At 65.4% G+C, this 89,295-nt stretch carries 88 protein-coding genes and 3 pseudogenes (1 of these 91 running past the window's edge); 40 read left to right on the top strand and 51 right to left on the bottom strand.

Annotated elements, in window-relative coordinates:
• Positions 1–109 precede the first annotated feature (109 nt).
• From FDW81_RS03005 to FDW81_RS02995, 3 genes are all read left to right on the top strand, one after another.
• Entirely contained in the window at positions 110–1,318 is a 1,209-nt protein-coding gene (locus FDW81_RS03005; protein WP_138132623.1) for a YihY/virulence factor BrkB family protein, read from the top strand.
• Positions 1,319–1,630: 312 nt separating this feature from the next.
• The gene (locus FDW81_RS03000; protein WP_138132622.1) at positions 1,631–1,888 is read left to right on the top strand and encodes a hypothetical protein; all 258 of its coding nucleotides are present in this window, start codon (positions 1,631–1,633) and stop codon (positions 1,886–1,888) included.
• A gap of 165 nt (positions 1,889–2,053) precedes the next feature.
• Positions 2,054–2,230: a CsbD family protein gene (locus FDW81_RS02995; RefSeq protein WP_138132621.1), complete on the top strand. Its 177-nt coding sequence runs from the start codon at positions 2,054–2,056 to the stop codon at positions 2,228–2,230.
• Positions 2,231–2,364: 134 nt separating this feature from the next.
• Here the strand turns inward: FDW81_RS02995 and FDW81_RS02990 are convergent, their stop codons facing one another.
• The 3 genes from FDW81_RS02990 to FDW81_RS02980 all read right to left on the bottom strand — a co-directional run bounded on the left by FDW81_RS02990 (position 2,365) and on the right by FDW81_RS02980 (position 4,036).
• On the bottom strand, positions 2,365–2,841 hold the full coding sequence (locus FDW81_RS02990) for a Dps family protein (protein WP_138132620.1): 477 nt from the start codon (positions 2,839–2,841) through the stop codon (positions 2,365–2,367).
• 120 nt (positions 2,842–2,961) lie between these two features.
• Complete coding sequence (locus FDW81_RS02985) at positions 2,962–3,639, bottom strand: O-methyltransferase (protein WP_138132619.1); 678 nt, start codon at positions 3,637–3,639, stop codon at positions 2,962–2,964.
• 73 nt (positions 3,640–3,712) lie between these two features.
• Complete coding sequence (locus FDW81_RS02980; RefSeq protein ID WP_138132618.1) at positions 3,713–4,036, bottom strand: thiamine-binding protein; 324 nt, start codon at positions 4,034–4,036, stop codon at positions 3,713–3,715.
• Positions 4,037–4,157: 121 nt separating this feature from the next.
• Here FDW81_RS02980 and FDW81_RS02975 point away from each other — a divergent pair, with 121 nt between their 5' ends.
• The gene (locus FDW81_RS02975) at positions 4,158–4,793 is read left to right on the top strand and encodes a TetR/AcrR family transcriptional regulator (protein WP_138132617.1); all 636 of its coding nucleotides are present in this window, start codon (positions 4,158–4,160) and stop codon (positions 4,791–4,793) included.
• 227 nt (positions 4,794–5,020) lie between these two features.
• The gene (locus FDW81_RS02970) at positions 5,021–5,248 is read left to right on the top strand and encodes a hypothetical protein (protein WP_138132616.1); all 228 of its coding nucleotides are present in this window, start codon (positions 5,021–5,023) and stop codon (positions 5,246–5,248) included.
• A 359-nt stretch (positions 5,249–5,607) separates the two neighbouring features.
• Here the strand turns inward: FDW81_RS02970 and FDW81_RS02965 are convergent, their stop codons facing one another.
• From FDW81_RS02965 to FDW81_RS02945, 5 genes are all read right to left on the bottom strand, one after another.
• Complete coding sequence (locus FDW81_RS02965; protein ID WP_138132615.1) at positions 5,608–5,874, bottom strand: hypothetical protein; 267 nt, start codon at positions 5,872–5,874, stop codon at positions 5,608–5,610.
• Between the two features lie 114 nt (positions 5,875–5,988).
• Positions 5,989–6,300, bottom strand: a complete 312-nt coding sequence (locus FDW81_RS02960; RefSeq protein ID WP_138132614.1) for an AzlD domain-containing protein — start codon at positions 6,298–6,300, stop codon at positions 5,989–5,991.
• On the bottom strand, positions 6,297–7,151 hold the full coding sequence (locus FDW81_RS02955; RefSeq protein WP_370278685.1) for an AzlC family ABC transporter permease: 855 nt from the start codon (positions 7,149–7,151) through the stop codon (positions 6,297–6,299). Before FDW81_RS02955 ends, FDW81_RS02960 begins: the two co-directional genes overlap by 4 nt.
• Positions 7,148–7,624 (bottom strand): hypothetical protein, encoded by a 477-nt coding sequence (locus FDW81_RS02950; RefSeq protein ID WP_138132613.1) that lies wholly within the window; start codon positions 7,622–7,624, stop codon positions 7,148–7,150. Before FDW81_RS02950 ends, FDW81_RS02955 begins: the two co-directional genes overlap by 4 nt.
• Before the next feature lie 101 nt (positions 7,625–7,725).
• On the bottom strand, positions 7,726–8,625 hold the full coding sequence (locus FDW81_RS02945) for a glycerophosphodiester phosphodiesterase family protein (protein WP_138132612.1): 900 nt from the start codon (positions 8,623–8,625) through the stop codon (positions 7,726–7,728).
• Positions 8,626–8,674: 49 nt separating this feature from the next.
• Between FDW81_RS02945 and FDW81_RS02940 the strand changes: the two genes are divergently transcribed.
• A complete protein-coding gene (locus FDW81_RS02940; RefSeq protein WP_138132611.1) occupies positions 8,675–10,018 on the top strand; it encodes a DUF445 domain-containing protein in 1,344 nt (447 codons plus the stop codon).
• An 11-nt stretch (positions 10,019–10,029) separates the two neighbouring features.
• Here the strand turns inward: FDW81_RS02940 and FDW81_RS02935 are convergent, their stop codons facing one another.
• The gene (locus tag FDW81_RS02935) at positions 10,030–10,779 is read right to left on the bottom strand and encodes a LamB/YcsF family protein (protein WP_138132610.1); all 750 of its coding nucleotides are present in this window, start codon (positions 10,777–10,779) and stop codon (positions 10,030–10,032) included.
• Positions 10,763–11,563 (bottom strand): hypothetical protein, encoded by an 801-nt coding sequence (locus FDW81_RS02930; RefSeq protein WP_138132609.1) that lies wholly within the window; start codon positions 11,561–11,563, stop codon positions 10,763–10,765. The genes FDW81_RS02935 and FDW81_RS02930 overlap by 17 nt, the downstream gene beginning before the upstream one ends.
• Positions 11,564–11,721: 158 nt before the next feature.
• On the opposite strand from FDW81_RS02930, the gene FDW81_RS02925 reads away from it, so the two are divergent.
• Positions 11,722–13,044 carry an MFS transporter gene (locus tag FDW81_RS02925; RefSeq protein ID WP_138132608.1) on the top strand — a complete coding sequence of 441 codons (1,323 nt, stop codon included), beginning with the start codon at positions 11,722–11,724 and terminating at the stop codon, positions 13,042–13,044.
• 30 nt (positions 13,045–13,074) lie between these two features.
• On the opposite strand, the gene FDW81_RS02920 is transcribed toward FDW81_RS02925, so the two are convergent.
• From FDW81_RS02920 to FDW81_RS02910, 3 genes are all read right to left on the bottom strand, one after another.
• A complete protein-coding gene (locus FDW81_RS02920; RefSeq protein ID WP_138132607.1) occupies positions 13,075–15,417 on the bottom strand; it encodes a glycoside hydrolase family 65 protein in 2,343 nt (780 codons plus the stop codon).
• A gap of 125 nt (positions 15,418–15,542) precedes the next feature.
• A complete protein-coding gene (locus FDW81_RS02915; protein WP_138132606.1) occupies positions 15,543–16,295 on the bottom strand; it encodes an HAD family phosphatase in 753 nt (250 codons plus the stop codon).
• A 394-nt stretch (positions 16,296–16,689) separates the two neighbouring features.
• Positions 16,690–17,328 carry an alpha/beta hydrolase gene (locus tag FDW81_RS02910; RefSeq protein ID WP_138132605.1) on the bottom strand — a complete coding sequence of 213 codons (639 nt, stop codon included), beginning with the start codon at positions 17,326–17,328 and terminating at the stop codon, positions 16,690–16,692.
• Positions 17,329–17,565: 237 nt separating this feature from the next.
• On the opposite strand from FDW81_RS02910, the gene FDW81_RS02905 reads away from it, so the two are divergent.
• The 5 genes from FDW81_RS02905 to FDW81_RS02885 all read left to right on the top strand — a co-directional run bounded on the left by FDW81_RS02905 (position 17,566) and on the right by FDW81_RS02885 (position 22,335).
• On the top strand, positions 17,566–17,823 hold the full coding sequence (locus FDW81_RS02905; protein WP_138132604.1) for a DUF6458 family protein: 258 nt from the start codon (positions 17,566–17,568) through the stop codon (positions 17,821–17,823).
• A 292-nt stretch (positions 17,824–18,115) separates the two neighbouring features.
• Positions 18,116–18,919: a DeoR/GlpR family DNA-binding transcription regulator gene (locus tag FDW81_RS02900; RefSeq protein ID WP_138132647.1), complete on the top strand. Its 804-nt coding sequence runs from the start codon at positions 18,116–18,118 to the stop codon at positions 18,917–18,919.
• Entirely contained in the window at positions 18,916–19,899 is a 984-nt protein-coding gene (locus tag FDW81_RS02895; RefSeq protein WP_138132603.1) for a 1-phosphofructokinase family hexose kinase, read from the top strand. The genes FDW81_RS02900 and FDW81_RS02895 overlap by 4 nt, the downstream gene beginning before the upstream one ends.
• Before the next feature lie 2 nt (positions 19,900–19,901).
• Positions 19,902–21,989, top strand: a complete 2,088-nt coding sequence (locus FDW81_RS02890; protein ID WP_138132602.1) for a fructose-specific PTS transporter subunit EIIC — start codon at positions 19,902–19,904, stop codon at positions 21,987–21,989.
• Between the two features lie 67 nt (positions 21,990–22,056).
• Positions 22,057–22,335: an HPr family phosphocarrier protein gene (locus FDW81_RS02885; protein WP_138132601.1), complete on the top strand. Its 279-nt coding sequence runs from the start codon at positions 22,057–22,059 to the stop codon at positions 22,333–22,335.
• Between the two features lie 162 nt (positions 22,336–22,497).
• Here FDW81_RS02885 and FDW81_RS02880 read toward each other — a convergent pair whose 3' ends face one another.
• Entirely contained in the window at positions 22,498–23,343 is an 846-nt protein-coding gene (locus tag FDW81_RS02880) for a class I SAM-dependent methyltransferase (protein ID WP_138132600.1), read from the bottom strand.
• Between the two features lie 187 nt (positions 23,344–23,530).
• A complete protein-coding gene (locus FDW81_RS02875; protein WP_138132599.1) occupies positions 23,531–24,676 on the bottom strand; it encodes a Ku protein in 1,146 nt (381 codons plus the stop codon).
• A gap of 40 nt (positions 24,677–24,716) precedes the next feature.
• Here FDW81_RS02875 and FDW81_RS02870 point away from each other — a divergent pair, with 40 nt between their 5' ends.
• Positions 24,717–27,248, top strand: coding sequence for an ATP-dependent DNA ligase (locus FDW81_RS02870; protein ID WP_138132598.1), 2,532 nt, complete (start codon positions 24,717–24,719; stop codon positions 27,246–27,248).
• Positions 27,249–27,385: 137 nt separating this feature from the next.
• Here the strand turns inward: FDW81_RS02870 and FDW81_RS02865 are convergent, their stop codons facing one another.
• A complete protein-coding gene (locus FDW81_RS02865) occupies positions 27,386–27,643 on the bottom strand; it encodes a hypothetical protein (RefSeq protein ID WP_138132597.1) in 258 nt (85 codons plus the stop codon).
• A 220-nt stretch (positions 27,644–27,863) separates the two neighbouring features.
• Here FDW81_RS02865 and FDW81_RS02860 point away from each other — a divergent pair, with 220 nt between their 5' ends.
• From FDW81_RS02860 to FDW81_RS02850, 3 genes are all read left to right on the top strand, one after another.
• Positions 27,864–28,172 carry a hypothetical protein gene (locus FDW81_RS02860; protein ID WP_138132596.1) on the top strand — a complete coding sequence of 103 codons (309 nt, stop codon included), beginning with the start codon at positions 27,864–27,866 and terminating at the stop codon, positions 28,170–28,172.
• Between the two features lie 111 nt (positions 28,173–28,283).
• The gene (locus tag FDW81_RS02855) at positions 28,284–29,900 is read left to right on the top strand and encodes an MFS transporter (RefSeq protein ID WP_138132595.1); all 1,617 of its coding nucleotides are present in this window, start codon (positions 28,284–28,286) and stop codon (positions 29,898–29,900) included.
• Between the two features lie 225 nt (positions 29,901–30,125).
• The gene (locus FDW81_RS02850) at positions 30,126–31,235 is read left to right on the top strand and encodes an FUSC family protein (RefSeq protein WP_138132594.1); all 1,110 of its coding nucleotides are present in this window, start codon (positions 30,126–30,128) and stop codon (positions 31,233–31,235) included.
• Here the strand turns inward: FDW81_RS02850 and FDW81_RS02845 are convergent.
• Positions 31,203–31,976, bottom strand: a complete 774-nt coding sequence (locus FDW81_RS02845) for an SDR family oxidoreductase (protein WP_138132593.1) — start codon at positions 31,974–31,976, stop codon at positions 31,203–31,205. The genes FDW81_RS02850 and FDW81_RS02845 overlap by 33 nt on opposite strands.
• 167 nt (positions 31,977–32,143) lie before the next feature.
• Here FDW81_RS02845 and FDW81_RS02840 point away from each other — a divergent pair, with 167 nt between their 5' ends.
• Entirely contained in the window at positions 32,144–32,485 is a 342-nt protein-coding gene (locus FDW81_RS02840; RefSeq protein ID WP_138132592.1) for a hypothetical protein, read from the top strand.
• A 193-nt stretch (positions 32,486–32,678) separates the two neighbouring features.
• The gene (locus FDW81_RS02835; protein WP_138132591.1) at positions 32,679–32,993 is read left to right on the top strand and encodes a hypothetical protein; all 315 of its coding nucleotides are present in this window, start codon (positions 32,679–32,681) and stop codon (positions 32,991–32,993) included.
• A gap of 66 nt (positions 32,994–33,059) precedes the next feature.
• On the opposite strand, the gene FDW81_RS02830 is transcribed toward FDW81_RS02835, so the two are convergent.
• The 7 genes from FDW81_RS02830 to FDW81_RS02800 form a co-directional block, all read right to left on the bottom strand.
• Positions 33,060–34,034, bottom strand: coding sequence for an NAD(P)/FAD-dependent oxidoreductase (locus tag FDW81_RS02830; RefSeq protein ID WP_138132590.1), 975 nt, complete (start codon positions 34,032–34,034; stop codon positions 33,060–33,062).
• 193 nt (positions 34,035–34,227) lie between these two features.
• Complete coding sequence (locus FDW81_RS02825; RefSeq protein WP_138132589.1) at positions 34,228–34,557, bottom strand: GNAT family N-acetyltransferase; 330 nt, start codon at positions 34,555–34,557, stop codon at positions 34,228–34,230.
• A gap of 20 nt (positions 34,558–34,577) precedes the next feature.
• Entirely contained in the window at positions 34,578–35,900 is a 1,323-nt protein-coding gene (locus FDW81_RS02820; protein ID WP_138132588.1) for an acyltransferase, read from the bottom strand.
• A 159-nt stretch (positions 35,901–36,059) separates the two neighbouring features.
• Positions 36,060–36,926: a class II fructose-bisphosphate aldolase gene (locus tag FDW81_RS02815; protein ID WP_138132587.1), complete on the bottom strand. Its 867-nt coding sequence runs from the start codon at positions 36,924–36,926 to the stop codon at positions 36,060–36,062.
• Positions 36,926–38,344 (bottom strand): GntP family transporter, encoded by a 1,419-nt coding sequence (locus FDW81_RS02810; protein WP_138132586.1) that lies wholly within the window; start codon positions 38,342–38,344, stop codon positions 36,926–36,928. Before FDW81_RS02810 ends, FDW81_RS02815 begins: the two co-directional genes overlap by 1 nt.
• Positions 38,345–38,547: 203 nt before the next feature.
• Positions 38,548–39,447 carry an NAD(P)-dependent oxidoreductase gene (locus tag FDW81_RS02805; protein WP_138132585.1) on the bottom strand — a complete coding sequence of 300 codons (900 nt, stop codon included), beginning with the start codon at positions 39,445–39,447 and terminating at the stop codon, positions 38,548–38,550.
• A gap of 29 nt (positions 39,448–39,476) precedes the next feature.
• Positions 39,477–40,973 (bottom strand): four-carbon acid sugar kinase family protein, encoded by a 1,497-nt coding sequence (locus FDW81_RS02800; RefSeq protein ID WP_138132584.1) that lies wholly within the window; start codon positions 40,971–40,973, stop codon positions 39,477–39,479.
• Between the two features lie 157 nt (positions 40,974–41,130).
• Here FDW81_RS02800 and FDW81_RS02795 point away from each other — a divergent pair, with 157 nt between their 5' ends.
• Together FDW81_RS02795 and FDW81_RS02790 are read left to right on the top strand one after the other, a co-directional pair.
• Positions 41,131–41,835, top strand: coding sequence for a FadR/GntR family transcriptional regulator (locus FDW81_RS02795; protein ID WP_138132646.1), 705 nt, complete (start codon positions 41,131–41,133; stop codon positions 41,833–41,835).
• Positions 41,836–41,956: 121 nt separating this feature from the next.
• Entirely contained in the window at positions 41,957–42,169 is a 213-nt protein-coding gene (locus FDW81_RS02790; RefSeq protein ID WP_138132583.1) for a dodecin, read from the top strand.
• Between the two features lie 104 nt (positions 42,170–42,273).
• On the opposite strand, the gene FDW81_RS02785 is transcribed toward FDW81_RS02790, so the two are convergent.
• Positions 42,274–42,489: a hypothetical protein gene (locus FDW81_RS02785; protein ID WP_138132582.1), complete on the bottom strand. Its 216-nt coding sequence runs from the start codon at positions 42,487–42,489 to the stop codon at positions 42,274–42,276.
• A 129-nt stretch (positions 42,490–42,618) separates the two neighbouring features.
• Positions 42,619–43,512 (bottom strand): helix-turn-helix domain-containing protein, encoded by an 894-nt coding sequence (locus tag FDW81_RS02780; protein ID WP_138132581.1) that lies wholly within the window; start codon positions 43,510–43,512, stop codon positions 42,619–42,621.
• Between the two features lie 192 nt (positions 43,513–43,704).
• Between FDW81_RS02780 and FDW81_RS02775 the strand changes: the two genes are divergently transcribed.
• The 7 genes and pseudogenes from FDW81_RS02775 (at position 43,705) to FDW81_RS02745 (ending at position 51,040) form a co-directional block, all read left to right on the top strand.
• Entirely contained in the window at positions 43,705–44,526 is an 822-nt protein-coding gene (locus tag FDW81_RS02775) for an aldo/keto reductase (RefSeq protein WP_138132580.1), read from the top strand.
• Positions 44,527–44,560: 34 nt separating this feature from the next.
• On the top strand, positions 44,561–45,532 hold the full coding sequence (locus FDW81_RS02770; RefSeq protein ID WP_138132579.1) for an aldo/keto reductase: 972 nt from the start codon (positions 44,561–44,563) through the stop codon (positions 45,530–45,532).
• The gene (locus FDW81_RS02765; RefSeq protein ID WP_138132578.1) at positions 45,526–46,560 is read left to right on the top strand and encodes an NAD-dependent epimerase/dehydratase family protein; all 1,035 of its coding nucleotides are present in this window, start codon (positions 45,526–45,528) and stop codon (positions 46,558–46,560) included. Before FDW81_RS02770 ends, FDW81_RS02765 begins: the two co-directional genes overlap by 7 nt.
• A gap of 216 nt (positions 46,561–46,776) precedes the next feature.
• A pseudogene (locus FDW81_RS02760) lies at positions 46,777–49,109 on the top strand (rhamnogalacturonan lyase).
• A 29-nt stretch (positions 49,110–49,138) separates the two neighbouring features.
• The gene (locus FDW81_RS02755; RefSeq protein WP_138132577.1) at positions 49,139–49,972 is read left to right on the top strand and encodes an aldo/keto reductase; all 834 of its coding nucleotides are present in this window, start codon (positions 49,139–49,141) and stop codon (positions 49,970–49,972) included.
• 133 nt (positions 49,973–50,105) lie between these two features.
• Positions 50,106–50,372, top strand: a complete 267-nt coding sequence (locus FDW81_RS02750; protein ID WP_138132576.1) for a GlsB/YeaQ/YmgE family stress response membrane protein — start codon at positions 50,106–50,108, stop codon at positions 50,370–50,372.
• Positions 50,373–50,482: 110 nt separating this feature from the next.
• The gene (locus FDW81_RS02745; protein ID WP_138132575.1) at positions 50,483–51,040 is read left to right on the top strand and encodes a hypothetical protein; all 558 of its coding nucleotides are present in this window, start codon (positions 50,483–50,485) and stop codon (positions 51,038–51,040) included.
• A gap of 154 nt (positions 51,041–51,194) precedes the next feature.
• On the opposite strand, the gene FDW81_RS02740 is transcribed toward FDW81_RS02745, so the two are convergent.
• Entirely contained in the window at positions 51,195–52,082 is an 888-nt protein-coding gene (locus FDW81_RS02740) for a putative protein N(5)-glutamine methyltransferase (RefSeq protein WP_138132574.1), read from the bottom strand.
• 252 nt (positions 52,083–52,334) lie between these two features.
• On the opposite strand from FDW81_RS02740, the gene FDW81_RS02735 reads away from it, so the two are divergent.
• Both FDW81_RS02735 and FDW81_RS02730 read left to right on the top strand, forming a co-directional pair.
• Positions 52,335–53,381 (top strand): beta-propeller fold lactonase family protein, encoded by a 1,047-nt coding sequence (locus tag FDW81_RS02735; protein ID WP_138132573.1) that lies wholly within the window; start codon positions 52,335–52,337, stop codon positions 53,379–53,381.
• A gap of 370 nt (positions 53,382–53,751) precedes the next feature.
• A pseudogene (locus tag FDW81_RS02730) lies at positions 53,752–56,762 on the top strand (alpha-amylase family glycosyl hydrolase).
• A 123-nt stretch (positions 56,763–56,885) separates the two neighbouring features.
• Here FDW81_RS02730 and malQ read toward each other — a convergent pair.
• Complete coding sequence (gene malQ / locus FDW81_RS02725; RefSeq protein WP_138132572.1) at positions 56,886–59,117, bottom strand: 4-alpha-glucanotransferase; 2,232 nt, start codon at positions 59,115–59,117, stop codon at positions 56,886–56,888.
• Between the two features lie 533 nt (positions 59,118–59,650).
• On the opposite strand from malQ, the pseudogene FDW81_RS02715 reads away from it, so the two are divergent.
• The 3 genes and pseudogenes from FDW81_RS02715 to FDW81_RS02705 all read left to right on the top strand — a co-directional run bounded on the left by FDW81_RS02715 (position 59,651) and on the right by FDW81_RS02705 (position 61,543).
• Positions 59,651–60,554 (top strand): annotated as a pseudogene (locus FDW81_RS02715) (aldo/keto reductase).
• Between the two features lie 80 nt (positions 60,555–60,634).
• Complete coding sequence (locus tag FDW81_RS02710) at positions 60,635–61,159, top strand: DUF488 family protein (protein WP_138132571.1); 525 nt, start codon at positions 60,635–60,637, stop codon at positions 61,157–61,159.
• Positions 61,160–61,243: 84 nt separating this feature from the next.
• Positions 61,244–61,543: a DUF3040 domain-containing protein gene (locus FDW81_RS02705; protein WP_240719862.1), complete on the top strand. Its 300-nt coding sequence runs from the start codon at positions 61,244–61,246 to the stop codon at positions 61,541–61,543.
• Here the strand turns inward: FDW81_RS02705 and FDW81_RS02700 are convergent.
• Both FDW81_RS02700 and FDW81_RS02695 read right to left on the bottom strand, forming a co-directional pair.
• Positions 61,460–62,452, bottom strand: coding sequence for a DMT family transporter (locus FDW81_RS02700; protein ID WP_370278678.1), 993 nt, complete (start codon positions 62,450–62,452; stop codon positions 61,460–61,462). The two genes, FDW81_RS02705 and FDW81_RS02700, sit on opposite strands and share 84 nt — an antisense overlap.
• Positions 62,449–63,045, bottom strand: coding sequence for a TetR/AcrR family transcriptional regulator (locus tag FDW81_RS02695; RefSeq protein WP_240719860.1), 597 nt, complete (start codon positions 63,043–63,045; stop codon positions 62,449–62,451). The genes FDW81_RS02700 and FDW81_RS02695 overlap by 4 nt, the downstream gene beginning before the upstream one ends.
• A gap of 131 nt (positions 63,046–63,176) precedes the next feature.
• On the opposite strand from FDW81_RS02695, the gene FDW81_RS02690 reads away from it, so the two are divergent.
• On the top strand, positions 63,177–63,476 hold the full coding sequence (locus FDW81_RS02690) for a DUF4193 domain-containing protein (RefSeq protein ID WP_138132570.1): 300 nt from the start codon (positions 63,177–63,179) through the stop codon (positions 63,474–63,476).
• A gap of 430 nt (positions 63,477–63,906) precedes the next feature.
• Positions 63,907–64,197, top strand: a complete 291-nt coding sequence (locus FDW81_RS02685; RefSeq protein ID WP_138132569.1) for a hypothetical protein — start codon at positions 63,907–63,909, stop codon at positions 64,195–64,197.
• A gap of 41 nt (positions 64,198–64,238) precedes the next feature.
• Here FDW81_RS02685 and FDW81_RS02680 read toward each other — a convergent pair whose 3' ends face one another.
• From FDW81_RS02680 to FDW81_RS02655, 6 genes are all read right to left on the bottom strand, one after another.
• Entirely contained in the window at positions 64,239–64,988 is a 750-nt protein-coding gene (locus tag FDW81_RS02680) for a GAF and ANTAR domain-containing protein (protein ID WP_171027084.1), read from the bottom strand.
• A 272-nt stretch (positions 64,989–65,260) separates the two neighbouring features.
• Positions 65,261–65,542, bottom strand: a complete 282-nt coding sequence (locus FDW81_RS02675; RefSeq protein WP_240719858.1) for a hypothetical protein — start codon at positions 65,540–65,542, stop codon at positions 65,261–65,263.
• A gap of 25 nt (positions 65,543–65,567) precedes the next feature.
• Positions 65,568–66,083, bottom strand: a complete 516-nt coding sequence (locus FDW81_RS02670) for an RpiB/LacA/LacB family sugar-phosphate isomerase (RefSeq protein ID WP_305003849.1) — start codon at positions 66,081–66,083, stop codon at positions 65,568–65,570.
• Complete coding sequence (locus tag FDW81_RS02665) at positions 66,080–67,849, bottom strand: dihydroxyacetone kinase family protein (protein WP_138132567.1); 1,770 nt, start codon at positions 67,847–67,849, stop codon at positions 66,080–66,082. Before FDW81_RS02665 ends, FDW81_RS02670 begins: the two co-directional genes overlap by 4 nt.
• Before the next feature lie 48 nt (positions 67,850–67,897).
• Positions 67,898–68,671 carry an SDR family NAD(P)-dependent oxidoreductase gene (locus FDW81_RS02660; RefSeq protein ID WP_138132566.1) on the bottom strand — a complete coding sequence of 258 codons (774 nt, stop codon included), beginning with the start codon at positions 68,669–68,671 and terminating at the stop codon, positions 67,898–67,900.
• 44 nt (positions 68,672–68,715) lie between these two features.
• Positions 68,716–69,540, bottom strand: coding sequence for a sugar phosphate isomerase/epimerase (locus FDW81_RS02655; protein ID WP_138132565.1), 825 nt, complete (start codon positions 69,538–69,540; stop codon positions 68,716–68,718).
• A 186-nt stretch (positions 69,541–69,726) separates the two neighbouring features.
• Here FDW81_RS02655 and FDW81_RS02650 point away from each other — a divergent pair, with 186 nt between their 5' ends.
• The 5 genes from FDW81_RS02650 to FDW81_RS02630 all read left to right on the top strand — a co-directional run bounded on the left by FDW81_RS02650 (position 69,727) and on the right by FDW81_RS02630 (position 74,384).
• Positions 69,727–71,064: an MFS transporter gene (locus FDW81_RS02650; RefSeq protein ID WP_138132564.1), complete on the top strand. Its 1,338-nt coding sequence runs from the start codon at positions 69,727–69,729 to the stop codon at positions 71,062–71,064.
• A gap of 35 nt (positions 71,065–71,099) precedes the next feature.
• Complete coding sequence (locus FDW81_RS02645; RefSeq protein WP_138132563.1) at positions 71,100–71,996, top strand: transketolase; 897 nt, start codon at positions 71,100–71,102, stop codon at positions 71,994–71,996.
• Complete coding sequence (locus tag FDW81_RS02640) at positions 71,993–73,012, top strand: transketolase family protein (protein ID WP_138132562.1); 1,020 nt, start codon at positions 71,993–71,995, stop codon at positions 73,010–73,012. Before FDW81_RS02645 ends, FDW81_RS02640 begins: the two co-directional genes overlap by 4 nt.
• A gap of 118 nt (positions 73,013–73,130) precedes the next feature.
• Positions 73,131–73,790 (top strand): GntR family transcriptional regulator, encoded by a 660-nt coding sequence (locus tag FDW81_RS02635; RefSeq protein ID WP_138132561.1) that lies wholly within the window; start codon positions 73,131–73,133, stop codon positions 73,788–73,790.
• A gap of 138 nt (positions 73,791–73,928) precedes the next feature.
• Positions 73,929–74,384, top strand: coding sequence for a transferase (locus FDW81_RS02630; protein ID WP_138132560.1), 456 nt, complete (start codon positions 73,929–73,931; stop codon positions 74,382–74,384).
• On the opposite strand, the gene FDW81_RS02625 is transcribed toward FDW81_RS02630, so the two are convergent.
• The 12 genes from FDW81_RS02625 to FDW81_RS02570 all read right to left on the bottom strand — a co-directional run bounded on the left by FDW81_RS02625 (position 74,362) and on the right by FDW81_RS02570 (position 84,688).
• Positions 74,362–75,444: a HoxN/HupN/NixA family nickel/cobalt transporter gene (locus FDW81_RS02625; protein ID WP_138132559.1), complete on the bottom strand. Its 1,083-nt coding sequence runs from the start codon at positions 75,442–75,444 to the stop codon at positions 74,362–74,364. The genes FDW81_RS02630 and FDW81_RS02625 overlap by 23 nt on opposite strands.
• Positions 75,444–76,334, bottom strand: coding sequence for an urease accessory protein UreD (locus FDW81_RS02620; RefSeq protein ID WP_138132640.1), 891 nt, complete (start codon positions 76,332–76,334; stop codon positions 75,444–75,446). The genes FDW81_RS02625 and FDW81_RS02620 overlap by 1 nt, the downstream gene beginning before the upstream one ends.
• Positions 76,334–76,951 carry an urease accessory protein UreG gene (ureG, locus tag FDW81_RS02615; protein ID WP_138132558.1) on the bottom strand — a complete coding sequence of 206 codons (618 nt, stop codon included), beginning with the start codon at positions 76,949–76,951 and terminating at the stop codon, positions 76,334–76,336. Before ureG ends, FDW81_RS02620 begins: the two co-directional genes overlap by 1 nt.
• Before the next feature lie 30 nt (positions 76,952–76,981).
• Positions 76,982–77,662, bottom strand: a complete 681-nt coding sequence (locus FDW81_RS02610; RefSeq protein WP_138132557.1) for an urease accessory protein UreF — start codon at positions 77,660–77,662, stop codon at positions 76,982–76,984.
• Positions 77,643–78,122, bottom strand: coding sequence for an urease accessory protein UreE (gene ureE / locus FDW81_RS02605; RefSeq protein ID WP_138132556.1), 480 nt, complete (start codon positions 78,120–78,122; stop codon positions 77,643–77,645). Before ureE ends, FDW81_RS02610 begins: the two co-directional genes overlap by 20 nt.
• Positions 78,123–78,144: 22 nt before the next feature.
• The gene (gene ureC, locus FDW81_RS02600) at positions 78,145–79,890 is read right to left on the bottom strand and encodes an urease subunit alpha (protein WP_138132555.1); all 1,746 of its coding nucleotides are present in this window, start codon (positions 79,888–79,890) and stop codon (positions 78,145–78,147) included.
• Complete coding sequence (locus FDW81_RS02595) at positions 79,887–80,240, bottom strand: urease subunit beta (protein WP_138132554.1); 354 nt, start codon at positions 80,238–80,240, stop codon at positions 79,887–79,889. The genes ureC and FDW81_RS02595 overlap by 4 nt, the downstream gene beginning before the upstream one ends.
• A gap of 11 nt (positions 80,241–80,251) precedes the next feature.
• The gene (locus FDW81_RS02590) at positions 80,252–80,554 is read right to left on the bottom strand and encodes an urease subunit gamma (protein ID WP_138132553.1); all 303 of its coding nucleotides are present in this window, start codon (positions 80,552–80,554) and stop codon (positions 80,252–80,254) included.
• A gap of 207 nt (positions 80,555–80,761) precedes the next feature.
• A complete protein-coding gene (locus FDW81_RS02585; RefSeq protein ID WP_138132552.1) occupies positions 80,762–81,313 on the bottom strand; it encodes a cysteine hydrolase family protein in 552 nt (183 codons plus the stop codon).
• A gap of 60 nt (positions 81,314–81,373) precedes the next feature.
• A complete protein-coding gene (locus FDW81_RS02580; protein WP_138132551.1) occupies positions 81,374–82,378 on the bottom strand; it encodes a LacI family DNA-binding transcriptional regulator in 1,005 nt (334 codons plus the stop codon).
• Positions 82,379–82,496: 118 nt separating this feature from the next.
• Complete coding sequence (locus FDW81_RS02575; RefSeq protein WP_138132550.1) at positions 82,497–83,081, bottom strand: HhH-GPD-type base excision DNA repair protein; 585 nt, start codon at positions 83,079–83,081, stop codon at positions 82,497–82,499.
• A 116-nt stretch (positions 83,082–83,197) separates the two neighbouring features.
• Positions 83,198–84,688: an alpha-N-arabinofuranosidase gene (locus FDW81_RS02570; protein ID WP_138132639.1), complete on the bottom strand. Its 1,491-nt coding sequence runs from the start codon at positions 84,686–84,688 to the stop codon at positions 83,198–83,200.
• Between the two features lie 559 nt (positions 84,689–85,247).
• On the opposite strand from FDW81_RS02570, the gene FDW81_RS02565 reads away from it, so the two are divergent.
• A complete protein-coding gene (locus tag FDW81_RS02565) occupies positions 85,248–85,994 on the top strand; it encodes an ANTAR domain-containing protein (RefSeq protein WP_240719856.1) in 747 nt (248 codons plus the stop codon).
• A 65-nt stretch (positions 85,995–86,059) separates the two neighbouring features.
• Here the strand turns inward: FDW81_RS02565 and araA are convergent, their stop codons facing one another.
• The 3 genes in view from araA to araB are tightly spaced (at most 46 nt apart) and all read right to left on the bottom strand, a layout consistent with a single transcriptional unit that may run on beyond the window.
• The gene (gene araA, locus FDW81_RS02560; protein ID WP_138132549.1) at positions 86,060–87,580 is read right to left on the bottom strand and encodes an L-arabinose isomerase; all 1,521 of its coding nucleotides are present in this window, start codon (positions 87,578–87,580) and stop codon (positions 86,060–86,062) included.
• Between the two features lie 46 nt (positions 87,581–87,626).
• Positions 87,627–88,322: an L-ribulose-5-phosphate 4-epimerase gene (locus FDW81_RS02555; RefSeq protein WP_138132548.1), complete on the bottom strand. Its 696-nt coding sequence runs from the start codon at positions 88,320–88,322 to the stop codon at positions 87,627–87,629.
• Positions 88,319–89,295, bottom strand: partial view of a ribulokinase gene (araB, locus tag FDW81_RS02550; protein ID WP_138132547.1) — the 3' portion only. Its footprint extends 772 nt past the window's final position; the window shows 977 of its 1,749 coding nt (coding positions 773–1,749); its start codon lies off the right edge, out of view; it ends in the stop codon at positions 88,319–88,321. Before araB ends, FDW81_RS02555 begins: the two co-directional genes overlap by 4 nt.

Below are 89,295 nucleotides of genomic sequence, written 5' to 3'. Positions count from 1 at the left end.
CCCAGGCACAACGCGGCACCCGTAAGGCACCATGCTCCACTGACAGGCCGGCCCCGCCAACCCGCGGAGCCGGCCTGTCAGGTTCAGGCCCTAATTGAGAGGACACCCCATGGCCACTCACGACTCTTCCGAAACCAGCACTGCCAAGGCAGGCCGGGCGCCGGATCCAAATGACTCCCGGAAGCCGGACAGCCCCACAGACGTGGCCAAGCCAAACTGGAAATACATCCTTAAGCGGACCCTCCGGGAGTTCAACAAGGACCAGTGCCCGGATCTCGCGGCATCACTAACGTATTACGGCGTGCTGTCCCTCTTCCCGGCAATGCTGGCGCTCGTTTCGGTGATCGGCCTCTTCGGGGACCCGGAACGAACAACAACCGCCCTGCTGGAAATTGTGCGCGGCTTTGCCCCTGCCGAAACGGTAAATACCGTCAGCGGTCCGGTGGAGGAACTGGCGAATGCGCCGGCGGCAGGATTGACGTTCGTCCTCGGCCTCGCCACCGCACTCTGGTCCGCTTCCGGATATGTGGGAGCGTTCGGCCGGGCCATGAACCGCATCTATGAGGTTGATGAAGGGCGTCCCTTCGTCAAGCTGCGCGGCACCATGCTGGTGGTTACCCTGCTGGCCATTGTTATCGTGGCTGTCCTGGCCGGCATGCTGGTGCTCAGCGGCCCGGTTGCCGAGGCTATTGGGGGGCTTATCGGACTCAGCGGTATCTTCCTGACCGTCTGGAACATCGCCAAATGGCCGGTCATGGTTGGGCTGATCATCGTCATCATCGCCGTCCTGTACTACGCGACCCCCAACGTCAAGCAGCCGAAATTCAAGTGGATGAGCATGGGCTCCGGCATTGCCCTGTTCGTCTTCCTGCTGGCCTCGCTGGGTTTCGGGTTCTACGTGGGCAACTTCGGAAACTACAACAAGACCTACGGCGCCCTCGGTGGCGTAATCGTCATGCTGCTCTGGCTGTGGATCCTGAACATGTCCCTGCTGTTCGGCGCTGAATTCGACGCCGAGATGGAGCGCGGACGCCAACTGCAGGCAGGCATCGAGGCGGAGGAAACCATTCAGTTGCCGCCGCGGGATACCAAGAAGAGCGAAAAGCAGCAGAAGCAGCAGGAAGACGACATCCAGCGCGGCCGCGAACTGCGCGAACAGTACAGCGGGGAGAACGGCAACGGGGGCGAAGACTCCGGCCCCAACCAGGACGCCAGCGAGGGTGTTGAGCCGCACCGCGAGCGGGTCCGCGACAAACTGCGGGACCGGGCCGCGGGCGAAGAATCACCGGATGAGAACCGGCGCGGCGACGGCCGTTAGGCCGCATACCGGGGGCTAGGCAGGACCTTCCGAATGGGGGAAAATTGTAGTGGAGGTCCTGTTGAGGCTTCCCGGGCTAACAAGGTGGCCCGGGACAAGGCGGGGCCGGCGGCGAGATGGCCTCTTCTGAGACCGAGGCCAGTCCCCCCAGTCGCCGTCGGCCCCCTCGACCCGGGTAAAAGGCGGCGGCCGTGACTGGACAAGCGGGCCGTACTGCAATACTTTCGAGATTACTCTGCTGGCTCCTTCGGGCGCCGGCAGGACCGCTGAAGCAGATACGGCGGCATCACGGTCGACCCCGAATGAGCGGACATGCCTGCTACACATTTTGAAGAATTTCTTGCCGAAGCAGTTGTCCCGGACAGGGAGCCGGGGCTTGGCCTCGGACGCGACGAACTGTACGGCCTCTACACCAGCTGGTGCCTCCTCCACAAGGCCCAGTTGCAGGCGCCGGAGGCGCTGTGGGATGCGCTTTTAGAGCATGGCATCAACCCGGACAGCAACAACCTGTCGATGACCGGTCCCGCCGCTGCAGACTACATCGTGGCAAGCGCTCCGGACCTGGTCTGACTTCCTGAACCGGCCTGTTCCTACCGCGACTGTTGCGGCCTTCAAGCCTTCGGGTTTGCCGGCTCCGGCTGCAATGAAAGCACTGTTGAAGTGTGTTGCCGCTGGCTAGCATGAAGGCAAGCCGGGGGCGTCGGCGTCTCCGGACCAGCCGAAGGGATATGGGCGATGGGTTTGGATGACAAGATCGGCAACGCCGCGGAAAAGCTTGCAGGCAAAGCCAAGGAGGCCTCGGGCCGTGCATCAGACGATCCGGGGCTTGAGGCGGAAGGCAGGATGGACCAGAGCAAGGCCGATTTGAAGCAGGCCGCGGAGAAGGTCAAGGACGCGTTCAAGAAGGAATAGCTCCACCATGCAAAGGGGTGCTGCATTATCGCAGCACCCCCTTTGCTTTGCTCCGACAGTCCCCTGCCCAGCCTTTAAGCGCCCGCCACTGCATGCCCGGCAGCGGACAGCGGGCAGCGGCAAAGCGTGATGGCTTACGACGCCGGTTCGGTCACCGCTGCGGTGGGAGCCATGGTCTCAGCGTTGACCATCCACGCCAGCTGCTCCAGCCGCTCAATGGCGGCGTGCAGCAGGTCCGCGCTGGTGGGGTCCTCCTCGTCAACCTCATCGTGGACTTCACGCATGGTCTGGACCGCCCGCTCCAGCCGGGCAGTAATCAGCTGGACCGTGTCCTTGGTTGATACCAGCCCTTCCGGAAACTCCTGGAGCCGGTTGCCCGCTGAGACCGTGCTGCTGCGGCCGTCGGGCAGGGCATGCAGGGCGCGCATACGTTCCGCGGCCTGGTCAGCAAAGAGGCGGGCGGCAGCGATGATCTCATCCAGCTGCAGGTGCAGGTCGCGGAAGTTCGTGCCCACGAGGTTCCAATGGGCCTGCTTTCCCTGCAGGTGCAGCTCGATAAGGTCGGTGAGTACCATCTGCAGGTTACTGGCAAGGGTGGGTGAAGCTTTCATCAATTTCCTCCACTGCTGCTGTCTGTCCGGACCTGGTTCCGGCCGGAATTAATTCTAAGCATACTTACCAGTTTCCTGGCCCCGTGGAGTTCCGCAGTGGGTGGAGAGCGCCGGCGGGAGCTACAGGACCCGCGCCAAGGCGAATCCGTCCCACCCCTTTGACCCGACAGTCTGAATGACAGTGGCGTCCAGTCCCGGGTGCTCGCCCAGTAACTTGAGCGCATCAATAATCCCGGGCGCGTTGACCGGGTCCTTGTCTGGATCCAGGACCGCGCCCTCCCAGATCGTGTTGTCCAGGACCACAGTGGTGCCGGACCGGCCCAGCCGGACCGCCCATTCCAGGTAGCGGCTGTTGTTTTCCTTGTCCGCGTCAATGAAGATGAAGTCGAACGGTTCCCGGGCCTCTTCCTCCAGGGCCGCCAGGGTATCCAGTGCGGGTCCCAGCCGGATCTCCACTTTCTCTCCCAGGCCGGCGGCGTCGATGTTGGCCCACGCTACCTCTGCGTGCTTGGGCAGGTATTCGCAGGTCACGAGGGTGCCGCCGTCGGGAAGGCCCCTGCCCATCCAGATGGTACTGAACCCGGCCAGCGTGCCTATCTCCAGTATCCGGCGTGCGCCGGAAAGCTGAACCAGGAGCTTGAGGAGTTTACCGGCATTGGGCGCCACTTCAATCGGGGGCATGCCTGCCTCGGCAGCCGAGCGGATGGCCTGCTCCAGCGCCGGATCGGGATGGACTACGACGTCGGACAGGAACTCCTCCGTGGCGACCCACTCCGGGCGGGGCTTGTGCTCGAACATTTCCACAGTTTGGCACGGGGTGGTGTGCGGGTCCAGAGAGGGCTTGGGGACGTGCGGGCGGGCGGGTGACGGTTCAGGAACCGTCGGAGAGGGCTTCCTCAAGGCGTTCAACCTTGCCACTCAACTCTCCCGTGTAGCCGGGCCGAATGTCCGCCTTGATGACAAGGGATACCCGGCTACCGTAGCGGCCCACTGCTTCAGTGGCCCGCTTCACCACATCGAAGACTTCGTCCCACTCGCCCTCAATGGTGGTGAACATCGAGTCCGTTCTATTGGGAAGCCCTGATTCCCGGACGATTTTGACGGCGGCGGCAACGGCGTCGTGCACTGACGCATCGGCAGGACGGGCACCTTCGCTGGGAGCACCGGAGGGGGCAACAGAAAATGCAAGCAACATGAAGCCAGTGTGCCATGCGCCGACGCAGGGGTGCGGGGCACACTCGAGCGGCGACGCGTCACAAAAGCTCCTACCCTCCAGTAACGGTGAACGCCGAAAGCTCGGTTGCTAACCTTTTCGCATGAGCCTCGCAGTCGCCCGCAAACCACTCCGCGCCGACGCCGCGCGGAATGTGGACAAGATCATCACAGCGGCGCGCCAGTGCTTCCGCGAATTTGGCCCGGAAGTTCCGCTGCAGACCATCGCAGCCACGGCCGGCGTGGGCCCCGCAACCCTTTTCCGTAACTTTGCAGACAAGGAAGAGCTGGTTCTTGCCGCGCTCAACCGGCAGCTCCGCCTGACGGTGGATCCTGTGATGGACGGCGCGCTTGCGGATATCGATGCCGCTGCTGGCCTGATTCGGGTCCTGGAGGCACTGATGGCTGCTGCCAGCGCTGACGCCAATCTGCTCGGTGCAGTAGCAGGGCGGCGCCAACTCCTGACCGGCATCACGGGCTCCCTGATGGAATCGATGAGCGTGCTGCTGGTGCGCGGGCAGGGCCAGGGGAACCTGCGCGCGGACATCTCCATGACAGACATGTTCCGGCTGCTTGCAATGCTGATCAGCGTGGTGGACACCATGGAACCGGGTTCTGACGCCTGGCGGCGCCCGCTGGCCCTGGTTGAGGATGCCATCCGCACCGTGCGGCCAAGCCGTCCGCTTCCCGCGCACGTTCCGGTCCCGCATTCCCCTGCCGTCGGGCCGCAGCTGGACTAGGACTGCAGCCGCACGGCCTCACCTGGCGGGCTGCGGGAGGAGCTGGTGAAGAGTGGCGGTACGAGGCCCGACGGCGGCCTGGAGCTGCCCGCCCGTGGCGCCATTGTGGGTGTACAGCAGGTGCAATAGACTCGAGGAGGGTTACGCAGCCAGCCCGTCTCTGCTTTTTGAGATGGAGTCCCCATGCACCAGTTCAGGCATTACCGGCGCGCAATGGCCGCATCGCGATGAACGGCTCCAAGCTTAACCATTATCTGAACGATCCCCGCGGGCCGGAGGAAGTCCTTCCGACGTTGACCGCAGCGGAACTCGCAAACCTCCTGGACGTCCTGTACCAGAACCTCGACAAGCCCGAACCCGATTTCGGTGCGCAGGCATGGTACGAGATGGCTGTCGAAGAAAGCTGCCGCAGGTCGGCCGGTTCGCCTGACAGCGCGGCCCACGGAGTGGCCTAGCCCCACCTGCGCAGGCAGCTGGCCCGGCATCGTTTGAAGCCCGCGCTTCCTCTTCCACTGCAACTTTGCGCGTCTGTGACATCACTGCTTGCTGCTGCCGCCTTTGAGTTAGCGGGCTGGCAACCGGCGTGCCTGCCAGCAATTTCCCTGCGCCCTTATTCCCCGTCGCTTTCCCCATGCTGTTCCGATGCAGGCACGGCCTGGGCGGGGTTCCCGGCGGTCTTCTTGCCGGCGTCTGCGGGACCGGCTTCCCCGGGAATGGCATCTCCAGGACCTTGGCCACCTTCCGGCTGCCCCGGGCGTGGTTGATCATTCCTTGCGGTTCCTCCTGCATGGCTGCCGCACTGCTGCCGCAGTTCCTAGCCGCTGCCGGGGCCTTCCTGGCCTCCCCTGTTCCGAAGTTCCTGGTGCACCAAAGCCTGCAGCGCCGGTATCTGGGTCGCCGGATCCAGGTCAAGGGCCCGCCGCAGGCTCTGGGAGAGTAATTCCAGGTCCTCTGCCGGGACGTCCGACAAGCCGGCAAACCGGGTGAAGAAGCGTTTGGCAGGAAGGCCGGCCCGGCGTCGTAGATTCTTTTGGTGCGGGCTTCCGGCTCTTTCCCCGGCTGCATGCAGCTTATTTTCCATGGTTGCCATTCCTGCGGATTTTCCATGGCCAACTGCATAGCCGCTCTTATAGTACAACCGGCGGAGCCTAATGGATGTGATCCCTGTCACTCTTCGATGGCCTTTAGCCCAGCCTCAGTTCCAGCCAAGAATCCTCAGCAGCGCTGCAGTGACCGCCCCTGCAAGGACCACCACCAGGAAGGGTGCCCGGAGGGCCAGTGCGATGGCCGCGGCCGCGAGTGCACCGAGCCGGGCGTCGGCAGCCAGCACCTGACCGTTTGCCAGGGTGTTCACTATGGTCAGGGATGCCAGCAGTCCAATGGTCATGGTGCCCGCTACCCGGGACATCCGTGGATTCTCCATAAGCCGGGCGGGGACAAGGTAGCCCACCAACTTCCATGCATAGGCCGTTGCACAGGCCAGCAAAAGCCAGAACCACAAATTCATTCGGCTGCTCCAGTCCCTGTACCGTTCGCGGGGTCCGCTCCGCCCTGCCCGGACCCGCTGGGGTGGGCGCCATGCCCGCTGGGGTGGCCGGCATGCCCGCTGTGCTGCCCACCCGATCCGCGGTGGTGCCCGCCGTGCCGGTGGCGTTCCCGGTACGGGTCAACATCAGGCTCCAGGCCTTCGTCGCTGCGGCCATGGCTGAACCAGCCGATCACCGCTGCCACCACGGCAGCCACGAGGATGGGAACACCCGCGGGAACGACCGGCACAGCCACGACGGTGGCAAGGGCGCACACCACGGCAATGGCAACCGGCTCGCGTCCCTTAAGCCGCGGCCACAGCAAACCGAGGAACGCAGCCACGGCCGCGCCGTCCAGTCCCCACTGCTTGGGGTCGCCCAGGGCACTTCCGGCCAGGGCACCCACCGCGGTAAACAGGTTCCAGAGCACATAGATGCCAATGCCCGCAGCCCAAAACCCGCGGCGCTGTTCAGCCGGGTCAGTCTGGCCGGTACTGGTTGCCGTGGATTCGTCGATGGTTACCTGCGCGGCAGCATATTTCCGCCAGCCCGTGGGGCGGAGCAGGGCGTTGAGCTGCATACCGTAAATTCCGTTGCGCATGCCCAGGAGGGTGGCTGCACTCATCGCAGCGATGCCCGACCCACCACCGGCCACTACCCCGATGAAAGCGAACTGCGAGCCGCCGCTGAACAGGAGCAGGCTCAACGCCATCGTCTGCCAGAAGTTGAGTCCCGACGTGACGGAGAGCGCCCCGAAGGACACACCGTAAAGCCCGGTGGCGATACTGATGGAAATACCCATCCGCACGGCCGGGGAAGCCAGGAGGGTCACAGCTCCGCTCCCCCGCCTGCCCGCATGCCCCGCGTCCGGAGGCTCCACGCCCAGGCGATGAGCGGTGCCTGGAGCGGAAGCCGCAGGGTGTGAACCTTCCGCTGAACCGGGGTCCCCTGCGATCCGTAGGCGCGCCGGAGTGCGTCGAGGTGCCCTGCCAGGAACGCGGTGAACATTAGTGCCGTGCCTGTGGCGGCCGGCCTGCGCGTGAACGGGACCAGGAGGGCGACCGCGGCTGCGAGTTCCAGCAGTCCGCTCACGGCGATCCATTCATCCCTCGAAAGGAGGGCAAGTGGATGGGCAGGGGCGGGGCTTTGGCCGGCGCCGGCGTCTTCCCGGCACAGGTAGTCCGGGACCACCGGGCGGTAGAAAGCGGGATCACGGAAATGCTTCATGGCGCTGGCCAGGAGCAGTGCGCTCATGCCGGCGGCGGAAAGATTCTGGACGGCCCGGCCGGAGCGGGGAAAAAACATGGTTCCACTCAATCACAGGCACACCGTGCTGCTGAAAATCCAGCGCCAGGACCCTGCTCCGGCAACCCGGCGCCGGAAACAGCCGCCTTGCCCAACCATGGCTATCTTCCCTGAGGTGAGGCCACCTGCAGGTGGGCAAGGACGGGGGAGGGTACATTGGTGGTGATCTCCTGGATGCCCAGCTCCTGGCACAGGGCCACATCCTGCTCCGAGTCCACGGTCCACACCCTGAAGCGCCGCCCGGACTCCAGCCACCGCCGGACTCTGGCCGTATGCCGGCGCACATAGGCGATGCCAGGCCCGGCCAATCCCACCACGCCGTTGTCCAGGATCCGTTCACCCTCGAGCTGGGTGGCCTTCATCAGGTTGGCGATTGCACCCCCTGTTATCACCCCAAAACCCAGCCCCGTCCGAATCACCCGGATGTCCACGTCGTCCACCAGCTGGCAGACATACTCCGGCGGAACCGAACGGAGCAGGTGCCGGATGGAGTCCGGGCTGAAGCTCATGAAAGTCACGGACACGTTGTCCAGGGATGAACTCCCGGGTTCCCACCCCTCACGCCGCAGCACCGCGAGCACCCTGTCCTCCAGCTTGAGCTGGTACGGGCTGGGATGCTTGAGCTCGATGGCCAGTTTCACCGGCCGCCCGGCAGCCCGCAGGATGTCCAGGAGATCCGGCAGGGTCAGGAACTGCTCAGACCGGGCGCCGTACATTTCGGGGATGCGCACGCCCTTCCACGATGAGAAGTCCAGGTGCCGCAGTTCCCGCAGCGTCCGCTCCGCCACAGGCCCTGTCCCGTCCGAGGTCCGGTCGAGATTGGCGTCATGCAGGAGGACAACGTGCTGGTCCCGGGTGAGGTGGACGTCGCACTCCACGCCGTCGGCGCCGTCCGCCAGGGCCTGCAGGTACGCCGCGCGGGTGTGTTCTGCGAACGCGGCGCTGGAGCCCCGGTGGGCAAAGACCAACGGCCGCTGCGGCACTGGCTCATCACTGGTCATGGAGACACGGTAGCCGACTGCGCGCATCCTGCGGGGCTAGGCTTGGCACATGCAGGTGAACTCTGAGCCAACGACCCGGGAAGCACCCACCGGGCCCGCACCTACCGCAACGCCCCGTATGAAGGCGCGTGCCGTCGTCCACCACCTCAGTCCCGGTGACGCGGAAAAGGCGGCAGCGCTGCGGAAAATGAAGCTGGTGGCCCTGGGGCTGCTGGTGGCCATGGCCGTGATCTTCGTTGTCGCGTTTGCGCTGCAGACGGAGTACCCGTGGCTCCAGTACGTGCGTGCGGCGGCGGAGGGCGGCATGGTAGGCGCGCTGGCCGACTGGTTCGCCGTCACCGCCCTGTTCAAGTACCCCATGGGCATCAAGATTCCGCACACCGCCATCATCCCGCGCCGGAAGGACCAGATCGGCGCCTCGCTGGGCGAATTCGTGGAGACCAACTTCCTCTCGGAGCAGGTGGTCCAGGACAAGCTGGCAAGCGTTAATGTCGCCCGCCGCGCCGGTGAGTGGCTGGCCACCCCGGCCGGTGCTGAGCGGGTGGCAAAGGAAGGCGCCGCGCTCATCCGCGGAACCTTCAAGGTTTTGAACGACGACGACGTCCAGGCGGTCATCGAGGGCATGGTACGTAAGCATCTGCTGGCTCCGCCGTGGGGGCCTCCCGTGGGCAAGCTGGCCGCGCGGATTTTCCATGACGGCCACCACCACAAGCTGGTGGACCTGCTGGTGGACCGTGCCGCCGACTGGGTGGACGACAACCATGAGACCGTAACCGGGCTGGTCTCCGACCGCTCCCCCACCTGGGTCCCCCAGTTTCTGGACGGCCTGGTGGGCGACAAGGTGTATGTGGAGATGCTGAAGTTCGTGCGCGCTGTGCAGGCGGACCCCAACCACCAGGTGCGCCAGTCCATCGACAAGTACCTGAATGACCTGGCACAGGATCTGCAGCACGATCCGGCCATGATCGCGCGGGCGGAAGACATCAAGGCCCAGGTCCTGGGCGACCCCGAGGTGCGGGAACTTGCCTTCCGCACCTGGGGCACGGTGAAGAACGCCCTGCTCGGTGCCGTGGACGATCCCCACAGCGAGCTCACCATCAAGTTCAAGGCAGCGGTCCGCGACTTCGGTGCCAGGCTGGTCAGCGAGCCCGAGCTTGCCGGGAAGGTCAACGCCTGGATCGGCGACGCCGCCAGCTACCTGGTCCGGACCTACCGGTCGGACATCGCCGGGGTCATCACGGACACGGTGGCCCGCTGGGATGCTGAGGAAACCTCGCAGAAGATCGAGCTCCAGGTAGGCAAAGACCTGCAGTTCATCCGGATCAACGGCACGGTGGTGGGCTCACTGGCCGGGCTTGCGATCTTTACGGTGGCGCACCAGATTTTTGGGTGACCGCTGCACGGCTATGCGAAGGACTGCAGCTGAACGCCCGCACTTTCCAGTCCCGCCCGGACTGCGGCAGCCATCTCCACGGCACCCGGGGTGTCGCCGTGGATGCACAGGGAATCCGGGCATACCCGCACCACCGTTCCATCCACGGCCACGACTTCTCCCTTGGCAGCCAGCCGCACTGCCCGCTCAACGATGGCATCGACGTCGTGCAGGACGGCGCCCTCCTCCGAGCGCGGAAGCAGCGTGCCGTCCCCGCGGTAGGCGCGGTCCACGAAGGCCTCGATGAACACCGGATGCCCGGCGTCCTTTGCCTGCTTCAGCAGCTCCGAGCCGGGCAGCCCCAGGATAGGCAGACCAGGATCATAGGCGTTCACTGCTGCCACCACCGCCGACGCCTGGTCGGCGTCATGCACCAGCCGGTTGTACAGTGCGCCGTGCGGCTTCACGTAGTCCACGGAGGCACCCACGGCGTGTGCCACGCCGTCGAGCGCGCCCAGCTGGTACAGCACGTCACCGAACAGCTCGTCGAACCTCATGTCCAGGGAGCGGCGCCCGAAACCTGCCAAGTCCCGGTACCCCACATGCGCACCGACGGTGACATCGAGCTCGTAGGCTGCCCGGCAGCTGTCCAGCATGGTCACGGGGTCGCCGGCATGGAAGCCGCAGGCCACGCTGGCACTGGTGACCAGCTGGAACATGGCGGCGTCGTCTCCCATGGTCCAGGAGCCGAACGATTCGCCAAGGTCAGCGTTGAGATCCAAGGGTGTTGCCTTCCAGCTTCAGGTTGTCCGGGGCGGCAGCGTTGAGCTCCCCGGGGATGGTGTCAGGCATGGGACCAAATGCTTCCTTCGCATTGGCCACCACCGCACGGCCCATCACGAGGTTACCGGCTCCGCCCACCACTGCGCCGATGCCGAACGGCAGCGCGCGGCCGAACAACGCGGTCCCCTGCCGCTTCAGCAGGTTCTTGAGGAAGGCTTTCTGGATCCGGTTCCGCACCGAACCGAAGGAGGGTACGGACATGGACCTGGAGAGCACATTGCCCCAAGCGGCGTTCATGCCCTTGCCTGCCCCCTGCCCGCTGAGCGTTCCGAGCAGCGCCGTCCCTTCCTCACCGAGCATCAGGGCCATCACCATGGTGCTGGCCTTCTCCGGGTTGGTCAGGCGGATGCCGTGCAGCTCCGCCAGGGAGGTGGCGTAGAGGGCAGTTGCTTCCAGGAACCCCACGGTGGCGGCCGCGGAGAGGCCCAGGGACGCTACGGTGCCCACGCCGGGAACGACGGCGGTGGCTCCTACCAGCGCCCCGCCGCCCGTGACGGCGCGAAGGTAATCCCGCTCCAGGATGTCCGCCAGTTGCGCCGCCGTAGCGCGGGGGTGCTTCTTCTGGAGCCGGCGGATGTAGGCAAGGACCAGCGGACGCTGGATCTCCACCGCCCGGAGCAGCGCGTTATGGACGCCCGGTTTGGGATTTCCTTCGGCGTCGAACACGGCGTTGTGGGCGGTTTCGCTTGCGATTCGGACTGCGGGATTGCTGCGCTTGGCCATGGTCACCTCTGTTGGTCTCGCCGGCCGCATTGGTTGCGGCCTTCCCTAAATACTAAGGCTGCTTAACACTAGGCCACCGAATGCCGGTACCCCGCCCTGTCCATCCGAGGGCGGCCTTCCGGCTGTCCGGGCAGGCGCCCGAAGCCTAGACTTACCCCATGCCCACCCCCAAGGCCCTGCGGCCCTTTGCCCACCGTGAGTACAGGGTGTTGATCGCAGCGCTGGCCATCTCCATTTTTGGCTCAGGAATGTGGGCCGTGGCCATGGTGTACCAGGTAATCCACCTGGGCGGCGGCCCGCTGGAACTTTCCCTGGTGGCCGCAGCCGGCAGCGCGGGCCTGGTGGCATTCGTCCTGGCAGGCGGAATCGCCGCGGACCGGATCCCCCAGCGCCGCCTGATCATCGCCGTGGAGGGAGCCAACCTGGCGGTGATAGCCACCGTGAGCGGGCTGGCCGTGGCCGGGCTGCTCCAGCTCTGGCATGTGGCTGCAGGATCCTTTGTCCTCGGCGTCGGTGCCGCCTTCTTCTTCCCCGCCTACTCCGCCATCCTGCCGCGGATCCTGCCGGCCCAGGACCTGCTGGCAGCGAACGGGATGGAAGGGACCATGCGCCCGGTCCTCCAGCAGGCCGCCGGCCCGGCAGTGGCGGGCATGGTGGTGGCTGCGCTCTCACCGTCACACGCTGTCACGGCAGTGGCCTTATGCCACCTCCTGGCCTTCATCGTCCTGAACTTCCTGGGCCAGCACGCACTGGCTGCTCCGGTGGACGGCGCGGAGGGCGGCATGGAGGGCGGTGCGACCACAGGCGGCCGGGGCAGGTCGACAGTTTTCCATGACCTGCGCGAGGGCGTCAGCTACACGCTGCGCACCCCGTGGCTGCTGTGGACCCTGATTTGGGCATGCATCTCGGTGCTGTTCCTGATCGGCCCCATCGAGGTACTGCTGCCCTTCGTGGTGCGGGACCAGCTCGGCGGCGATTCGAGCATCTTCGGCTTCCTCCTCGCCGTGATGGGCGTCGGCGCCGCACTGGGCTCGCTCGTCACCGCCTCCCTGCGGCTGCCCCGGCGCTACCTCACGGTCATGATGGTGAGCTGGGGAGCGGGCAGCCTCCCGCTGGCTGCCGTCGGAATCATGGACAGCTTCTGGGCAATCGCCGCCGCACTGTTCATTTTTGGAGCCACCGGCAGCGTGGGCATGGTCATCTGGGGCACCCTGCTGCAGCGGCGCGTCCCGCCGCACCTCCTGGGCCGGGTCTCCAGCCTGGACTTCTTCGTGTCGCTTGCCCTGATGCCCGTGTCCATGGCGCTGGCGGGGCCGGCTGCCGAGGTCCTGCCCCTCGGGCTGATCTTTTCGGTCGCAGGCGGGGTGTGCCCTGTCATGGCGGTCATCGCGTTGGCTGTGGCACGGATGCGCGACGACGAGACGGCCCACCCCCTGGACCGGTCACCTGAGGCGGAGCGAACGACGGCGGGCGGGGACTAAAGCGTCCCGCCCTGCCGCCGGGCACGTCACTCAGTTGTTGGCGCGCACCACGGGGATGCTCGCCGTCGGATGTCCGCTGGGGAAGACGGTGGGTTCCGGTTCCGGCACTGACGCAAGTGGCACCTGGACGGGTTCTGCGCCCACCGTGACCAGCTGTCCGCGGACGCCCACGTCCAGGGCCTCGCCTTCCTGGGCGGTCAAGGTAATAGTGCCGGCGTCCAGCTCCACCCGCAGCAGCCGGCCGCGGATCTTGAGGTGGAACGCCAGCCCCTCCCAATCGGCCGGGAGCCGTGGGTCGAAGTATGGTACCGGGCCCTGGTCCCGCAGCCCCGCAAAGCCGTTGACCAGGGAACTCCAGACCCCGCCGGTGGAGGCGATGTGCACTCCGTCGATGGTGTTGCCGTGGGTGTCGTCCAGGTCGATGAAGGCAGCATTCGTGAAGTGCTCAAGCGCCTCCCGCGAGTACCCCACTTCGGCGGCCATGATGCCCTGGACGCACGCGGACAGCGTTGAATCCCCCGTTGTGAGGGGGTCATAGAAATCGAAGGCGCGCTGCTTCTCCTCCGCGCTGAAGTCCTGCCACTGCAGGAACATCGCCAGGACGGTGTCCGCCTGCTTCAGGACCTGGTGGCGGTAGATGACCAACGGGTGGAAATGCAGGAGCAGGGGGTACTTGGACCGGGGCGTGGTCCAGTCCCAGGGCTCCAGGGTCATGAAGTCGTTGTCCTGCGAGTGAACCTGCATGCGCTCATCAAACGGCAGGTGCATGCGGTTTGCCGCCGCCTCCCACAACTGCCGCTCTTCCTGGGTGATGCCGGCATGTTCCAGGGCAGCGGCGGCACGCAGGTTAAAGCGGGCCATCACGTTCGTATACAGGTTGTCGTTCACCACTGCGGTGTACTCGTCCGGGCCGGTGACGCCGTGGATGTGGAAGAGGCCATCCTTGCCAAAGAAGCCCAGCGAGATCCACATGCGGGCTGTCTCAATCAGCAGTTCGGCGCCCAATCCGTCCCGGAAGGCGGTGTCCCCCGTTGCCCAGACATACCGGTTGGTGGCGAAGGCAATGGCGGCCGCGATATGAAACTGCGCCGTGCCGGCTGCGTAGTACGCACTCGCCTCGAGCCCGTTGATAGTCCGCCACGGAAACAGGGCGCCGTCCACGCTCAGTTCCTTGGCCCGGATCTTGGCCTCGGGCAGCATGGCGTGCCGGAATTCCAGGACCTGCCGGGCGCCTTCCGGATTGGTGTAGGTCAGGTAGGGCAGGAGGTAGACCTCCTGGTCCCAGAAGTAGTGGCCCTCATAACCGGAGCCCGTGACCCCCTTGGCGGGGATCCCTGCAACGCCGGCGCGTGCCGTGGCCTGGGCAAGCTGGAACAGGTTCCAGCGGATGGCCTGCTGAAGCACGGGCTGGCCGGCCACCACGATGTCCGCGACAGCCCAGTACTCCCGGTAATGCGCTTCACTCTCGGCGAAGATCTCCCCGACGGACCGGAGTCCTTCCTCTGCGACCCCTGCTGCATCAACGGATGGGTCCTGGGCTGCTGCGGCGGCGGCATAGCTGACGCTCTTTTCCAGCCGGAAGGGCTCATTTGCGCTGATTGCCAGGACATAGCGGACGCTGCTGTCATCCTGGTCCACCCGGGTTTCGAACGGCTGGTGTCCCGAGGAGGTCCAGTGATCCACTGCCAGTCCCACGCGCTGCTTGGATTCGGCGGCTTCCCAGGCCAACCGGAGCGACCCGTCTCCGCCGTCCAGGCGCAGGGGCAGCAGGACGCGTCCGGCGTGGCGGCCCGCCCGGCGGGGATCGTGGGCGGAATGGTCTTCCACCGGCTGGTCCTGCCGGTTGATGACCGACGAGGTGACATCCGCCGAGATGTCCCGGTCGGTGGCCACTTCCAGGGAGATGCCAAGGCTGCCACGCGAGGCGAAACCCACGGCCCGGCGTTCCGTGGTGGTGACCACGGCGCCGGAGCGGCACTGCCAAGTGATCCGGCATTCGTAAAAGCCCGTGGAAAAGTCCACCGATCGCCGGTACTCCAGAACCTCCGACTCAGCCAACGTGAGCGGTTCGCCGTCGATGATCAGGGTGAAGTTGTTGGCGTCCGGGATGTAGAGGATGCGCTGGCCGGTCCGGGCGAAGCCAAAGGCGTTTTCGGCGTGCTTAATGTCCCAGATCTCGTGCAGCCCGTTGATGAAGCTGCCCGGCAGGTCCGAGTCGGCAGCCGCCCAGTGTGCACCGCGGATCCCCAGATGGCCGTTGCCGAGGGCAAAGAGGGTCTCAAGCGTCCCTTCATTGCCTGGTTCGTGGCGGGTCTCCACGAGCTGCCAGGGCGTATTGGGGAACCTTTCGCGGTCCGCTGAGATGAGAGCCATGGTCTTGGGTCCTTTGGCGTTTGGCCGGGCAGCCGGTGTGCTGCCGGCCGGGGATGCTGATGGGGAGGAAGGGGGTTACTGGCGCCGCCGGGGGTGGCGGCAGGAGCTGCGGGGGCAGCAGGTTCCTAGGGCAGGAGTTCGCTGAGGTCCTGGACCACCAGGGTGGCTCCGGCATCGAGCAGCGCCTGCCGGCCTGCGCCGCGGTCCACTCCGATCACCGAGTGGAAAAATCCTGCCTCGCCGGCCTGGACGCCGGAGACCGCATCCTCAACCACCACGCACTCCTCACTGGGCAGGTCCAGCAGGCGGGCGGCGTACTGGTAGGTGGCAGGGCTGGGCTTCCCGGGGAGCCCTTCCCTTGCTGCCACCAGACCGTCTACCACCACTGGGAAGTGGACATCGAGTCCGGCGGCGGCCAGGACCGCGGGCGCGTTGCGGGAGGAGGAAACGACGGCGACCTTCAGGCCGCGTTCGAGGGCGGCTTCGAGGAAGCGGACAGAGCCCTCGAAGGGTTCGACGCCGGAGCTGACGATGTCGTTGAAGATCCCGTTCTTGCGGTTGCCCAGGCCCTGGACCGTGGTGTTGGCGGGGTCGTCATCAGTGGGGCCTTCGGGAAGCACGATCCCGCGCGAGGCCAGGAAGTCACGCACGCCGTCGAAGCGCGGCTTGCCGTCGATGTGGTCGAAGTAGTCGCTTTCGGTGTAACCGGGAACTTCCGGCTGCGCGGCGAGGTAGCCCTCGAACAGCTCCTGCCACGCCTGCTCGTGTACGGTGGCCGTCGGCGTCAGCACCCCATCGAGGTCGAAGAGGATGGCGCCGGCACCGGTCCATGCGGAGAGCGCCGTGGCCGCATGGTCTGTTCTTGTCTTTTCAGTCATCAGAGGGTTGTCCTTTCAGGACGGCGGGCAGCCTCGAAGAGGGGATGCTGTGGAGTGTGGAGGCCTCGACGCCCAAAACAATCTGCAGGCCGGCTGTGCGTCGCCTGCGGGGGAACGCGGCGGTCTCGGGCCCTGCTGATCGTTGTTACCCCTACTATTGTGGACACCATATGCGTCTTGGGACAAGCCGGGCGGAACGCGCTGCGGCCGGGACAGCCAGCCCGGAACGTTGTCCGGCTGCAGTAAATAGTCCGCACCGCGCTGATCTCCTTGTCCGCCCAGCTCAAGGGCCGCTACAACGGCCGAAGACGAGTGTAAGCGCTTACAAATTTGGCTGGCAACTGTTTTTTCCTAACCTGTGGACAAGGTGCACTTCGCCGCTGTGGCACCGAAGCTAGCCGCGGGCGGGACCGTTTTGCCGAAGCACGTAGTGGCGGAGGAACACACTGACGTCCACCATCTCCGTCCTGGACATCGCATGGCCCATGCCGGGGTAGGTCCTGGCCGTGAGCAGGGTGTGCTGCTGGAGCCACTCCTCGGTGTACGCGATGGCATCTTCGTTGATGACCAGATCGGCCTTGTCTCGCCCCCAGAAGAAGGGCGGCCTGGTATCGAAGGACTCGGTGAGGGACAGCAGTTCATTCTGCAGGACAAAGCCGGAAAGGCCCACAACAGCCTCGTAGTCCTTGGGGTGCAGGCGCAGGAGCGTGCTTGCCATCGCCATGCCCTGCGAGTATCCCAGCAGGCTCACGCTGCTGTGCTGGCCCTTGACGCTGTTGATCCAGCCCTGGACGGAGCTTGCGGCCTTGATGACGTCGGCAAAGTCGTTGGCCAGGAAGTAATCCAGCAGGAACCAGCCCCAGCTGTCGCCGACAGGCATGGGGGCCCGCAGCGCGGCACACGCGAATTCCCCGGGCAGGTATTCGAAAAGGCGGACCATGCGGGACTCGTCCGTTCCGTAGCCGTGCATCATCACCAGCAAGGGAGTACCTGCCCGCTCGCCCTCAGGCTTGGACCATACAACTGTTTCCATCAGTTCAGCCTAGCCAGCAGTGGCACCCCGGAAGTTGAGCCGTGCCGGCTTGAGGTCCATCAGGAACAGAAACAAGAGCCCCATCCTCCACAGGCGTTACACATCTGAAACGCGCAGGGACGTTGCAAAGCGTTGATCAAGGCCCCCCTGAGCTGTAGCGTGGCGAGCAACAGACAGCATGCTTAGTATCTGTTTTGGGCTAAGACAACGCCCGTCCTCGACCAGAAGGAGCAAGACATGAGAATCGGATCCTCCATTTTCCTTATCGCCCTCGGCGCCATCCTCGCCTGGGCGGTTGCTCCAGGTTTGATCCCCGCCGTCGACCAGGTCCTCGTCGGGTACATCCTGATGGCCGTGGGCGTCATTGGCCTCATCGCTTCCCTCATCCTGGCCTCGCCCGGCCGCAGCCGCCGCGTCAGCGAAACGCGCTCGGTAGTGGATCCGAACACGGGCGAACGCATCACCCGCAACGAAAGCCGGGACGGCGGGCTGTAGCCGCCGCGAGCATTCCGCCGGAAGTCCTGGCAGGAAAAATACATGAACCCGAAGAGCCGGGCCGGACCAGAGTGTTCCGGCCCGGCTTTCCCGTTATGGGCGGGCAAACGGCGGCAATTTTGTTTCATGTGGGTTTCCATTGACAAACCAACACAGGCAAAGATAAAGTCAAGTAACCCAACATCATGTGATGCCAGTCACGCAGCCGCACCGGTCTGGACCGCCAGGAGCAAAGCTGCAGCACCAGGACCACCAGCAGCCGCACCAAACAGCCTTACGCAACGGAGGGTATGTGTTCGCCGAGGAGCGCCAGCAGAAGATTGCCGAGCTTGTGGCCGGCAGCGGCCGGGTCAGTGTGACCCTCCTGGCAGAGCGCTTCCGCATCACCACCGAAACCGTCCGCCGTGATCTTGCCGCCCTTGAAAACGCTGGAACCGTCCGTCGGGTCCATGGCGGAGCTGTTGCGGCAGACCGGTTCAGCACCACCGAGGAGAGTGTCAACGAGCGTGCCATCCAGCGGCCGGACCAAAAGAGCCGGATTGCCGAAGCCGCCCTCGCCCTGATTCCCCGCAACTCCGCAGGCAGCGTCCTGATCGACGGCGGCACCACCACCGAGGTGCTGGCGGACATGCTCTCGCGCCGTGCAGCCACCGACCCTTCCGGCGACACGGAGCCGCGGGAGCTCGTGGCCATCACCCACGCCGTTCCCATCGCCGGCAAACTCTCCAACGTGCCCGGGATCGCCCTGGATGTACTGGGCGGGCGCGTCCGGGGAATCACCCAGGTTGCCGTGGGCCAAGCAACCGTGGAGGCCGCCGGCCGGCTCCGTCCGGACATTGCCTTCATCGGCACCAACGGCATCCATGCCAGTTTTGGCCTCAGCACGCCTGATCCCGAGGAAGCCGCCGTCAAGGCCGCTTTCGTCCATTCGGCCCGCCGCATCGTGGTGCTGGCCGATTCCTCCAAGCTGGACACGGAAACCCTGGTCCAGTTCGCCTCACTGAAAGACCTGGACACCTTGATCACAGACAGCGAACCCGGCCCGGAACTGGCAGCAGCTTTGGAAGAAGCCGGCGTTGACGTGGTGATCGCATGATCGTCACCTTCACGGCCAACCCCAGCCTGGACCGTACCGTCGCACTGCCCGGCCCCCTGGAACGCGGCGAAGTGCAGCGCGCCGTTTCCGTCAGCCAGGAGTCAGGCGGCAAGGGCGTCAACGTTTCGCGCGCCCTGGTGGCCTCGGGCCTGGAATCTGTGGCGGTCCTCCCCGGAGCGGACAGCGATCCCGTGCTTGCCGGCCTACGTGAAAGCGGGGTGCCCTTCGTTTCCCTCCCCATCGGCGAACCGCTGCGGACCAACGTGGCCCTCACCGAACCCGGCGGTGTGACCACCAAGATTAATGAACCTGGCCCAGAACTGGACGAAAACCAGCAGGAAGCCCTCATCAAACTGCTGTTGGAGAGCTCCCGCGGCGCCACCTGGGTAGTCCTTGCGGGATCGCTTCCGCCTGGTTTCCCTGCCGATTTTTACGCAACGGTCACCCAGCGGTTGCGTTCTTCCGCCGATGGCGCTGCCCCACGCATCGCCGTCGACTCGTCCGGCCAGCCCCTCGCCGCCTCCCTTACGGGCGGCGCGGAGGGCATGCCGGACCTCCTCAAGCCCAACGCCGAAGAACTGGCGGAACTGGCTGCCGCAGCCGGATTCGCCTCCCCGGCCACCGCTGACGAACTGGAAGCGGACCCGGCTGCCGCCGCAGCAGCAGCCGCCGCCGTCGTACGTTCCGGTGTGGGTGCTGTGCTGGCAACTCTCGGATCCAAGGGAGCTGTCCTGGTAACGGCCGACGGCGCGTGGCTGGCCACGCACCCGCCGGTCGCCGCAGTCAGCACGGTGGGCGCGGGCGATTCTGCGCTGGCCGGCTACCTGCTCGCCCACGGCCAGGGTGCCGCCCCGGCCGACTGCCTTCGCCAGGCGGTGGCCCACGGTGCCGCCGCCGCCTCCCTGCCGGGTTCCACTGTCCCGGCAGTCCACCAAACCACCCCGGATGCCGTAACCATCACGGCCCTTCGAAAGGATTGACAGTGACCCAGCTCATCACCACGGAACTGGTCGAGCTCGACCAGAACCTGGGCAACTCCCCCGAGACGGTGATCCGGCACCTGGCAGGCAAAGTAGCTGCCACCGGACGCGCATCAGAAGTCAAAGGCCTCTTCGCCGATGCCTGGGCCCGCGAGCAGAAGACCGCCACGGGCATCCCCGGCGGCATCGCCATCCCGCACTGCCGGTCGGCCGCTGTCACCGAGCCCACCCTGGCCATGGCCCGCCTCAACCCCAAAGTGGACTTCGGCGCCAAGGATGGTCCTGCCGACCTGATCTTCTTCATCGCGGCACCGGACGGAGCAGACCAGGCGCACCTGAAGCTGCTCTCCAAGCTCGCCCGCTCCCTTATCAAGAAGGACTTCACCGCAGCCCTGCGCGCCGCCTCATCCCGCGAGGACATCGTGGAACTGGTGGACGGCGCACTGGCTGACAAGCCGGCCGCGCATGCAGCAACAGCCCCCGCCGATGCCGCCGCTTCCTCCGGCGCAGGTTTCGGCACCCTGAACGCAACCGGCCAGTCCGGAGCGTCGGCAGTAGCTGCCTCAGGCGACGGCGCCGGCCACGCCGGTCCCAAGCGCCTCGTCGCCGTCACGGCCTGCCCCACGGGCATCGCACACACCTACATGGCGGCCGACTCCCTCGTCGCCGCTGCCCAGGAAGCGGGCGTTGACCTGCAGGTGGAAACCCAGGGTTCCTCCGGCGCCAAGCCGCTGGACCCCGCCGTTATCGCCGCGGCCGACGCCGTCATCTTCGCCGTGGACGTGGACGTACGCGGCAAGGAACGCTTCGCCGGCAAACCGGTCATCAACGCTCCGGTCAAACGCGGCATCGATGAGCCCGCGAAGATGGTCCAGGAAGCACTGGCCGCCGCGGACAACCCGAACGCCCGCCGCGTCCCGCACTTTGGTGCCGAGGAACAGGCCGAGCACGACGCCGAGGAAAAGGGCGAGCACATCGGCCAGAAACTGAAGAGGGCACTCCTCACCGGCGTCAGCTACATGATCCCGTTCGTCGCCGGCGGCGGCCTCCTGATCGCCCTCGGCTTCCTCCTGGCGGGATTCGACATTGCACTGGGCACGAAAGCCAATGACATATTGGCGGCCAACACCCTCTTCAACCTTCCCGACGGAAACCTGGCGCTGTATTTGGGCACGGTTCTGTTCAAGATCGGCGCGCTTTCCATGGGATTCCTGGTCCCCGCATTGGCAGGCTACATCGCCTACGCCATCGCGGACCGTCCTGGCATCGCACCCGGCTTTGTCGCCGGCGCGGTTGCCGGCTTCATGGGCGCCGGCTTCCTCGGCGGCATCGTGGGTGGTTTGCTGGCCGGTTACATCGCCCACGTGATCGGCAGTTGGAGCGTCCCGCGGTGGTTGCGCGGCCTAATGCCCGTCGTCATCATCCCGCTGCTCGCCTCCATCGTCGCTTCCGGTGCCATGTTCCTGTTCCTGGGTGGCCCCATCGCCGGCCTGACGCTGGCCCTCAACGGCTGGCTGTCCGGCATGACCGGCGCATCCGCCGTCGTCCTGGGAATCATCCTCGGCCTGATGATGTGCTTCGACCTCGGCGGCCCGGTCAACAAGGTGGCCTACGCCTTCGCTGTCGCAGGCCTTGGCGCGGGCAGCGCTACCAACCAGGCGCCATGGCAGATCATGGCCACCGTTATGGCCGCCGGCATGGTGCCGCCGCTGGCCATGGCCCTGGCCACCGTCCTGGACAAGCGGCTCTTCAGCCTGGCCGAGCGCGAAAACGGCAAGGCCGCCTGGCTGCTGGGTGCCTCCTTCATCTCCGAAGGTGCCATCCCGTTCGCCGCTGCCGACCCGCTGCGCGTGATCCCCGCGAGCATGGTGGGCGGTGCCCTCACCGGCGCACTGTGCATGGCCTTCAACGTCACCTCCCAGGCACCCCACGGCGGCATGTTCGTGTTCTTCGCCATCGGCAACTTCCTGATGTTTGTGATCGCCATCATTGCCGGAACCATCGTCAGTGCCCTCGCCGTGGTGGCACTCAAGCGCTGGGCAGCCCCCAAGTCCGCTGCTACGGTGGAAACCGTTCCCGCCACGGTCTGACCGGCCACCACCACCATCACCACCCTGGCACTGGACCAACAGCCAGCCGCAAGACAAAGGAGCAACAATGCCAGAACGCACCGCAACCGTCGCCAGCCGAGTAGGCCTGCATGCCCGTCCCGCCGCCATCTTCGCTGAGGCAGCCGGCGAGTTCGACCTCGACATCACCATTGCCCGCGAGGGCGAACCGGCGGACGAGGCCATGGATGCCGCCAGCATCCTGTCCCTCATGAGCCTGGGCGCCTCCCACGGCGACGTGGTGGTCCTGCGGGCCGAAGGGGATGGCGCCGACCACGCCCTGGACCGCCTGGTGCAGATCCTCGAAACGGACCACGACGCCGAGTAGCTGCCAAGGTTGTCAAGGCAGCGGCCGCCGTCGGGCCTTCCTCACAGGGAAGCGCACGACGGCGGCCGTCGCGTTTAACGGGCATGCCACCCCAAGTGGGCAGCAGCAACTGCCGTTATGGGCGCTCGAAACGCCACTTACTGCTACCCGGTTGGGCAGACCCTACTTGGCCTTCCTGGCCGTGAGCAGCAGGTACTCCCACTCCATCTGGAACGGTGTATCACCGTGGGCGTCCCCGAAGGAATCAGCCAATTCAGTGAGCGCCTGGTCCAGCGCTTTGACCTTCTCCCCGTCCGCGGCGATGAATTTGTAGACGGAGATGGTGGGGCCATAGTGGGACTTGAAGTAGCGGACGAAATCCTCAGGCCGGTGGAAGCTCCGGACGGCCAGTGCCTGTTTGCGGGCGTGGACATCGGTAACCCTGTCCCCCAGCAGTCCGCGCACGTGATCCTCACTCCCCCACAGCGGCGCGGGCTGGGCACCGGCCGGGGGCGGCGGGGCAAACGGCTTCATGGTGGCGAACATCCTGCCGATGAACCCGTCCGGGGTCCAGCTCAGAAGTCCGATGGTGCCGCCGGGCTTGCAGACCCGCACCAGCTCGTCCGCTGCTGCCTGGTGGTGGGGCGCGAACATGGCCCCGAGACAGGACATGACAGTGTCGAACTCGTCGTCGCCAAAAGGCAGGGCCTCGGCGTCGGCTTCCTGCCACTCCAGGCTTACCCCACGGTTGGCTGCTTCCCGGCGACCTGCCTCGAACAGCTCAGGCGTGAGGTCACTGGCAACCACTTTGGCGCCCATCATTGCCGCCGGGATTGCGGCGTTTCCTGACCCGGCGGCCACATCCAGGACCCGCTGCCGGGAGGTGACGCCGCAGGCCTCCACCAGGATGGCACCGAGTTCAAGGAGCATTTCATCAGCAAGGGCGGGATAGTCACCGGAGGCCCACATCGCCCGGTGTTTCTGTTTGAGCTCCCGGTCCGCCTCCGCTGCCTGCGTCTGGTCGTTCATATCCGCATCCCTCTCCTACGGCCGTTCAGAGTGACAGCGCGCTGTTGGCACAGCGGAGGCTGCGATGCGACTCATTGTGGGCGCGCGGGACGCTGCTGTAAAGAGGTATGGCTACCGGAAAGCAAGCAAGCTTAGTAGTTTCATGTACATGGCATTACTCAACAGGCCACGCAACAGGCGCCGCACGTCAGGCCGGCTTGCGGGCCCTGGTACCGGTTGCCTTGCCGGCGGTGGCCTTCGAGGCAGGCTTGGCAGCGGTTTTGCCCGCCGTGGTCTTGCTGGCGGTCGACTTTGCAGCTGTGGTCTTGCTGGCCGTGGACTTGGCCGTGCTTGTTTTTGCGGTACCGGTCTTGGCGCCCGTGGACTTTGCCGTGCCGGACTTGCTGGCAGTGGACTTACTGGCAGTGGACTTTGCCTCCGTCTCCGTGCCGGCCTCGGCTTTGCTGGCCGTGCTCCGCTTCCGCGGCGGCTTCGCGTTCCCTGCTTCGTCGCCGGATTCCCCGGCCGCTTTCTGGTCCGAACCGCTGGCCGGGGCTTCAGACCCGCCCCCGCGCTTCCGGTCCAGGCTCCGCTTCAGTGCCTCCATCAGGTCGATGACTTCGCCCTTGCCGCCCTCGCCGGCTTCCACGCCAAACGTTTCTTCGGTGTCCAGCGCATCGCCCTGCTCCAGCTTGGCCTCAATGAGCTGGCGGAGCTGGATCTGGTAATCGTCAGTGAAGGCGGCGGGATCGAAATCGGCGGCCATGGACTCCACCAGGGCAGCGGACATGTCGCGCTCCTGCGGAGAGATTTTGATGGATGTCTCAAGGGACGGGAAGTTGGCCTCACGCACCTCGTCCGGCCACAGGAGGGACTGGAGCACCAGGACGTCGTCCTTGATCCGCAGGGCACCCAGGCGCGTCTTCTCGCGCAGCGCGAACTGGACGATGGCCACCCGGTCCGTGTCCTCAAGCGCGCTGCGCAGCAGCACGTAGGCCTTGGGCGACTTGGAATCCGGCTCCAGGTAATAGCTCTTCTCAAACATCATGGGCTCAAGCTGCTCGGACGGGACGAACTGCACCACTTCGATCTCGTGGCTGTTCTCCGCGGGGATGGCCTTGAGCTCATCCTTGGACAGGATCACCGTCCGGCCGTCTTCCTCGTAGGCCTTCTCGATGTCCGAATAATCAATGACCTGGCTGCACACCTCGCACCGGCGCTGGTAGCGGATCCGCCCGCCGTCGGCGTTGTGGACCTGGTGCAGACTGATGTCATGATCCTCAGTGGCGCTGTAGACCTTCACGGGCACGTTGACCAGGCCGAACGCGATGGCACCTTTCCAGATGGCTCTCATTCCTCAAGTGAACATCACGCAGCGCCGGAGGTGAAGCCCCGTGGCAGGAGCTAAGGAGCGTGTCCGGGTCGCGGGACGCGAACTGACCCTCACCAACCTGGACAAAATCATCTATCCGGAGACCGGCACCACCAAGGCGGACGTCCTGGCGTACTACGCCGCGGTGGGGCAGGTCCTGATCCCGGCTGCAGCCAACCGGCCGGCCACCAGGAAGCGGTGGGTCAACACGGTGGGCACCGCAGAGAAGCCTGGCGAGGTGTTCTTCCAGAAGAACCTCGAGGACTCCGCTCCGGGCTGGCTGCCCCGCGCCGCGATCACCCACAAAGACCGGACCATCTACTACCCCATGGTCAACGACCCCGCCACGCTCGCCTGGTTCGGCCAGATCAACTCGCTGGAAATCCACGTTCCGCAATGGCAGGTGGACTCCCACGGTAACCAGTTGAACCCGGATCGGCTGGTCCTGGATTTGGATCCCGGCGAGGGTGCGGGTCTCGAGGAATGCGTGGAAGTGGCGCTCCTGGCCCGCTCAATTCTCCAGGACGTTGGTTTGGATACGGTGCCGGTGACCAGCGGCAGCAAGGGCATCCACCTCTACGCCGCCCTGGACCGGAGCCAGACCTCCGAGCAGGTTTCGGCCTTCGCCCGCGAGCTCGCGCGGGCCCTCGAGTCCGACCATCCGGACCTGGCCGTCAGTGACATGAAAAAGACGCTCCGCAAGGGCAAGGTGCTGGTGGACTGGAGCCAGAACAACGCTGCCAAGACCACCATCGTGCCCTATTCACTGCGGGGCCGGCCCACCCCCATGGTGGCGGCACCCCGCACCTGGGACGAGATTGGCACTCCGGGCCTGAGGCACCTGGACTACAAGGAGGTGCTGCGGCGGGTGCAGGAGGGCCTGGACCCGTTCGCCGCCGTCGTCCAAGCTTCTGGACAGCCGCCCCACGACCCGGCAGAACCTGAACCGGAAAGCCAGGACGCAAATCCCAAACTGGCAAAGTACCGGTCCATGCGCAATCCCCAAGCCACTCCGGAGCCCTTCAGCGGCGCAGCCGGCAGTGGCGACGCCTTCGTCATCCAGGAGCACCACGCCAGCCGGCTCCACTTCGACCTCCGACTGGAACACGAGGGCGTCCTGGTGTCCTGGGCGCTCCCCAAGGGCGTCCCGGAAACAGGCGGGAAGAACCACCTGGCCGTCCAGACCGAGGACCACCCGATGGATTACCTCACCTTCCACGGAACCATTCCCAAGGGTGAATATGGCGCCGGCGAGATGACCATCTGGGACACCGGAACGTATGAACTGCACAAGTGGATCAACGGCAGGGAAGTCATCGTCACCCTGAATGGCTCCGAGGGCGGCGGACTGGGCGGCAGCAAGAAGGTTGCCCTGATTCACACCGGGCGCGGGCAGGGCAAGGACGCTGAAGGGCAGTGGCTCATCCACCTCATGGACAAGGAGCACCACAGCGGACGACGGCGGCCCGCACCGGTGCGGACCGAGGAGGACAAGGAGCCGCGCGGGGAAGAGGCACCCAAGGAGACAGTGCCCGCTGCAACAGTGCCTGCGGGGAAAGTGTCAGCGGCACCGGCAGCGCACAGCACGGTGGCCTCCCCCGAGGATTATCGGCCAATGATGGCCACCCCCGGCGATGCAGCAGATCTGCAGGGCAGCAGCTGGCAGTATGAGCTCAAGTGGGACGGGGTGCGCGCCATCCTGGTAGCAGACGAGGAAACGGTGCGGATCTTCAGCCGCAACGGCATCGACGTCACCAGGACGTATCCGGAGTTTGCGGACCGGATCTGCTGGCCGGACCGGCCGTTCGTGGCGGACGGTGAGATCATCGCTGCCGGGCCTTCCGGGAGGCCGGATTTCGGACTCCTCCAGGGCCGGATGAAGCTCACCCGGCCCGCCGACGTCGCAAGGGCCCGAAAGGCTATTCCCGTGCAGCTGATGCTTTTCGACCTGCTGAACGACGGCGGAACAGACCTTCGGAAGCTAACGCTCGCCAAGCGCCGGCAACGGCTGGAGGAATTCTTCACCCCGTCCGGCTGCCCGGCAGCCCTTTCGCCGGTTTTGGAGGAGCAGGTGGAGGACATCCTGGACAGCGCCCGGGAACTGGGGCTGGAGGGGGTGATGGCCAAACGGACGGACAGCCGCTATGTGAGCGGGCAGCGGACGCGGACCTGGATCAAGCTGAAGGTGGAACAGACCCAGGAGGTGGTGGTGGGCGGGTGGCGCCCGGGCAAGGGCGGCCGACAGGACACCGTGGGCTCGCTGCTTGTGGGCATTCCGGACGGCAGCAAGCTGCAGTACGCCGGACGCGTCGGCAGCGGATTCAGCGGCCGGGAACTCGAGGAACTGCGCCAGACCGTGGAACGGCTGGCCCGGAAAACCTCACCGTTCCTGGACGTTCCACGGCCGGACGCGGCAGATGCGCAGTGGGTGGCACCCCAACTGGTGGGCGAGGTGACCTACAGCGAGTGGACCGGGACGGGACGGTTGCGGCACCCAGTATGGCGCGGGTGGCGGCTGGACAAGGACCCGGCGGAGGTTGTGCGCGAGCGCTGAACAAGGGGCCGGGCGACGCGCAAACAATCCATCGACGCGCAAATTACCCGGCGCCCACCAAATTGTGGGGTCGCCGGGTAATTTGCGTGTCGCTGGTGATTTTCGGCGTCACCATCGTGGCGGCCGCCCCCGCAGGTTTAGGACGAATGCGGCATCTGGGGCCGGCTGGTGCGGTGCACTGCCGTTACTGCGGCTTCATGGCCCATACGCCCGGCGCCGGCCCTGTGCTCCTTCGGGTGCCGGCGCTTGCCGTTGCCCTCAGGCCAGGAGTTCTGCCGTGGCATTCCGGCTGAGCCGATGGGGGCGGGACCTGGAAGGTCCGGGTTGTTCATTGCCGCTGCGAGGTGATCCATCACCTCGGGTTTTATGGAGGATCTGGGGTGTTCGTCAGCCATTTTTTCTTCCTTTCCGCGATGAAACGAAGTACTGCGAAGGGCGGCCGGAGGCCTTGAGGTGCTGAGAACGCCAGCGGTTTTCTTGCTGCGGGCGCGCGTGAATCCGGACTGATTTGCGGTAGTGCAGGTGGGGGTCCGGCGGCCGGACTGACCTGGCGCACGCGTCCGGCTAGCCGAAAAGTGTTCCCATGGCTCAACCATAGGCGCCGGGCCGCTACCTGTGAAACCCTTGGACGTGAAGGCGGCGCAGGTCACCGAGCATGCTGACGAGGCCCGGCCACAAAAGCATGATCAACAACGCGCGACGGCCGCCGCCCGCCGGGTCCCACCGCACAACTTCCCGCTGGCTTTCCTGGGTGGCCGCAATTACTTTCAGGACCGGATTCCCCGGAAATCGCAGCTAAGACAGCCCGGTCAGGAAAAAGATTCGGTAACGATCGTCACAACCCGCTTAAATCCAGTAAAGACGCGGGAAAAGCGGGAAAAACCACCAGCAATCAGGGCATGGAAACAGCGACAAAACGACTGATCCTACGCCATCAAACCCGCGAACGCTACGGAATTCCCGTAAAATTGAAGGCCTGCCCGGAGCGGGGCAGCTACAAGTCGCAAGCAAATGACCTCCACAGGAGTGGCCCAAATGCCCACAGACCGAAGCGTGACCGACGCTTCCGCAGGCCTTACCAGCGCCTCCGGAACCAACCTAACCGCACCCCCGGGTGCACCTTCGTCGGCTCTTCCCAAGAGCCCACGGAAGCCAAAACTGCTCGCCCGCCGCCGGCTCAGGGAGTCGGACGTCAACGTGGTTGACCAGCCCATGCTGAAAAAAGCCCTGGGCGGAACCATCGTGGGCAACACCATGGAGTGGTACGACGTGGGCGTCTTCGGCTACCTCATCACCACCATGGGGCCCGTCTTCCTCCCGGAATCCGACCCCACCACCCAGACGCTGTTCCTGCTCGGCACCTTTGCCGCCACCTTCATCGCCCGGCCCCTGGGTGGCGTGGTCTTCGGCTGGATGGGCGACAAGATGGGCCGGCAGAAGATCCTCGCCGCCACGCTGATGCTGATGGCCGCGAGCACCTTCGCCATCGGACTCCTTCCCGGCTACGCCCAGATCGGCCTGTGGGCGGCAGGCCTGCTGGTGCTGCTGAAGATTGTCCAGGGCTTCTCCACCGGCGGTGAATACGCCGGCGCCACCACCTTTGTCAGCGAGTACGCGCCGGATAAGCGGCGCGGCTTCTTCGCCAGCTTCCTGGACATGGGCAGCTACTTCGGTTTCGCCCTCGGCGCGGCCCTGGTGTCCGTGCTGCAGCTGACGCTCGGCCAGACCGCCATGGAGGAATGGGGCTGGCGGATTCCGTTCCTGCTTGCCGGTCCACTGGGCCTGATCGCCGTTTACTTCCGGAGCAGGATTGAGGAGTCCCCGCAGTTCCAGGCCACCCTGGATGCCCAGGAGGACCTGGCGAAGCACGCCGCCGCCTCCGACGAAGCAGCGGTTAAGGGCCCAGCGGGAATTGTCAAGGCATACTGGCGGTCTATCATCGTTGCCATGATCCTGGTGGCCGCAGCGAACACTGCCGGCTACGCCCTGACGTCCTACATGCCCACCTACCTCACCGAGTCAAAGGGCTATGACGAGGTCCACGGCACCCTGCTGACCATCCCCGTGCTGGTGGTCATGAGCCTCTGCATCCCGCTGACCGGCAAGCTGTCCGATAGGATCGGCCGCCGGCCCGTCCTGTGGATCGGCGCGCTGAGCACCGTGATCCTTGCCATCCCGGCCTTCCTGCTGATCGGCATTGGTGAAATCTGGTCCACCTTGGCCGGCCTGGCCCTGATCGCGTTCCCGGTGACCTTCTACGTGGCCAACCTGGCGTCCGCCCTCCCGGCCCAGTTCCCCACTTCCAGCCGCTACGGGGCAATGGGCATCGCCTACAACTTCTCCGTGGCAATCTTCGGCGGCACCACGCCTTTCATCGTGGCAGCCCTCATTAACGCCACGGGCAACGACATGATGCCCGCGTACTACCTGATGGCCACATCCCTGGTGGGTGCCGTGGCCATCTACTTCCTGAAGGAATCAGCCCGGCGCCCGCTGCCCGGATCCATGCCCAGCGTGGACACCCAGGCGGAGGCCCGGGAGCTTGTTGCCACCCAGGACGAGAATCCGCTGATCAACCTGGACGAGCTCCCGTTCGAGTCCCAGGACATCACTGATCGTCGGGACGATGATAAGGTTCCTGCCCGCGTCTGACGGTGGTTCTGCCCAGAGCCTCCGGTCCCGGGCATGCCTTGTAGCCCACGCTCACAGAAGGCCCGTCCGGCGTGTTTCCTTGGGGGAAGCACGCAGGGCGGGCCTTTGGCGCGCCGGTCATCATGACGATCCATGTCCTGTGGCCGCTTGCGGAAATGACCGCCGGAAAAACCGGTGGTAACTTCCAGGAAGCCAGTCCTGGAAGCGGCAAAAGGTGGTGTGGGCATGGAACGCGTCCTCCTGCAGGTGCGAGCGCTCCACAGGCTGGAACCTGCCAACAATGACCACCTCGCAGCGCTGCGCGTTGCCCTCAGCGTCGCGGTTCCCTCGCTCCTGCTCCTGGCTGCGGACCGGACAGACCTCATCATCTACGCCGTGTTCGGCGCCCTGACCGGAATGTACGGCCGCTCGGAGCCGCACCAGCTCAGGCTCCGGCACCAGTCCCAGGCCGCCGTCGTCCTGCTGGGCGGCCTGGCGGTTGGGGTGTTCCTGTCCGTCAACCATCTCCATTCCTGGTGGCTGGTAGGAGTGGAGGCGGTGCTGGCAGGCGTGGGATCTGTGTTCGCGGACCGTGTGCGGCTCAAGCCGAACGGGCCGTTCTTCGGAATCCTCGCACTGGGAGCCTGCGCCTCGGTGCCCACCGTGGTTCCGTGGCAGGTGGCCATTGCCATCGCCGCAGGAGCCGCCGCTTTTTCCGTCCTGGTGGGCTTCGCCGGGTGGATCCGCAGCAGGTCCTGGCAAAAGGGCTCCGTCCGCGTCGTTCCTCACGATGGGGCCGCCGGGTGCCGGGCGTTGCTGATGCACGCCGCCCGGTACACCCTGGCTGTGGGTACCGCCGGGAGTATCGGGGTGCTGTCCGGCAGCGGCCATCCGCACTGGGCCATGGCGGCTGCCGCGGTGCCGCTGGCCGGCGCCGACCTTCCCAGCAGCGTCCGCCGCGGCATCCACCGCATGGTGGGAACGTTCCTCGGGTTGGCGGTGACCGCCGTCGTCATCCTTCCAGGTGCATGGTCGCTGGCCGGGCTGTTCCCCGGGCAGCAGGCAATGACCATGGCGCTCCTGGTGGTCCTCTTCCAGTTCACCACCGAGCTGTTTATGGCCCGCCACTACGGACTGGCCATGGTTTCCTTTACGCTGGTGATCCTGCTGATGACCCAGCTTGCCGCACCCATCGACCCCGGAGTCCTGATCCTGGAGCGCGGCGTGGAGACCCTGGTGGGTGCGCTGGTGGGAATTGCCGTGGTGGTGCTCCTCCGGCGGTCCGGCTCGCGCTCGTCCCGCCAGCTGCTGGGGCGTGCTCCCCTACTGCGGCTTCCGCGGCGGCCCCGCCACTAGCTTTGCCGGTGCGACCCGGGCGAAGGCCGCCACCACCTTGTACCGTTTGGAGGGTATGGACACTGCCTTCCCGCGGGCATTGTCCTCCAGGCCCTCCCGCACCACCCGCTCAGCGTGCAGCCAGGCCCACGAGGGCGCCACGGACTTGTCCATCCCCATCCGGTCGTGGAACTCCGTGTGCGTAAAGCCCGGACAGACCGCCGTGACCTTGATGCCCCGTTTCCCGTAGGCCAGATTGGCCCAGCGGCTGAAGCTCACCAGCCACGCCTTGGCCGCCGAGTATGTGCCGCGGGGCAGGAACGCTGCGATGCTGGCAACGTTGATGATCCGGCCCTGGCCGCGCTCCAGCATCCCCTTCAGGGCAGCGTGCGTGAGCTCCATGGCTGTCTCCCCGTGCAGCTTGAGGTGCTTTTTCTCCTCCGAAATGTGGTTGTCCTCGAAGTTGTGCAGCAGCCCGATTCCGGCGTTGTTGACCAGGATGTCCACCGGCCGCCGGGGATCTGACAGGCGTTCGACGACGGCGGCAACGCCGGCATCATCGGTCAGGTCCGCGGGCAGCACCTCGGCCGTGATGCCGTAGCGGCGCGCCAGCTCCGCCGCTTCATCCTCGAGGCGTGCCCGGTTCCGGGCCACCAGCACCAGGTTGCAGCCCTGGGCAGCGAGCTGGCGGGAGAACTGGGAGCCCAGCCCTGCGCTGGCGCCGGTAACGAGGGCAGTGTGTCCGGCAGTATTTGGCGTCATCCTGCAAGCCTAGCCACCCATGAGCTTCCTTTCCCGGGTCCACGCAAACCCCGCCAGCTGCGGATGCTGCGCCTGTCCTTGATGGCCGCAGCAGCTGGGCTCCAGAACTGGTGCCCGCTAGGGTGGGCATACGGCGGCCACGGGGCGGCATTCCATCAGGGGGAAGCATGGATCAGGGACAAGCAGGCGTGACCGGGTTTCGGGAAGTTGACCAGGACGGAAATCCCATCAGCGAAGACCGGACTGATTACGGGGAAACGAGCGGCAGCGGCAATGGCATTGCCGTCAATCCATTCATTGCCGCACTGTGGCTCCTGGCCGCCCTGCTCATCGGCGGAGGCGGCTGGATTTTCATCAACGCAGACCTCATGGTGGGGCCGGCGGCAAACGGGATGCCGGCGCCTTTCCTGCTGTTTACCCTTGCCCCGTACTTGATGTTCGCCGGCTTCGCCGCGCTCATCTGCCTGCTGTTCTGGCACGCCCTGCAGTGGCAGGGCCGGCGCGGATAGGCAAGGCGCTCAAGGCTCCCGCCAGCGCATCGATGGCGCCCTCCGGTAGTTTGAGTGTGCCCTGCGCCACACGCCGATTTGCCCGACCATTAGTAAGCATGCTTAGGTATTGGGGTAAATGAACCTCCGCAAGCAGTTCGCGGCGGGACCGCCAACGCCGGCAGTTCCGTGAAGAAGCCCAAGGATGACCATCATGACCACCGCAACAAACCACCAGCTTATGGCACCTGGGGAGCCCGACGAGGCATGGGCAGAAACTTCTCTGAGCGGCACGTTGCCCGCAGACATGGGGCTGCTGCTCACCCTCAACTCCCGCATGCACTGCCGGGCCCCCATGCAGCTGGTGGATCCCGAGGAACTGCCGGTCCGGCAGCCTGTCTACGTGGACGGAACAACCGTGCTCCCGGTGAGTGTCGGCGCGGGGTCCGAGCATGTGCAAACCTACCGCTGCGCGTGCGGTTTCACCATTGATGCTCCAGTCCTGGCGGAGCACGCCCTCGCCAGCTGACCCGGACCACCTAACGTGACCAACTGACCGAGGCCAGCGCCGGCAACCGCGCCGGCGCTGTAAGCCCTACCGGGCCGGGATCGCTGTGGTCCCGGCCCTTGCCAACTCCACAGCCTGCCGGGTGTCTTCCAACACCAAATCAGCGTTGATGGCCGCGGCCGCTTTCAGTCCGGCGGCAGCCGCCGTCATGACCTGGGCCGAGACATCGGTTGCATTGCCCGCGGCCCACACTCCCGGGCACTGCGTCAAGCCGCTCTCATCGGTCTGAAGGCGGGTGCCCGGACCCTCCTCGAGGTCTTCCGGCTCCAGCCCCAGGGTCTGCAGCATGTTCGCCTTGCTCACCGTTGCGGGACTGACTGCCAGCACATCCAGCGCCACCCCGGAGCCGTCGTCGAGGGAAACCCCTGTCAGCCTGTCGTCCTGAACCACCAGCCCGCGAACCACGCCATCCACCACTTTGACGGACCGTGCTTCCAGCTGTTCGGCTTCTCCAGGGCTCAGGGTCACCGCGCCGTTAAGCAGGAGCGTGACGTCCGGGCTCCACTGGCGGAACGTCAAAGCCTGGAGGACTGCATGGGAACCAGCAGCCAGCAGGCCCACCCGCTGGTTCCGTATTTCCCAGCCATGGCAGTAGGGGCAGTACAGCACATCCCGGCCCCAGCGCTCAGCCACTCCCGGCAGGTCCGGAAGCTCATCAGTGACTCCGGACGTGATCAGCAGCCGCCTGGCCGTGCAGGTGGAACCGTCGTCGAGCGTGAGCACGAAGTGGCCGTCCTCCCGCCGTGCGGACTTCACCAAACCCGTCACGGCTGTCCCGCCGAACTCCGCCAGTTCGTCCCGCCCGGCAGCGAGGAGCTCCTGGGGACTCACTCCTTCACGGCTAAGGAAACCATGCACGCCTTGTGCCTTCAGGTTCCGCTGCCCGCCGGCGTCTATCACCAGGACCGACCGCAAGGCCCTGGCCAGGGCCACCCCTGCGCTAAGTCCCGCCGGTCCGCCGCCAATGACAGCCACGTCAAACAGTTGTTCCTGGTAATTCATCCGGGATGTCCTTCCGGGAGTGCGCTCCATGCAAAGAGCCTGCGCTTGTCGACAGCGTGTGCCCACTGCAGGACTGCGCTCAGAAGGAGGTACCCGCCCCAGCGGCGCTGTAACGCCCAGGAGGGTTACCCGGTCCGAATGGAAGGATTTCTTTTAAGGAGTTCAGGTGACGGACCCCGATTTTCGGAACGGCTCAGGTGTCCGGCCAGTCCACGCACTGCTCATACACCTCATGCTTGCGGAGGTAACCGGCAATGAACGGGCAATGCGGAATTATCCGTTTCCCGGCGGCCACCACATCGTCCAGCGCAAAATGGGCGAGCACCCTGCCCAGCCCCTGCCCCTCGAATCCTTCGGCAGTCTCGGTATGGGTGAAGTCGATGTGGCCAGGCAGGTCGCGGTAGAAGGACTGGACGGCCAGTTTGTCGCCTACGTGCAGCTCATAGCGGTGCTTCGCATCGTTGCGCCGCACAGAGACATCGGGGGCGAACTTATCCTCAGTGGACATCGTGTTCTCGGTCATGGTTCGACACTGGCACTACTTCACTCCGCTGGCAATGCCCCGGCCCCGCTGCCGTGCCTTGGCCCTGGACTGGACCATGGCCGGGCGACGCCGCGCACCCCGCCCAGCATCACCAGCGCCATCCAGAAGCAGGCGGCTCCGGCCCCCAGCACCGCCAGCGTCAGCCCGTTGACCGCCGCCCCCACCACTGGAATGAAAACAACCACGACGGCGGCAGCCAGCGAAAGCGTGGGCCGACGGCGGGTGGAGAGTGCCGTCGTCGGGCGATCCTCCATGCGGCCAAAGGCCACAACGACGGGCAGCAGCAAAAGGGCCAGTGCCAGCAGGACCAGGGGTCTTGCCCACCACCACTCTGCGGTTCCGGAAGCGGGCTTGGGGATGGATGTGAGAAGAAGCAGCCCCGACATGCCCGCCAGCAGGGGAAGGTGCCACAGGTAGATCGTCAGTGAGCGGCCGCCGGCCAGCCGGAGCAGCACCCGGAGCCAGTGGAGGGAACAGAGCGGAGAAAGTGCCGGCCGGGCGAGTTCGAGCAGGGCCGCCTGCGAGATTCCCAGGAGCAGGAGGGTCAGGTTGGGCGGATTGAGGTTCACCAGCATATTGCCTGAGTAAAGGTCCAAGGCCACGACGAGGCCGAGCAGTAGATTGGCAGCCAGGATGACTGCCAGCAGGCTCGAGCGGGAGAGCCTGGCGAAGCGGCCGTCGGCAGCAAGGAAACCCAGCTGCTGCACCGCGCACCACAGGAAGACCAGGTTGGCATAGGCAAGCAAAGGCAGGGTCCCCCGAAGGCAATCGACAACAACCACCAGGGCCGAGAGCACTCCCATTGCGAGCCAGGGGCTCCGGGCGTGGAAGGCGGCCAGGAGCGGGATGTTCAGCTGGGCTGTGAGGTACGCTGCGAGGAACCAGAGCGGCATGGCGGCTCCGGACGCCATCAGCTGGACCACCTGGGGGTGCACGCCCAGTACGCTGGCCGCCCAGAGTCCGAGGAACATGGCAGCCAGCAGCGCGGCGGCCGGACGGACCAGCCGAAGCAGCCGGGCGTGGAGGAACTGCGTCGCGGTGCTGCCGCGGGACCTGAGCCGCTGCCAGGACTGCAGGCCGGTGACTCCGCCCGTCACGAAGAACAGCGGCATGACCATGAACACCCAGATGACGGGCTCGAACCAGCCCTGATCCCCCAGCGTGTTCTGCGTAGTCACCGTGCCGTCCGGATGCAGGACGGGGCTCACCATCATGGAGTGCCCCACCACCACCAGTACCAGGCAGATGAACCGGACAAGGTCCAGGACCGGGTCACGGCTGCCTGCCGTGCCGGACTGCGGGCTGGTCCCCTGCTCCCTCACGCCGCTCACCTTGGCACCTACCGAAAAGGTTTTTCCTGCTGACAGGACTATTGTCCGCCCGATGCCCGTAACCGGTTGCGGTGTTTGTCCAGATATGTAGGCCAAACAGCGCTTGAGTTCGGCATATCTGGACAAAGGGTCCTTTACTTTTTGTTGTGCCTACCGGGACAGCGTCGCCAGGGTAGCGGTCGCGAACCCGCGGGCTGCGCTGTTCCAGTGGCCCAGCAGCGACTGCAGGTTTTCGCCGTCGGCCCGGTGCGCCGGAAGCTGTTCCTGCAGCGCGGCCAGCACGCCGGTGCGCAGCTCGGTGTTGAAGTTGACCTTGCCCACGTTCATGGACGCGGCCTTCACCAGCTCCTCAGCGGGGATGCCGGAGGCACCGTGCAGGACCAGCGGAAGGTGCGTGCGCACCGCGATGTCCTGCAGCACGTCCCAGCGCAGCTGCGGCTCGCCCTTGTACTTGCCGTGGACGTTCCCGACGGCGACGGCCAGCAGCTGCGCGCGGGTGCGGGCCACGAAGTCCTCCACCAGGGCGGAGTCCGTCAGGCCGGCCACGGCTGCCCCTGGCGGGTCAGTGCCGGGGACGTCCGTGCCGAAGGCGCGGTCTTCGTCTCCTGGCAGTCCGCCCAGTTCCGCTTCCAGCACGACGTCGGGACCCAGCAGTGCGCGCGCCGAGGCGACGAGCGCAATGTTGTCCTCGTAAGGAAGGGACGAGCCGTCGGCGAGGACGGAATCCGCCCCGGCCGCAACGGCGTCGGCCATTACTTGCAGGTCAGATGCGTGGTCCAGCTGCACCGCGACGGGCACCGAGGCCGTATCCGCAAGGCCGCGGAGCGCTGCGATGAGGCGCAGGCCGTTGGGGGTGGCGGCGGTCTTGGGTGCTACCAGCAGGATGACGCCACGGCTTGATTCCTCGGCAGCGTCCACTACGGCCAGCGCAGTGGTGAAGTCGTAGCAGGTGAATGCGGGGACCGCGGACCCGTGCTGAAGGGCTGAGGTGACCAGGTGGTCCAGTCGGGTGCGCATCAGACGCCCAGGCCTCCCACCAGGGCCCAGACCAGGAGCGTCAGCGCGAAGCCGGCCAGGCCCAGGACGGTGGTGAGGACGGTCCAGGTCTTTAGGCCATCGGCCACCGACAGGCCGAGGTAGCGGGTGACAATCCAGAAGCCGGAGTCGTTCACGTGGCTGAGGCCGAAGGCACCGAAGCCGATGGCGATGAGGATCAGCGCGGTCTGGATCGGTGAGTACCCGCTGTCGGCCACCGACGCCGCGAGCAGGCCGGCCGTGGTGATGATCGCGACGGTGGCGGAACCCTGGGAGGCACGCAGGATGGCAGCCAGGACGAAGGCCATCACGATGACCGGAAGGCCAGCGGTCTGCAGGCCCTCGGCGAGCGCCTTGCCAATGCCGGATACCGTGAGCACCTTACCGAAGACGCCGCCGGCGCCGGTGACCAGGATTACGATGGCGGTGGGGGCCAGCGCCGAGTCCATGACTTCACCGGTGTGCTGCGAGGACCAGCCGCGCCGGATACCCAGGAAGTAGTAGGCGAGCCCAAGTGCTGTGAGAAGTGCGATGAGCGGTGCGCCGATGAAGGCCGCGAGCTGGGCGGGGAATGAATCCTTGGGCAGGATTACTGCGCCCACGGTGCCCACCATGATCATCAGGATCGGCAGGACGATCAGGGTAATGATCATTGCCGGGCTGGGCGCGGTCTTGACCTGGTTCTTGACGGCAACCTGGGAGGTCCCCTGGGCGGCTTCCTGTTCCACCTGAGAGTTGCCGGTTCCGAACAGGCGAAACTGCTCGGCGGTGGCGGGGAGCATCGGGAATTCGCGGCGGTTCAGCTTGCGGGCGACGAAGTAACCGAGGACCCCGACGGGAATACAAAGAACCAGGCCCAGGATGGTGGTCCAGCCGATGTCTGCACCGAGGATGCCGGCGCCGCCCACGACACCGGGGTGCGGGGGAACGACGACGTGGATTGCGAGCATGATGGCGCCCACCGGCAGGCCGATCTTAACGGGGTTGACGCCGGCGGCCTTGGCGAAGCCGTAGATGATGGGGATCAGGATGATGAATCCGACGTCAAAGAACACCGGGATTGCCAGCAGGAAAGCGGCAGCGGTGAGGGCGGCGATCACCCGGCGGGGACCGAGCAGTTGGGTGAACTTGCCGGCAAGCGACTGCGCGCCGCCGGAAATCTCGATCATCTTGCCCAGCATGGCGCCCAGGCCAACCAGGATGGCAACGGAACCGAGGGTTCCGCCCATGCCTTCAGTCACCGTCTTGATGACGTCCGGCAAGGGGATGCCCGCCACCAGCGCAACGGTGACGCTGACCACGAGCAGTGCGAGGAAGGCGGGGATCTTGAATTTGATGACGGCCACAAGCAGCAGGGCGACGCCCGCCGCTGCTATGGCAAGAAGAGCTAATGCGCTCATCGTGTGTCTCCTTTGACGTTGCTGGCTAAGCGTAGCGAGCTGGTTTTCATGAGGGGAATGCGCGTTGGGGGAACGCTGAGAGGTACGGCGACGGCGGAGGGGGGACCGCCGCCGTCGTACCTGTCCTGAGGAGAGTTTTTGGGCAGGTACGGGGACCTGCACGGGCTTTAGAGCTGCCCAAAAACTCCAGGGGATGGAAGGGGTTAGCTGGTGCGCTTGGTGGGGGCGACCACCTTGATGACGGCAGAGTCATCGGCGGCGGCGAGGCCCTGGGCCTGGCCCAGGAGGTAGAGCTGCTCGGCGGCCGCGGCAACGGGGGCTGCCAGGCCGGCCGCGCGGGTGGCCTTGCCCACGATGCCCATGTCCTTGACGAAGATGTCCAGGCGGGACAGGACCTCCGCGCCTTCCTCGTTGTAGGCCTCCAGGATGCGGGGGCCTCGGTTGGACAGCATGAAGGAGCCGGCGGCACCTGCTTCAAGGGCGGCGAGGGTCTTGGCCTGGTCCAGCCCCAGCGCGTCGGCCAGGGCGAGAGCCTCGGCTGCCGCGGCGATGTGGACGCCGCAGAGGAGCTGGTTGACGGTTTTGAGGGCCTGGCCGTCGCCGGGCTTGTCACCCACCACGGTCAGGGTGGAGGCGAGCAGTTCCAGGGCGGGCGCGGCCTTTTTGCGGGCTTCGGGGGAAGCGCCGACGACGATCAGCAGGTCACCTTCGCCGGCGCGCTTGGGCCCGCCGGACAGCGGTGCGTCCACGAGGTCCACGCCGTATTCGGCCAGCTTCTCCACGGTGGCGGGGATGGCCTCGGTGCCGACGGTGCTGCCGAGGATGACGACCGCGCCCGGCTCCAGCACGGAAGCCACGCCGCTTTCGCCGAAGAGAACTTCGTTGAGCTGCTCGCCGTTGCGGACGGCCAGGAGCACTGCGTCCGCACCCTTGGCGGCTTCACGGGCTGAGGCGAAGGTGGTGATACCGGCTTCTTCAGCGAGCTTCAGTCGGGGTTCGGCGATGTCGAAGCCGTGGACGGTCAGCTGGGAGGCGAGGCGGGTGGCCATGGGCAGGCCCATGGCGCCAAGGCCCAGGACGGTTACGGTGTAGTTGCTGGTCATGGTGTTCTCCATTGAATTTCCGGGGGATTTCAGAAGGTGCTGCTGAGCTTGCGGGTGACGTCGGCGAGGGACTGGTCATCACCCACGTTGCCGGCGAAGACGATGTACGGGATGCCCTTGGCCGGCCCGTCCACCGGCTCCCACAGGCTCACGATGCCGGGCAGCATGGGGCCACGGACAATGGCGTGGCGGATTTCCAGGCCATGCGCGGCCACGTCGGAGGACGTGATGCCGCCCTTGGCGATGACGAACCGCGGCGGGAAGGTCTTGAGGGTCCGGTTCACCACGGCGACGACGGCGGCGGACACGGTGCGGGCGATCCGCAGGCTTTCGGCGGGGTCGTCCGTCTTGATGAGCAGGCGGCTGGTATGGACGATGACGTCGCCGGCGCGGAGGGCCTCGACGACGGTGTCCACCGTCTGGTCCAGGTGGGCGTCTGCTTCTTCCCGGGCACCCAGGAGCTTCTCGACGTCGATCTCCACGATGCGGGCGGCGCTGTGCTGTTCCGTCAGTGCTTTGAGCTGGCGGGTGGTGACGCCAACATGGGATCCAACCACGATGAGTCCGCCGGCCTCGGACGGGGTGTTTCCGGCGTAGGCCTCGGCGCCGGTCAGTTCTGTGCGGATTTCCTGGCCGATGCGGGCACGCCCGAAGGGCGGGCCCACCCGGTAGAGGAGTTTCTTGCCGCGGCGTTCAGCTTCTTCCAAGCCCAAAGACAGGGCGCGCAGGTCATTCTCTGTGACGATGTCGGCCACGATCGGGGTGGAGTCGGTGGCGGCCCCGATGGCGTCGGCGATCGCGTCCGCGCTGATCTTCGCGCTGTCAGCCGGGTTTTGGACCGCCGCGCCGGCACGGATGATGTTGAGGTCCAGCACGATGACGGAGTCAGCGGCAAATCGGCCGCGGGACTTTTCGGCAACGTAGTCAGCCATCACCGAAGTAGTGAAGCCGAAAGTGGCATCCTTGGCGAACTCGGTCTCGGAGACGGGGGTCAGCGTGCCGGCAGCTTCGCCCGTGCCGCGCATGTAGTGGACGCCGCCGATGGTGACCCGGCCGGCGTCGGGGAAGGCAGGGACCAGGACAACGCCGTCAGTCTTTTCTCCGCTGACATCGGCCACGGTTGCGGCGATGACGTCCGGTTCCAAGGGGTAGTGGCCTCGGAGGGTGGAATCGCTGCGGCTGACAAAGCCGAGGCGCAGGTCGCTTGCGGATCCGGCTGCGGCGAGGGCGTTGCGGACCACCTCTTCGTTCCGCGCAGCGGCTTCGGCAGGATCGAGGCTTCGCGTGTTGGTCAGGACGTAGACGGCGGGCTTGGACTGGCCGAAAGCCCAAATGAAGTCTTCGACGTCCCAGCGGGTGAGCACGGGCAGGTCTGCCACGGACTGCGTTCCGGTGGGGTCATCGTCGAGCACTACCAGGACACGCGGGATCTCCGCGTTGGAAGCGGCCAGGGTGCTGGCCACCAGTTCGGCGGGAATCCGGACTTCGGCCGGGTAGGCGGCCAGAACGTCTGCTTCAAGCGTCACAGTGCACTCCATTGTGAATTGAATCCGAAAGGATCCCGAGTTACGGGAAGTGTAAGATGTCTGACATCTTTCGTTGGACTGCCAGTGTGGCACAACACATAAAGACGCGCAAGTAGACTTGTCAGACATATCTGACGACGGCAGTGACGGGGGCAGCATGGCAAGGCAATCGCTGGTGGGCGAGGTCGCGGATGAGCTCCTTGACCGCATCATTGCGGGTGAATTCCCGCCCGGCGCCACTGTTCCGGGAGAGCATGAGCTGAGCGCCCGGCACGAGGTCAGCCGGATGACCGTGCGCGAAGCCATGAAGACGCTCCAGGCCCAGCGAATCCTCAGTGTTGAGCGCGGCCGCGGCACCTTCGTCAATCCCCTCAGCCGCTGGACGTCGCTGGAAGCGGTACTCCGGGCAGCTTCCGAAGGGCGGAATGAGGCTGAGGCTTCCATTCAGCTCATTGAACTGCGCCGGATGCTTGAAACCGGGGCGTGTGAACTGGCGGCAACACGTATTTCCGGGCAGGACATCGAGACCCTCTTTGCCCATGTGGCTGCCATGAGCACCGCCCACGAGGTCAACGACGTCGCCGCCTTCGTGGAGGCTGACCTCGCCTTCCACGACGTCATCCTCCACGCTTCCGGCAACGTTTTTGTGTCCGTGCTGTTCGAGCCGCTGCACCGGGTCCTGGAGAAGCGGCGCACGGAAACATCCGCTGTTCCGGCAATCCAGGAACACGCCATCCGGCACCATCAGGCCATTGCAGAGGCGCTGCAGTCGAAGGATTCCTCCAGGGCACGCGAGGCTATGGACGCGCATATGCAGCAGACACTGGATGACCTGAAGAACCTGGTGCTCGAGGGAAAGTAGCCCATGTTCAGGCGCGCCGGGCAGACGGAACATCCGCATAAGGGCTGGTCAAGGCTCCGCGGATGCCACTAGTCTTCAAGGACCGCCCGCAACCGGGAGCACTTGATCACGAGGAGCGAAGTTGGCCAATCACACGTACAGCATTTCCGAAATCGTCGGCACATCGGACCAGGGTGTGGACGACGCAGTCCGCAACGGAATCACCAAGGCGTCCCAGACCCTCCGCAACCTTGACTGGTTTGAGGTCAAGGAGATCCGCGGTCACTTGGAAGAGGGCAAGGTGGCTGACTGGCAGGTCACCATGAAGATCGGCTTCCGCCTCGAAGAACACTGATTTACGCCAGCCAGGCTGGCCCGCAGTAAACGCCGCAACGAACGCCGCAACGAACGCCGCAACGAAGGTTGCTGGAACGTTTACTGCGGGCCATTTGGCTTTAACTAGTTCGCGGACACCGCACCCGTCTGGCGTCGGCGCCAGACCGTGGGAGCGCCGTCGAACGCGGGAAATACGTTGCCTTCAAAGAAGGACAAAACGGTGTGCGGATCATGGTCCGGGCTCCAGAGGCCGGACGCCGGGCAGTGTGAGCCGGTAACGGTGGAGGGAGTGCCGGCGGCGGCAGCCTGGCGTTCCTTCAGCAGGGCGATGCGTTTCATCGTTGAGACCATCCTTGGTGGAGAAAGCGTGTTACTCCAGCCTAGGAACAGCGCAGTCCGTTCCCAATGGGCTCATGGCCAGAAAGCAGGGCCGCGACTGGCCAAGAGTACAATCTCCCCGCCGCGGCGCTACTCCACTGCCTCCGCGGTTGCCGCAGCGGCACTCCCCCGCTCCGATGCAGGCTCAGCCGCCCCAAGGCTCCCCAGCAGTGCAAGAGCGTCGGCTGACGGCGACCCTGCCCGCGCGGAATATACCCTGAGCGTCTGGTCGGGACCATCAGGAAGGGCCAGGTTCTCAAAGTTCAGTTCCAGGTCTCCGACGGCGGCATGATGCAGCCGCACGCTGCCCGCCGACCGGGTGGCCACGCGGTGACCTGCCCACCACTGTCTGAACTGCTCACTGTGGACCGCGAGCTCACCCACCAACTGGTTGGCCTGGGCGTCGTTGGGGTGCCTGCCAACGTCGAGCCGCAGTGCACCCGCCGCTTCCGCGGCGACAGTTTTCCAGTCCCGGAAAAGCTCGCGGGCGGCAGGATCAAGAATGATCCAGCGCGCCAGGTTCCGTTCGCTTGCCGGCAGGGCAGGGAAATCGGCAAACAGCAGGAAGGCCATCCTGTTTCCCGCCAGAACATCACTTCGCCGTCCCAGCACCAGGGCCGGCACGTCGCCCATTGCATCAAGGAGCTGCCGGAGCGCAGGGCGAACGCCCTGTGCCGCAGGGACATTGGACCGAGCAGTCCCGGCGCAGTGCTCCAGCAGGTCCATCATGTGCTCATGCTCGCTGCTGCTGAGCCGGAGCGCCCGGGACACCGCTTCCAGCACCGTGCGTGAAGGATGGATGTTCCTGCCCTGCTCCAGGCGGACGTAGTAGTCGGTGCTGACCCCTGCCAGCCGGGCCACTTCCTCCCGGCGCAGACCCGGAACCCGGCGGGCGCCGGACGTGGGCCCCGCGCCGGCGTCCTCGGGACTCAGCCGGGACCGCATTGCCTTGAGGAATTTCCCGAACTCGGCGCTTTGACCCATGGAAAACATTGTGCCCCGTATCCCGGGTCTGTTGTACAAGGAAGGTAGGACTGGCAGTCCTAGGAAAAACAGGATCAGGCAGGGCTGCTGACTTGCGGGCCAAAAATGCATACGCTCGATACCGAGCCAGCGGAAACCGCTTTCTCGCGTCGAGCCACCGGCACCCACCCTGCACCCATTGAGGAGCCCCTTATGTCAGAGCTGACACTCAACAACGGCGTCACCATCCCACAGCTTGGTTTCGGTGTTTTCCAAGTACCTCCGGAGGACACCCAGCGCGCCGTGGAAGACGCCTTCGAAGCGGGATACCGCCACATCGACACAGCAGCGGCCTACCGCAACGAGGAAGGCGTGGGAGCTGCGATCGCCGCTACCGGCATTCCCCGCGAGGACATTTTCGTTACCACCAAACTTCGGAACGGGGAACAGGACCGGGCCCAGGAAGCGTTCCAGAACAGCCGTAAAGCGCTGGGGCTGGACTATGTGGACCTGTACCTCATCCACTGGCCGGTACCCTCCCAGGACCTGTACGTGCAGGCCTGGAAGGAAATGGAGCGGCTGTACGAGAACAACCAGATCAGGGCCATCGGCGTTTCCAACTTCCTGGCTGAGCACCTGGATAACCTGCTGGAGTCGGCCGAAATCGTGCCGGCAGTGAATCAGATCGAACTGCACCCCAGCTACCAGCAGGCAGAGCTGGCAGCAAAGTGCCGGGGCCTGGGCATCGAGGTGGAGGCCTACAGCCCCCTGGGACGGGGCGCCGACTTGAACGGCAATGCGGTGACTGCCATCGCCGACGCCCACAACGCCAGCACCGCGCAGGTGGTACTCGCCTGGCACCTGGCGGCCGGAAACATCGTTATCCCCAAGTCCATCGACGCCGGCCGGATCCGCGAAAACTTCGCAGCCTCATCCCTCACCCTCTCGAACGAGGAGCTTGCCGCCATCACCGCACTTGAGTCAGGGGCCCGCCAGGGGTCCGATCCCGCCGTCGCAGCCTTTACCCAGATGTAGGTTCCGGCAGGCCCAACCACGAAAGGATCCAGCAATGCAGTACACGCACCTGGGCCGTTCCGGCCTGAAAGTTTCCCGCCTCTGCCTCGGAACCATGAACTTTGGCCCCCAGACGAAGGAAGCCGACGCCCACTCCATCATGGACTCGGCGCACGAGCAGGGCATTAACTTCTTCGACACAGCCAACGTCTACGGCGGCGCAGGCCACCGCGGCTGGACCGAGGAGATAATCGGCCGCTGGTTCGCCAAGGGCGGCGAGCGCCGTGAGCACACGGTGGTGGCCACCAAGCTCTACGGGACCATGACGGACCGGCCGAACGAATCCAGGCTGTCAGCGCTGAACATCCGCCGCGCGCTGGACGCGAGCCTGAAGCGCCTGCAGACGGACTACATCGACATCTACCAGTTCCACCACATTGACCGGGACACCCCCTGGGACGAGATCTGGCAGGCCATCGAGGTGGCCGTGCAGCAGGGCAAAATCCTGTACTCCGGCAGCAGCAACTTCGCCGGCTGGCACATCGCGCAGGCGCAGGAGGCAGCCCGGCGCCGCAACTACACCGGCCTGGTCAGCGAGCAGTCCATCTACAACCTGTTCATGCGGCAGGTGGAACTGGAAGTGATCCCGGCCGCCCAGCAGTACGGGCTGGGGCTTATCCCGTGGTCACCGCTTCAGGGCGGGCTTCTGGGCGGGGTGCTGAAGAAAGAGCGCGACGGCGTCCGGCGCACGGAGGGCCGGGCGGCGGAGACGCTGAAGAAGCACGAAGACCAAATCCGGCAGTACGAGGACTTTGCCGATGAACTGGGGCAGGAACCCGGCGACATTGCCCTCGCCTGGCTCCTGCACCAGCCAGCTGTGACGGCACCCATCGTGGGGCCGCGCACCCAGGAACAGCTCGACGCCGCGGTGCGGGCTTTGGACGTCACGCTCGGCGCCGATGCGCTGAAGCGGTTGGATGACATCTTCCCCGGCCACAAGACGGCACCGGAAGACTACGCGTGGTGAACCCATTGGCCGCCCCTGATGCCGGGACGGTCGCGCCGAGGAGCATCCTCTTCATCGGCGGCACCGGAGTCATCAGCGCGGCGGCGGCGGAACGCGCCGTCGCGCTGGGCCACCGGCTGACCATGCTCAACCGGGGCCGGTCCGGCAGGCCGGTCCCGGGCGGAGCGGAAGTCCTCACTGCCGACGTACGGGACGCCTCTGCCGTCCGCGCGGCGCTGGCCGGGCGTGAGTTCGACTCAGTCGCGGACTTCATCACCTACACACCGGATCACGCCAAGGCCAGCCTGGACCTCTTCGCGGGCCGGACGGGCCAGTATGTGTTCATCAGCTCCGCCTCCGCCTACCAGAAGCCGCCAACGCAGTTGCCGATCCGGGAATCCACCCCGCTGAAAAACCCGTTCTGGCAATACTCACGGGACAAGATTGCCTGTGAGGAACTGTTCTACGAGGCCTACCGCGAGCAGGACTTCCCGCTCACCGTAGTGCGCCCGTCGCACACCTATGACCGCACCAAGATCGCCATGGTGGGCGGCTGGACGGACATTCACCGCATGCGCGCCGGCCTGCCTGTGCTGGTACACGGAGACGGCACATCACTCTGGACACTGACGCACAGCAAGGACTTCGCCAAGGCTTTCGTGGGGCTGCTCGGCAGACCCCAGGCCGTGGGTGAAAGCTACACCATCACCTCCGACGAGTACCTGCCGTGGAACCAGATCTATCGCCTGTTTGCGCGGGCAGCCGGTGTCCGCGAGCCCGAGCTGGTCCACGTGGCATCCGAGACCATTGCAGCCCACAACACAGAGCTCGGGGCAAACCTGCTGGGCGACCGCTCCCACTCAGTGGTCTTCGACAACGCCAAGATCAAGTCGCTGGTTCCGGACTACTGCGCAACCGTCCCGTTCGCCGACGGGGCCCGCGAAATTGTGCAGTGGTACGACGCCAACCCTGGACTTCAGGTGGTGAACCAGCAGTTCATGGAGCTGAGCGACCGATTGACGGAGCGGGCCCGCCCCCGCACCTCCTGAACCAGCGCCTGCTGAAGATATCACCGACCAACCAGCCCGCCGTGGTGCAGCCGATCAACAGGCTGCCACCGCGGCGGGCTATCGGTGTTTCCTGACGTTTCTACAACGTTCCAGGTACCTTCTTTTCGTCCCGCCCGCAAGGCTTGTTTTCTGCACTCTCCCCCCGCTACGTTGTCGGGAAATCGTTTTCCCATTTCTGATTGAAAGGATTCACTGATGAATCCGAGGAGTACTCCCGTGCGCCTTCTGTCCGTCGCCGCCGTCGGCCTTGCACTTACCGTGGGCTGCCTCGTCACCCCTGCTACCGCCGTCGAACGTTCTCCCAAGCCCGGCGCCGCCGGCGTCCAATTGGACCACCTGGACCGCGGCCTGGTGGCCGCAAAGACGTCGGAGGGCGTCTTCCTGAGCTGGCGGCTCCTGGGCCACGAAGCGTCCGGCTCCTCCGCCACCGGGCTCACCGGCACGGATTTCAACGTGTACCGCGACGGGCAGAAGCTGGGGACGGTCACTGACAGCACCAACTTCCTGGATGCTTCCGGGACCGCCGCGTCGCAGTACCAGGTGCGCGCCGTCGTCGAAGGCGCTGAAGTGGACTCCAGTGCCACCACCACCTCCTGGGGCGGCAACTTCAAGGACATCCCGCTGAAGAAGCCGGCCGACGGCGTGACTCCTGCCGGGCAGGCATACAGCTACAACGCAAACGACGCATCCGTGGGAGACGTCGACGGCGACGGCCAGTACGAGTTCATCGTCAAGTGGGACCCGAACAACTCCAAGGACGTTTCGCAGGTGGGCTACACGGGCAACACCTACGTGGACACCTACAAGGCTGACGGGACCCTGCGCCACCGGATCGACCTTGGCGTCAACATCCGCTCCGGCGCGCACTACACACAACTCCTGGTGAACGATTTCGACGGCGACGGCCGGGCCGAGCTGATGATGAAAACAGCTCCGGGAAGCAAGAGCACCAGCTACACCCCGGACGGGCAGGTTGCCTCCGAACGCTTTATCTCGCTGCTGCAGTCCGACATCGACGCCGGCTACTCCAACTCCGACGACTACCGGATGAGCGCCGCCGACTACTACCAGCACATCGTGAAGATGTTCCAGGACTGGAGTTCGCATCCTGAGGTGAAGGCCGGCAACTGGCCCGCCACCCTGGAGCAAGCCTTCGGGATCGCGCCCCAGTACCAGTACCCGCTGTCCCGTACGGACGCCGAAGCGCTCGCCAACCACTTCATGGACGTTTACGCCCCGTCCCGCAGCGCACGGAACAACCTGCGGGCATTCGAGGGCTTCATCGTCTCCGGCCCCGAATACCTGACGGTGTTCGAAGGCGCCTCCGGCAAGGAACTCCAGACCGTCGCCTACAAGCCAGCAGGCACGACGACGGCCTCATGTGGGGCGATTACGCCATGGCCCGCATCGAGCCGGGTAACCGCGTGGACAGGTTCCTGGCCGGCGTCGCCTACCTGGACGGCAAGAAGCCCGCCGCAGTGTTCGCCCGCGGCTACTACACCCGCACCACCATGGCCAGCTACACCTGGGACGGCACCCGCCTCTCCCCCGTCTGGAACATCGATTCCGGCTGGACGCCCATGACCAACCCCTTCAACGATTCGCCGCACGGCCGTGACGGCACCGATCCCGAGTACGGCAGGCTCACGACGCAGGGCTTCCACTCCCTCAGCGCGTCGGACGTGGACGGCGACGGCAAGCAGGAGATTGTCTACGGCTCCGCCACCATCGACGACGACGGATCAGTGCTCTACAGCTCATTCGACACATTGCCTGCCGGCAGCGCGGCACCTGGCACCGAGGCGCGGCTGGGACACGGCGACGCCATGCACGTCACGGACATCGATCCCGCCCGGCCCGGCACCAACATGAGCATCAAGTGGGCTGCCGACATGACCACGCAGCTCATCAACGGCTCAAGGGAGCAGACGCCCAGCATCGACGACTGGAAGCGCGGCAGGCTCCTCACTGCGACAGGCACCCGCACCAACAACGACACCAAGGGCAACCCCAGCCTGGTGGCAGACGTAGTGGGTGACTGGCGTGAGGAAATGCTGGTGCGCACGGCTGACAGCTCGGCCCTACGGATGTTCATGAGCACCGAGGTAACCAGCCACAAGCTGTACACCCTCATGCAGGATCCGCAGTACCGCGCGGAAGTGGCCCGGCAGAACACCAGCTACAACCAGCCGTCCTACACGGACTTCTACCTGGCGTCAGACATGTACTTCGCTGACGTTCCGTTACGCGCGGCGTGGCTCCCCGGCAGCGTGAAGGCCCTGGAGCATGTACTGGAAGACCTGGTGGATTCAGGAGACGTGGCAGGGCCGGTGGCCAGCCAGCTCCGAGCGGGCATCAAGCAGGCTTCGAAGGCGGTTGCCGACGGTGACGCCGAGAAGGCAGCACAGGCCATCCATCGTTTCGTGGATTTCCTGGGCCAGCAGAAAGGCCCGGACGCCGTCTCCGACACCGCTCACGTGGCGCTGGAGCACAACGCCGGTAATATTCTGCGGGCATTTGGGAGCTAGGCCGGCCCCGCACGGGGGAGACTGTTGAAATGACACTTGCACCGCTGATCAAACTCAATGACGGTTACTCCATCCCCCAGGTGGGCCTCGGCACCTGGCCGCTGGACGACGATCAGGTGGCCACCGCCGTCGTTCTGGCCTTGGAAGCCGGCTACAGGCATATCGATACTGCCGTGAAGTATCGCAACGAGCAGGGGGTGGGCAACGGTATCCGGGCCAGCGGTGTGCCGCGTGAAGAGCTGTTCATCACCACCAAGCTGGACGGCGATTTCCAAGGAAGCGACCGGGCGGTGGAGGGCCTGCAGGGATCGCTGGAGCGGCTGGGGCTGGACTATGTGGACCTGCTGCTGATCCACTGGCCCCTGCCCGCCCGCGACGAGTACATCTCCACGTGGAAAACGTTCCAGCGGCTCCAGGCAGAGGGGAAGGTGCGCTCCATCGGCGTCTCCAACTTCAAACCGGCGCATCTGGAGCGGCTGCTGGCTGAGACGGAGGTGGTCCCGGCCGTCAACCAGATCCAGCTGACCCCTGCCGTCACCCGCATGGCCGAGCGGGAGTTCCACGAGAAGCATGGAATCGTCACGGAGTCATACAGCCCGCTGGGAGGATCCGGCGCCGCCCTGCTCAGCGCCCCCATTCTGTCCCAATTGGCCGAAAAACACGGCAAAACACCCGGGCAACTGGTCCTGCGGTGGCACGTACAGAACGGAATTGTAACGGTTCCGAAAACGGCCAATCCGGAGCGCATGAGGGAGAATCTGGACATCTTCGATTTCACCCTGGATCCGCAGGATCTCGCGGAACTGGCCATCTTGGACGAGGGTCCCGCGGCAGGCATCGATTCCGACGTCACTGGGCACTGAAAGACGCCTGAACTGCTCTTTTTCTCTTCGCCGGGGTTGGCAAACAGATAGTAAGCATGATTACTATTGATGCAGAAGGATGAAGTGCCGCCGGGATCCGGTGGCCTCCTTTACTTAGGAAGAGGAACGAAAAATGGGATTTATTGCATTTCTGATTCTCGGACTTATTGCTGGTGCGATCGCTAAGGCGATCCTTCCGGGCAGGCAGGGTGGCGGCTGGCTCATCACCCTCGTGCTCGGCGTCGTTGGAGCACTCCTCGGCGGCTGGATCGGTGGAATGATCTTCGGTAGCGGACTGCAGGAGTTCTTCTCGCTGCAGACGTGGCTGCTGGCCATCGGTGGCGCACTTATCGTGCTGCTGGTGTACGGCATGATCACCAAGCGCGGCGTGCGCGGCTAACTCTGCGCAAGCCAGGAAACCGGCCTGGGGACAACATCCCCGGGCCGGTTTTCACTTTCCCGGACCACTTGGCCCGGACTGGAAACCTTCTCACGGAGCAGGAGTTCAACGTGAAAAACAAGCTTCTTTTGGGTGTTGGAATTGCCGCCGGGTACGTCCTTGGATCACGGTCCGGCCGAGCTGCGTACGACAAACTCAAGGCACGGGCAGCTGGTATCTGGGACAGCAAACCCGTTCAGGACAAAGTGGCTGTTGCTACGGAAGCCATTAAGGAAAAGGCCCCCGAGGTTGCTGACCAGCTGAGCGAGGCCGCCCGCCGGGCAGGCACCGTCCTCGGCTCCGCGATGCACCGCGAGGGCTCGTCCGGGGGCAGCAAGTCTTCAACGTCCGACGACGAGACAACCGCAGGTCCCCCCGTCACCAGCACCACGGGCGGTTCAGGCGGCTTCGGCACAACCGGTACCGCCGGCACCACAGATACTCTCGGGACGTCTGCCACGCTGGGTACCACTGCTGCCGGTACCTCCGCCGCAGGGACCTCTGCTGCCGGGACCTCCGGCACGCTGAATGACGCCGGTGACCTGGGCGAGGATCACATCCCAGCCCACAGCACCCACCCCGATACGCTGAACCTGGGCACCTCTGACGAGCCTGAATCAAAGCCCTAGCAGAGGTAGAACAAATGGTGCAGGACGGCTGGGCCGCCGCTTGACAGCGGGAAAACCGTCCGCCTGTGCTACAACTGGATAGTTTTGCTGGCCGTCGCGATCCTTGGGGGACGCGGCGGCCAGCGGCGTTTCCGGCGTTCAAAGCGGATTTCGTCTACGCTCCCGTGCGTCTGTCAGCGCGAAGTGTTGCGACGCTACCCGGACGGCCAACCGGGCGTCCCGGTGAGCCCGCCAGGTGGGAGGCGACCACGACAGTGCCGTCCACTTCTTCCGAGTGGACCGTCCGGACTGCGAGCCCTGCCGAGGCCAGGAGCGAGGCAGTCCTCCCCGCCTGCTGTTGACTTGTCTCGATCAGCACGTGGCCGTCTGAAGAAAGCCAATCGGAAGCCTCAGCGGCCACCCGCCGGTGAAAATCGAGCCCGTCCGCTCCCCCGTCCAGTGCCGCGCGTGCCTCGTGGAGGCGCGCTTCCGGCGGCATGGCCCCTATCATCCCTGTGGGAACGTAGGGTGCGTTGACGGCCAGCAGGTGCACCCGGCCCCTGAGCCTGGGCGGCAGTGCCGCGAACAGGTCGCCCCGGTAAACGGTCCCGCCCAGGACGTCCACGTTTCGGTGTGCGCATTTCACGGAGACCGGGTCGATATCCGCCGCATGCAGTTCAATGTCCGGGTATTGCCTGGCAATTGCCGCGCCCACGGCCCCGGAACCGCAGCAGAGATCAACAACAATGCGTGGCGAGGAAAAGCAACTGTCCTGCAGGAGCGTCACAGCCTCACCAACCAGCAGTTCAGTCCGGCGCCGGGGCACAAAGACCCCCGGTTCCACGCACACGCGTTGGCCGAAAAATTCTGCCCAGCCAACGATGTATTCAAGGGGCAGGCCGGCCGCCCGGCGGTCCACCCATGCATCAAGAGCTGCTTGGTGCGGCGCCTCAGCCAGCAGGAGGCGTGCCTCATCTTCCGCGAAAACACAGCCGGCCGTCCGCAGCGCAGAAACAATGGCGGGAAATGCCTGGAGCTCAGGTAAGGCTTCAGGACTTGGCATGAAGTGCACCTTTCTACGAGCCGGCGTGCAATGGCGCAACCTTCAGTTGAACCGCCCTGCTACGTGCCCTGAACGGCAGTTGCAGCAGCACCACAAACACGGAAAGGGCTCGGAACCGCCTCTCACACAACAGGGTTCTCCCCGCATAGGCGCCCCTGTTCACGCGTTCAGTTCCCCGTGTTGGCGGCTTGAATTCCAATGCTAATGCGCAGTTCCTCCGCTTAAGGTCAGTTTGTTGGCAGGATGGAAACTATGACATCCCCTGGCCAGCAGGCAATTATTTGGACCGGTACCTATACGCCCGATGGAGGGGGCCGTGCCGAGGGCATTGGGGCCCTCGCCGAGCATGAGGACGGAAGCCTCGAATGGCTGGGGACCGCGGTCAAGGCAGATTCCCCGTCGTTCCTTGCCGTCCATCCCACCTTGCCCGTGGTGTACGCGGTGGCCGAGCAGCGCAAAATGGTCCGCGCCTTCCGCCGTACAGGCGACTTCGGGCTCGAACCCTTGGGAGAGCCGCAGCCTGCGGGAGATGCAACGTGTCACGTGGCCGTAGACCCGCAGGGCCGTTTTGTCACGGCAGCGTGCTGGGGAAACGGCCAGGTCCTGCTGTACGAACTGGATGCTGACGGCGCCCTGAAGAGCCGATTCCCTGCGGCACCGTCCGTGGACCCGCACGCCATTGTGAACCCCGGCGAGCCGAGGCAGAGCCGGGCGCACGCCAGCCTGATGCTGGCGGACGGCCGCGTGATGACGACCGATTTGGGCCACGACACCCTGCGCATTTGGAACTACATCCCTGGGACTGGCCTCGTAGTCGACCACGAAGTGGCCCTCCCCTTCGGCAGCGGCCCCCGCCATTTGGTGCAGCACCACAGCGGCCACGTCTTCGTGGTGTCGGAGTACTCCGTTGAAGTGTTCGTCGTCAGGCCGGAGGCGGGCACGTTCGAACTGGTCTTCCGTGGACCGGCCACCTCCGGCGGCAGCACTCCGGACGATTCCGCTGCTGAAATCTGCCTCGACGCCCAGGGCAACTACGCTTACACTGGCGTCCGCGGGTCCAACATCATCAGTGTGCTCGAGGTCGGCGGCGGCGGAACGGAGCTGATACCCGTCAAAGACTTTCCCAGCGGCGGTGACTGGCCCCGGCACCACCTGGTAAGGGAGACGTGGCTGCATGTGGCGCACGAGCGGTCGGACAACGTTGCCACTTTTGCCCTCGATCCCGCCACCGGCCTTCCCGGCCCTGTGGTTCACAGCGTACAAACACCCTCACCTACCGCGCTGGTGCCCGCCCGGTAACCTCCTCCGGACAGCGGCAGGGCTTTTGCGCGCAGCGGCCTGAGCACCGCAAAACAGTGCGAGCCCCTGGCCCTGCCAGCGTTACCTAAACACTGGAGTAATCCGGTGCAAGCGCTTACGGTTGTGAAGTGGCTCACAGGCAAGCGTGCTTTCCTGCCCACGGTCACACATACATTGCCGCCTGTTCCGGCGGCAAACCTGTACAGCAGCGCCGCTACCAGGAAAGGTCTCACCCTTGTTATCGCGCACCCCCTCCAGCGCGCCCGCGCGCGCCCGAACATCCGCTCGAACCAGAACATCCCCCACTGCACCAGCAAACGCCGCCAGTGCCGCCGCTGCCCGAAACACCGTACTGCGTTCCGCCGCCGGACTGCTGGCGGCCGCCGTCGCAGTCTCAGCGGCAGTCCTCCCCGCCCATGCCGCACCCGGCCCGAAAGACCCAGGGCCCAACGGCCCGGGACCGGCGTCGGCCCTTCATTCGCTCCGTGCCCCGGTGACGGACGAGAACTTCTACTTCGTCATGGCTGACCGCTTCAGCAACGGAAGCGCCGCAAACGACGACGGCGGCCTGGGCAGCGACCCGATGGTGTCCGGCTACGACCCAACCAGGAAGGGCTTCTACAACGGTGGCGACCTGGCGGGCCTGCTGGACAAGATCGACTACATCCAGGGCCTGGGCACCACCTCCATCTGGCTCACCCCCAGCTTCAAGAACAAGGCGGTGCAGCCCGAGGACAAGTCGGCCGGCTACCACGGGTACTGGATCACGGACTTCACCCAAATTGACCCGCACCTCGGCACCAACGACGAACTCAAGGCCCTCATCGACGAAGCCCACGCCCGGGGCATGAAGGTCTACTTCGACATCATCACCAACCACACGGCGGATGTCATCGGCTACGAAGGCGGCGCACGCAAGGGGTACACGTCGAAGGACGAAGTGCCCTACAACACCGCGGGGGGCGAAGAATTTGATGACCGCGACTACGCCGGCCAGGACACCTTCCCGGAACTGGATGCGGAAACGTCCTTTCCCTACAAACCCCTCCTGGAGCCGGGCGAAGAGAACCTGAAGGTTCCGGCCTGGCTCAACGATCCGACGCTTTACCACAACCGGGGCGACACCACCTTCGCCGGCGAGGACGCCTATTACGGTGACTTCTTCGGCCTGGACGACCTCTTCACGGAGCATCCCACCGTGGTGGATGGCATGAAGGACATCTACAAGACCTGGATTGGCGACTTCGGCGTGGACGGCTTCCGGATCGACACCATGAAGCACGTCAACAACGAGTTCTGGCAGGACTTCGGCCCTGACGTCCTCAGCTACGCCAGGGAACAAGGCAAGGACGAGTTCTTCATGTTCGGCGAAGTTTTCGACACCACCAAGAGCTTCACTTCCCAGTTCACTACCCGGAACCAGATGCAGGCTGTCCTGGACTTCCCCTTCCAGGAGGCGGCGCGCGGGTTCGCCTCCAGGAGCCAGGACACCCGCGCGCTGGAGACCTTCTTCGCGGGCGATGACTGGTACACGGACGCCGATTCGAACGTCTACCAGCTGCCTACCTTCCTTGGAAACCATGACATGGGCCGCATCGGCAGCTTCATCGCAGCGGACAACCCCGGTTCAAGCGATTCAGAGCAGGTGGCCCGGGACCAGCTGGCCCACGAGCTGATGTACTTCTCCCGCGGCAACCCCGTGGTTTACTACGGGGACGAGCAGGGCTTCACCGGCCCAGGCGGCGATCAGGATGCCCGCCAGACGCTGTTCGCCAGCCAGGTGCCTGAATATCTCGACGACGACTTGCTGGGCACCGATGCCACGCACGCCACTGACAACTTCAACAGCGGGCACCCGCTGTATGCCAAGATCAGTGAGCTCGCCACGCTGACCAAGGAACACCCGGCCCTTCGCGACGGCGCCCACCAGCACCGCTACGCATCCGAAGGCACCGGCATTTACGCCTTCTCCCGCACGGACGCGAAAGACCAGCGCGAGTACGTGGTGGCGCTGAACAACAGCGAACAGCAGCAGAGTGCGGAGGTGCCCACCTACATCGCCAAGCGAAACTACACCCGTATTTACGGCAACGCAGCAGCTGAAGCGAAGACCTCTGAGGACGGCAAGCTGACCGTCACCGTCCCGCCGCTTTCTGCAGTGGTGTACCAATCCTCCGGCCGCATCCCGCACTCCAAGGCCGCACCCGCCGTCGTCCTCCAGGACCCTGCTGCCGCATCTGGTGACAACGGGCGCCTCAAGGTACCGCCGACGTCGGCGGTTCCTCGTTCTACGAGGTCACCTTTGAAGCGAAGGCAGCAGGCGGGGAATGGCAGCCCATCGGTACGGACGACACCGCGCCGTACCAGGTATTCCACGACGTTGCGGCGCTCAACACCGGCACGCCGGTGGAGTACCGCGCCACCGTGCTGGACAACGGCGGACACACCGCGACGTCACAGTCCCGCGCCGCCAGCGTCCCTGCTCCCGTCATCACCCTGCAGAAGCCGGCCGAGGGCAGCAGCGCCCAGGGCACGGTGGAGCTGAGTGCCACCGTTGATCCCGAGAAGGCAAGCCACGTGGTGACCTTCGAGCGCAGCGTCGAGGGCGGGGAATGGACTGCAGTAGCTGCCGATGACTCCTCCCCTGTGTACTCCACCGCTGATGACATCTCGGATCTCGCAGACCGCACCAGGGTGGCGTACCGGGCAGTGATGACCGGCACCGGCTTCAGCGTGGCCAGCGAAACCCGGACCATCATTGTGGGAGAGGCGCCGCAGCCTGACTCTGTCACCGTGGCCGGATCGTTGAACCAGGCAATGGGCTGCACGGACCAGTGGGATCCGTCTTGCCCGCACGCAATGATGGTTCTGGACCCGGCCGACAAGATCTGGCGGCTGACCATGGACCTTCCGGCCGGCCAGTACGAATACAAGGCGGCGCTGAACGGCGGCTGGAACGAGAACTACGGCGCCGGCGGCCAGTTCAACGGGCCGAACCTCACGCTGGACCACCCGGGTGGCCCCGTAACGTTCCGCTATGACAACAGCACCCGGCTCATCAGCGCCGTGTACGCCTCCCAGCAGCCAGGTGCTGTGGCGGCGGCCGGCAGCATGAACAGCGGGCTCGGGTGCGCCGCCGACTGGGACCCTGCCTGCCACCAGGCACAGCTGGTCCTTGACCCGGCGGATTTGGTATGGAAGCTGTCCGTGCCGGACCTGCCCACGGGGACGTATGAATTCAAGGCCGCCCTGGACCGGTCCTGGAACGTCAGCTACGGAGCGGGTGGCGCCTCCCCCGGAGCCAACATCGTGTTTGAGCACGACGGCGGCCCTGTCACCTTCCGCTACGACCACTTCACGCACGTGATGACGGCAGGCTAGCGACAGCCTGCGCAAGCAGCAGCGTAACCACAGCGGGGCCGCTTCAACCCCTTCCGGAAAGTACCGGGAGGGGCGAAGCGGCCCCGCATTGCCATGCGCGGGACTGGCGGCCGTCCCGTGCGACTACCTGTGCAGGGCTCCCTCCACCGCCGCCAGCAAGGAGTTGAACCGCGCGTTGGCCGGGAGGTCATCCAGGAACACTGGCTTGCCGTCGGGTCCGCCCAGCGGCACCTGCCAGTTCGGATACAAAGCTTCGGTGGTGCCGGGCTGGTTCTGGACCCTTCGTTCCCCGACCGCGTCCACCAGGGCAACGCCGAGCAGGACCGACGGCGTCTGGGTGAGCAGGAGGTGCAGGGCCTCGATGGTCTGCTCTTCCGTCTCCGCCGGCCCGCTCGCCGCTTTCCCGGGCAGGTAGCCGCGCTCCCGCACGAGCGCAAGCATCTTCTCCAAAGACGCGTTGTGCTCGGCCCGCTCTTCTTCCTCGGACCGCTCAAGGAGGCCGAGGCGGCTGCGCAGCGCGACGTGGTCGCCGGCGAGGTAGCCGGCGGTGGGCGGGAGGTCATGGGTGTTGACGCTGGCGAGGGCCTGCGTCCGGTACTTTTCGGGCGCAAGGGGGGAATCGCCGTCGTACTCAAACCACAGGATCGACGTTCCCAGGATGCCGCGGGCAGCCAGGTAGTCACGCACCCATGGCTCAAAGGTGCCCAAGTCCTCCCCGATCACCACCGCCCCGGCACGCTGGGCCTCCAGGGCCAGAATGCCGATCAGGGCTTCGTGGTCGTAGCGGACATAGGCGCCATCGCCAGGGGCGTTTCCGACCGGGATCCACCAGAGCCTGAACAGGCCGAGGATATGGTCAACGCGGATGCCGCCGGCATGCCGGAGAACGGTGGCCAGCATGTTCCGGAAGGGCTGGTAGCCGGCCTCGGCCAGGCGCGCCGGGTGCCACGGCGGCTGTCCCCAGTCCTGGCCCTGCTGGTTGTACATGTCCGGCGGGGCGCCAACACTTGTCCCGGGAGCCAGAACGCTGCGCAGGGTCCAGGCGTCAGCGCTGCTGTGGTCCACGCCAACGGCAAGATCGTGCACAACGCCCAAACGCATGCCGGAGCGCAGCGCAACCTTTTGGGCCTCTTCAAGCTGCTCATCGCATATCCACTGCAGCCACCGGTGGAACCCGATGCGGTCGGCAAGTTTTTTCTTCAGCGACTCCGCTTCCGGGCTGCCCAGGGCCCAGGCAGGGTCGGTCCACAGCGGATCGTCCGGCGCCAGGTCCTCCCGGAGCGCGGACCAGAGGGCAAAATCGTCCAGTCCCGGGCCGGAGGCGCGGCAGAACTTCTCGAAGGCAGCCTGCCGGGCCGGGGAACGGCGTGTGTGGTAGAGCATTTCCAGGGCCTCAAGCTTGGCCCCATAGACGGCGTTGCGATCGAGCCGGCCGCCCTCCTTGTTCAGCCCGGAAACCTCCTCGCGAAGCTTCTCAACCGTGGCACGCCGGCGCGGCTTCAGGTAAGCAAGCTCAGGGATGGCCTCTATCCGGATGTACAGCGGGTTGAAGAACCGGCGGGTGGATGGTGAGTACGGCGAGGGCTGCACCGGCGGGACGGGTTCGGCGGCATGCAGGGGATTCACCAGCACGTAGTCTGCGCCGCGGACTCCGCTGAGGGCGACAAGATCAGCCAAGTCGGCGAAATCACCGATCCCCCAGGAGCGCTTGGATCGGACGGAGTAGAGCTGCGTGGCCAATCCCCACCCGCGGCGCTGCTCGAGAGGTTCCGCGGTGGTCAGCCGGCGCGGGGTCACCACCAGGGTGGCGGACGCGGTCACACCCCCGGACTCGGCCTGAAGGGTGTGCCAGCCGAGCGGCAGGTCCTCGGGGAGGGCGAAGGTGGCACGGCCGATGGACGTACCGTCGACCTCCACGGGGTGTTCCCAGACGTCCTGCTGGACCGCATCAACGGTGCCGGCGCCATCTTCAAGGGCAATGGCCAGGCTTACCGCGGCGCCGTCGGCCACGTGGACCGGGACCAGCGCGGGCTCGCCCTGCATGATCACGACGGCGGGAGGCAGCATCCGCCGCCAGGGAGCCAGCTCCGCTTCCACCAGGGCGGCCTCAATGGCCGGGTTCGTGTCAGCCTCAACACCCAATGCGGCAAGGACCTTGATCAGTGTGCCCTCTGCCACCTTGTGCGGCAGGCCGTCCCAGCCCTGGAAGGAGGTGCCCACTCCATGGGCGTCCGCCAGCTTCTGGAGCAGGTGCGGATTAACGGCTGCGGCGGCAGCCTGTGAGGCGGCAGGAGCGCCCGGCGGATCGGCCGGCATCCCGGGTTGTTGTAGGTGCTGCTGGTCTGAAGCCGTCATGCGTGTCCGCCTCGTCTGGTGTGATGTGGCCCGAACTTACAGTGCTGCCTGTTGTACCGGGCGCCTGCACCCCCGCGCACAACCGTTGGTTCAGATTATTGCAGGGCGGCGCCGGGACGAAACCCGCACCGTGCCGAAGGCGTACTGGGCTGTTCTCAGACCAAGGCTTGGGAGCAGGCGTACGGATCGAAATGCGTGCTGACGCCGCTTGAATCCACCCGTCCAAGAACAATGCAGCCAGGTCCCGCAGCTTCTGGTTCCTGTGGCTGGACACTTTGTCAGGTTTTCACAGCATCGGAGAAGATGCCGGCGTCAGGGGCGAAAAAGTTTAGGGCGGCCGCCTGGCTGCCGTCGAGCGCAAGCGGTACGCCCAGGACACCGTGGCAGCCACACTTCGTCATCCCTGGCCCGTGCGTTACTCAGTGCGAAGAAAAGAGAAGGACTAAGGCGGGAATCTGCCGCGGCACCGTCAGGCTGTGTAGCCTCAACACGATCAAGGGCATCAGCGGCGAACGCAACTGGAGGAAACCGGCATGAGCCTCTGCGAACTGCGGGTGTTCGGGCGGTCGGGTACCCCCGTCAGCCCTCTCACTCTGGGCACCATGAACTTCTGGCGAGGGCAGCGGCAGCCCGCAAGGTGGCGGCCGGCAGTGTGCTCCTACCGGGGCCGAGGAGAGCATCCGGATCATTCACGCGGCGCTGGATGCCGGGATCACCGCCGTGGACACCGCGGACGTCTACTCGCAGGGCGAGTCCGAGATTGACCTCTACCAGGCGCACCGCCCGGACTACAACACGGACGTACTGGAAACCATCACCACCCTCAATGACCTGATCCGGCAGGGAAAGATCCTTTACTACGGCACCTCCGTGTTCACTCCGGCCCAACTGGTGGAGGCGCAGTGGTTGGCCACCACCAACCACCTGATCCCGCCCCTGGGAAACCAGGTGCCATACTCCATGCTGGTGCGCGGCAACGAGCGCGACGTGCTGCCCATCGCGCAGCAGTACGGGCTCGGGGTCCTGGCGTACGGGCCGCTGGCCGGCGGCTGGCTGTCCGGCAATTTCACCCTCGAGGCGAGCAAGGCCGCCACCAGAGTCCATTCGCTCTCCGGCCGCTACGACATTTCCGGTCCTTCCAGTGAACGGAAACTTCTGGCCGCGGATGCCTTGGCCCGGCTGGCGGATAAGCTCGAACTGCCGCTGGTGGACCTTGCCATGGGCTTCGCCCTGACCCACCCAGCCATCAGCAGCGTCATTATCGGGCCCCGCAACGAGGCACACCTGCATGCATACCTACGGGCAGCGGATGTCCGGCTCAGCGAGGCCGTCCTCGACGCCATTGACGACGTGGTGCCCCCGGGCACCAACTTGGTGGAGCGCGACGCCGGCGCCATCGTCCCTTCCCTTGAGTTCGCAGAACTGCGACGGCGGTAGCCGCCTTCCCGGGGCGGGCGCCGGATAGGAACGGCTGCTTCAGCAGCCGCCGCCCCCGCCGCCTGCCTATGATCAGGTGGGTGAGGTCCCTTTTTACCATCGGTCACGGCACTGCTTCCCAGGCCGAATTTTCCTCACTGCTGGAAGCTGCCGGCGTAACCTCGTTGGTGGATGTACGGATCATGCCGGGCAGCAGGAAGCATCCGCATTTCGGCAAAGACCTGATGGCGCAGTGGCTTCCCGACGCTGGAATCAGCTACCGCTGGGAACAGCGGCTGGGCGGTTTCCGCAAGCTCCCTCCTGATTCCCCGGATACTGCGTTGCGCAATGAATCCTTCAGGGCCTACGCCGCCTACATGCGTTCGGCTGACTTTACCGCTGCGGTGGCGGAGCTGATTGCGGCGGCACAAACCGCCCGGACAGCCATCATGTGCAGTGAAACCGTGTGGTGGCGGTGCCACCGCAGGCTCGTGGCGGACCACTGCATGTTGATTTTGGAAGTCCCCGTTGAACACCTGATGCCGCCGGCCAAGGCCGTGCCGCACGTTCCCACTCAGGGCGTCCGGGTCCTCGGAAATCACCTGCGCTACGACGTCCGGGAGTGACGCCTGCCCCAGCTCTTGACTCAGGGAAGCTGGGCTCCTACGGTCAATACCGATATCCCTTCTCATGAAATTCAGGGGCATCCGATGCCAATGTCCGAAGAGGAGCGGAGGCTGCTCAAGGAGCTGGAGTTGGGGCTGATCGCCGACGATCCCCATCTGGCCATGGAGCTGCTCTCCGGCTACCCGGCGCCCCGGTTCAGGGCGGACCTGTTTTTTGGAGCGCTCGCCTCCCTGGTGGGGCTTGTGCTGCTCGTTGCCGGCGCCACCGGCCAGATCATCGTACTGGTGGTCGTCGGGTTTTCACTGGGGGGGCTGGGCACCGGCCTGCTGCTCGGCAAGCCTTTCCCGGGCCGGGGCAGGCGGCGGGAGCGGCCTGCGGGCTGACTGCCGCGGCGTCAGGATGAACAGGCTAAGGATTACGACGGCGGCACCAAGCCAGCCGGGCAGCGGCAGCCGTTCACCCACCACGAGCACCGCAAGGACCGCTGCCACTACTGTTTCCAGCAGGGAGATCCCGGTAGCGGTGCTGGCCCGAATCCTCGCCAAGCCCCAGCCGAACAGGACGTACCCGGCGAACATCGGCACCAGGGCCATATAAGCTCCCACGGAGAAATTGGTCCACGAATCCAGCAGTGGCCGGCCGGTCAGGGCGAGCACGGGCATCAGCAGGAACCCACCGAGCCCGAAGACAGCCCCCATGGCAGCCCGCGACGAAACCCCGCCCCCAATCAGGCGGTGCGCCGCCCAGGAATAGAGGGCATACGTCGCGCCCGCTACCAGGCCCAGTCCTATTCCCACCAGGGACAGCAAGGAGTTGGTGGCGGAACCGGAACCTGCAGGTCCGTGACTGGCGAAGGACAGCAGGGCTGCTCCCGTCACCCCCAAAAGCGCTCCTGCCATCCAGCGGCGAGTGAGCGGCTTGCCGTCCGCAAAACGCTCGACGAGGGCGGCGGCCACCGGGGCTGAGCCGATGGAAACCACGGTGCCCACCGCCACCCCGGACAAACGCATCGAACTGTAAAAAGCGAGCGGATAGACAGCCACCGCGGCAGCACCGAAGAACACCAGCCGCCAGCGGTCCAGCAGGCCGGGCCACTGCCCGGCAATGGCATCGACCGCATACAGCGCCTGAAGCAAACCTCCGATTCCCATCGCAACAGCTCCGATGGCCAGCGGACTCACGGAAGGCGCAAAAGTTGCAGCAGTACCCGTGGTGCCCCACAGCACGGAAGCCGCCACCACGCACAGTGCACCCCAGAGCGGCGCATTGGCGGAACCCCCAGCCACGTTCACAACCCCTCCATCAGCTGTACAGCGATATTCCGGCTATCTTTCAGCCGCTCGTCATTACCCTCAAGACCGGCTCGGGCCATGGCGCCCTCAAGCAGGAATGCCAGGTGCCGGGCAAGCCGGGCAGCGCGCTCTTCCTCCCCCGGCAGCAGCTCAGCCACGTGCCCGGCCAGCAGTTCCTCAACCTCTTCCTTGTGCCGGCGCACCACCTGCCGGCCCGGTGCGCCTGCGGGAAGTTCTGCCGCAGCGTTGAGCAGGCCGCAGCCCCTGAACCCGCCCTGGTATGCGAGCTGGGCATGGTCGGTATACGCGTCGAAGACTGCCAGCACGCCCTCACGGGGAGTGTGCGCACTGTCCAGCCGCCGGCGGTACAGTTCCAGCCATTCCTGGTGCCGGGCGTCAAGGTACGCAGCCACCAGCTCGGCCTTGGACGCGAAATTGTTGTAGAGGCTCTTCTTCGCCACGCCGGCTTCGGAGGTAATAGTGTCGATGCCCGTTGCGCCTACCCCTTGCGAATAGAAGAGCCGCGCCGCAGCATTAAGCAGCAGCACGCGGGCCCTGGGTTTCGACGACGGGCCCGGTTCTGGAGAGGACACGGTATCTGCTCCTAGGGACGAAAAAGTAGTTAGACCAGTATACCTAACTAGAGTGGGAATAACCCTCGGGGCTCCGTGTTTTCGCCCTGTTCAGAATGAACAGCACAGCAGCCGACAGGAGAAATGCATCAATGTCAGTTGATTACGACGCTCCGCGGGTGACGCCCGAGGAAGAGCCGAATATCGGCCTCGAGGAGCTGAAAACCGAAAAGTCGGGCCGGAGGGAGGCGACTGCCGACATCGATGAAACCGAGCTCGCGGACAGCTTCGAACTGCCCGGGGCGGATCTCTCCAACGAGGAACTCCTGATCCAGGTAGTGCCGGTCCAGGCTGACGAGTTCACCTGCATGTCCTGCTTCCTGGTCCACCACCGCAGCCAGCTCGCCAGGGAAAAGGACGGCAAGAAATACTGCAAGGAGTGCGAGTCCTAGGGGGAGGCATGAGACGGAAGCGGCCCCCGCCGCTTCCGCCAACGAACCAAACGTGAAAGGTTGCCTGCGGCTAGCCGGTGAAAGGGCCTGCGGAAGCCGGGCGAAGGCTGGATCGGGTCGCCCGGCAATACGCTGGACCTGGTCGCTCTGCTTGCCCACGGTGACCGTGAAGATGCGCCCTTCATGCCGCCGCAGACATCATAAGCACGCATGATGGTCGGCTCCTGTTTTCCGAATGCTCCAGACACTTGGTGCGCTGCTCCCCGCGCGCCCTGCCTAGGGGCGAAGGTCCCAGGGCGGAAGCTGCTTGAGGTAGCAGCTCAGCAACCCCCTTTCCCGCGGCCGCAAAAAAATTTCCCGCTGCACCCATCCGCCTGCCGCCCGGCTCCGAACTTCCGGTGGAAAGCCGGACCCCGGGAAGGATGTGACGATGGAGGAAGTGGACCAGCAGGCTCTGACCGGTGCTGTCATACAGGAGCACGGCCTGGACCTCGGCCAGCTGTGGCTGGAACACATAGCTTTGGGCGGCGATGCCTCCGAGCAGGACATCAGGAACTACATTGCCGGGCTTTCCAGCCTGCCACCCAAGGAACGTGACACTTTGGCCCAGGCAATCAACGAGCACTGTGCTGCAGCTGGGCTGCCGGGGCGGGCCCCGTTCGGCGATTCCCACGTCACCGGGCCACGTTCAGGCTCGCCGGGCACCTCCTCGCCGAGGTAACGACCGCCCGCCGAGGTAATACCTGCTCGCGGGGGTGGCCCCTATTCGTCGAAGTACGTAAAGGTCTTCGAACTGCCGGAGACCGACGTGATGACCGCGGCTGCGACGTCCTTGAGCTTCTTGTTACGGGTGTTGGACGCCAGCAGCAGGACGTTGAAGGCCTCGCGCTGGCTGCACCGGTTTTGGGCCATAATGGCACCAGTAGCCAGGTCGATGACGGTCCTGGATTTCATGGCGGCGCTCATGCCTTCCCTGACATCCTGGAGCTTGTCTATCCGCAGGGCAACCCGCAGGCTTTTTGAAACCTGGGCAGTAAACGCCTGGGCAGCAGCGATGTCCTCGCTGCTGAAGCCGTGCCGCTGCCCGCAGTAAAGGCTCAGGGCACCACTGGCATCCTCATCCAGCGCGAGCGGCAAGCTGACAGCGGAAGAAAACCCTTGCCGGACGAGCGCTGCAGCGTATTCGGGCCATCGTTTCTCTTTGCCGGCATCCGGGATCAGCACTGGGGCCGCCCTGCGCATGGCGGTCAGCCCTGATCCGTCGCCGTACTTGTTCAGGAGCTGGTGCAGCATCCGGACGGAGGGATCGCTGCCGGCTGCGGCAGTGGGCTTCTTTTTCCTCTCCACTGCCACCCCGCAGTAGAGCTGCGTGCCGGGGCTGCTGAGCCTCGCGGCGGAATACAGGGCCAGGTCCCCCAGGAACTGGTCCATGTCGGTACTGTCGAGGACCAGGTCCTGAAGATGGAGCGCGACGTCAGCGAAAACTTCGTCGTGTGCCGCTTCTGCGTGCATCAAAGGATTTCCCCCTCCCGGACGGCCCAAAGGCCATAAACGTCCACCAAAGGACGTCCTGGCCGCTCACTGCCGAACGGGTACATTTCCAGCCTACCCCCGGCAAAGCCATGATGCGTCAACTGTGAACAACGCCGCCCTGCACCGACCATCAGCGGCTGGATGATCTTGGCCGGCCCTCGATGCTGAACTCCGCCGTGTACATGGCCGCTGAGCCGGCGCCGGAAGGGCTCACGTCAACGGAGTCGAAAGACACTCCCGAAGTCCTGCCGCTAGGCCCTGACTGCGGGCTGGGGCGCCGCCGGCAGTAGCGCAGCGGCCATCTTGTAGCACAGCTTTCCGCCCAACTCCTGGGGGCGGATCCACACCTCGTAGCCCTCTGCGGCCGCAAAAAGTGCCCTGCCCCCGGCGGAATCCGCGGCCAGCCAGATGGCCGAGGAGTCCTTCATCGCATCATCCACCACGCCGGTCCGGACGAGCTCAAAGTCCTTCCAGACCTCCACTGGTGTGCCGATCAGGCGGCTCCAGTCACGGTAGCGGTAAGCCTCCATCATCGCCTTTCCGTCGTGAAGCCGGCGCTTAGCAGGCCTCGAAGTCCGTCAGGACCTTTACCTTGCCGGCCGACGCCGAGGCCGGATCAAAGGTGTAGCCGATCCATTCCCTGGCCAGCCGGCGGGCGAGTTCAATGCCCACCACACGCTGGCCCATGGTGAGGACCTGGCAGTCGTTGGAGAGGATCGAGCGTTCCACGGAAAAGGAGTCATGGGCGGCGGTGGCCCGAATCCCCTCCACCTTGTTCGCGGCAATCGCCACGCCAATCCCGGTGCCGCAGAAGAGGATGGCCCGGTCCGCGGCGCCGGCCCGGATCATCTCTCCGGCAGTGATTCCCACCAAAGGGTAGGGCCGGGTGAAGTCGTCCGGGGCGTCGGAGCGGTTGACTCCAATATCGACGACCTCGCTGACCCGCGGGTCCTGCCGCAGGTCCTCGAGGACCCGGTCCTTGTAATCCACTCCGGCTTCGTCGGAGCCCACGATGAGTCGCAGTCCCACGGTTCGTCCTTCCGTGTTCCTGCCTGTATTGATACATGTGGTCATTGTTGCTGTGCCCCCACCGGTTCCCTGACTGACGGGCCCGGAGGCACGGCAGCTCCGGTGACATGGGGACCGATGACAGCGAAGATCATGGCCAGCGAGGTGGCCCCGGGGTCCGGTGTGCCCAGGCTCTTTTCCGCCAACGGGCGGGCCCTGCCTTTGAGCGGCAGCAGGGCGGCGGTGGCCTGGGCGGCGCCGGCAGCGGCCTGCGCAGCTTCCTCCCACGCCGCGGCCTGCCCTGTTCCTTCAGCCACCAGGCGGCTGAAGGCTGCGGTGAAGGGCAACAGCGCGTCCACCATGGTTTTGTCGCCGGTCTCCGCCTTGCCCAGCTGCACGATGCGATTGGCGAAGGCCGCCACACCTGCCGCGAGCTCCCGCGGACCGGGCACCTCCGCGTTTCCAAGTGACTCACCCCAGGCCCGCAGTCCTGCTCCCCAGAGCACGCCTGACGTGCCGCCGGCCTTGTCCGCCCAGGCATCACCGGCGGCAGCAAGCACATCACCGGCTCCGGCGCCCTGCTCCAAGGCAGCGGACGCCGCGGCTGACGCGGCATCCACGCCCCGGACCATGCCGCGCCCGTGGTCACCGTCGCCGGCAATCGCGTCCATGCGGCCGAGCCGTTCCTCGGCCTCGTGCAGGGCGGTGCGGGCAGCTTCAATGGCTGCAACGCAGGTGGCCGCATAGCCGCGGGAGGCTTCGGTGGCGTCGAAGTCCGCGGCGGAGGCGCCGCCGTCGGACGTTCCTTCAACGGCTGCCCCACCGGTCTCGCGGGCTGCATTGCCGCGGCGGTACGCAGGCGTCTCGGCGGGAGCAACCCACAGAGGCTCCAGCTCTTCGTCCAGCCACGTAACCGTAAGGGAGACACCTGCCATGTCCAGGCTGGTGACCAGCTCGCCCACCTCAGGCATCACCAGGGTGTAGCCCTCGGCACGCAGCAGCGGCGCCACCGTGCCCCACAGCACGAACAGTTCCTCGTGCTTGGTGGCACCGAGACCGTTAAGGATGACGGCGATCCGCTCCCCCGCGCTTTCAGGGGTTTCCGCGAGTAGCCGCCCCACCAGTTCCTGCCCCAGTTCCTTCGCGGAGGGCAGGCCAGTGTCATGCAGCCCAGGCTCGCCGTGGATGCCCAGACCGAGCCCCATCTGTCCGTCCGGCAGGGAGAACAGCGGGGCTTCGGCGCCGGGGAAGGTGCAGCCGGCGAAAGCACTGCCGATGGTGCGTGTCCGGCGATTCGCCTTGCGGCCCAGGCGCACCACCTCTGCCAGGCTGTCACCACGTTCGGCGGCGGCGCCCAAGACTTTGAAGACGGTGAAGTCACCGGCGATGCCGCGGCGCTTTTCCGTTTCCGACGGCGGGGCGCTGGCGATGTCGTCCGTCACCAGGACGTTCTCCACCGCGATTCCCTCGGCGGCGAGCCGTTCGCTCGCCATGCCGAAGTTCATCACGTCGCCCGCGTAGTTGCCGTAGGTGAAGACGACGCCGGCCCCGGACTCAGCAGCCTTCGCTACCGAGTAAGCCTGCTGGGCGGAGGGCGAGGTGAAAATGTTGCCCACCACGGCTCCGTCGGCCAGACCAGTTCCGATCAGTCCGGAAAAGGCCGGGTAATGGCCCGAGCCTCCGCCCGCAAGGACGGCGACTTTGGGCTGGGCAGGCCGGTAGCGCCGGACGGCACCGCCGGAAACCTGGCGGACCAGGTCGGAGTGGACGTCACAGAAGCCTGCCAGGGCTTCCTCGGCAAATTCTGCGGGGTCGTTGAAGATCTTCGTCATGATGGGCTCTCTGGCGTCCGTAGTTTCGCTGTCGTGGGCCGGGACTGCTTAGTGCATGTGGCTTCCGCCGTTGATGTCGACGGTGGTGCCGGTGAGGTATGCGGCATCCTGGGAGGAGAGGAACGTGATGACTGCCGCCACTTCCTCCGTGGTGGCGTTGCGGCCCAGCGGGATGCCGGCGTTGATGGCGGCTTCCTGTTCCTCGGTGCTGCCCACGCGGATGTTGGTGTCAACGGCGCCGGGCGTGATGGCATTGACGGTGACGCCGGTGGTGCCGAGTTCGCGGGCCAGGGCCTTGGTGAAGCCGAGGATCGCGGCTTTGGCGGCGGAGTAGGGGACCTTGCCGAAGACGCCGCCGCCGCGCTGGGCGGAGACGGAGGACATGTTGACGATCCGGCCCCAGCCGTTCTCGATCATGGCCGGCAGGAAGGCTCTCGTCACGAGGTAGGTGCCGGTGGCGTTGACATCCATCACTTTGTGCCACAGCTCCAGGGTGGTCTCCAGGAACGGCACCGGCGAAGTAATGCCAGCGATGTTTGCGAGCGCGCCGACGGGCGGCAGGTTTCCTGCCGCCACCTCGGCGGCAACGGCTGCCTGGGCGGCCAGGACGGAGGCTTCGTTGGCGACGTCGATTTCGTGACCGAAGGCGGGGACGTTGAAGTCGTTGCCGATTTCGGTGGCGACCTTGGCGGACTTTTCACCGTCGAGGTCCAGGATGACCACTGCCCAGCCCTGGCTGGCGTAGCGGCGGGCGGTGGTGAGGCCGATGCCCCGGTCCGAGGTTGCCCCGGTGAGGACGGCTGTGCGCTGGATGGTGGTCATGATGGTGCTCCTTGTATGGCTTGTGTGCTGTGCCGTTGGGTGTTTTAGATGAGGTCGGTGATGAAGCTTGCCGCTTTTGCTGCGGCTGCCGGGCGTTCCTCGTTGGTGACATCCCGGGTTTCCAGTTCAAGCGAGAAGTGCCCGGTGTAGCCCTGTGCTGCGAGCCGCTTCAGGCCGCCGTCAAAGCCGGTGTCGCCGTTGCCGATGCTGAGATTGATGTTCCCCGGCACGGCATCGCGCAGGTGGACATGCCGGATGCGGCCGCGGTGCCGCTGGAGGAACCGCAGGGGGTCCTCTCCCGCTGCCACGATGTGGCTGAAGTCCATGACGATTCCGACGTCGAAGCCCGCCAGACGGTCGGCCAGCAGCCCGGCACGTTCAAGGTTCCAGCAGAAACGCAGGAAATGGAGGGATTCGGTCCAGATTTCGACTCCAAACTCCGCCCCGCGTTCACTGGCACAGATCAGCTGGGCGGCAATGAGGTCCAGGTCCTCCTGTTCGCTGCGGACCGGGTTGTGGCCCAGCGCCCCGCACGGCAGGACCAGCGCCTTGGCCCCGGCGTTGGCCGTGAGGGTGAGGAGAGCGTCCAGGTGCCGCTGCCGCAAAGCCCGGCCTTCGCCGTCGAGCTCTGCGTTGAGGTCGCCGATATCGCCGTTCACAGAGCGCACCCGCAGTCCGGATTCCTGCACGGTTGCGGATACAGCAGCAACTGCGGCGGCATCGAGCTCATAGGGGACGTGGTCGCAGACACCCGGGAGTGCGCCCAAGTCGATTTCCTCGAAGCCGAGGCCGCGCATGGTGCGTAGCGCCTCGCCGAGCTCCTGGTGCCGGAAGCTGATGGAGGAGCACCCGAGTCTGGAATGGAACATCATTGATCCCTTGGTATGTGCCGAGCGTTAGTGATGGGGACCACAGTACCTGCGTTGACCGTCAACAGTCAACATCGGAGGTCGACTGTTGACAGTAGTCATGATCCCGGTCACACTTGGAGGTATCATTTGTTAACAGTCGACAGCGGCGAATCCCCCCCAGCCGCTCTTCGAAAGGGAACCACCATGAGCAAAGAGGCTCTGACCATGCGCGGTCCGGTCCACGGAACCAAGGACGCCAAGCGCGTCGCCATCGGCTCCGGCGTGGGCGCAGTGATCGAGACGTATGACTTCATTGGTTTCGGCACCGCCGCTGCGCTGTACTTCGGAACTGCCTTTTTCCCCACCGGCGACCCCGTCACCGGCACCTTGGCCGCCTTCGCCACCCTCGGCGTCGGCTTCGCTGCCCGCCCGCTTGGCGGTATTATTGGCGGGCACCTTGGCGACAAGGTGGGCCGCAAGCCGGTGCTGGTCACCTCCCTGATCCTGATGGGTGTGGCCACCTTCCTCATCGGCCTGCTTCCCACCTACAGCCAGGTGGGGCTGCTGGCTCCGGCCCTGCTGGTGTTCGTGCGCATCGTCCAGGGCCTTGCCTTCGGTGCCGAGTGGGGCGGCGCCATCCTCATGAGCTACGAGCACGCTCCCTGGAAGGCAAAGGGCAAGTACACAGGCATCGTGCAGGCCGGCTTCCCGGTGGGCCTCCTGCTGGCCAACCTCGTCTTCCTGGTCAGCGTGAACCTGGGCGGCGAGCTCGCCTGGCGCGTTCCCTTCCTGGCCAGCATCGTGCTGGTGGTGGTTGGCCTGATCATCCGCTCCAAGGTTCCCGAGTCTCCCGTATTCGACGAGGTCAAGGACAGCGGCGACATCGTCAAGTCCCCCATCGTGGAAGTCATCAAGACCGACTGGCGCAACATCGTCAAGGGCATCGGCCTCCGCGTTGCCGAGACCGCCGGCTACGCCGTGTCCATCACCTACATGATTTCCTACCTGCACACTGAGCAGCTGGCGGACAAGACCCAGACCCTGGTGGCCCTCTGCATCGCATCCTTTATCGGCATCTTCGCCACCGCTGCCTGGGCCCGCCTCACCGACCGCATCGGTCGCCGCCCCGTGTACGTCTGGTCCTGCGCTTTCGCGGTCCTCTTCGCGGTGCCCATGTTCCTGATGGTCAACACCGGCCTGTTCTTCTTCATCATCGCCACCATCGCCATCTCCTACGCGGTGTGCCAGAACTCGCTCGCCGGCGCCCAGGGCGCCTGGTTCCCCGAGCTCTTCCAGGCCAAGACCCGCGCTTCGGGTGCCAGCCTGGCCTACCAGATCTCCGCCATGGTGTCCGGCTTCACCCCCTTCGTCACCACCCTGCTGTTCGTCAGCTTCGGCTGGATGGGCCCCGCCCTGCTCTTCGGCACCTATGGAGCAATCGGTCTCTGGGCCGCCGTCGCCACCCGGGAAACCTGGGGCAAGCGGGAGCGCCAGCTGGCTGAGGAGGCCACCAAAAGCACCCCCAACACTGTGAACGTCTAGTGACTGTCACCCACGCATCAACAACGGAGTCAGCAATGCCAGTAGAGACCATCCAGGACCCGGCCATGGAAAGCCACGTGACGCAGGAACGGATCGGGAAAGTCAGCGCCGCGGCCTACCGGATCCGCCACCACGCCCTGAACATGGGCGAGGTCCAGGGCCAGGGTTATGTAGGCCAGGCCCTGGGTGCCGCGGACATGCTCGCCACCGTCTACGGCGACCAGCTCCGCTTCCGCGCCGAAGACCCGCACTGGGAGGCCAGGGACCGATTCCTGCTCTCGACCGGCCACTACGCCATCGGCCACTACGCAGCCCTTGCCGAGGCCGGCATCGTGCCCGTGGAGGAGCTCGAAACCTATGGCTCGGACGACTCCCGGCTGCCGATGTCCGGAATGTCCACCTACACCCCGGGCATGGAAATCTCCGGCGGTTCACTGGGGCACGGGCTGACCATCGCCGTCGGCATGGCCCTCGGCCTGCGCTACCAGGGCTCGAATGCCCGCGTGTTCAACTTCCTCTCTGACGGCGAACTGGACGAGGGATCCACGTGGGAGGCGGCCATGGGCGCGCACCACCACCAGCTGGGAAACCTGACCGCAATGGTGGACATCAACGCCCTGCAGGCAGACGGCAAAACGGACACCGTGCTGCGCACCGAGCCCGTCACCGAGAAGTGGGAATCCTTCGGCTGGTACACGCAGCGCGTGGACGGCAACGACGTCGGTGGTTTGCTGGCAGCGTTTGACAACGCAGCTGCCCAGGCGGCCGCCGTCGGACGTCCCTCCGTGATCCTGTGCGACACCAAGGTGGGCCGGGGCGTGCCGCTGCTGGAGGACCGCGAAAAGGCGCACTTCATGCGCATCGAAGAGAACGAATGGCAGACCTGCCGCGAGCAGCTGACCGCCGGCTATGAAGGAAAGGCTTCAGCATGAGCACCACCACCGAGGCCCCCGACACAACAACAGCGGCCAAGCCGAAGCTGAAGACGTCGGCGATGATCGCGTCCTTCGCCGATCCCGGCCAAAAGACCACGTCCGCGCCGTTTGGGCACGCGCTGGCGAAGGCCGCGCAGGAGAACGACAGGATCGTGGGCCTGACCGCGGACCTGGGCAAGTACACGGATATGCACATCTTCGCCAAGGCCTTCCCGGAGCGCTTCTTCCAGATGGGCATGGCCGAGCAGTTGCTCTTCGGCGCCGCCGCTGGCCTGGCCGAGACCGGGCTGGTGCCCTTCGCGTCCACCTACTCGGTGTTCGCGGCCCGCCGCGCCTACGACTTCCTCTGCCTGGATGCGGCCGAACCAAACCTGAACGTGAACATCGTGGGCGGCCTGCCGGGCCTGACCACCGGGTACGGCCCCAGCCACCAGGCCACTGAGGACATGGCGATCTTCCGCGGCATGCCCAACCTGACCATCGTGGACCCCTGTGACTCGGTGGACATCGAGCAGGCCGTGCCGCAACTGGCCGCCAGTGAAGGACCTACCTACCTGCGCCTGCTGCGCGGCAACGTCCCGACAGTGCTGGACGAGTACGACTACACATTTGAGCTCGGCAAGGCCAAGGTGCTGCGCGGCGGGAACGACGTCGTCTTCATCTCGTCCGGCCTGATGACAATGCGCGCCCTGCAGGCAGCCAAGGCGCTCGCCGCACACAACGTGGACGTCGCCGTCGTGCATACCCCCACTATCAAGCCGTTCGACGCCGAGACCGTCCTCAAGGAGGTCAACACCGACCGGCTGGCGGTGACGCTCGAGAACCACTCCGTGGTGGGCGGCCTCTTCGAAACGGTAGCCTCGGCCGCCGTCACGGCCGGCGTTGGCAGGCGTGTGGTTCCCGTGGCGCTCCCGGACCAGTTCCTGGACGCCGGCGCACTGCCCACCCTCCATGACCGTTATGGCCTGACGGTGGACCGGATCGTCGCCAAGGTGCTCGCCGAACTAGGGTGAGCCAACAACCAATGCGTAAAGCACGGCTCCGGCCCCGGCCGGAGCCGTGCTTTCTGCCGTACTATCGGACTAATACCGACTGTAAACAGTCGACTTACAACATTGAGGACACAAGGCCATGGCCGGACTGACCGCCCCGCTGCTGGGACTGCAAAAGAAGAGCCTGCGCGAGCAGGCTCTCTCGGCGCTGAGGACCGCCATCACCAGCGGCGAGCTGGAACCCGGGCGGCACTTGGTGGAGACCGAGCTGTCCGAGATGCTCCAGATCAGCCGGGGGACGCTCCGCGAGGCGCTGCGCCAGCTGGAGCAGGAAGGCCTTGTCTCTGCAGGGCCCCGCGGCCGGCTCTCGGTCCGCCATCTGGACGAAAAGGAGATCCGGGACATTTACGCCGTCCGGGCCGCGCTGGAATCCCTGGCGGCAAGGACACTCTGCGAGTTGCCGGACCGGCAGCACGTCACCGAATCCCTGCACAAAGCCATCGACGCCATGACCGCCGCGACCAGCGGAAGCCTGGAGGACCGGATCGAGTCGGACCTCGAATTCCACCGCACCCTCTGCCGTTTGACCGGCAATGAAACACTCCTGCACTCCTGGGAATCACTGGAGGGCTCCATCCGGATGTCCATCATGTTCGCGGGCTTGGAAAAGGGCGTCAGCAATATGAGCGTGGACCGGCACAACGACATCGTCGCCGCCATCGATACCGGCGACGCATCCCTGGCCCGGAAGACCATCCTCGAGCACATGGACGCAGCCGCAGCCAACCTCGTGGCGTAGTGGCCGGCGGCGCCTGGGGCCTCCCGCGGTCGCGCTAGTCCGTCCTCAAAGCCCTCTAGTCGCGGGAATCCCTGCGACTTTCCGACCGTTAACCTACTGTGCGGTAAATTACTGCACCACCCGTTAACGAGGGATTGAATGAGCACCAAGTTTGAATCAGTCGAGGACGATGCCGGGAAAGTCACCCGTTATGCCCGCCATGCCAACGGCGGCGGCCTCGTCGCCCCCGGGGCTATCGTTGCCGAAAGCGCCCGGATTGGCCGGATGACGTACGTGGAGCACGGCGCGCAGGTCGGATCGGGCTCCCTGGTCGGGCATGGCAGCTGGATCGACCGTGACGCGAAGGTTGGAGACCGGACGGTGATCGGCGATGGTGTGCGCATCGGCCGTGGCACCGTGATCGGAAACCGCGTGCACGTCGGCAGCCACTCCCGCATTGGTTCCGGCGTCCTGATTGAGCACGGGGTGCAGCTGCATGCGGACAGTACAGTTCACGATGGCGAGCAGGTGCTGTCAGGCTCCCAGGAGCCGGGCCGCAGCGCACCGGGCAAGAACCGCCGGCACCGGAAGGCTAAGGGCCGGATCGCAGCCTGACCTGGCGGTGTGCCCGGGCCGCGGTGCGCCCTCTCAGCGTCCCGGCAGCCCACGCAGCTAGCAGCAGGGCAACCAGGAGCAGGCCGGCCTCACCCAAATCGACGGATCCCAGCCATAGCGTCACAGGGTCCTCCAGTGAAAACACGGCGTTGAAGAAGCCGCCCAGCGTGACCACTGAGATGAAGAGCGCTGACACCGCCGAAATCCCGGTGACCAGGGCGTTGAATCCCAGCTTCCGCTGCGGGTCGGCCAGGGCCGAGCGGTACATCCTCATCATGGCCATTCCGTTGAGCGAATCGCAGAGCGTCATCGCGGCAGCGAACGCCAGCGGCAGGGCAAGCAGGGCGAAAGGCGGCACCCCGGCCAGCGAGGCCGCCGTCGTCATCATCAGCAGGCCGATGGTGGTGGCGGTGTCGAAGCCCAGCCCGAACAGGAAACCGATCACGTAGATGTTCCGGGGCCGGCGCACTCCGGACAGCGGCCTGGCGAGGAGCCGCGCCACGAGTCCCCGGGGTTCCAGGTCCGATGGGTCGGCAGCGGCGGCACCGGCCCGGGCACGGCGGTAGGCGCGGGCCGTGCGGGCGAAGGCGGAGCCGTTGAACAGGCCCATGGCCAGAAGGAACAGCCCGGACACGCCGCTCCCGATCAGACCGAGCGCCAGGTTCCCGGTGGTTCCTTCCTGCATGAACTGGCCCACCACGGCGGCGCCTGCGATGACCAGCACGCCTGCCAGGGTGACCACCGAGCTGTGGCCCAGACTGAAGGCAAAGCCCACACTCACCGGGTCCTGCCGTTGAGCCACGAACTTCCGGGTGGAGTTGTCGATCGCGGCAAGGTGGTCCCAGTCGTAGCTGTGCTTCACCCCGGCAAGGTAGGCGGTGCCAACCAGCCCCCACGTCAGCACCTGCGAACCATCCGGTGCGGCGTTGCCGGCCAGCAGGAGTACCACGGCGGCCGCATGCAGGGCGGCCACCGCACCGAAGGTGAAGAGCACGCGGGTCCGCAACGGCAACGTTTCCCGTGTCCGGTACAGCGTGGCGATGTGGGCTACGGCCGTCATCAGTGCTTCCTCAGGTTTAGCGGTCCCTGCCCGTACCAGCGTTCCCGCAGGAGGTTGGCGCAGGCTGTAAGCAGGCGGTTCAGTTCTCCGGTGCTGTTCGAAAGGGCGCGCAGCACAAGCCCGGTGGTTCCCGCCACGGTTTGCGTCAGGGAGATACCGCTCAAGGCTTTGTATGCCCCTGTGAGCCGGTGCAGTTCATCGGCGAGCGCCTGGTCAACCCGGCAATCCACCACGATTACCGAGCCCAGGTGGCTGAAGCCTTCCATGAACCCGAGGCCTGTGACATCCCCACCCGGTGGCCGGATGAGGAGGTTGTCCAGCGCCAGCAGCTCCGGCTCGCCGGTGCCGCTTTGTACCTGGATTTCGTTCCGCAGCCGGACTTCCTCGTACCGGAAGGCAGCGCCGTCCGGGGACCAGCCCGGCGTCACCACTTCCGCCATTAGTAGGCACGACGACGGCCGGACAGTAATGTGCGTCCGCTGCCGGTAGCTGGCCTCCCGGTAGGCGATGAGCTGGTCAGGAACGAGTTCCAGCCGTGCCCCCTCCCCCAGCCGCACAGTCATCCGCTGCTCGGCGAAGGAGCCAGGAGTGCGGTAGACCTTGGTGGCGGACTGGGTGGTCAGCAGCAGGTCCGCCCCGTCCCCCACCTCGACATCAAGGACAAAGAGGTCCGCCCCCAGATAGGCCCCGCCAGGATTGACGACGACATAGGAAACCTGCCCCGAATTATCGAGGTAATGAGGGCGTAAAACTCGAAGAGCCCCTTCGTGGAACTGGCGCGAGGCAACCGACCTGCTGCCCCGCACTCCTATATCCAGCTCCAAACGCCCTCGCACGGGGCGAGTAGCGGTCGCGGGTGAAGGTGCGTCGGCGACGGAACTGGTGGACATCACAAGGCCAAATCAAGCATCAGGACGTCGTGGCGTATCCAGTCGATGACCTTGTCCAGCCCTTCGTCTGTTTTCAGGTTCGTAAAGCAGAACGGTTTGGTCCCACGAAATTCCTTGGAGTCCCTCTCCATCACGGCGAGATCCGCCCCGACATGCGGAGCGAGGTCCGTTTTGTTGATGATGAAAAGGTCGGACCTGATCATGCCCTGGCCGGCTTTGCGGGGGATTTTTTCCCCCTGGGCCACGTCAATGATGTAGATCGAGAAGTCGACGAGTTCGGGGCTGAAGGTGGCGGAGAGGTTGTCACCGCCGGATTCGACGAAGATCACCTGCACGTCCGGGTGCCGGGCCTTGAGTTCCTCGATCGCCGCCGTATTCATGGAGGTGTCTTCGCGGATGGCGGTGTGCGGGCAGCCGCCGGTTTCCACGCCGATGATACGGTCCACGGGCAGGATGCCATTGGCGGCGAGGATTTTGGCGTCCTCGATGGTGTAGATGTCGTTGGTGATGGCGGCCATGGAGATTTCTGCACTCATGTGCCGGGTGAGCCTCTCCACCAGCTGCGTCTTGCCTGCGCCGACGGGTCCGCCGATGCCAATCTTGATGGGTTCAGTCATGGTGTCCTCCTAATGAAGTCAAAAGCACAGTTAGCTCATGAACATCCGGGCACGCTGGCGTTCGTGCCGCATTTGCGAAATTTCGAGTCCCGGGCTGACGGCACCGAAGTCGTCCGGCGTGAGATGCCTTATCTGCTCGACGGCGGCAGCCACGCCGTCGGCCGCTTGCCGCAGCAGCCGCTGCCCCGCGTTCTGGCCAAGCGGGATGGCACGGACCGCGTTCTGCGTCAGGGAGGTGACGGCGGCGAACAGGTAGGCGCCAAGAGCCTCCTCCAGCGGCACCCCCAGGGAACGGGCGACGACGGCGAACGCGAGCGGCTGGTGCCCGGCCGCCCGGTGTGTGGTCACCAGGTCCCGGTACAGTTCCAGCTCCGCCGACGGAAAGACTTCCGCCCCGATTTCGAGCAGCCGGCAACCCATCTTGCAACTGGCCGCCCGGACCTGCCGAGGGAGGAGCGACGCAGAAAGCAGCGAATCCAGCTCCGCAACATCCCAGCGCTCATAAAGAAGCCGAACGGCCAACCCATCGGAGTGAGTCAGCTGCTGGGAGATGAACGCATCAAGCCACAGTCCAAAGGACCTTTCATCTGACACGAGCTCCCGCTCGATGTAGGTCTCAAATCCAAGCGAGTGCGCAAAAGCCCCCGTAGGAAGAGCGGAATCAGTCAGCTGCTGCAGTGCCAGCTGGTGTTTAGTGGCTGTGTTCAGCATGACGGAAAGACACAGGCATCACGCGTTCCTGGCGGGTATAAGGCACGGCGGTGTGGCGGAGGTAGTCCTCGACCGTGTGGTCGTAGGCACACACCATGACCTCGGCCCCGTACTCCGAGGCCACGTCGAAGAACTGCGCCTGCAGGTGCCGGTTACCGAGGGAGTGTGCCACGACGCCCATCTCGTGAATGGTCCGGGGCGCGATCACCAGGACGTCGGTGGGCAGCACGGACACCACGATCATGTTCGACTTTTCCAAATGGAGGATGTCGCCGTCGCGCAGGTCGCCGGAGCCGGAGGGCAGGCGGATGCCAATTTCCTTGCCGTGGTCGGTGGTGGCCCGCTGGATCCGCTTGACCAGCTGGGTGCTGGGCAGCATTACCTTTTCCTGGTGCAGGTTGGCGTAGGCGTGCGGGTCAGGCAGCTCGTGGAGGTTGCCGAGGACTTTGTCGATGATCACGTGGTTCTCCGGAGTCGCAGTTCTAGAAGAGGAAGTAGCGCTGGGCCATGGGCAGCACGTCGGACGGCTCGCAGGTGACGTCCTCGCCGTCGACCTTGACCTGGTAGGTTTCCGGGTCCACCTGGATTTCGGGGGTAGCGTCGTTGTACTTGAGGTCGGCTTTGGTGAGGGTACGGATTCCGGAGACAGGACGGATGACCTTCTCCAGCCTCAGCTGTTCGGGGACGCCGGCGTCGATCGCGGCCTGGGACAGGAACGTGATGGAGGACTGCTGCAGTGCCTTGCCGGACGCGGCGAACATCGGCCGCATGGTGCGGGGCTGCGGGGTGGGGATGGAGGCGTTGGCATCGCCCATCAGCGCGTAGGCAATCTGGCCGCCTTTGATCACGAGCTCGGGTTTCACGCCGAAGAACGCCGGATCCCACAGCACCAGGTCCGCGAACTTGCCCACCTCCACCGAGCCCACGGAGTCCGCGATGCCCTGGGCTATGGCGGGGTTGATGGTGTACTTGGCCACGTAGCGCTTGATCCGGAAGTTGTCGCTGCCCGGACCCAAGCCTGCTTCCGAACCGTGCGTGCCGCCGTCGTCATCCGTCAAAACGCCGCGCTGTTTCTTCATCTTGTCCGCCACCTGCCAGGTGCGGGTGATGACCTCGCCCACCCGGCCCATCGCCTGGGAGTCGGAGGAGGTGATGGAGAAGATACCCAGGTCCTGCAGCACGTCCTCGGCGGCGATAGTCTCGGCCCGGATCCGGGAATCGGCAAAGGCGACATCCTCGGGGATGTCCGGGTTCAGGTGGTGGCACACCATCAGCATGTCCAGGTGCTCTTCGATGGTGTTGCGCGTGTAAGGCAGCGTGGGGTTGGTGGAGGCCGGCAGGACGTTTGGCATTCCGGCGATTTTGATGATGTCCGGGGCATGCCCGCCGCCGGCCCCCTCCGTATGGAAGGTGTGGATAACGCGGCCGCCGATGGCGCGAATGGTGTCCTCCACAAAGCCGCACTCGTTCAGCGTGTCCGTGTGGATGGCCACCTGGACGTCGTACTCATCCGCCACCTTCAGTGAGGTGTCGATGGACGAGTGCGTGGAGCCCCAGTCCTCGTGCACTTTCAGTCCAACGGCACCGGCACGGATCTGCTCAGCAAGGGGTTCGACGGCGGACGCGTGGCCTTTGCCGAACAGGCCAATGTTCATGGGGAAGCCTTCAGCCGCCTGCAGCATCCGCTGGATGTGCCACTTCCCGGGCGTCACCGTGGTGGCCTTGGTACCTTCGGCCGGGCCGGTGCCGCCACCGATCATGGTGGTCACACCGCTGGTGAGGGCGGCGGGGATCTGGTCCGGGGAGATGAAGTGGATGTGGGTGTCCACTCCGCCGGCGGTGAGGATCTTGCGCTCGCCCGCGATGATTTCGGTGCTGGCGCCGATCACAATATCCACGCCATCGGTGATCTGCGGATTGCCCGCTTTGCCGATCCTGAAGATGTGGCCGTCTTTCAATGCCACATCAGCCTTGTAGATCCCGGTGTAGTCCAGGATCACGGCGTTGGTGATGACGGTATCGGGGACGTCCTGGTCCCGCGTCACCTGGCCGTTCTGGCCCATGCCGTCGCGGATCACCTTGCCGCCGCCAAACACCACCTCCTCCCCGTACACAGTGAGGTCCTTCTCGATCTCAAGGAACAGGTCGGTGTCCGCAAGACGGATGGCGTCACCTGTCGTCGGGCCGTACAGGTCCGCGTACTGGCGGCGGGGAATCTCGAAGCTCACTTGCCGTCCCCTTTCGTGACAGATTCGCCCAAGCGGGTGCCGCCGTCGAGCTTTCCGTTGACCGCATTGCTAAGGCCATAAACCTCGCGGCCGCCCGCAAGTTCAATCAGGCGAACGTTCCGGGAGTCCCCCGGTTCAAACCGCGCCGCAGTCCCGGCCGGGATATCCAGCCGGCGCCCGTGTGCGGCCGGACGGTCGAAGTCCAGCGCGGCGTTCGCCTCGGCGAAGTGGTAGTGCGAGCCCACCTGGACCGGACGGTCGCCGGTGTTGGTGACGACGACGTCAATCGCCCCGCGCCCCGCATTCGCCGTCACCGGTTCGGCGCGAAGGACGTACTCTCCTGGGATCATTGCCTGCCTCTTCAGCGGATGGGGCCGTGGACGGTGACGAGCTTGGTGCCGTCAGGGAACGTCGCTTCGATCTGCACGTCGTGGATCATCTCGGGCACTCCCTCCATGACGTCCTCCCGGCCCAGCAGGGTGGTCCCGTAGCTCATGAGGTCGGCGACACTGCGGCCGTCCCGGGCGCCCTCAATGAGCTCATAGCTGATGACGGCCACGGCCTCGGGGTAGTTGAGCTTGAGCCCGCGAGCCTGGCGGCGCCGGGCGAGGTCGGCGGCCACCACGATCAGAAGTTTTTCCTGCTCACGCGGCATCAAATGCATCTGGGTCCCTTCAACGGGCCGCCTGTCGGCGGCATGGGACCCACAGTAGGTTGCAGAAGTTTCCGCGAGGTTTCAGTTTTGTTAGCGGCTGCTCTCCACTTGCAGGTCGCAAGCATCGCGCTGAGTCTGCGCAGGGTTCGGCGCCGGAAAGGCGATGACGACGGCGTTTCGCCGGGACCGCCGTCGTCCGCTTAAGAAGGCGGGGACTCAGCGGGCGAGCCGCGCCAGGATCTCGTCGGTGGACTGGACTGGCTGCCGGTAACTGGTGGAGAGGATGCGCAGCATGTCCGCGGCGTCCTGGTTGTCCTCCGAGGCCATGGCATCCTTGGCATAGGTGGCCCGGATGTTGTGGGCGAAGGCGTCCGCCCCCGTCTGGGCGATGCAGTTATGCGTGGAAACCCCGGCGAGCACCACCTCGTCGGCGCCCCAGTTCCGCAGTCGGGACAGCAGGTTGGTGCCCACGAAGGCGCTGTCCCGGGTCTTGTTCAGCTGCGGCAGTCCGTTTATCGCGAGGCCGGGGACAGCCTGCGCCTGCTCGCTGCCGCGGAAGATGAAGCCCTGGTCGTCATCGAGCATGTTCAGGCTCCAGGTTGACTTGTCCCGCTCGTGCTCCGTACCCACAAACAACGCCTTGTGCCCGCTTGCCTTGAACGCCTCCAGCAATCTGTTGCACGACGCGACCATCTGCTCCTGCTGCGCGGCAAGTTCGGGCGCCTCAAAAAAAGCGTTCTGCATGTCGATGACAAGAAGTGCAATCACGTGACACCTTTCCCTCGTTGAGCTTTGGAGGGTAGGTACCCGTAGTTGGCCGGGCGAAACCTACGGGGCCGACTCGCGGACCTGCAGCCGGAAGCCGGCTTCCACGTGCACGCCCCCGCCGGAGCTTTCCCGCCCCTCAACCCGGTCAATCAGCAGGCCGATGGAGCGCTCTGCGATCTCCTCCATCCCCGGCGAAACCGTGGTCAGCGAGGGGGAGGCGAACCGGGCCTCGTCGATGTCATCGAAACCAGCTACGGCAACCTCCTGGGGAACCCGGACGCCGCGGATCAGGAGCCCGTGCAGGGCGCCGAGGGCCAAGACGTCGTTCAAGCCGAACACTGCGTCAAACTCCACTCCCTGGTCCAGGAGCCCGGCCACGGCGGCGGCCCCATTGTCCCGGCGCCATTCACAGGGGGCGATCAACGCGGGGTCGAACGGTACCCCTGCCTGGTCCAGCGCCTTCCGGTAACCGTTGAGCCGCAGGCCCGCGCTGCCCGCGGATTCGCCGGGATGGGCACCGATTACGGCAACCCGGCGCCGGCCGCCGGACAGCAGATGGCCGGTGAGGGCGGCGGCGGCTTCCTCGTTCTTCATGGTCACCAGGTCGAAGCGGGAATCGAGGATGTGTTCACCCAGCAACACCAACGGCTTCCCGCCCGAACGGGCGGCGATGGCATCGGCGTCGATCATCAGGGGCGTGAACAGCAGCCCGTCGGTGAGCTGGCGGAACGGACCCTGGAGGGCGTTAAGTTCCACGTCCGCCACCGCGTCCGACTGTTCCACGAGCACGCGGTAGCCGCGCCGGGATGCCGCCTTCATCAGCCTCGAGGCCAGCTCCGCGTAGTAGGGGGCGGAAAGATCGGACAGGACAAGGCCCAGCATTTTGGTTTTACCGGACCGCAGGCTCCGCGCGGTCAGGTTCGCCTCATAGCCCAGTTCCGCGATGGCGTCCTGGACTCGCTGCTTGGTGGCCGGACGGATGAACTCATAGTCGTTCAGCACATTGGATACAGTCTTGAGCGACACCCCCGCCGCCCTCGCAACGTCATTCATGGTGACCGCCATCATGGCTCCTTCGTGTGGTTCCGCAAGTTCCTGCCATACATCGTTGCAGACGCCAGCACCCTCAGGGCAACCAGGAGCGTCACGCCAGAAACGGCGGTCGCCGCAAGCGTATGGAAGGTCAGGCTTTCGCCGCCTTCGCAGCTGCCTTGGCGGCCTGCTTGCTGGCGCGTACCTTCACCAGGGACTCCGGATCCACGATGTCCGCCACCGAGAGGTAGGAGCCTTCTTCCCCGTAGTGCCCGGCAGCTTCACGCCAGCCCGGCGCCTGGAGCCCGCGCTGCTTGCCCAGCAGTGCCAGGAAGATCTTTGCCTTCTGCTCGCCGAATCCGGGTAGAGCCTTCAGCCGGCGCAGCACTTCAGCACCGTCCGGGTCGCCTTTGGTCCAGATCGCGGTGGCGTCACCGTCCCACTCGTCCTGCACCGCTTCAGCGAGCGCCTGCACGCGGGCGGCCATTGACCCGGGGAAGCGATGGACAGCAGGCCGTTCCTTGAACACCTCAACAAAGGCCTGCGGGTCATGCCCGGCGACTGCCTCCGGGGTGATGGACCCGATCCTTGCCTTGATCTTTTCCGGCCCGGCAAAGGCGGACTCCATGGTGACCTGCTGGTCCAGCAGCATGCCGGTCAGCAACGCAAACGCGTCCTCACTCAACAGCTTGTCGGCAGCGGGGTCCCCGGTGATGTGCAGCTCCATGCCGTCCATCCTCCCAGAGGAGGGCCGCCGTCGTCATGCGGCCCTCCCGCCTAGGAGTTTTGTCCAGGTATGCAGGCCTAACCGCCTTTTATGCCGGCATACCTCGACAAAAACTTACTGAGGTGCTACTCGCCCACTGCCAGTCGGATCATGGACCAGGACACCGCAGGCAACTGCGCGGTGAGCCGGCCGCCGTCGGCCTTCACGGAGGTGTTCTCCGACGGCAGCACGGACGTCGCATCGTCGGCCGTGGCCTGCCAGTACGGATCCTTGTTGGCGTACGTGAGAGCCTCCACCACGCGGACGTCGCCCAGGCCGGACACCACGGCGTCCAGTCCCAGCTCATCCGTGGCCGACCGGTTGACGGCGAACACCACGGCCTCGCCCTTGCCGGCGTCGTAGGTTCCGACGGCGGACACCGCGGCAAAGTCCGTGGTTTTGCCGCCGCTGACCAGCGGGGATTCGACGGCGAGCTGCAGCACGGTGCCGGACGCGTGGCGGGACGTGAGGGCGAAGGGGTGGAACGTGGTCTGCTTCCAGGCACGGCCGCCGGGCTCGGTCATGATCGGCGCGATCACGTTGACCAGCTGCGCCAGGCTCGCGGAGTGGACGCGGTCGGTGTTCTTGAGCAGGGTGACCAGCAGGTCACCGACGACGACGGCGTCCGCCACAGTGTAGGTGTCCTCCAGCAGGACGGGGCCCACCGGCCAGTCCCTGCCGGTGGGTACGCGGGACTCGTCCCGGCTCATGTGCCACACGTTCCACTCATCGAAGGAAATGTTGACCTGCTTCGTGGACTTCTTCACCGACTTCACATGGTCAATGTGGCTTACGAGGTCGTGGATAAATGCTTCCATGCGGTGGCCTGCGGAGAGGTGTTCCTGCAGGTCGCCGAAGTCCTCGAAGTACTGGTGTGCGGAGATCAGGTCCACCAGCTCGTAGGTTTCGGAGAGGACAACGCGTTCCCATTCGCCGAAGGTGCTCATGGTGGGTCCGGAGCTGCCGCAGGCCACGAGTTCCAGGTCCGGCTCGATCATCCGCATGCCCCGGGCAGTGTCCGCTGCCAGCCTGCCGTATTCCCGGGCGTTCTTGTGGCCGATCTGCCAGGGGCCATCCATCTCGTTGCCGAGGCACCACATTTTGATGCCGTAGCCGTTCTCCGCACCATTGGCCCTGCGCTGGTCGGAAAAGGCGGTGCCGCCGTCGATGTTGCAGTACTCCAGCAGGTCAAGGGCCTCCTGCGTGCCGCGGGTGCCCAGGTTCACGGCCATCATGGTTTCGACGCCGGCCTTGGCTGACCACTTTGCGAACTCGTCCACGCCCACCAGGTTGGGATCAGTGGAGTGCCAGGCAAGGTCCAGCCGGACCGGCCGCCTATCCGCCGGGCCAACGCCGTCCTCCCAGCGGTAGCCGGAGACGAAATTGCCGCCCGGGTAGCGGATGGTGGATACTCCCAGTTCGCGGGTCAGTTCCAACACATCCGCACGGAAGCCGTCCTCGTCTGCCAGGGGGTGGTCCGGCTCAAAGATGCCGGTGTACACACAGCGGCCAAGGTGCTCCACGAAGGCACCGAAAGTGCGCCGCCGGACCGGTCCCACTGCAAAGGCGGGATCCATGGTGATCTTGGCGGCGGTTGGTTCTGCAGCGGTCACGAAAACGTCCTCGTTTCTTTTACAACGTTATAGAAATATTGTTGATGCTGCCGTCCCAAGAGTCAAGCGATCTGGATGGGGACTTGCCGGGCAGCACCCCTGCGGGTCCGCCAGGCATTCGCTCAAGGCAGCGCTGCACTGACCTGCGGCAATGCTGTAAACGGCCGGATGCAGCTGGAATCCAAGTACTACCTAATCTCAAATTCGGGTACTGCTTACGCATTCTCCCCGCACTGCAGCCGAATTAGGTTTTTCTAAGAGACAAGACCTTTCCTGGTCGTAGTACTGGCTCACTAGGGGGTGTGAGACTGCAATGCACAGACGAGGGATAGGCTCCGGTTTCCCGGTCCACAGGACTCGGGCAATAGGCGGGGCCGGCGACGAGGAGGCCTTTGAGACCAAGGCCTCTCCCCCAGCCGTCGCCGGCCCTCTTCGTTCCCAGCACAAGCCGGACCACCGGCAGCCGCAGTCAGGAGAGACCCCTGCGGGGGCCGGAAGCCATGAAGGCATCCTGCTTGACCTGGTGACCGGCACCCACGGCCTGCGCGAATCCCTTGACCGGCTCGCTGCGGCCACTGTCCAGGCAGTTTCCCGGGCAACAGGCCTGCAGGTCGATTGTGGAGTGGTGGTTCACCAGCCGAAGCGGAACCCGGCCGTAACCGGCACCTCCGATGAGGTGATCGAGCTCCTGGAGCACGAACAGGACTTTGAGGAAGGTCCCCTCTATGAGGTACTGGCCGGCGGCCATCCCGTGGCTGTGCTGCAACGGAACGCGGATTTCCGCTGGCCGCGGTACTCCAGGCATTTGCAGATGGCTGGATTCGGCAGCGCCATGGGGGTGCGGCTCCGGGTAGGACATGGTGCCGCAGGAACCGAGGGCGCAGGAGGCTCCACGCCTGACCACGAAGCCGGCGCCGGGGGGACGGCAGCAGGACTGGCACTTTTTGCCCAGGATGCCAAAGCATTCCCGCTGCAGGTCATAGCGGAGGTACGCACCTTCGCCGGGCTTGCGGCGAAGAGCCTCGACATGGCCATTGAACTCCATGCCGCCAAGTCCATGGCCGCGGACCTGCGCTCGGCCCTGGACAGCCGCACCTCCATCAATGTCGCCTGCGGAGTGATCATGGCCCAGAACAGGTGCTCGTACCACGAGGCCTTCTCCATCCTGGCCAAGGCTTCAAGCCACCGGAACATCAAGGTCCGGCAGGTGGCCGAGGATATCCTGGAACGGCTGCCCGAGGGTCCCCCGCGGGCCCACTTCGGCCACTAGCCGCCGATTATCCTGCCAGCCGTAGCCAGACCTGTGCCCTGACAGCTGAACAGGATGGCTTAACGCTAGATCCCGCTGGCCAGCCGGTAGTAGGCGGCGTTCCAGTTCAAGTCCTTCTTGAACTGCCGGACGGTGGTTCCCTCATCGATGGTCAGCAGTTCGGTTTTGGCGATTTCTGCGAAGTCCTCGAAGACCTCCATCCCCACCTGGGTCGAGAGCACGGTGTGGTGTGCGGCGCCGGCGGTGAGCCAGGCGGCAGCGGACGTGGCGAAGTCCGGCTTGGGCTGCCAGAGTGCACGGGCCACGGGCAGGTTGGGCAACGGCTGGCCCAGGGGGACCACGTCGACGGCGTTAGCCACCAGGCGGAACCGGTCCCGCATGTCTGACAGGGCGACGACGACGCCCGGGGAGGCATCGGCGTCGAACACCAGGCGCACCGGGTCCTCCTTGCCGCCGATGCCCAGCGGGTGGATTTCCAGCCGCGGCTTGTCGGCCGTCAGGGAGGGGCAGACCTCCAGCATGTGCGCGCCCAGGATCTTTTCCGCTCCCGGTTCCAGGTGGTAGGTGTAGTCCTCCATCAGCGAGGCGCCGCCGGGCAGGCCGGCGCCCATCACCTTGGCGGCCCGCACCAGGATGGCCGTCTTCCAGTCCCCTTCGGCGCCGAAGCCATAGCCCGCGGCCATCAGCCGCTGGACCGCAAGGCCGGGAAGCTGGCGGAGCGCGCCGAGGTCCTCGAAGGAAGTGGTGAACGCCGCCGAGCCGTTCGCTTCCAGGAAGCTGCGCAGGCCCAGTTCGATCCGGGCCCCGTAGCGCAACGATTCGTGCCGGGCCGCCCCCGCGCGGAGCTCCGGCACCACGTCATAAACGTCCTCGTACTCGGCAACCAGGGTGTCGACGTCAGACTCCTCCGCGCCGTGCACGGCGTCGCCGAGCTCGTTCACGGACCAGGTGTTGACAGCGACGCCGAAGCGCAACTCCGCCTCTGTCTTGTCGCCCTCGGTGACGGCGACGTTGCGCATGTTGTCGCCGAAGCGGGTCAGCTTCAGGGTGCGGACCGCGGCCCAGCCGGCGGCGGCACGCTGCCATGACCCCACCTGCCGCGCCACCTCGGGGTTGGAGACGTGTCCGACGACGGTCTTCCGGGCGATGCCCAGGCGGGACTGGATGTACCCGAACTCACGGTCGCCGTGCGCTGCCTGGTTGAGGTTCATGAAGTCGAAGTCGATGTCCGCCCACGGCAGGTCGCGATTGGCCTGGGTGTGCAGGTGCAGCAGCGGCTTGCGGAGCAGGTCCAGGCCCTGGATCCACATCTTGGCGGGGCTGAAGGTGTGCATCCAGGCGGTGACACCGATGACGGAATCATCCGAGTTCGCCTCCAGTGCCGTGCGGCGGATGGCCTCCGAGTCCGTCAGGACCGGCTTCCAGACAATCCGCACAGGAACGGCGGAGCTCGCGTTGAGCTGGGTGGCGATCTCCTGCGACTGGGCGGCGACCTGTTTCAGAACGTCCTCCCCGTAGAGGTGCTGGCTGCCGGTGAGGAACCAGATCTCGTAGCCGTCGAGGGAAGTGGATGCTGCGGTGCTCATGGGTTCTCCTGGAAAGTGTGTGGGGCCGGGCGGGCAAGGGCCGGGGCTATTGGCCGTAGACGTTCTGGTAGCGGCTGTAGAGGGAATCAATGTGGCCCTGGTCGATGGGCAGCGGCTCGCCGAGCTGCCGGGCGATGTGGACCGTGCGGGCCACTTCCTCGCACATGACGGCAGCCTTGACGGCAGATTTGGGATCCTTGCCGATGGTAAATGGTCCGTGGTTCTGCATCAGCACCGCCGGGGAATTGGAGTTCTTCAGCGTCTCCACGATGCCGTGGCCAATCGAATCGTCCCCGATCAGCGCGAAGGGCCCCACCGGGATCTCGCCGCCGAACTCGTCACTCATCATGGTCAGCACGCACGGGATCGCCTCCCCGCGGGCTGCCCAGGCGGTGGCGTAGGTGGAGTGGGTGTGCACCACGCCGCCCACCTCGGGCATGTGCCGGTAGACGTAGGCATGGGCAGCAGTGTCCGACGACGGTGACAGCGGCGGGTTGCCCCAGACACCGTCCGCGTTTCCTGGCACGGGCGCGCCATATAGGTCAGTGACCACCATCTGTTCCGGGGTCAGGTCCTGGTAGGAGATGCCGGAGGGCTTGATCACCATCAACTCGTGGCCGGGGACCCTGGCCGAAACATTCCCGGCCGTCCACACCACGAGCCCGTAGCGGGTCAGCTCCGCATGCAGCGCGCACACTTCCTCCCGTACGCGGGCAATCGTTTCCTGAAGTGCCGTGCTCATGCGGACACCTCCACGGCACTCACGGAAGCGGCATCCGAAGCCAAAAGCGGGCCGGCAGCCCTCCGCTGGATTGCCTTAAGCCGATGCATCACATCGTTGGCGCCCCGGCCAAAGTAGTCATGGAGGGTCTTGTACTCCCGGAAAAGCTCCTCGTAGGCGGCCACGTTTGCCGGAATGGGCGTGTACACTTCGCCCGGTTCCGACCCCATGGCTGCTGCCGCTTCCCTGATGTCGGCATATCTGCCGGCGGCGACAGCTGCATGGATTGCCGAACCCAGGGCCGGGCCCTGCGCCGAACCGATCGTGGAAAGCTGCAGTCCTGTGACGTCCGCGTAGATCTGCATCAGCAGGGGGTTCTTGAGCAGGCCGCCGGCCACAATGAACTCCTTCACCGGCACCCCGGCGTCACGGAACGCGTCCACGATGGTCCGGGTGCCGAAGGCGGTCGCTTCCAGCAGTGCCCGGTACGTGTCCTCCGGGCGGGTGGCGAGGGTCTGCCCCACCACGATCCCGGACAGCTCGTGGTCCACCAGCACCGAGCGGTTGCCCGAATGCCAGTCCAGGGCCATGAGCCCGTGTTCGCCGATCACCTGGCGGGAGGCAAGTTCGGTGAGGTACTCGTGGATGCCCAGCCCCGCTTCCTCAGCAGCCTGATGGTATTCGGGCGGAACTCCGTACTTGGTGAACCAGCCGAAGATGTCACCCACCCCGGATTGGCCGGCCTCGTAGCCCCACAGGCCGTCCACGATTCCGCCGTCCACCACGCCGCACATGCCCGGCACTTCGCGCAGTTCGGTGCCGTTCATAACGTGGCAGGTGGAGGTGCCCATGATGGCCACCAGCTGGCCCGGATCCACAGCTTTCGCCGCGGGGGCAGTGACGTGGGCATCCACGTTTCCCACGGCGACGGCGATGCCTTCCGGGAGGCCGGTCCATGCCGCTGCCTCCGCGGTGAGGGTGCCGGCAGCGTCGC

It is taken from the genome of Pseudarthrobacter sp. NamB4 (genome assembly GCF_005796185.1).
Taxonomy (GTDB): Bacteria; Actinomycetota; Actinomycetes; order Actinomycetales; family Micrococcaceae; genus Arthrobacter.
This window is presented reverse-complemented; position numbering and strand designations above follow the sequence as displayed.

Coding starts and splice junctions, on each gene's coding strand:
- FDW81_RS02805 (WP_138132585.1), bottom strand. CDS start 39,447: ATGACCAGCAACTACACCGTAACCGTCCTGGGCCTTGGCGCCATGGGC.
- FDW81_RS02985 (WP_138132619.1), bottom strand. CDS start 3,639: ATGTTCGAGCACAAGCCCCGCCCGGAGTGGGTCGCCACGGAGGAGTTC.
- FDW81_RS02595 (WP_138132554.1), bottom strand. CDS start 80,240: ATGATCCCAGGAGAGTACGTCCTTCGCGCCGAACCGGTGACGGCGAAT.
- FDW81_RS02855 (WP_138132595.1), top strand. CDS start 28,284: ATGCCCACAGACCGAAGCGTGACCGACGCTTCCGCAGGCCTTACCAGC.
- FDW81_RS02755 (WP_138132577.1), top strand. CDS start 49,139: ATGACACTTGCACCGCTGATCAAACTCAATGACGGTTACTCCATCCCC.
- FDW81_RS02880 (WP_138132600.1), bottom strand. CDS start 23,343: ATGAACGACCAGACGCAGGCAGCGGAGGCGGACCGGGAGCTCAAACAG.
- FDW81_RS02670 (WP_305003849.1), bottom strand. CDS start 66,083: ATGACCACATGTATCAATACAGGCAGGAACACGGAAGGACGAACCGTG.
- FDW81_RS02850 (WP_138132594.1), top strand. CDS start 30,126: ATGGAACGCGTCCTCCTGCAGGTGCGAGCGCTCCACAGGCTGGAACCT.
- FDW81_RS02885 (WP_138132601.1), top strand. CDS start 22,057: ATGCCAGAACGCACCGCAACCGTCGCCAGCCGAGTAGGCCTGCATGCC.
- FDW81_RS02840 (WP_138132592.1), top strand. CDS start 32,144: ATGGATCAGGGACAAGCAGGCGTGACCGGGTTTCGGGAAGTTGACCAG.
- FDW81_RS02735 (WP_138132573.1), top strand. CDS start 52,335: ATGACATCCCCTGGCCAGCAGGCAATTATTTGGACCGGTACCTATACG.
- FDW81_RS02845 (WP_138132593.1), bottom strand. CDS start 31,976: ATGACGCCAAATACTGCCGGACACACTGCCCTCGTTACCGGCGCCAGC.
- FDW81_RS02970 (WP_138132616.1), top strand. CDS start 5,021: ATGAACGGCTCCAAGCTTAACCATTATCTGAACGATCCCCGCGGGCCG.
- FDW81_RS02580 (WP_138132551.1), bottom strand. CDS start 82,378: ATGGCGGTCACCATGAATGACGTTGCGAGGGCGGCGGGGGTGTCGCTC.
- FDW81_RS02770 (WP_138132579.1), top strand. CDS start 44,561: ATGCAGTACACGCACCTGGGCCGTTCCGGCCTGAAAGTTTCCCGCCTC.
- FDW81_RS02780 (WP_138132581.1), bottom strand. CDS start 43,512: ATGGGTCAAAGCGCCGAGTTCGGGAAATTCCTCAAGGCAATGCGGTCC.
- FDW81_RS02705 (WP_240719862.1), top strand. CDS start 61,244: ATGCCAATGTCCGAAGAGGAGCGGAGGCTGCTCAAGGAGCTGGAGTTG.
- FDW81_RS02865 (WP_138132597.1), bottom strand. CDS start 27,643: ATGGCTGACGAACACCCCAGATCCTCCATAAAACCCGAGGTGATGGAT.
- FDW81_RS02830 (WP_138132590.1), bottom strand. CDS start 34,034: ATGAATTACCAGGAACAACTGTTTGACGTGGCTGTCATTGGCGGCGGA.
- FDW81_RS02875 (WP_138132599.1), bottom strand. CDS start 24,676: ATGAGAGCCATCTGGAAAGGTGCCATCGCGTTCGGCCTGGTCAACGTG.
- araA (WP_138132549.1), bottom strand. CDS start 87,580: ATGAGCACCGCAGCATCCACTTCCCTCGACGGCTACGAGATCTGGTTC.
- FDW81_RS02620 (WP_138132640.1), bottom strand. CDS start 76,334: ATGTCCACCAGTTCCGTCGCCGACGCACCTTCACCCGCGACCGCTACT.
- FDW81_RS02795 (WP_138132646.1), top strand. CDS start 41,131: ATGGCAAGGCAATCGCTGGTGGGCGAGGTCGCGGATGAGCTCCTTGAC.
- FDW81_RS02950 (WP_138132613.1), bottom strand. CDS start 7,624: ATGTTTTTTCCCCGCTCCGGCCGGGCCGTCCAGAATCTTTCCGCCGCC.
- malQ (WP_138132572.1), bottom strand. CDS start 59,117: ATGACGGCTTCAGACCAGCAGCACCTACAACAACCCGGGATGCCGGCC.
- FDW81_RS02825 (WP_138132589.1), bottom strand. CDS start 34,557: ATGACCGAGAACACGATGTCCACTGAGGATAAGTTCGCCCCCGATGTC.
- FDW81_RS02920 (WP_138132607.1), bottom strand. CDS start 15,417: ATGGCTCTCATCTCAGCGGACCGCGAAAGGTTCCCCAATACGCCCTGG.
- FDW81_RS02750 (WP_138132576.1), top strand. CDS start 50,106: ATGGGATTTATTGCATTTCTGATTCTCGGACTTATTGCTGGTGCGATC.
- FDW81_RS02960 (WP_138132614.1), bottom strand. CDS start 6,300: ATGAATTTGTGGTTCTGGCTTTTGCTGGCCTGTGCAACGGCCTATGCA.
- FDW81_RS02815 (WP_138132587.1), bottom strand. CDS start 36,926: ATGCGCACCCGACTGGACCACCTGGTCACCTCAGCCCTTCAGCACGGG.
- FDW81_RS02690 (WP_138132570.1), top strand. CDS start 63,177: ATGTCAGTTGATTACGACGCTCCGCGGGTGACGCCCGAGGAAGAGCCG.
- FDW81_RS02660 (WP_138132566.1), bottom strand. CDS start 68,671: ATGACCACCATCCAGCGCACAGCCGTCCTCACCGGGGCAACCTCGGAC.
- FDW81_RS02655 (WP_138132565.1), bottom strand. CDS start 69,540: ATGTTCCATTCCAGACTCGGGTGCTCCTCCATCAGCTTCCGGCACCAG.
- FDW81_RS02775 (WP_138132580.1), top strand. CDS start 43,705: ATGTCAGAGCTGACACTCAACAACGGCGTCACCATCCCACAGCTTGGT.
- FDW81_RS02675 (WP_240719858.1), bottom strand. CDS start 65,542: ATGATGGAGGCTTACCGCTACCGTGACTGGAGCCGCCTGATCGGCACA.
- FDW81_RS02555 (WP_138132548.1), bottom strand. CDS start 88,322: ATGAGCACGGCACTTCAGGAAACGATTGCCCGCGTACGGGAGGAAGTG.
- FDW81_RS02915 (WP_138132606.1), bottom strand. CDS start 16,295: ATGACTGAAAAGACAAGAACAGACCATGCGGCCACGGCGCTCTCCGCA.
- FDW81_RS02590 (WP_138132553.1), bottom strand. CDS start 80,554: ATGCATTTGATGCCGCGTGAGCAGGAAAAACTTCTGATCGTGGTGGCC.
- FDW81_RS02610 (WP_138132557.1), bottom strand. CDS start 77,662: ATGCTGAACACAGCCACTAAACACCAGCTGGCACTGCAGCAGCTGACT.
- FDW81_RS02650 (WP_138132564.1), top strand. CDS start 69,727: ATGAGCAAAGAGGCTCTGACCATGCGCGGTCCGGTCCACGGAACCAAG.
- FDW81_RS02685 (WP_138132569.1), top strand. CDS start 63,907: ATGGAGGAAGTGGACCAGCAGGCTCTGACCGGTGCTGTCATACAGGAG.
- FDW81_RS02570 (WP_138132639.1), bottom strand. CDS start 84,688: ATGGATCCCGCCTTTGCAGTGGGACCGGTCCGGCGGCGCACTTTCGGT.
- FDW81_RS02810 (WP_138132586.1), bottom strand. CDS start 38,344: ATGAGCGCATTAGCTCTTCTTGCCATAGCAGCGGCGGGCGTCGCCCTG.
- FDW81_RS02635 (WP_138132561.1), top strand. CDS start 73,131: ATGGCCGGACTGACCGCCCCGCTGCTGGGACTGCAAAAGAAGAGCCTG.
- FDW81_RS02930 (WP_138132609.1), bottom strand. CDS start 11,563: ATGGCCAAGCGCAGCAATCCCGCAGTCCGAATCGCAAGCGAAACCGCC.
- FDW81_RS02630 (WP_138132560.1), top strand. CDS start 73,929: ATGAGCACCAAGTTTGAATCAGTCGAGGACGATGCCGGGAAAGTCACC.
- FDW81_RS02895 (WP_138132603.1), top strand. CDS start 18,916: ATGATCGTCACCTTCACGGCCAACCCCAGCCTGGACCGTACCGTCGCA.
- FDW81_RS02995 (WP_138132621.1), top strand. CDS start 2,054: ATGGGTTTGGATGACAAGATCGGCAACGCCGCGGAAAAGCTTGCAGGC.
- FDW81_RS02665 (WP_138132567.1), bottom strand. CDS start 67,849: ATGACGAAGATCTTCAACGACCCCGCAGAATTTGCCGAGGAAGCCCTG.
- FDW81_RS02990 (WP_138132620.1), bottom strand. CDS start 2,841: ATGAAAGCTTCACCCACCCTTGCCAGTAACCTGCAGATGGTACTCACC.
- FDW81_RS02785 (WP_138132582.1), bottom strand. CDS start 42,489: ATGAAACGCATCGCCCTGCTGAAGGAACGCCAGGCTGCCGCCGCCGGC.
- FDW81_RS02680 (WP_171027084.1), bottom strand. CDS start 64,988: ATGCACGCAGAAGCGGCACACGACGAAGTTTTCGCTGACGTCGCGCTC.
- FDW81_RS02910 (WP_138132605.1), bottom strand. CDS start 17,328: ATGGAAACAGTTGTATGGTCCAAGCCTGAGGGCGAGCGGGCAGGTACT.
- FDW81_RS02905 (WP_138132604.1), top strand. CDS start 17,566: ATGAGAATCGGATCCTCCATTTTCCTTATCGCCCTCGGCGCCATCCTC.
- FDW81_RS02925 (WP_138132608.1), top strand. CDS start 11,722: ATGCCCACCCCCAAGGCCCTGCGGCCCTTTGCCCACCGTGAGTACAGG.
- FDW81_RS02940 (WP_138132611.1), top strand. CDS start 8,675: ATGCAGGTGAACTCTGAGCCAACGACCCGGGAAGCACCCACCGGGCCC.
- FDW81_RS02835 (WP_138132591.1), top strand. CDS start 32,679: ATGACCACCGCAACAAACCACCAGCTTATGGCACCTGGGGAGCCCGAC.
- FDW81_RS02645 (WP_138132563.1), top strand. CDS start 71,100: ATGCCAGTAGAGACCATCCAGGACCCGGCCATGGAAAGCCACGTGACG.
- FDW81_RS02575 (WP_138132550.1), bottom strand. CDS start 83,081: ATGGACGGCATGGAGCTGCACATCACCGGGGACCCCGCTGCCGACAAG.
- FDW81_RS02740 (WP_138132574.1), bottom strand. CDS start 52,082: ATGCCAAGTCCTGAAGCCTTACCTGAGCTCCAGGCATTTCCCGCCATT.
- FDW81_RS02625 (WP_138132559.1), bottom strand. CDS start 75,444: ATGACGGCCGTAGCCCACATCGCCACGCTGTACCGGACACGGGAAACG.
- ureG (WP_138132558.1), bottom strand. CDS start 76,951: ATGACTGAACCCATCAAGATTGGCATCGGCGGACCCGTCGGCGCAGGC.
- FDW81_RS03000 (WP_138132622.1), top strand. CDS start 1,631: ATGCCTGCTACACATTTTGAAGAATTTCTTGCCGAAGCAGTTGTCCCG.
- FDW81_RS02980 (WP_138132618.1), bottom strand. CDS start 4,036: ATGTTGCTTGCATTTTCTGTTGCCCCCTCCGGTGCTCCCAGCGAAGGT.
- FDW81_RS02640 (WP_138132562.1), top strand. CDS start 71,993: ATGAGCACCACCACCGAGGCCCCCGACACAACAACAGCGGCCAAGCCG.
- FDW81_RS02945 (WP_138132612.1), bottom strand. CDS start 8,625: ATGACCAGTGATGAGCCAGTGCCGCAGCGGCCGTTGGTCTTTGCCCAC.
- FDW81_RS02965 (WP_138132615.1), bottom strand. CDS start 5,874: ATGGAAAATAAGCTGCATGCAGCCGGGGAAAGAGCCGGAAGCCCGCAC.
- FDW81_RS03005 (WP_138132623.1), top strand. CDS start 110: ATGGCCACTCACGACTCTTCCGAAACCAGCACTGCCAAGGCAGGCCGG.
- FDW81_RS02975 (WP_138132617.1), top strand. CDS start 4,158: ATGAGCCTCGCAGTCGCCCGCAAACCACTCCGCGCCGACGCCGCGCGG.